Source organism: Bradyrhizobium sp. USDA 3256 (assembly GCF_054058275.1).
On the sequence record NZ_JBSSAE010000002.1, the window covers coordinates 1 to 107,500 of the forward strand.

A 107,500-nucleotide genomic window follows, 5' to 3' on the forward strand; every position below is an offset into this window, starting at 1 on the left:
GTTCACCCATGTCAACGAGCTGGCGCTGGTCGCCGGCATCCCCGAAGCGTTTGTCGATCGCGTGTTGCCGTTCGTGACGGTGTTCAACGGCGGTCCGGATGTTGATCCGACCATCGCCGCACCGGAAGTCGCTCTCGCCGTCGATAGGGTATCGGGCAAGGACCAGGACGGCTTCGGCGCGCGCCCGGCTTCGCCGAACGGCATCGCTGCCGCAACGCAGGCCCCAAACCAGCAAAGCGCGGCATCGACGGCGCAGAGCCCGTGCTACCGGATCGCAATCTCGATCCGCTTCCGCAACGGTCACCGCACCACATCCGAGGCGGTGATCGCACTCGGTGACAAGGTCGAGCCCTATCGGGTGTTGTCCTGGCAAAACGACGTCGAGCCGCGAAACCCGGTTCTGCTGCGCAAGAGAGGATGATGGCAATGCTTGCCGAGGCGCGACAATGGTTCGAGCAATGGATCGGCGCGGTCGCGACCGCCGTCGACGGCGTCGCCGGCAGGTTCATGCGCCGGCGCAGCATCGAGCTCGACGAGAATGGCGACGGCACGTTCACCGCCCGCCTCGCGGTCTCGAAGGACGGCTCGCCTTCGATGCCGGTTTCGTTCCGGCTCGATCACGATGCGCCGCAGCCTCCGCTGCCGGCCGACTGGAAGAGCGCGTTCGACGGCAGCCGCGTCGAGGTGCGTTTGCGATCGGATCAGATCGTCAGCCGCGTGCTCGATTTCCCGAGCCAGGCAAGCGACTTCCTCGACGGCATGATCCGCGCGCAGGTCGACCGGCTGACACCATGGAGCGCCGCCGATGCCGTCTTTGGCTGGAGTTCGCCGCAGCTGATCGCCAATGACCGCATTGAAGTCGCGTTCGGCGCGACCGCGGCGACGAAGGTCGATCCGTTGATCCGGATGGCGAGGATGCTCGGCGCCGCCTCCGTCGCGGTCTTCGCGCCGGCGGTTGGCGGCGACGGCGCCGCGCAGCGGGTGACGCTGCTCGACAGGTCGCTGCGCGGCCTTGCCGGGCCCTCGGTTCCGCGCCTGTTGCGCGTCGGCCTGGTCTCGACGGCGGCCGCGGCCGCAGTCTCGCTGCTGCTGAACATCTATCTCGGCGGGTGGCTGCAATCCGAGCAGGACGACCTGCAACACCGGATCGCGCAGCGCCGCGCCGCGCTGCGTCTCGATGCCAATGTCGACTCGTCCGGGCTCGGCCTGCTGGCCAAGCGCAAGCAGACGACGCCGTCGAGCGTCATGGTTCTGGAAGCGGTCTCGCGCGTGCTGCCCGACACGACCTATGTGACGGAGCTTCGCATCGAGGGCAACAAGGTGCAGGTGGTGGGACTGACGCAGGATGCGCCATCCCTGATCCGGTTGCTGGAGCAGTCGCCGCAATTCACCCGCGCGACGTTTTTCGCGCCGACGACGCGCGCGGCGAATGAATCGGCCGAGCGGTTCCACGTCGAGGCCAACATCACTGCTTATTTTGGGTCCGGCTCATGAGCGCAGCATCCCGATCGCTGACGGCTGTCAGCACCTCGCCAATGGTCGCGACCGCGAGCTATCTCGGCCTGTTCGTGCTACTGCTCTTCGTCGTCATCTCCTCCCTCTCGGACATCATCAGCCTGCGCAGCGATGTTGCGGCAGCGGCCGGAATGCTGGAGCAACTGGAAGGGCGATCCAGGGCGAACGCCGCGCCCGGTCAGCCGGCGATGCCGACCGGCTCGGCCTATCTCGAGGGCGCGACCGTCACGGTGGCCGGCGCCACCTTGCTGCAACGCGTGTCGGGCGCGGTCATCAAGGCCGGTGGCAATGTGCTGTCGACGCAGCTCGATGTTCCGAACGCGCCGGCCAAGGCCGGCTTCATCAGCATGGTCGCGAGCAGCGAGATCGAGCAGGCGCAATTGCAGCAGGTGCTCTACGATCTGGAAGCCGGCATGCCGTTTTTGTTCATCGACCAGCTGATCGTGCAACCGGTCGCCGACGAGGCCGCCAAGGGCGCCGATCCCGGCAAGCTGCGCGTGCTGCTCGGCGTCTCCGGACAATGGCGAGGAGCCAAATGATGCGACGCTTCGCAGCGACCATCGTGCTGTTGGCGGTGTCGGCCTATTCGGCGCCGGCTGCGGTGCCTGCCCCGTCCGGCGATGCATTGGACGCCGGGATGCTCGACGATACCCGTCTCGGCGGACCGGTGCTGAGTTCACCGCCACCGTCCGAACCGGTGACGTCGGTCCGGGTGACCCCGTCGCCAGCGCCGACGCCCCGGCCGCTCGGCGCCAATCCGCTGTGGGGCATCCCGCTCAAGACGCTGTCCAACACGCGCGACCGGCCGGTGTTCTCGCCGTCGCGGCGGCCGCCGCCTGCCGTCGTTGCGGAACCGGAGGTCAGCAAGCCAGCGCCGCCGCCGCGCAAGGTCGCGATCGAGCCACCGCCGCTGTCGCTGGTCGGCACCATCGCGGGAGATGACGAAAGCTTCGGGATCTTTCTCGATCAGTCGACCAAGACGGCGCTGCGGCTGAAGATCGGCGATGACTTCCAGGGATGGAAGCTGCGGTCCATCAACGGCCGCGAAGTCACGATGCAGAAGGACGATCAGGGTGCCGTGCTCACATTGCCCCAGCCCGGCGGCGACGAGAGCGGCGATGTCCGCCTGGTTCCGGTCAGCACGGAGAGGAAGCCCTTGGCCGCGCGGCGCCAGATGTGACCGCGCGTCGGACCGAGATGCTAGACTAGTTCAACGCGAGCCAGCTCTGAAGGGCCGGCGTCACGAGAAGCCCGAGCGCCAGAAACGGGCCGAACGGGATCGAGGTCTGGCGCTTCATCTCGTGGCCGGCGAGTTGCAGGCCGCCGGCAACACCGAGCGCCGCGAGTGCCGCGATCAGCAGCAAGGTCGGAATCCCTGTCGCGCCGACCCAGATCGCCGCGGCGGCGAGAAACTTGACGTCGCCAAGTCCCAATCCGTCGACTTGCCGCAAGGCGAAGTAAAGACGCTGCAATAGCAGGAACACGATGCCGACCAGCACCGCGATTCCCATGGCGGTGACGGCGGCCATCGTGCCTTCGGCGACGACGACGTTTGCGAGACCGAGCGCCGCGATCGCAAGGTTCAGCCAATTGGGGATGATGCCGTGGCGAAGATCGATCAGCGCCACGGCGCAGCAAAACATGCAAAGCGCGCCGTAAGATCCGATAAGATAGAGGGCTTCGCGATCAATCTGCATGGCGACGGACAAGTGTGACAGATGCGGACGTTGTGTTGCAACAACTCACGCGCGTTGAACAGTCCAATTTCAATCCGTCTGCAGCAGCGCGAACGAGTTTGCAAAATTGTGATCGTCATCGACGATCGCGGAGCAGAAAAGATGCGACAAAAAGTCCGCGCTGTCACAAATCCGCATAGGATACCGACAATAGTTCGCCCCGCTACATGCCGCGAGCCCTTCGTGGCAGACGAGTGGGTTGACTATGCACAAGATGCAAGTGGCGGCGTGCCTTGCTTTGCTGGCGGCGTTCGCAGGCGTGCGCGGCGCGAATGCCGGTGCTCTCGAGGAGGGCGCCGAGCGCTACCGGCCATATTTGATCGAGGGCGTCGCCAGTGCGCTGACAGGCGCGCGTGCGCTTCGCGAGCGCGCCGCGGCGGCGGATTTGCCCGGAGCGAAGAAGGCCTGGCTGTCGGCGCGCGCCGGCTGGGAGCGCTCGGAGGTGTTCACCGCAGGCTTCGTGCCTGAGCTCGATGCGCAGATCGACGCCTGGCCCAACGCGGACAGCGGGTTCCACGCCATCGAGGCGAAACTGTTCGGAGCTGCCAGCACCGACGTTGCCACCGATGCGACCGGCCTTGCCGAGCATCTGAACGATCTCCACGGCAAGCTCAAGGATATCAAGCTGACGCCGCAGGGCCTTCTGGATGGCACGGTGCGGCTCGCCTACGAAGTCGGAGAGAGCAAGGCCGATGGCGGCGAGTCGCGCATCAGCGGCACCTCGCTGGACGACATGCGCAACAACATCGCCGGCATCGACTTCGCCTACCACACGATCTTCTCGGCCGCGCTCAACACGGTCGACGGCAAGCTCGACGAGATGGTGACCAACCGGATCGAGCAGCTCGAAGCGATTGTCGCCACGCCCGACCTGCCGCGTGTCAACATTGCCGAACTGCGCCAGACCAGTGAGGAACTGGTGGTTGCGCTGCAGAGCGCCTCGGCAAAGCTCGGGCTGCAGCGGCCGACACTGGAGGCCCAGGCGCGATGACATCGCTTCACCTGCGTCTGGCCGCGCTGCTCTCCGGTGTCATCGCCCTGGCACTGTTCGGGCGTGCGGTGGCGTTTCCGGTCGACGGTGACAAGACCGTGCTGCCTGTCGCGACCGAGCTGAACGAGGATGCGCTCGACAAGCCGCGCGAGGTGTTCCAGTCCGAGCGGACCGGAGCCAAGTCGTATCTGGTGAATCTCGGCGATCTCGCGTTCAATTCGCCGGCGCTGCTCGGTGGCGTGGCACGGCAGGCCGGCGTGAGCTGCGGCACCTGCCACGTCAATGGCGCGAACAACGCCAAATTCTTCATGCCGAAGATGTCGAGCCGGCCCGGCACGTTCGACACCACCGGTCCGCTGTTCAATCCGAAGGCCAACAATCTGGCGTTCGATCCCGTACGGATCCCGAGCCTGCGCGGCGCCCGTTATCTTGCGCCCTACGGCGCAGACGGCCGCTTCGCCTCGCTGCGCGACTTCGTCCACAACGTCATCACCAACGAGTTCGCAGGTCCCGAGCCGTCGCCGGCAACGCTCGATGCGATCGTGGCGTATATTCACGACATCGACTTCCTGCCCAATCCGAGCCTTGGTCCCGCCGGACGGCTGGCCGGCAAAATCAGCGACGCGGAGCGCCGCGGCGAAGCGCTGTTCGCAAAGCCGTTCCCGCACGATCCATCATTGAGCTGCGCGGGATGCCACGTTCCGTCGTCCGGCTTTGTGGATCACCAGCAGCACGACGTAGGTTCCGGCGGCCTGTTCAAGACGCCGACGCTGCGCAATGCCGACTTCAACGCGCCGTACTTTCACGACGGCCGTTTCGACAATTACAACCAGGTTGTCGACTATTTCGGCCGGACCTTTCAGCTCGACCTCTCGGCGCAGGACAAGGACGACCTCGTCGCCTATCTCACGGCGGTCGGCGACGGCGTGCAGCCCTATGAACGCGACGGCGCCGGTGCAACGTTGAAGGAGATCAACGATTTCTCGACGGTGCTCGCGACCGCGATTCCGGCCGGCGACAACGACATCGTCGCGCTGGCGGTCGACACGATCGGCCGCGAGCTGCGCGAGTTGACCGAGCAATATCCCGATCGCAAGAACACCAGCGTCTCGGGCGGCGAGCAGCAGCGCGTGCTAGCGCGCAGCGGCCTCAAGGAGCTCGTTCTCACGCTGCGGCGAATCGAGATGGCGGTTGCAGCAGGGCGCAACGCGGATGCCGCGACCGAGTTCAGGAATTATCGCAATCTGATGGTTGCCGCAGTGCCCGCGCTGTTGGCCAGCGCCGAGCCATGGTCGCTCTTCAATCAAGACGTGCATGATCAGCATTATGCTGCGCTTCGCCAGGTGATGCGCTCCAAGCACCTTTCGCATTGATTGCTTTGTTTTGCAGTGATTTTGCGATCCGTGCCGCGGCGCGGATGCTCGATCAATTTTCGATCAATAGTTGCATCGTTGAATCGTGGAGATGCGGCGCGCGGCAGATGTCTCCTCAGAAAATATTTGAACGTTTCGAAATTTCTTGCGCGCTTTCATGTAAGCGAAAACCATGCGTCATATTGTCGCACTAAGCAGTGTGTGTTGCTAACCGCAAACACCCTGAGGTCGACAATGAGTTTGAATTACAAAAAGCACTGGCGAACCAGCACCGCGCTCTGCATCGCGTCAACGGTGCTCGTCGCAACAGCCGCATATGCCGCTCACTATCCTGGCGGCCGCAGTGATTGGGACAAGCGTCCGCATCACAATCACCAGGCGCACGAAGAGGGCGATCGTGCGAAGCATGAGAACCATGGCCATCATGGTGACGGCGATCACGGCGTAAAGACCGCGTCGCCGATCAAGCACGTCATCATCCTGATCGGTGAGAACCGCGGCCTCGATCACACCTTCGGTATCTACAAGCCGAAGGGCAAGGGGCAGACCATCTCCAACCTGTTGTCCAAGGGCATCGTCAACGAAGATGGCACGCCGGGACCGAACTTTGCGCAGGCGCAGCAGTCCTCGGTCGCGGGCCAGCCCTTGTACTATATCGGCGCACCGACCATCGCGAAGTCGCCCTACAACGCGACAAACCCGATGCCGCAGCCGAACACGGCCGGTACGCCGACCGCGCAGAGCGACACCGGCGCTCCGTTCAAGACGATCGCCGAAGCCAGCGTCGAGAAGGACATGGATCCGGCCGATCTCGACATCCTCACCACCGGCTTCAGCGGCCTGCCGACCGGCGTGCTGGATACCCGCATTCCCGGCGCCGGCGGTCTGAACGGACCGTTCCAGCTGCAGGGCGAGCAGATCAGCGACGACGACTACACCGGCGACTCGACGCATCGCTTCTATCAGGATTGGCAGCAGGAAGACTGCAGCGCCGCCAATGCCACCAAGAAGAACAATTCGGGCTGCCTGAACGACCTGTTCCCGTTCGTGATGGCGACCTATTCGGCGTCCAACAAGAGCATGGCCAACTCGATGGGCTTCTACAACGCCCAGCAGGGTCAGGCTCCGGTCCTGAAGATGCTCGCCGACCGCTTCACCTTGAGCGACAACTTCCACCAGTCGTTCCACGGCGGCACCGGCGCGAATCACTTCATGCTCGGTACCGGCGATGCGGCCTTCTGGAGCGACGGCAAGGGCAATCCGGTGACGCCGCCGGCCAACCTGATCGCCAATCCGAATCCGGTCGCGGGCTCGGTCAACCGCTACACCGTCGACGGCAATTGGAGCAATTGCTCTGACGTGTTCCAGCCCGGCGTCAAGCCGATCGTCACCTACCTCAACAATCTGCCGTACGCGGCGGAGCCGAACTGCAAGCCCAACCACTACTACATGCTCAACAACGTCAACCCGGGCTATCTGCCGAACGGCGCGCTGTCGGGTGGCAACAACGTGCCGCCGTCGTCGGTTCGCACGATCGGCGATGCGCTCATGGAGAAGAACATCTCCTGGGCGTTCTACGGCGGCGCGTTCAACGACGCCGTGGCGCTTTCGAACGCCGCGGTTGCCGCCAATCCGTCGAACCCCAACCTTAGCGCCGCCGCGGTCGCCGATCCGGCGCACGCGCTCGGTGTTGCCTACTGCCAGATCTGCAATCCGTTCCAGTATGCGACCTCGATCATGGCCAACCCGGCCTTGCGTCAGGCTCACATGAAGGACACTGCCGATCTGATCACGGCGATCCAGAACAACACGCTGCCCGCGGTGTCGTTCGGCAAGCCGGACGGCCTGCTCGACGGTCATCCGCAGAGCTCGAAGGTTGACCTGTTCGAGGCCTATGTCCTGAACGTGCTCAACTCGCTGGACAACAATCCGGAGCTGAAGGCTGAAACCGCTGTCTTCATCACCTGGGACGAGGCCGGCGGCTATTGGGACTCCGGCTACCAGCAGTCCATCGACTTCTTCGGCGACGGACCGCGCATTCCGACCCTGATCCTTTCGCCCTATTCGACGGGCGGCAAGGTCAACCACAACTACGCCGACCACGTTTCGCTGCTGAAGTTCATCGAGCGCAACTGGGCTCTCCAGCCGCTCACGAACCGCAGCCGCGACAACCTGCCGAACCCGACCTACTCGAAGAACAACGAGTACATTCCGACCAACAGCCCGGCATTGTCTGACATGTTCGACGCGTTCGACTTCAGCAAGCCGGTCACGTTGTCCTACACCGAGTGATCAAGCTCTCGCCCGCAGCGAGGTCCTGACTCCATCCAAGGCCGGCGCCGATCGAACCAATGGTTCGGTCGGCGCTGTCTTGTTCTACCCGCCCACCACCTGATCGACCGGAGACATGCGATGAAACGCAACGAGAAGACGTGCCCGATCAGCAGGAGCGTCGCGGCCGGCCTGCTTGCCGTTGCCATCCTGGCCGGCGCGGCGATCCCGGCCATGGCACAGCAGTTTTCCGCCGACCTCGTCGCGAACAAGGACGACACGGCAACCGCCATGGGAGCCTTGCGGGTCTCCGGCGGAAAAGCACGGATCGAGACAAGCGCGCTACCCGACGGCTTCTTCCTGATCGATACGGGCAAGCCCGCGGCCTATTTCGTCCGTCCGGCCGCACGGGTTTACATGGACGCGCGGCAATCGAGCCCGCTCACCCGGATGTTCATTCCGGTCGATCCGGATGATCCCTGCCGGCAATGGCTGGCGATGGCGCTGCTGTCCGCGCCGATCGACCTCGCAACGTGGCACTGCCAGCGCGATGGAGAGGAAAGGATCGCGGGGCACGATACCGACGTCTTTCGAATCGCCGCGCCGTCCGGTTTGAGCTTTGTCGGGTGGATCGACCGCGCGCGCAGATTTCCGGTACGGATCAGGACCGCGGATGGGACGGTGATCGCTGCCGATCACATCCGCGACGAGCCACAGGCGGCGCAAACGTTTGAAATTCCCGCAGGCTTGCGCAAGTTCGACCCGCAAGCGCTGATCCGTCGGATCCAGCAGAGCGACGTATGGGTTGAGCCGTCGGCTTCGCAGTGAGCACGCCCTCCGTTACTGCGACTGCTGGCTGGTTACCGGCAGAATCCGGCCGAGCGCTGTGTAGTGCGACTGATGCACGTTGCTGTTGAACAGCGACCAGGGTTCGGCCTTTTTCAGGGCGACGGGTACGTCGAAGTGCACCAGCTGCGCAAAGTTGCGATATTCGGCCATCGCATCGTCGATACGGCCGGCGGCGACGTCGAGATCGATGCGGCGCAAGGTGAGAACGAGGTCCTTCAGGATCGCGCGCGCCGCCAGCCGCTCGTCCTTGCCACCGATCGCGGTGTTCCTGATGTCCGGGATGCGCTCGGTCAGTTCGCGCAGTTCGGCCCCGACCCCGGTCACGGCCAGTGACACCACCGCGGTGTCGGCAGCCGGGATCGCGACCTCGAGGACGCTCGCGAGCTCGAGCACCTCTTTCATCCGGAGCATGACGCCGTCCTTGTCGAACGGGCGTTCGCCGTCGCCGACCGCATTCAGATAGGCCACAAGGTCCTGGGCGTCCTGGGTCGACAGTTCGAGGTCGAACACACGATCGAAATGATCGACCACCTGTTCATAGCTGTCGTAGCGGCCATCGTGGAAATACGGGGCGTTGAAGTTGGCGTTCAGCAAAGTCGGGGTCTTCACCAGTCCACCGGATCCGACGTCGTGGCGCATCTGGTCGTTGAAGGTACCGCCCGGAACATGACAACCGGCGCAGCTCAGCTCGGCCTGCTTCGGAAACGGCTTGAAGAACAGCGCCTCGCCGCGGCGCTCGGCCAGGCTCGCCTGCGCGACAAGCCTGCCGCCGGGCGCAATCTTCGGATTGGGGAGGAAGTCGATATCGTTGATATAGGCGACGAGGCCGTCGAGAACCTCGTCGCGCGGCCTCGGACCGGAAAATTCATTGACGATGACATTATAGACGAAGTCGCGCAGCGAGGTGATGCGCCCGTCATGTCCGTAGGGGGCGAGGAAGCGGGCGCCGCGCAGGCTCGGAATCCTGACCGGATCGAGGATGCTGTTGAACGTTTTCGCGTTGAAGACAAGGCTGGTCGTATCGAAGGTGCCGGGGCGGGACGATGCGCCCGGAACGAACAGTTTCGGGTTCGATGCGCCGTTGACGTGGCAGGTGCCGCAGCTCATCTCGGCCTGACGCGCCTTGCCGCCCAGGATGGAAGGCGAGTTGAACGCAAGATCGCCGAGATTGACCAAATAGGACTTTCGCCCGCCGACGGCTTCGGAATGAAAGAGTTCGCGCGGCCGCGCCAGCGCCTCCTCGGAGAATTCGGTGCCGGCCGGCAGTACAGTCTGGTCGCCGCCGAGCGGGAACGCCGACGCGCGCAACGGGAGCAGGGCAACGACGAGCGCCAGCCACGCGACCCGTGCCGGTCTGACGCCGCGATCGGCAGCTGTCGCACGATGTTTTCCGGAGCCGGACGCCAGAATATCCCAAGCCATCGCGCGAAAACGCCCCTGTCACAAATGCATATGCGCTGCCGTGCGTTGGAAGATGTCACGGAGGTGACAGTTTCCTGTCGGCAGGATCAATGACCATCTGACTGGATAGACGAATTTTGATTGCGGTTTGATGACGCTCGATCGGCGCACCGCAACGCGGTCTGCGTTTGACAGGATGAAATTCTGTTGGTGAGCGAGCATCTTTCCGCGCGTTTGTGCGCGCGTCGAAAAACAGTCATCCCCGCGAAATGTGTTTTGCATAGCGTGTAGCTCCATTTCTATTTCTTTCTAAATCAGGAGAGCACTATGCGGCTTTGGGGAGCCATTCCGGCGCTCGCGGTTGTTGCTGGCGCCGTTGCCATCTCGCCGGTAGCAAACGCAGAGAATTTGGTCGAAAAGATCGTTGATGAGTTCAAGCACGAGATCAGGGAAGAGCTGCGCGATCTGCGGGATCGCGGCCATGAAGGCGTGCACCAGTACAAGCACATCGTCGTCATCTATCAGGAGAACCACAGCTTCGATAACCTCTACGGTCACTGGGGCGATGTCGGCCGCGACCGGATCAACGGCACATCCTATGCCGATCAGGCGCACACCCTGCAGGTTCGGCAGGACAACCAGACCGTCTATGCCTGCCTGCTGCAGAACGACGTCAACCTGACCTCTCCGTCGCCGCAACCGACCAGCTGCACCGACAATACGGGCACGGTCGCGATCCTGAGCGCCTTCAAGAACAAGCCGTTCGAGATCAACGAGTTCATTCCGACCTCGGCCACCACCTGCCCGAAGCCGCTCGGCGCTTTCGCGGCTCACGGTTTCCTCAACGGCACCGGCGCGCCCGGCGGCTGCACCGCGGACATCGTGCACCGCTTCTACAGCGAGCAGTATCAGCTGAACGGCGGCCGGCAGAATCGCTACATGACCGGCAGTGATGCGGCGGGTCTGGTGATGGGCTATTACGACACCAAGAAGCTGCCGATCTACAGCTATCTCCACGGCCACGGCGCGCCGAACTACATCATCGCGGACAGCTTCTTCCAGGGCGCCTTCGGCGGTTCGTTCCTCAACCACCAGTTCCTGGTCGCCGCGGCGGCGCCCCAGTTCGTCGGTGCCCTGAATGACGGCAGCGCCAACGACTTCCACTCGATCGTCGATGCCAACGGCATGCCGACCAGCACGCCGCTCTACACGCCGCTCTCGACCGTGAAGGATGCACAGCTGACGGCGAAGTGCAATCAGGCCGGACTGCCGGCGGGCCTCGCCTGCGGCGACTACGCGGTCAACACCACGCAGCCGTTCTATCAGCCCTATTCCCCGGGCACCGCCGACATCAAGCGCCTGCCGCCGCTGCACACGCCGAACATCGGAGATCGGCTGTCGGCAAAGCGCATCGATTGGGCCTGGTATTCGGGCGGCTGGTCGAACGCCAACGGTGACGTCGGCGCTTCGGGCTGGACCAACGGCAACGGCACAACCTGCACCGACCCGAACCATGTCTCCACGGCGGTGTTCCCGAACTGCCCGGACGTGGATTTTCAGTACCACCATCAGGCGTTCAACTACTTCGCCAACTACGCGCCCGGAACGCAGGCCCGCAAGGATCACCTGAAGGACGAGGCGGAGTTCATCCAGGCGGCGAAGACCGGCCGGCTGAAGCAGGTCAGCTTCATCAAGCCGATCGGCGAGGAAAACGAGCATCCGGGCTACACCAGCGAATCCGAAGGCAGCCAGCATCTCGTCGATCTCGTCAAGGCGATCGTCGAGGGGCCGGATGGCAAGGACACGTTGATCGTCATCACCTATGACGAGTTCGGCGGGCAGTGGGATCACGTTCCCCCGCCGCCGTTCAACCGTCATGGTGCCGAAGCCAAGGCCGCGGACCAGTGGGGCCCGGGCACTCGCATTCCGACGCTCTTGATCGCCAAGCGCTTCAACAAGTCGGGTGTTGCGCATGAGGACTTCGACACCACGTCGATCCTCAAGATGCTGGAAAAGCGCTTCGATCTCGATCCGCTGGTGACGCGCCCGGTGCGTAGCCTCTCGGCGGCGCTGAAGGCCGGCGAGGGCTGGCACTGACGCGAGGAGCGCTGCTGGGCCGCGTCAACGTCCGACGCGGGCCGGAATGCCGGCCACGCGCCCAAGTGATCGCTACACGAAGGGATCGCTACACGATCAGATCGTGTAGCGGATGGATCACGATGGCGTCCGGCGTATGGTCCGGGAAGAAATCTGTTTGATGCTCCGGGACCGGCCCAACTGCCGGCGTTCCACCAGCTGCAACTCCTTGTGCCAGCTGAAATCCAGCGGAATCGGCCTGGCGGCCGAACCACGCGAGGCTTTGATCGAATTGTAGAGGGGACGAAGCTCCCTGCTGTTCAAGGCTCGAAGGCTCCGCGAAATGAAAGGACTGCTCGGTCGTTCCGGACGTTCCGCCGTCTACAAAGGGCAAGATTGCCTGAGACAACGCCGCGTCCTCGTGGCTACTCGTTGACATCGGACTAACATCGGGCGCTGGAGCGCTGGCGCCGACCGGCGGCGCGGGGCTGTCCGGGCTGGCGGCGAATATGAAGGCGTCCATCCCCGCCGCGTGGCACTGAATATCGACCTGAAGGTTGCTCGTGGCCGCATCGCCGTCCGCATCGACCGCCGTCACATCGAACAGCAGATCCGCGTTGATGCTCGTCTTTTCGGTATAGCTGATGTTGTTGATCGCGAAGGTGGGACACCCGGCTTCCACCCGATCGTAGTCGACCTGGACTTGATTGAACGACCTGTCAACGTAAAGCGTATACGTCGTCGTCGTGGCATCAAAGGTGTAGGTGTCGATCAGCGAAGCATCCGATGTCTCCTGGACCACGAAGCCGGCACTGCCGCAGAGCGGCCTGGGAACATCGATGCAGAAGTCGTGAACGTCGGCGCTGCCATCAAGAACTTTGAGGATCACGCCGGCGGTGCCGTAGCCCCGCCATTCCGTGAGATTGAAGCCGACCTGCGACTGCTTCTCGGTGAACGCGAGATTCAACTGCTCGGCCGGGTCCATCTGCAGTCCACTGTCGCCGACCGCAATACCGCAGTCCGATGCCTTGACATCGAGCGGATGGCCGGCGCAGTCCGATCCGGTAATAACCAGTTGTCCGTCCGGAGCCGTCAATGACGGCGTGCCGCAGATCGGGGCATCAAAATCGGAGCCATGGACGGTGACGTCCTTCGACGGCCCGGCTTGCTCGAGATCAAAGCAGAATGTTCCATCCGGATCGATCAGCAACTTGAAATAAGGATCGTCCAGCCTGCCGCCGCAATCGGTAAGATACGCGTCGAGTTCGACGCCGCCGCCCACCTCATGGGTCGTATAGTAGAAGTTGTAATCATCGCCATGTCCGGTGACGTGCACCGCGGTGATGCCGTTGCCCAGGCATGATGTGGCCAGATCATATCCCGTGCAGCCGACTGGACCGTTGTGGACGGCAACGAACATCGCGGCATCGCCATCCGCGCCGAAATTGACATCGTAGGTACCTGTCGCAGTCTGATGATCCTGAGCGGCGATGAAGGTCTCCGGGAAGCTGCAAATGGTCGGGTGATCGTCCGTGATCGTCAGTTGCTTGCCGAGGTCGATGCACGCGCTCTGGAAGTCGCCGTCCTTGTCCGTGATGGTGGCAACCAGGCTTACGACGCCGGCGGTCAGCGACACGGCTTCGCCGCTGTCAGGGCCGGCGCAGGCCGGATGCGTCACCGCGCGATATTCAGTGAAGGTGACGCATCCCGTGGCCGGATCAACCGCGATGGTGAATGCCAGCGCGCCACTTGCTGTGCCGACATGGCCTTCGATCGTGTTGCCGTTCAGAACCAGCACGTCGGAGCAGCCGGTATGCGAATCGATCAGACCGGATGGGGTGCAGTCACCTCCGTTGATCGTCAGTGCATAGTGAGTCGTCGCGCCGTCGGCGCCCTGGAGCGAGGTGAACGCCGTCGAGAAATCGGCGGAAATTTTCGTCAGCGCGGCGTCCGGTGCCGAGCCCGCGACATGGTCATCCAGCGCCGTTGCCGTCAGGTGCGTCTCGCTCAGCGTCAGCGACGGAGCGGTGCAATTGGCCTGGATGCAGGGGCCATCGTCGCTGATGGCCAGTCTGCTGCCGAGGTCCAGGCCGGCGCTCTGGAAGTCGCCGTCCTTGTCCGTGATCGTGGCAGTCAGGCCCACGATGCCCGCGGCCAGCGATACGGCTTCGCCGCTGTCCGGGCTGGTGCCGAGCGGCTGCTCCACCGGCCGGTAGTCGGTGAAGGTCACGCGTCCAGTGGCCGGATCGAGCGTAATGGTGAACGCCAGTGTGCCGCTGGTCGCGCCGACGCGGCCTTCGATCGTGTTGCCGTTCAGAACCAGCAGGTCAGCGAGGCCGGTATGCGAGTCGATCAGCCCCGACGCCGTGCCGTTGCCGCCGGTGATGGTCAGCGCGTAGCGGATGGTCGCGCCATCGGCGCCTTGCACCGAAGTGAACGCCGTCGAGAAATCGGCGGAAGTCGTCGTCAGCGCCGCGTCCGGCGCCGAGCCGGCGATGTGGTCGTCCAGCGCCGTTGCCGTCAGATGCGTCTCACTCAGCGTCAGCGATGGGGCTGTGCCCGCCGCCTCGATGCGCGGGCCATCGTCCGTGATTGTCAGCTGCTTGCCGAGATCGATGCTTAGATCCTGGTACTGGCCGTCGCTCTCCGTGACCGTCGCGATCAGGTTGACGAGGCCGGTCCCCAGCGCGATCCCTTCGCCGCTGTCAGGGCTGGTGCCCGACGATTGTTCGACCGCGCGGTGCTCGACGAAGGTCACGCGGCCCGTGGCCGGGTCAACCGTGATGGTGAACGCGAGCGCCCCGCTTGCTGCACCGACATGGCCTTCGATGGTGTTGCCGTTCAGAACCAGCAGGTCAGCGAGGCCGGTATGCGAATCGATCAGCCCTGACGCCGAACCGTTGCCGCCGGTGATCGTCAGTGCGTAGCTGACCGTCAGACCCGGTTCGGTGACGAATGCCGCCGAGAACTCGCCTGATGTCGTCGTCAGCGCAGCGTCCGGTGCCGAGCCGGCGATGTTGTCGTCCAGCGTCGTCGCTGTCAGATGGGTCTCGCTCAACGTCAGCGATGGCGCGGTTCCGATCTCGATCAAGGGGCCGTGGATGGTGAGTGTCACCGTCTGCGGGGTGCCGCCTATCGTGGTCACCGAGAAGCTGTCGGTCAGCGTGTCGCCGACATGGAGGGCTTGCACGGAGCTGTTGGCGTTGTCGAGCGTATAGGTCCACACGCCGGCCGTTGTGAGCGTGAATGAGCCGTAGCCGCCAACGCTTGTCGTCGGCGCGTTCACGGCGGTGAAGGTATTGGCGGGATCGTCGACATCGGTGTCGGTGAGCGTGCCCTTTGCGATGAGCAGGCCGGGCGAGGCATGACTGACGCCGACCGCACCCACCACCGCGCCGGCCTTGGTGCCGGAAATGATGGAGGCGTCATCGGCGCCCAGGATGCTGATGTCGAAGCTCTCGCTGGCCGAAAGCGAGCCGTCCGAGACCGTGATCACGAAGCTCTGGGTCGTGTTGGCCTTCAGCGCGTTGATTGCGGTATTGTTCGGAACGAAGGTGTAGTTTCCGGTCGCGCTGTTGAGATAGAGCGTGCCAAATGTACCGACGCTCGACACGTCGTATGTCGCCTGTCCCAGCACCGTATCGCCTGTGGCGCCTCCGCTGATGCCGAATTTCAGTGCGCCGCCCTTGATGCTGCTCGCGGAAAAGATCCCGCTCGCCGCATTGAAGTCGTCAAATATCACCGTATCGATTTCAGTCGGCCCCGCTCCGAGGTTCAGCTTCGGCGGAACCGGCGGCAGTTTGAAGAGATCATTTTTCGCGAAGGTCGCCACCGGTAGCGGCCCGAGCGTATCTTGCACCGGCGACAGCGGGGACTGCTGAATAAAATTGATCGGCAGCAGCAGTTGGCCGCCTTCGAGAGCAGGCATGCCGGACCCTTTCGATGCCGGTCCTTTCTCGAAATAGGCAAGGGTCTCCTGTTGGGCCTCCCGTAATTCCTCCATGTGCGCAGGGGAATTCGTGGCATGGTTCACGCCGACAGAGGAGCCTCTTCTGCTCAGGATGATCGTCTCTTCGGGATCCTCGACGATGATGTGACGGGGGATCGCCTCCTTGGTCACGAGTTCGAACACGCCGTGGTGGAGGTCCTTGTATTTGATGTTGTCGTCGTCCAGGAACGTGACGTTCGGCTCCGCGGCCCGGGCGTCCTCGAGCAGCGAGAAGGTGAGGGCGGCCAACGACAGCATGCCGAGGCCGCTGGCGCGGATGGTGCCAACCGGTGTGTCCGCCGTCAGGACGCCAGACCCTGCGAGCCGGCTGCCGATGAGGCGGAAGAGGCTTCTGGTTTTCGCGAACAGGCCCGGCCGCAAGCCCTCGCCGGGGTCCTGCGCGATGTCGCCCAACTCCAGCACGGTGCCGGCCGGCAAATTGAGCAACCTGCCATCGACCAGGCGGATTTCGATCCGCCCGCCGGCTCCGACCTCGATGACGTCACCCTGGCGAACGGGATCGCCAGTTACGATTTGAATCGGTATGCCGCGGGCACGCGCGATCGTGCCGCAGCCGATCGCCGTCCGAACAGTGCCAACTACGCGGGGCGGCTGGCCCAAAACGGCCATGCACGCGTCCCCGAACTCTACGCCGGACGCAACTGACATTGGCTTTTTGCCTGTTGGGCAGTTCGAGCGGAAAGTGGCGCCGCAGTCTTTTTATTTTGGCTTGGTTCGGCCACGCGGCGAAAAACCCCGCGCCGTCAACCATAGGCTTGTCCGCTGAAACGTCCTGATTGAAACCAAATTCGGCAGTAAAAATGGAATTCCAATACTGCGGGGGAGCCTTACAAAAAGGACAGAATAGCTGTCCTTTATCGCGCGTGCAGCCCCGCAAAATTAATAGTATGATTACCATGCAAATTGTCCACTTATTAATTTTTAGTCGAACTGCGTCAGGCATTTAGGCCTGTCTGCGACAACTCGTTTGGCACTTAAGGTCCTGCGGTCTCGGCCCGGCGGTCCCGATCACCACCGAGCCACGACACGACAAGATCTTCTCGTGGAGGGGATCGTGCGCATCCATTTGATTGTTCAATTGCTTGCAAGCTTCGTCCTGGCGCTCGCAACGCTCACGCCCGGCCAGGTGCAGGCGCAAACCGAAGCGGCCCAGCCCGCGGTTGAGAATATTCAACTGAAATTCATCGGAAGGGTCGTGGCCGCCACTGGTTCGGTCACGATCGAGCATCCGAGTGCAGTGGTCGTTCAGGCAGGGCTGCCCGGCAAATTGCCTCAGGCGCAGGTTGGCGATCCCGTTTATCTGGGCGACGTGGTGCAGACTGGAGCGGACGGACGCGTCGGGATCAATTTCACCGACGGCACTTCGTTCAATCTGTCGAGCAACGCCAAGATGGCGATGACCGAGTTCGTGTACGATCCGAACGGCAAGTCAAACTCGACCTTGCTCAAACTGACCAACGGCACCTTCACCTTCGTTGCCGGCAACATTGCGAAGACCGGTGACATGAAGATCGACACTCCTGTGGCAACGATGGGCATTCGAGGCACCACGCCACGCATCGAGATATCGGACGATGGAACGGTGAGGTTCGCCACGCTCGTTGAAGAGGGCAAGAGCAAGGTCAGGAAGGTCGGGACACGAACGCCGCAGCAACCTGAGCAAAACACCCTCCACAAGTTCAATCCCAACATCTGTCGAGGGTGCTAGGCCAGGCGCAGCCCGTTTCGTGCAAGCAAGGCCCGATATGAAACTTCGTGCAAGCGCCGGCGCAATTGTCAGCCTGATATCGCTTCTCGTTGCGATGCTCCCTGTGTTGCCTGCGGTCGCGCAGAACCTGAAGAAGGACAGCTATCTCCGCACTATCGGATCGTGCAGCGGCCTCGATCGCACACCGGCCGACGCGCGCATTGCTGCCTGCACGGCGCTGATCGATGCGGGGCAGGACATGACGGCGGCCGGCCTCGCGATCGCCTATAACAACCGTGGCAATGCCTACGCCGCCAAGGGAGACTACGACGGAGCCATCCGGGATTTCGATCGATCGATCGAGCTCAATCCGACCTACACCAAGCCGCTCAACAACCGCGGCGTGGCCTATCTCAGGAAGCGCGAATATGATCGCGCGACCGACGCCTTCGATCAGGCGATCAGGCTCAACCCGAACTACGGTGAGGCCTTCGCCAACCGCGCCGGCGCCTATTTGAAGAAGAACGATTATGCCCGCGCGGCGCAGGACTACGATGAGGCCATTCGCCTCGAACCGAAGCTGGACGGGGTGTGGAACGGACGCTGCTGGAGTCGGGCCATCCTCGGCGAATTGCAGGCGGCGCTGGAAGATTGCAACAAGGCCCTTCAATCGGCGTCAGCCAACGCCGCGACGTATGACTCGCGTGGCCTGATCTATCTGAAGACCGGCGAGCTTGGCGCGGCGATCGCCGACTACAGCTCCGCACTTCGCATCGATCCCAAGCTCGCAAGCGCACTTTATGGACGCGGCCTGGCGAAGTTGAAGCAGGGTGACAAGGCCGGCGGCAATATCGACATGGCGGCGGCCAAGGCGATCCAGGGCAGCATCGGCGACGATTTCACACGCTATGGCGTGCGATAGGCGAGCGCGGCCGACGGAGCCGCAGCAAGCGGGCCGGCCCGATGCAGTCGCTGCGGGTGCGGCCAGCCGGCTAAAGCATGATCCGGAAAAGTGCGAAGCGGTTTTCCGAAAAGATCATGCTCAAACAAAGAGCTAAGGCGCGATGACGATTCAACCTAATCTCATCGCGCTTTAGTCCATGATCTCGACCGTCGCCGAACGGCCGGCGACGAGCGCGATGCGATCCGGCAGGTGGTCCAGCGCGATGCGCACGGGGATGCGCTGTGCGAGCCGAACCCAGCTGAATGTCGGATTGACGTTTGCGAGCAGGCTCGCGCCTGCCGCGCGGTCGCGATCCTCGATGCCGGCTGCAATGCTCTCGACATGTCCGGTGAGCCGCACCGGCTCGCCCATCAGCCGGATCTGCGCCTTGTCGCCGACGCGGATGCGCGCGAGCTTGGTCTCCTCGAAATAGCCTTCCACATGCAGCGTGTCGGTGTCGACCAGCGCCATCACGCCCTTGCCAGCGGTGACGTAGGCGCCCGGCCGCAGGTCCATATTGGTGATGGTGCCGTTCACCGAAGCGTGCACCTCGCTGCGATCCAGATTGAGCTGCGCGACGGCGCGGTCGGCGACCGCCTGGTCATAGGCCGCCTTGGCCTGCAGCTGGGTCGCCAGAACCTGCTCCTGCTTCTGCTGCGACACCGCATCGGTGGTCAGCGAGCTGTAGCGTTTGAGGTCGGCGTCGGCCTGATCCAGCGTCGCGCGATGGCCGGCGACCGATGCATCCGCCTGCTTCAGCGCCAGGGCAAAGCGTGCGCGATCGATCCGGAACAGGATGTCGCCGCGACGCACCGGTTGATTGTCCTTGACCAACACGTCGGTGACGAAGCCGGAGACGTCGGGGGCCACCTGGATCACGTCGGCGCGGACCCTGCCGTCGCGGGTCCATGGCGATTCCATATAGTAGACCCAGAGCGCGCGAGCGACAGCGAGCGCGGCGACGACGGCGACCGCGGTCAGCGCAACCCGACCGAGCCAGGCGAAATTCGCTTTCATGGCAGAAACTCCGAAAGATAAACCACGACGCCGAGCAGGCATACGTACAATGCGAAATTGAACAGCGCGCGATGCCAGACCAGCCGATAGAATCCGAAGCGCTGCATGATCCGGCTCACCACTGCGCTCAGCGCATAGGCAACGATGAGCCACAGCAGCAGCGCCGGAACGAGCACGCCGTAAATGTCGAGCTCATATCTCATGCGGCGAAACTCTCCTCGGGCTGCGATCGATACGCGGGTGCATCCGGAAACAGGCCGCGGCGGATGCCGACGAGGCCGAGCAATGCATCGTCCCGCGCGCGCTCATTGGGGTCCTTGACGACCGCGGTCAGCGCCGCATCGATGCATGACAACAGTTCGGCCGGCATTGCGTGGTCCGCACGGGCACGAAACGCTGCCCCGAGGTCGTCCAGCATGTCGTCGATGGCTCGCACGGTGAATGCGGCGAGGCCGTAACGCGCCCTCCTCAGGTCGATGATGTTGAGCCCGATGCGTAGCTGGACCAGGCTGTCGGCATCGCGCCGGTCGCTCTCGGAGATGAAGGCGATCCGCTGGACCAACAGGCCGAGCCGATGCAGCATCAGGCCGGCAAACTGCGCGCGATCGCCGTGGCCGCGCCGCTCGGCCGCGATCGCGAGCGTCTGCCAGCTCGACGTCATCAACCGCTTGGCGATCCATTCGGCGCCGACGCCGCGCGCGATCCGCGTCACGATCTCCGCAATGACAACACCGAGGAAGAAGGCGACCGACGTGTTGGCGAAACTGGCGAAATCCGCGCTGTAGGTCGATTGCAGCGCGAGCAGCGTCGCGGTGTTGGCGGCGAGCGCCATGCCGATCGGCGCAGTTTTGGGCCGCGCGATCAAATAGCCGTACAGGAGGAAGGTCGGCGCCAGCGCCGCGATCAGGACCTCGACATGGGAGATGCCCGGCACCAGCGCGAACTGATAGATCGCGACGATGACGATCGCGACCAGTGAAAACAGGCCGAAGGCCCGGATGCTGCGCGCAGGCTCGTCCTGCGCGGCGAAGAAGGAGCAGGCGACCGCCGCCATCATCGGCGCCGAGGCGCCATCGGCCCAGCCGGTCGCAATCCACAGGCCGCAGCAGATCAGGATGGCGACCGCTGCGCCCGCGGCCGACCACAGCGCCATGCCGTGGTCGCGATGACGGACCGGTGCGGCCCCCGACTCCGGGTGGAACGCCAGCGCGACGGTGGAGATATCCCGGCCCGCAGCAATTGCATCGCCCAGCGCGCGGCAGTCGGCCGAGATGTCGACAAGCTCGCGCAGCCGGAGCAGCAGGCTGATCGTGATGATGCGCTCCCGCGGCGCGATGCCGTCGAGCGCAGATTGCCGCTCGGCGATTGCAGCGCGGATCTGCTCGCCGGATTGCCGCTGGCGGTCCTCGTCCACGATCCATGCGGCGAGATCGCCGATCAGGCGCTGCAGCTCCGGTTGCCGTCGCAGCGCCGTCTCACCGAGTGCGGCAAGCCGGTCTTCGATCGACGTGATGATCGGCAACAGCATCAGCATGCGCAGCCGGACCTCGCCGAGGCCACGCACGGTGCCGGCGTCGGCCAGCCGGTCATAGGCGACGTGGGTCGCCAGCGTATCGATCTCGACGATGTCGGTTGCAAGACGAAGGCGTTGGGCCCGGCGCGTCTCGCTGGTCCCGCTGTCAAGCAGCGCGTCGCTTGACAGACGGCGCGCATCTGACAACCAGTTCCTGATGCGGCCGCCGACCGCCGGCGCGACGCTGCGGGGAAACACCACCGTCGACACCAGGCTCGCACAGACGATGCCGAGCGAGATCTCCTCGACCCGCGCCAGCGCGACGTCGAAGATGCTGCCCGGGTCGGCCACCGACGGAAATCCGATCAGTGCGACGGTATATCCGCCCAGCATGAAGACATAGCTGCGTGGCGTGCCGTCGAGCAGCGACAGATAAAGGCAGAGCCCGACCCAGAGCGCGATCGCAAGGCACAGTAGCTCCGGCGCATTGACCAGGTTCGGCACGAGAGCAACCGTGACGCTCGCGCCGACCAGCGTGCCGATCACGCGGAAGAACGCCTTCGAGCTGGTCGCGCCGGCCAGCGGCTGGGAGGTGATGTAGACCGTCGCCATCGCCCAATAGGGACGCGGCAGACCGATCGCCAAGGCGATTACGAGCGCCAGCATCGACGCCGCGAACGTCTTCAACGCGAAAATGAGATCCGCGTGGCGGACCAGGAACGGCTCTTCCGCGCGCATGACTATTTCGCCTCTGCAGCGGTCGCCCGTTGCTCGATGCGCTGGAGCGTCTCGAAGGTTACCGCAAGTTCCTCGCTGCCGATATCCTTCAGCAGGCTGGCCCGCACCCGGCGCAGCACCCGGTTGATCTCCTCGACCTTGGCTTCGCCGGTAGCGGTGAGATGCAGCGTTTTGGCACGCCGGTCGGTCGGGTCCTCGCGACGCTCGACGAGGCGCTCGGACTGCAGCAGATCGATCAGCCGCACCAGTGAAGGCCCCTCGATTCCCAGTTCATCGGCCAGCACGCCCTGCCGGACGTTTTCCCCCTGGCGTGACAACACCAGCAGCGGAATCGCCGTCGCGTAGGACAGGCCGTGGTCGGACAAGGCCTGATCCGACTCGCGACGCCAGATCCGGGCGAGCCTGGTCACCAGGCGGCCGATCTCGGCGTGGATATGGGACGGCGCAGGCGGCATGCAAATTAGATAGGATACGAACTATTAGGATGCAATAATATGCTGCGAGCATCGCGGACGATCACGCGAATGCGATCCTGCGTGAGGAAGCGTCAGTATTTCTGCACGGTCGATCGGAAGGCGATCCAGAATGCGACCGACAGAAGCCCCAGTCCGCCGAGCGCCAGGAAGGCTGGGCCATAGCCGACCCATTGCGCAATCCAGCCGCCGAGCGCGGGGCTGAGCGAGGCGCCGATTCCCTGAACCGTGATGACGGCACCTTGTCCGAGATTGACGCGGCCGGTTCCGTTCAACGATCGCGCCACCATCCCGGGCACGGCGACGCTTTGCAGGCCTGCGCCGATGCCGTCGAGGATCTGCACGGGCAGCACGCCCCACCAGCCCGAGAGGAACCAAGCGAGCACGCCGCGCACCGGCAAGGCCAGGAACGACAGCAGCAGGACAGACCAGTAGTTTCGGCGCTCGGCGGCGTGCATGCCGGCGATCGAGGCAACAATCATCACCGCCTGAGCCACCACGATCGTGGTCGCGACGAAGCTCGGGCCGTCGGCGTGACCACCGGCAACCGCAGCAAGGCCGTAGAGCGGCACGATCGCCGCGTTACCGAGGTGGAACGCGGCCAGTGCGACGGCAAGCACCAGTAACGGCTTGTGCTTGATCAGCACGGAGAGGCCGCTGGGCTGGCTGTCCGGATCTTCTTCCTTGCCGCGCGCGGCACCGTGATCGATGCTGCCGGGCGGGATCAAGAGCACGCAGGCGATCGTGATCGCGCCGAACAGGGCGGCGAGGACGAAGACCGCCACATAACCATACTGCCAGCCGAGATAGCCCGATGCCGCGGCACCGACCATGTTGCCGGCATGGTTGAACGCCTGGTTGCGGCCGTTCTGCCGGTTGAACCCACGCTGCTTGACGATGCCGAGCGTGATGCCGGTGACCGCCGGAACGATTGCGGCACCCGCGACCGAGGTCGCAACCTGGGACAGCGCGACAGCCCAGAAGCTTTGCGACATCAGGATGACGGCCGATGCCACCACGACCGCGATGCCCGGAACGATCACCCATGCCCGCTTGTGGCTCGTGGTATCGATGCAGCCGCCGATCGGCGTCGTGATCAGCATGCCCGCGACGTTGCCGAGCGTCAGGGCGGTCCCGATCAGGCCGCTGGTCCAGCCATGCAACTGAAGGAAGACCCCGACGAACGGTCCGATCCCGGACTGCATGTCTGCCATGAAGAAGTTCACGGCCAGCAGCGGCCACAGGCGCGCAGGAGACGTTATCGCTTTGCGGTGGGGCATAATCCACGAACGCGCAGGACCGCGGAAGGAAGCGACGATGGACAGATATTTCTGCGCAACCGATCACGCCGCAATGTGCATGGCGGACGGCGGTACGATTCTCCGGGAGCGTTCTGCGCAAGGCGGCCGGGTAACGTCACGGCGCAAGCGTGTGCCGGACCATATCGCCCAAGTCAGTCTTTTTATCGCATCAGCACGTAGACGACGACGATGACGGCGAGCGCGATGATCGCAGACGTGATCATCATGCCGTAGGGACGTACCTGTCTGCCTTGGGTCGTCTCTGCCGTGCTTGCCGGAGCTGGTTCAGCGGGCCCTTCTCGGACCATGGTTGGCGTCCTGCTTGTCACACCTCTATTCCGACGCGGCTGACGCAGCTTCGTTCCTAATTGGTGTCCGGGCCGGGGCGTGCGCTTAGGAACCTCGCTCCGAACGCGCTGTTGAGGCTTCTTTCGGAGGCACGAAAGATGCACCAGGTCGCGACAGTCGCCACGCATTCGGCCAACCCGGCCGCGACGGCGCGGGTCGGTATGCATCCGATCCATCCCATGCTGGTGCCGTTTCCGATCGCATGCTTCGTCGGGACGCTGGTGACCGATATCGCCTATTGGCAGACCGCCGAGATGCAGTGGGCCAACTTCTCGGCCTGGCTGCTGTTCGCGGGGCTGATCATGGGCGGTCTCGCCGCGGTCGCCGGCCTGATCGACTTCCTGAGCAATCGCCTGATCCGCCGGCTGGGCTATGCCTGGTTGCATATGATCGGCAATGTGATCGTGATGCTGCTCGCGCTGTTCAACGCCTTCGTCCACAGCCGCGACGCCTGGACCTCCGTGGTGCCGACCGGACTGGTGCTGTCGGTGCTGACCGTTCTCGTCATGCTGTGCACGGGCTGGCTCGGCTGGGCCATGGTCTATCGCTACCGGGTCGGAGTGGCGGGCTGATGCGGATCGACCTGACCAATGCCACGCACCTCAAACTCGCGATGACGCTGCTGGCCGGGCTGTGCCTCGCAGGCTGCAGCAAGGAGACGGCACCTGACCCGAAAACACAGGTCGGTGGGCGTCCGGACCTGCCGGCGCTCGAGCAGTATCTGATGCCGCCGATGCACGTCGCCTCCGTGATCGGATGGAAGCAGGGCGAGAAGCCCAAGGTGCCGGACAGCTTGCAGATCAATGCGCTCGCCACCGGCCTGCAGCATCCGCGGTCGCTCTATGCGCTCCCCAATGGCGACATCCTGGTGGTCGAGTCCAAGGCGCCGGGGACCGAGCCGATCAAGCGGCCAAAGGACTTCATCATGAAATGGGTGGAGTCGTGGGCAACCTCCGGCGGCGACACCGGCGCAAGCAACCGCATCACGCTGCTGCGCGACTCGAATGGCGACGGCAAGCCGGAGATGCAGAGTGTGTTCCTCGACCATCTTCATTCGCCGTTCGGGGTGGCGCTGGTCGGCAACGATCTCTACGTCGCGAACACCGATGCGATCGTCCGGTATCCGTATCATGAGGGCGATACCAAGATCACCGAGCCGGGGCAGACCCTGACGGAGCTTCCGGCCGGGCCGATCGACCATCACTGGACCAAGAGCCCTGACGGCAAGCCCGGACGGCGCTCTGCTCTATGTCGGCGTCGGCTCCAACAGCAACATCACCGAAAATGGAATCGAGGCCGAGAAGAACCGGGCGGCGATCCTCGAGGTCGAGCGCGCCACCGGCCGTTGGCGGATTTTCGCCAGCGGGCTGCGCAACCCCAACGGCCTGACCTTCGAGCCGCAGAGCCACGCGCTGTGGACCGTGGTCAACGAGCGCGACGAGATCGGCCCCAACCTCGTGCCCGACTATCTGACGTCGGTGAAGGACGGCGGCTTCTACGGCTGGCCGTACAGCTATTTCGGCCAGAACGTCGATCCCCGGGTGCAGCCGCCGCGGCCGGATCTGGTCGCGAAGGCAACCGTTCCGGACTATGCGTTGAGTTCGCACGTCGCGCCGCTCGGGCTTGCCTTCTACACCGGCGACAGCCTGCCGTCGTCCTACCGGGGCGGCGCCTTCGTCGGCGAGCACGGCAGCTGGAATCGGCCACAGCTCAACGGCTACAAGGTCGTCTACGTGCCGTTCGCCGACGGCCATCCGAACGGGCCGGCGCAGGACGTCGTCACCGGATTCCTCGGCGAGGACGAAAAGTCCCGCGGCCGGCCGGTGGGATTGGCGATCGACAAATCCGGCGCGCTGCTGATCGCGGACGACGTCGGCAACACGGTGTGGCGCGTGACTGCCTCGGGGCGGCTCTGACGGCGCTCCCGCTGTCTCACCCGCACACGCAAGCGATTGGAGAACACCATGAGCGACAGCACGATCAAGAAAGTATCGGTCAGCACGTCCCCGAAGGGCACGATGGGCCAGACCTATCTGGTGTCGGGCAAGCGCGTCGCCATGCGGCTCTGGGACAACGAACAGCTGCAACCGGGCGCTTCCGATCGGCGCGACTACGAGACGGTTGGGTATGTCATCAGCGGTCGCGCCGAATTGACCCTGGAGGGGCAGACCATCCGCCTGCAGCCGGGCGATTCCTGGCTCGTGCCCGCCGGGTCCGAGCACCGTTATCGCATTCTCGAGCCGTTCACGGCCGTCGAAGCCACCGCGCCGCCGGCGCAAGTGCACGGTCGCGACGAGTCCAAGTCATAGAGGCGCACGGTGTCGAACATGCTCGAAGAAAAGCTCAGGGATGCGATCATCGGCGAATTGAAGCGCCAGGCCGCCAATCGGCCGGATCTGCTCCGCGTGCTGGATGCCGGGGAACTGTCGGTCAGCGGCACGATCGACCTCGATGCACTGGTCATGGTGATCGCAGGCTCGGTTGCGGGCGGACCTTGAGCGCGGCCGGTTAGGAACGCATCGGGATACAGATGCTTCTGTTCTTGAGGAAATTGTCATGAGCAGAAAGCCTGTAACGCAGGATTCCGGACGCTCGAGCGACTGGGGTTCCCACGTGCAAACCGACAAGCCGTGGAAGGGAAACCCGGAGAAGGAGCAGCGCTCTGGGGATGCGAAGCGCTCCGGAGACGAGGAGCCGGACCTGGAAAAGTGGCATGAATCGAACACGCATTGATGCGCGGAGCGAGCGAATGTCCGCCTTTCACTTTGCGATCGTGAATGATGAGCGTGTGATCGATGCAACCGGTCAGCCGGTTGCCGACCGCGATGAAGCCATCGCCGTCGCCAAGCGGCTCGCCATCGACCTTGCCGAGACCCGACAGGAGTATCTGGGACGCGGCTACTACATCTCGGTGATCGGTGGCGACGCCCGCGAAATTCACCGCGAAAGCATCGATAGCGCCGCGAAGAGCGGATGAACGATGCCGCCCCGGCGGGCGGCAAGAGAGCAAGGCTTCGAGAACAAGGCTTCGAGAACAAGGCTTCGAGAACAAGGCTTGGAGAGACCGAATGGATATGGGCCTTGAGATCATCTACGGTATCGGAGCGCTCGTGCTGCTGACCGCTTTGATCTTCGGCGTGCTTCAACACCATTTTCGCAGCAGGCGCGCGGTGCAGGTCGGCGAGGAGGTTGTCCGCAAGCGATACAAGCGGAATGAGACCTGACGCAGCGCCGCTGGCGCAAGGAGGAGACGATGGGATTGGCTCAATATGCGGTGATTGCGGCCGGCGAGGAATGGGGCGTCCTGCACGACGGCAACCTCAACGGCGGATACGCCACCAAGGAAGCTGCATTCGAATCGGCGGCGGCCGCCGCGGCACTGGCGATCAGGATGGGGCACGAGGTCCACGTCAGCGTTCCCGGACGCGAGGAGGGGGAAGCGGCCCTCACCAAGCGACCCGCCTGATCCGAATCACAGCAGTATGGCTTGCATTCGGTGATGGCGCGCGCCAGCGCGCTCTACGGATCGAGCTCAGTATCCCAGTAGAGATAATCTAGCCAGCTCTCGTGCAGATAGTTCGGCGGAAACAGCCGGCCGTTGCGATGCAGCTGATGCACGGTCGGGGCGTAGGGCGTCTGCTTCGGAAACATCTTGGCCTGCTGCGGCGTCAGATTGCCTTTGCGCAAATTGCAGGGCGAGCAGGCGGCGACGACGTTCTCCCAGGTGGTCTGGCCACCCTTGCTGCGCGGAATGATGTGATCGAAGGTGAGATCGTCGCCCGACAGGCAATACTGACAGCTGAATCGGTCGCGCAGGAAAACGTTGAACCGGGTGAAGGCGGGGTGGGTGGTCGGCTTGACGAAGGACTTGAGGGATACGACGCTTGGCAGCTGGATTTCGAAGGAAGGACTTCGTACCGCCCGGTCGTAATATTCGACGATGTTGACACGATCGAGGAACACCGCCTTGATCGCGTCCTGCCAGGACCAGAGCGACAGCGGGTAATAACTCAGCGGCCGGAAGTCCGCATTCAAGACCAGCACCGGCCAACCGCCTTGCGAGACATGTGCGTTCAAATAACGCTCCTGACTCCCATTAGCTGCGAAGCAGCATGCACTCACATACTACAGGCAGCGTGACGGGATTGTGAAGAGCAATGAGCGGCTTATCCGCCGCGCCCTGCCATGTTCCTGCCCCGATTGCCTCCCGCCCGCGAGGCCCGTAAAGGGAGCCGCAAGGCCCTGTCGGCCAGTGACGGACCCTGCCGATGACCACGACCTCAAGCTATCTCGAGGCGCCGCGCCGGTTGCGCGCGTTCGTGCGCGCGCACGAGACGAGCCTTGTGGTGCTGGCGGTGCTGATCGGCGCCATTGGCGGCCTCGTGGTGGCGGTCATGAGCGGCCTCGTCACGGTGCTGCATTCGGTGCTGTTCAATCTGCCGCTCGGCGACCGCTTGTCGAGCCAGCCCGGCATCGATCCCGTGCGCGCGCTCGTGGTTCCCACGATCGGCGGCCTGCTGCTTGGATTTGCGTTCCTTCTGTTGCTCCGGGTCCGGCCGGCCCGCGAAATCGACCCGATCGAGGCCAACGCGCTTTATGGCGGGCGGATGTCGTTCCGCGGCAGCGTGATCGTGGCGCTGCAGACGATCTGGTCGAGCGGCGTCGGCGGCTCGGTCGGGCTCGAGGCCGGCTATACCCAGCTCTCCAGCGGCCTCGCCGCCTCGCTCGGACGCGGCTTTCACCTCCGCCGCAACGACCAGCGAATCATGGTCGGCTGCGGCGCGGCGGCGGCGATCGCCGGTGCCTTCAGCGCGCCGCTTGCGGGCGCGTTCTACGCTTTTGAACTTGTGATCGGCGGCTATACGCCGGCCAGCCTGACCCCGGTCGGCGTGGCGGCGGTGACCGGCTACTTCGTCGCCCATGCCTTCGAGCCACTGCCGCTCGGCGTCGGCGTCGGAACCGTCGGCGATGTGCTCGGGCGGGATCTTGCGATTGCCGCGCTGCTCGGCATGGTCGCGGCCCTGACCGGCATTGCGATCATGCGCGGGGTGACACTGTGCGAGGCGCTGCTGACCAAGAGCCGGCTCTGGCCGCCGTTGCGGCCGGCGCTCGGCGGGCTTGCGGTTGGCGCGATGGCGCTGCTGACGCCGCAGGTGATGTCGTCGGGCCATGGCGCGCTGCGCTTCGCGGGCATCGTGGCGATGCCGCTTGCCTTCATCGCCGGTGTGTTCGCGCTGAAGGCGGTTGCCTCGATCGTTTCGCTCGGCTCCGGCTTCCGCGGTGGATTGTTCTTCGCCACGCTGTTCATGGGCGCGCTCGGCGGCCGGCTGTTCGCCGCCGGCGTCGACATCGTGTGGCCGGGGCTGAACCTCGACCCCAACGCCTATGCGGTGATCGGCATGAGTGCGTTGTCGGCCTCGGTGATCGGCGGCCCGCTCACGATGTCGTTCATCGCGCTGGAATCCACCGGCAACCTCTGGCTCACGACGGCGGTGCTGGTCGCGGTCATTATCTCGACCACGATCACGCGCGAGCTGTTCGGCTATTCGTTCGCGACCTGGCGATTGCATCTGCGCGGCGAGACCATCCGCAGCGCCGCCGATATCGGCTGGATCCGCGATCTCACGGTCGGCAAGATGATGCGGCAGGACATGACGACGGTGAACGCCGCGATGCCGATCGAGGCGTTCCGCGAGGAATTCCCGCCGGGCTCGAAGACCCAGGTCGTCGCGGTCGACGGCGAGGGGCATTACGCGGGGCTTGCGCTGGTCGCCGAAGCGCATGCGCCCGATCTCGAGGCCGACAAGGGACTTGCCGCCATTCTGCGCTACGCCGACGTGGTGCTGCATCCCGGCATGAACGTGCAGGAGGCGATCGCGGTGTTCGACGCGGCCGAAGCGGAATCGCTCGCCGTGGTTGAAGGCGACGGCGACCGGCGGCCGATCGGCCTGCTCACCGAAGCGCACGCGATGCGGCGCTACGCGGAAGAATCCGAGCAGCGCCGCCGCGAGGTGATCGGCGAGATTTGAGGGCCGTGTGGTAGGTACAGGTCGATATGATCTGCCCAACCCGTCATCCCCGCGCAAAGGCTTCGCCTTTGCCGCTAGAGTTGCGAGCGCTTGCGAGCCTCGAAGGTTGAACGGCCACTAGCCGGGCCCTCGACCCTTCGAGACGCGCGCAAGAGCGCGCTCCTCAGGGGGACGGTGATGCGGCGGAGCTCAGGTCGGAATCTTTTCCAGCTTCTGCAGGCAGCGTGTCACGCGCACCGCGGCCGGCATCTCGGTGTCCGGAAAGCTGGTCTTCCAGTCGGTGACGCCGACTTCGCCGACATAGATGTCGCCGCGGGAATCCAGCGCGATGCCGTGCGGCGCCAGGAATTTTCCGGTCTCGACGCCGGGGCCTTGCTCGCCGCCGAGGCGCGCGATGCGCTTTCCGGTGTGATCCACGATCGACAGCCGCGGGCCGAGATTGGGTACCTTGCGATTTACCGCCATGCCGGGGCCGAGTTCGCCGATCACGAAGTTCGGCTGCTTGCCGCCGCCGCAGCAGCACAGCGCGCAGGGCCGGTGCAGGTTGTTCCACTGCGTTTCGTATTTGCCGTTGCCGTCGAACACCTGGACGCGGTGGTTCTCGCGGTCGGCGACATAGACCCAGCCATCGGCGTCGGTCGCGATGTTGTGCACGATGTTGAACTGGCCGGGGTCGGTGCCGGGCTCGCCCCAGGTGTTGATCAGCTTGCCATCCGGCGTGTATTTGTGGACGCAGGCATTGCCGTAGCCATCGGAGACATAGATCTCGCCCTTCGGCGACAGCGCGGTATGGGTGCAGCGATGGAACGGCTCGCCGCTCATGAACGGGGCCGGCTTGTTCGGGATGCCGATCGTCAGCAGCACCTTGCCGTCGGTCGAGCATTTGCGCACCGTGTGGTCGCCGTCATCGGTGCAATAGAGATTGTCGTCGGCGTCGATATGCAGGCCGTGGGCGCGCGAGAACACGCCTTCGCCCCAGCTCTTGATGAAATTCCCCTCGCGGTCGAGCACCACCATCGGATGGTCGCCGCGGTTGAAAACGTAGACGCGGTCCTTGCTGTCGACCGCGACGGAGGCGACATCGGTCAGGCTCCAGCCGTCGGGGAGTTTTGCGAAGTTCTCCACCACGCGATAGCGGTGTTCGCCGGTGCCGAGGGTGGTTGGCATAAGATGTCTCCTCTCGGGTGTCGTTCCGGGGCGCGGAACCTCGAGATTCCGGGTTCGATGCTGCGCAGCGCCCCGGAATGGCGGTGGTGGGAGTTATGAAAGATCCGCCCGTGGCCCGACGTCGCGCGGCAACAGGCCTTCCTCGATCGCCTTGATCTGCAATGCGAGATAGCGCGAGTTGATGCGGCATTGCGCGAGGCTGCCGGCGATGAACCAGAGGCCGGGCTGCGGCGTGCGGGTGTACATGTTGCGTAGCTCCTGGCCGTCGCCAAAGCCCCAGATCGGGCCGACGCGCGCGGCCACCGCCTCGCCGAACAGTTTCTTCACCAGCTCTTCCTGCGGCCGGTAGCCGGTCGCGAGCACGATCAGGTCGGCCTCAACCGTCTCGCCGTTCTTCAGCCGCGCACCCTCGCCCATGAAGGTGTCGATGTCGGCGAATTGCTGCAGGGCGACCGCGCCGCTCGCGACGAGATCGGAGCAACCGACGTTGAAGTAATAGCCGCCGCCGCGGGTCAGGTATTTGAACTGCCAGCCGGTGCCGCCATCGCCGAAATCGAGCTTGAAGCCCTTGCGCGCAAGGCCGTCGAGCAGCGGCTTGTCGAGTTGCTTCGACTGCTCGGTCATCAGCACATGGCTGCGTTTGGCGAGCGCGAGCGGCATCGAGGTCGCGATCAAATCGTTGTCCTCGAGCGTACCTTCATTGTAGGCGGCATAGGCCAGCTGCGCCGACGGCTCGATATTGGTGATCAGCGTCGAGGAGCGCTGTACCAGCGTGACCTCGGCGCCGGAGGAATGCAGGTCCTGCGCGATGTCGTGGCCGCTGTTGCCGGTGCCGATCACCAGCGCGCGCTTGCCGGTCCAGTTCTCGCCGTCCTCGTAGCGGCTGGAATGCATCACCGTGCCGGAAAAACTCTCCAAACCGGGGATGTCGGGCAGATTGGGAATGCCGCTGACGCCGGTCGCCATCACCACATGGCGCGGCTTCATCTTGCGTGTCGTGCCGTCGGCGCGGCGCAACTCGACGCTCCAGCGTCGGCTCGCATCGTCATAACTGCCACCGACAAATTCCGTGCCGGTCCAGAAGTTCAGCTCCATGGCGTCGACATAGGCTTCGAACCAGTTGGCGAGCTTGTCCTTCGGGATGTAGGTCGGCCAGTTCGGCGGAAACGGCATGTAGGGCAAATGATTGACCTGCACCTGGTTGTGCAGAGTCAGCGCGTGATAGCGCTTGCGCCAATTGTCGCCGACGCGTGCTTCGCGATCGACGATCAGGGCGTCGATCTTGAGCTGTTGCAGCCGCGCGGCGATCGCAAGTCCCGCCTGTCCGCCGCCGACCACCAGCACATCAGGGTCGCGGTCGGCATATTCAGCGGATGCCTTGCGCAGGTCGAGCCAGTTGGGGCCGCGGAAGTCGCGCGAATAGGCCTGTCCGCGCGGCCTGGTGTGGCCCTGCTGCTCCTCAAAACCCTTTAGCTCCTCGAGCGCCGTCAGCAAGGTCCAAGCCTTCAGGCGATCGTCGTCGGCGGCATCGGGGATCAGCCGCACGATGCCGTGGCCGCGGCCGACCGCCGTCTCGAATTTGAAAATCGCCTCGATCGCATGGGTGCCGGCGCGCGTCACCCGGCGCGGCGCCGCGCGCTCGGCATCGATGCGGAAGTCATGCGGCGCGCTGTGACGCGCATGCGCCGGCAGCTCCTCGATGATCGCGAAGGCCCGATTGACGGTCTGGATGTTCCAGCTCAACGCCAGCACGTCGCGCCAGTAGCTGTCGGGATGGAACAGCGGCTTCAGCAGCACATCGTCCGGGCTGGCCAGCGCATCTTCGAACTGTACAAGCCAATTGTCGGCGGCGACCGAAATATCGTCCGTCTTGTCGAGCATTGAGCGTTTCTCGTCATCGGCCGCCTTGCTGAAATTTCTTGGCGGCGTTCCCTTTCCGCAAAGCCTATACCCATTCGAAGGCATGCAGAAAGGGCGCGACGGGATATCGCCTATTCGGCCAGCGACAGGATCAGGCCTTGATCCGGCGGAACGCGGCCTTGCAGGGTATCGAGATAGGCCTCGCGCACCGCGGCCGGGCCGCGCCGCTCGACCACGTCAAGCCAATTCGGCAGATGCGGCACGAGCTCGGCCCAGGCGGCGCCAAAACGGTGGTCGATGCCGCCCGGTCCCCATTCCTTGGCGCGCTTGCGGATCTGGTCCGGGGCGAAGAACCAGACCGGCTTGGCGCCGGGCAGCGTCGGCTCCTCCGGCTCGCTCGCACGGTGCGTCAGCCCAACCCGGCCGGAATAGACCATCTGCGCGCCGAAGTGCCGGTGCAGGCTTTCGCGCAGCGCGCTGTTGCCGGCCATGTCGACATAGGCGACAGGCTCGGCCGGCGGCATCGCGGTGACCTGGTCATAGGTGACGACCTCGTCGTAGCAGCCGAGCGAGCTGACGAAATCGACATTGCCTCTGGAGGTCAGCCCAATCACCGGGATACCCCGCTTGTGCACGAGATGGGCGAGCCCGAACGCGGTCTTGCTCGAGGCCGACGACAGGATGACGCGGCGTGCGCCGTAGAACGCATTTTCGGCCAGGAAGTCGTCGACCAGGAACGACAGCATGAACAGCGGCAGCATCAGCGCGCGGAAGTCGCCCTGCTGGCCCGCATAGGTCGGATCGCCTGAGACGCGGGCGTAGGCATTGTAGACCGGCGAGACCTCCTGCCGGTGCGCGGCGCCGTCGCGCAGGCCGCGCTTGCTGACGTCGGCCGCCTCGATCACGAGATGGGTCGCCATCGGGAAATAGCCGAACAGCGTTTCGCCGACTGCGATCATGGGATGTTTCGATACCAGCACCTCGCCGAAGCCCCACACCGGGATGATGCCGCAGCCTTCGGGCGCCGGGAACAGATGCCAATATTTCAGCTGCTCGCCGATCACGGCGTAGGTGATGTTGTTGGCGGTGAAGGCGAAGCGGGTCACCTTCACCAGCAGCGCATCGGCGGGCAGCGCCGCGGCATCGGGCAATTGCGTCTCGATCACCTTGCACTGCTGCAGATCGTTGCGGATGACGATGAAGTCGGTCGAGTTCATGGCGATGATCCGGGCTCAGGATGCAGGCGCATCGTTGCGTCCATTGCCGGCCGTTTGCAACAGCAACTAAGTTTCAAACGCCGTTTGCTTCGCCGTCACATCGCTCAGCCGAGCTGTCCTTCGCTGTAGAGGTCGCGCAGCTTGCGCTTGAAGATCTTGCCGGTGGCTTCCCGCGGCAGTGCGTCCATGAAACGGATATCCTTCGGCACCTTGAAATTGGCCAGCTTGCCGCGGAGGAAATCCTGGATCGCGCTGATCGACAGCGTGCTGCCTGCTTCCGGCTCGACGCAGGCGAACAACCGCTCGCCATACTCGTCATCGGGAACGCCGAACACCGCGCAGTCGCGGACGCCTGCCATGCCGATCAGGGCATTCTCAATCTCGGCGGGGTAGATGTTGACGCCGCCCGAGATCACCATGTCGCGCTTGCGGTCGCACAGGAACAGATAGCCGTCCACGTCGAGATAGCCGACATCGCCGACGCTGATCAGGTCGTCGCGGTCAGCCTCGGCGCGCGCCTTGGCGTTGCCGTGGTAATCGAAATCCGAGATCGCCGTCTGGCGCATGAAGATCTCGCCGGGTTCGCCGACGTCGCATGGCGTTCCGTCGGGGCGGAAGATCCTGACGATGCCGCCCTCGATCGCGCGGCCGACGGTGCCGGGCTTGGCCAGCGCTTCGGCTGACGAATGCCAGACCGGGATGCCGGTCTCGGTCGAGCCGAGATATTCGTTGATGACCGGTCCCCACCACTCGATCATCGCGCGCTTGACGTCGACGGGGCAGGGCGCCGCGCCGTGCACGATGAAGCGCAGCGACGACAGGTCGTAGCGGCGCCGCGCCTCCTCGGGCAGGCGCAGCAGCCGCACGAACATCGTCGGCACCATATGCATGTGCGTGACATGGTGGCGCTCGATCAGTTGTAGCAGATCCTCCGGATCGAAGCGCGGCTCGAGCACGATCACGCAGCCGTTGCGGAACGCGAGCATTCCATAGGAGTGCGGCGCAGAATGATACATCGGGCCGTTCATCAGGATCACCTGATCCTCGTTCGGCTTGACGCCATAGGTGATGGCGCCGACGCGCGCCGCCGCCGCCTGCTGCTCGGGCCGCATCGGCTTGCGCTTGACGCCCTTCGGCAGTCCTGTTGTGCCCGAGGTGTAGAACATCGGCGCCGCGCCGATCGGCGCCTCGGTCAGCGGTTGGTGCGTCTCCCGCCAGACGTCCCAGTCGGTCATGCCGTCGGGCACGCGGGTGAGCGCCGGCGCCACGCCGTAGGCCGCGGCGATCTCCGGCGGCGTCGTCACCACCAGCAGCTTGATTGCCGGCGGCAGGCCGTCGCGGATCTGCGGCAGCAGATCGGCGTGGCAGACCAGCGTGTCGGCGCCGCTGTCGGACAGGATGTAGCCGACCTCGTCGGCCTTCAGGTGCCAGTTGATCGGCACGACCGGGCTGCCGAGCGCGGCCGAGGCCGCGACCACCTCGAACAGCGCGAAATCGTTGCGCAGCATCATGCCGACCGGCTTGCCGCCCTGCACGCCAAGCGCCCGGAAGCCGCTGGCCGCCCGCGCGATGCGGGCGTGAATGTCCCCGTAGCTGATCTGTCTGTCGCCGCTGATGATCATGTCGCGCCTCGTCTGCTAGCGATCGTCCAGGATCTCGCCGAAGCTGATCCAGCTCTTGCCGTTGAACCGGCGCAGCCGCAACTGCTGGAACGGCAGATAGTCGTCCGGCCCGGTCGATACCGTCATGCCTGGCAACAATAGCGGCAGCGGAACGTCGCGCAATGACGCCGCCTGGCGCATGATGTTCTCGCGGCTGAAATCGCTCTTGCACGCGTTCAGCACGGCCATCAGCAGCGTCGCATAATGATAGCCCGCCGAGTAGTTCGAGTTGCTCAGATCCGCATTGGGCAGGTACTGCTTCATGAAGGCAAGATAGTCCTTCACAGCGGGATCGTCGGCCCATTGCGCGTCCATCGTGTCCTTCTGGTTGCTGGACGAGATCAGGCCGACCGCGTTCTCGAGCCCGGCGGGCTCCAGGAACGAGATCGACGACGCGGACGTCGGTACGAAGAACAGATCCGGCTTCCAGCCGATCTCGGCGACGCCCTTGATCATCTGCGGCGTGAACTTGCCGAGCACGACACCGAATAGCACATCGGCACCGGACGCCTTCAGTGTCGCAAGCTGCGAGCTGATGGTGGGCGCCGAGGTCTCGTAGCTCGCTTCCGCGACGATCATGCTCGCGGCCCTGCTGCCGAGCGCGCGCTTGAAGCCGGCGACATAATCGCGGCCGAAATCGTCGTTCTGCGCAAGGATCGCGATCTTCGCGTCAGGCTTGGCCTGCAGCACATATTTGGCATAGACCACGCCCTCGGATTCGTAGGATGCCATGCCTGGCATGGTCCACGGATAGGTCTTCGGGTCGGCCCATTTGGTCGCGCCGCTCAACACGAACAATTGCGGGATCTTCTTGCTATTGAGATAGCGATGCACGGCGTTGTTGGTGGCGGTGCCGAGCGAGCCGAACATCATCAGCACATCCTCCTGCTCGACCAGCTTGCGGGTCTGCTCGACGGTCTTCGGCGGCGAATAGGCGTCGTCCAGCGTGATGAATTTCACCTGCCGACCGTTGATGCCGCCCTCCGCGTTGACCTTCGCGAAAAACGCTTCCTGGGCGCGGCCGATGGTGCCGAAGCCGGAGACCGGTCCGCTATAGGGCAGCGTCTGGCCGATCCGGATCGCTTCGTTGACGTTGCCGTTGTCGGCGGCGGCTGTGCTGGCGATCGCGCAGACCGTAAGCACGGCTGCCAGCGCGTGTTGCGCTCGTTTCATGGTTCACTCCCGGACTTTGTGAAACAGCGTCAAGCGCTGGCGCGCAGGAAGTCGCTGCGCGCCGCGGCGAACTCGGACTTGAGCCGCGCCACCAGTTCGGCGACCGGCGGGGCATCGGAGATCTGGCCGATGCCCTGGCCCGAACCCCAGATGTCGCGCCAGGCTTTGGCCTTCATGTTGCCGCCGGAACCAAAATTCATCTTGGTCTTGTCAGCGACCGGCAGATCGCCCGGATCGAGGCCTGCCGCCGCGATCGACGGTCCGAGATAGTTGCCGTGCACGCCGGTGAACAGGTTCGAATAGACGATGTCGTGCGCGGCGTATTCGGTCAGCGCCTGCTTGTACCTGACATTGGCGTTGGCTTCCTCGGTCGCGATGAAGCGGGTGCCGATATAGGCGAGGTCGGCGCCGAGCGCGAGCGCGGATGCGATGCTCCAGCCGTCGGAGATTGCGCCCGACAGCAGGATCGTGCCCTTGAACCATTGCTTGACCTCGCGCACCAGCGCGAAGGGCGACAGCGTGCCGGCATGACCGCCGGCGCCGGCGCAGACCAGGATCAGGCCGTCGACGCCCTGCTCGGCGGCCTTGCGCGCGTGCTTCACGTTGATGACGTCGTGGAACACCACACCGCCATAGGAGTGCGCGGCCTCGACGATCTCGGACGGCGGGCGCAGCGAGGTGATGATCACGGGCACCTTGTGCTTCACGCAAGTTTCCATGTCGCGCATCAGCCGGTCGTTGGACGCGTGGCAGATCTGGTTGACGGCGTAGGGCGCGACCTTCTTCTCCGGATGCAGCGCCTGGTACTCGCCGAGTTCGTTCTCGATCTGGGTCAGCCATTCGTCGAGCTTCTCGACCGGGCGGGCGTTCAGCGCCGGGAACGAGCCGACGATGCCGGCCTTGCACTGTGCGATCACGAGCTCCGGCCCCGAGACGATGAACAGCGGGGAGCCGACGACCGGCAGTTCAAGCTTGTTGGCGAGCGAAGCGGGCAGCGACATTTTCGGATCCTCCATGCGCGTCGCCCGGCCGGCAGCCGGGGCGGATCGCGATTTATTGTGATGGTTGGAGCGGTGGCGCTCTTGGCGCGGCAATATAAGGCTGGACGGCTCGGTCATGACGTTCAATATTGAACATCCGATCAACCAGAAATGAACAGTGTCGCAGCAAGGGGAGCGGCGTGGACTGGGAGCTTTGCAAGACATTCGTTGCGGTGGCGGAGACACGCAGCCTTGCCGGGGCGGCGCGGCGGCTGCGCATCAGTCACCCCACTGTCGGTCGCAACGTCGCGGCGCTCGAGCAGCAACTCGGGACCCGCCTGTTCGCGCGTTCCAATGACGGCCTGTCGCTGACGTCGCATGGCCGCAAATTCCGCGAGCACGCCGAAGCGATGGCCGCGGCGGCCCTCCGCGCGGAGGCGGCCGCGTCCGCCACCGGCGGGCAGGCGCGCGGCGTCGTGAAGCTGTCGATCGGCGCGACGCTGGCCGCGCACTGGCTGATGCCGCGCCTCGGCCGGTTCCTGCGCGATCACGCCAACATCCAGCTCGAGATCATCACCCATCCGTTCCCGGCCAGCGTGCGCCGCCGCGAAGCCGACGTGGTGCTACGGCCGGTCGATGCGGGTGAGGAGAACCTGATCGGGCGCAAGATCGGGCGGCTCGGCACCGGCTTCTACGCTTCCCGCGACTATGCGGCAGGGCGCAAGCTGCCGGAGCGGCGCGACGAGTGGCGGGGCCACCATGTGATCGGCTTTGCCGACCAGGCCTCCAACGCGCATCTGGCGCGCTGGAGCGACGTCATCACCCGGCAGGGCACGCTGGTGATGCGCTGTTCCTCGCAGGGCGACATGCTGGCGGCCGCGCGGGCCGGGCTCGGGATCACCGCGCTGTCCTGCCTGGTCGGGGCAGACTATCCCGATCTGGTCCGGGTTGCGCCGCAGAAGCTCTCGAGCCTCTCCGATCTCTGGCTGCTCGCCCATCCCGATCTGGTCGAACTGCCCGCGGTGCGCGCCGTCATCGGCTTCGTCACCGACTGCGCGCGCCAGGACCGCGTCAGGCTGCGCGGCTAGAGCGCGTCGTCAGGCGCGCGCCCGCAACAGCGTCACCGCGAGTAGAAGGAAGGCCGCGCAGGTCCACAGCGACTGCCAGTTCTCCGTCCCTTCGTTGAATCCTGTGTAGATCGCCGTTGCAACGAAAATGCCGGAAAAGATCGACTCCGCCAGTGGGCGGATTCCCTTCGTCGGAGGATTGAGCAGCGTCACGGCCGCAAAGGGCACCGCCGCCATGGTGAGAGGCGCAAAGGGGAAGTCAATGAAGCGCGGGTCGAACACGAGACCGATTGCGGTCGCCGTGCCGATCACGACGGTGATCATCAGGGCCAGTCCGTGCAAGGTCACCAGCACCGATTCAGTGTGGTGGCCCTTCGGACCCAACACTTCGAAAAAGCTGGGCGGTGCGCGGCCCGACATCAGGGCGTTGGCACCCAACACCGGCGAAGCCGTGGCCGCCACCAGAAGCGAGCCCCAGACAAGCCAGCCTCCCGTTCCGTAGCTTTCATAGACCAATCTTTGCTCGGCGACGCCAAACAGGATTCCAGCCGTGGTCGCCGATAGCGCGACCGCAAGCCATGACGCGAAAGCGGGCTTTCTCGGCTTGCGGCGCAAGGTCAGCCATGCCGCGCCGAAGACCAGGACCGCCAGCGCCATTCCGCTGCACATTTGCAGCTTCCAGAGCGGAAAATTGCTGACCGGCTGGCCCGGCGGATATTTCGGCATGCGCTGCTCGGAATCGAACAGGCCCCAGGAGCCGCCGACCGTGCCCTCGATCTCCCGCTTCCATCCTTCATCATAGGCCTCGAACAGGTTGACGCGGAAATGCTCGCGCCGGGCAAGATCGAGGACCTCCGAAACCACTCGCGCCTGATTGATGCGGGATGGCAGCGCGGACTCGCGCATGCGCCCCTCGCTGGGCCAACCGATCTCTCCGATAAAGATTTCCTTGCCTGGAAAAGCCGCCGCGATCTGCCGGCGCATCTCGTCGGCGTGAGCGGCGGCATCTTCCGCCCGGATCGGAACATTTTCCCAATAGGGCAGGATATGAACCGTGACGAAGTCGACCGCGTCGGAAAGCTCGCGATTGCTCAGCCAGAATTCCCAGACGTCGGCATAGGTGACGGGTACGGAGACCTGCGCCTTGATCGAGCGGATCATGGCGGCGAGGTCGGATGCCGCCATCTCCTTGCGCAGCAGAACCTCGTTGCCGACCACGAGCGCAATGATCGTGTCCGGATAGTCTTTGGCGAGGCGGATCGCGGTTTCCACCTGCGTTGCATTCTTCTTTCGGTCCCTGTCGAGGAAAATCCCCTGAATGACTTTCAGCCCCGCCTTGGCCGCAAGTCCGGGAATTTGATCAAGGCCGAGGTCGGTCGCATAGGTGCGGATGCAGTGGGATATCTTGGCGAGTTGCGCGAGATCTTCCGCGATCTGTTCCGGTGAAACCTGCGTCGCCGGCGACAGCGATGTCTGATTGTTGCGGAACGGCGCGTATGAGATGCACTGCACCTTGTCGTTCGGATCGATCGGTGCGCGCGGCAGGCTGACCGGGATGCCGAGCCACCACCACACCGCGGCGATCGCGCCCAGGGATAACGAGAGAAGCGTCAGCGGGATACGGAGAGAAATCAGGTCCGTCTCCTTGCAATAAGGACGTGCTGCGCGTGCAAAATGGGCGAGGCCGGCAAATTGAAAAGACTATATGTCTGCTAATTCTATATCACGCGATTACGCAGTTGGTGTGTTTTTCTCGACGACTACTTTGCACCGGCGATCACGCCCTCGCGATTTCTGAGCACGCGATAATACGCCCACCACAGATGCGCTGCGGCGCCGCGCAGCGGACGCCATGGCTCCGCAAGCGGCGCCATCTGCTTCGGCGTCGGCCGCTCCTTCAAGCCGAGCCCGACCTTGACCGCTTCCTGCACGGCGAGGTCGCCCGCGGGCCAGGCATCGCCATGGCCGAGGCAGAACAGCAGATAGACATCGGCGGTCCACGGGCCGATCCCGGGCAGCGCGGTCAGCGTATTGTGCGCCGCATCGGCCTCCTCATTGGCAAGGACGTCGAGGTTCAGCCGCTCCTCGGCGAGCTCGCGCGCGATGTGCTTCAGCGTCTTGATCTTGGCCGCCGACAGCCCGAGCCGGCCGAGCCGGTCGGCCCGCGCCTTGCGGATCGCGTCATGGTGGAACGGGTCGAATGCCGTGCTGACGCGCCCCCAGATCGCCGCCGCACTCGCGGTCGAGAGCTGCTGGCCGCAGATGATCGCGGCAAGCCCGGCAAATCCGGGCTCGCGCTGCCGGATCGCCGGCATGCCGGTCAGCTCCAGGATCGGGCGCAGGCGGCGGTCCTGGTCGACCAGCTTGTGGATCGCGTCGTCGAGGTCGGCCTGGGTTTCGAGATGGATCAGCATTTGCGGGGTCTGCATCGGCTTGTCAGGCGCGGGCTTGACCCGCGCATCGATCTCCTATCGTAACAGAGTCTTGTCCGGGCGCATGAACCAGAGTCGCCGGGGCAAGCCCGGCAATGACGCGTGACCGATCACCATGCCACCCGTTTTCCGCTTCGCGCCGAGTCCGAACGGCTACCTGCATCTCGGCCACGCCTATTCGGCGCTGCTCAACCACGACCTCGCGCGGCAGTCGGGTGGACGCTTGCTGCTGCGGATCGAGGACATCGACGCGACGCGCTGCCGGCCGGAATTCGAGCGGGCGATTTATGAGGATCTGGCTTGGCTCGGCATCGCCTGGGAGACCCCGGTGCGGCGGCAGTCCGAGCATTTTGCCGCCTATCGCGCGGCGATCGACCGCCTGTCGGCCCAGCGGCTGGTCTACCCGAGCTTCGAAAGCCGGGCCGAGATCGCGCGCCTGGTCGCGGAGCGCGAGGCCGGCGGGGCGTGGCCGCGCGATCCGGACGGCGCGCCGCTTTATCCGGGGCTGGCCAAATCGCTGTCGGCCGCGGCGCGCGACCGGCTGATCGGGCAGGGCGTGCCGTTCGCGTTGCGGCTCGACATGGCGTCAGCCCGCGCGCATGCCGGCGAGTTGCGCTGGCAGGAAGCGGGCGAGGGGCCGGCTGGCGAGAGCGGAGACGTCGTGGCCCGGCCAGAGGCCTGGGGCGACGTGATCCTGGCGCGCAAGGAGACCCCAACCAGCTACCATCTCTCGGTCGTGATCGATGACGCGCTGCAGGGCGTTACCGATGTCGTCAGGGGCCTTGACCTGTTCTGGTCGACCAGCGTGCATCGGCTGTTGCAGGAACTGCTTGGTCTGCCCGTGCCAAACTATCGGCACCACCGGCTGATCCGAGACGTGACCGGCCAAAAGCTGTCGAAATCGACCCAGGCGACCGGACTGCGCGAATTGCGGGCGGCTGGGGCGAGCCCGGCCGATATTCGCCGCCTGGTGGGTTTGCAGTAGATTTTGGCCATTTGATCGCATCATGGCGTTTTGCGCGGGCGCGCAGTAAACGTCGCCGTGACTCCGGCCCGCCTGGCATGCCATGTTGTTGACCGGGGCGGGGATCACGGAGACCATGGCGTCAAAATCGCGCGCACGGCGCAGCAAGCGGCCATCCAAAGGGACGCCGCCGAAGACACGCGCCGCCAAAACGCGTGCTGCCAAGACACGGACTGCCAAGACACGGACTGCCAAGACACGAACGGCCAAGGCCCGCGCCGCCAAGGTGGCGGCCAGGCCGCGCCGCAAGCGGGCCGTGCCAAAGCCGGCCCCGAAGGCAGGTCCCGGCATGGTCGATACCGCACTTGCCGCCTTTGCCCATGAGGTGCGGACGCCGCTCACCGGAATCCTCGCGATCAGCAATCTGCTCGCGACATCCGATCTCGGCGAGCGCGAGCGGCGCTGGGTCGATACCATCAAGGCCGGCGCCGAGCATCTGGCGAGTCTTGCGACCCTGTTCGTCGACGCCGCCCGGAGTGAGGGGCCGGGGCTCGAGATCCGGCAGGATTTCTTCGACCTGCGCACGCTGGCGCGCCACGCCGCGGATTCGCTGGCCGGCCGCGCGGCGGCCAAGGGGCTGCAGGCTTCCGTCGAGGTTTCCGACCAGCTGCCTGCCTTTGCGGTCGGCGATCCCGTCCGCCTGCGCGCGGCGCTGGAAAATCTGATCGACAACGCGGTGAAGTTCACCGAGCAGGGCAGCATCGAGCTGCGTATCGCGCCGGTGGGCGCGGTCAAGGCAAGGTCGGGCGACAAGATCGGCGTCGCGTTCGCGATCTCCGACAGCGGCATCGGCCTGACGCTATCGGAGGTCAAGCGCCTGTTCCGGCCGTTCTCGCAGGCCAACGTCTCGATCGCCGCGCGGTTCGGCGGCGCCGGGCTCGGCCTGTCGTCCGTCAGGCAGCTCGCGCGCGCCATGGGCGGCGACATCGTCGCCGACCGGCGTGCCGGCGGGGGCACCACCTTCACGCTCAAGGTGGAACTGGCGCCCGCCGAGGGGCCGGCGGGCTCCGCCTCCGGCGAGAGCGCGGTGGGGCTGCTGTCGCAAGGGCTGCGGCTGCTCAGTGTCGAGGACAATCCGTTCGGCCGCGTCGTGCTCAACACGATCCTGACCGAACTCGGTCACCACGCCGAATTCGTCGGTCAGGGCGAGGCCGCGCCCGACCGGCTCGTGCAGGGCGCCTTTGATGCTGTGCTGATGGACATGGTGCTGCCCGGCATCGGCGGCATCGAGGCGATCAAGCGCATCCGAGCGCTGCCGCCGCCGCACGGCCGCATCATGATTGTCGGGATTTCCGGCCGGGCCGAGGACGAAGCCGCGGCGCGCGCTGCCGGCGCAGACGGCTTCCTGGTCAAGCCTGTGTCCCCGCGGGCGCTCGCGACTGCGCTGCATGAAGCGACACGCCGTGCGGCAGCCGCGACTTGATGATCGCCGCGTTCAGCTCGCCGCCGAACACGAAGATCGCGGCGATGAAATACAGGAACACCAGTGCGATCACCACCGAGGCCAGCCCCGCATACATCGTGACGTAGTTGTTGGCGAAGCGTGCCAGGTACATGCCGAAGCCGATGCCCGAGAGCAGCGAGGCCACCATGGTGAAGATGATGCCGGGCAGGATTTGCGTGAAGCTGCGACGGCCCGCCGGCAGCCAGGCGTGCAGGATGAAAAGCGCGACGACCAGCGCCAGGATCGTGACCCCGTAACGGGCGGTGTTGAGCAGGCTCTCGTTCGACTCGACGAAGAACGGGATATAGCGCCGCGCCGCCTCGATGATCAGCGGTCCGAGCACGATCAGGAAAGCCATCGCGAGCGAGGTGAACGCCGCGACCAGCGTGTAGCCGATCGACTCCAGCCGCAGCCAGTACCAGCGCCGCGGCTCGATCACGGCGTAGGCGCGGTTCAGCGCCACCCGCAGCGCCTCGACGCCGTTGGAGGCGAAGTAGACCGCGAGCACCGCGCCGATGGTCAGGATGTCGCCGCGGGTGTTGGTCAGCACGTCGTGGATCTGGCCGGACAGCGCCTCGGCGACCTGCTGCGGCCAGACCTGCAGCATCAGCCCGACCGCCTGGTCGGCGAGCTGCTTGGAGCCGAAGAAGCCGGCCACCGAGGTCAGCACGATCAGGAACGGAAACAGCGCCATCAGCGTCGACAGCGCGATGTGGCTCGCGATCGCCCAGCCATCGTCGGCGAGGAACGTGTAAAAGGCATCCATCACGACGTGGGTGACGTAACGAAGCTGCTTCACATTCCACCCGGCATTGTCGAAAACCGCTCGGCCCGAGAACGGACCCAGCATCTGATATTACGCGCTGAAAAGCCAGTTGGTTGCATGGCCGGGCTGTGTGGAAGTCCGCGTCCTGCGGTGTTATGTACCGCAAATGACATCTCTCCTCAGCACGATCATTCTTCCCATCGCCGTCGGCGCCGTCGCGCTGGTGCTCCTGCTCGGCCTCATCAACATGATGAAGGGCGGCTCGCCGGACACGTCGCAGAAGCTGATGCGGCTGCGCGTGCTGCTGCAGTTCGTCGCCATCGTCATCGCGATGCTCGCGGTCTGGGCGATGGGGCGCTAGGTGAGCTAGATTTGTCGGGCTATTCTCCACCTCTCCCGATCGGAGTGGTGGACTCGAACATCGAACACCGGAGCCTGCCATGGTCGTTCTCAATCGGATCTACACGCGCACCGGCGATGACGGCACCACCGCGCTCGGCTCCGGCGAGCGGCGGCCGAAATACGATCTGCGCATTGCCGCCTATGGCACGATCGACGAGACCAATGCCGCGATCGGCGTGGTGCGGCTGCATCTTGCCGGCAGCCCCGAGGTCGATGCGATGCTCGGCCGGATCCAGAACGATCTGTTCGATCTCGGCGCCGACCTCGCGGTGCCCGAGCGAGAGGGCAAGGCCGAACGTCTGCGGATGCTGGCAAGCCAGGTCGAGCGGCTTGAGCGCGATATCGACAGCCTGAACGACCAACTCGCGCCGCTGACCTCGTTCGTGCTGCCCGGCGGCACGCCTGCCTCTGCCTATCTGCATCTCGCCCGGACGATATGTCGCCGCGCGGAACGGATGATGGTGGAACTCGCCGCCCAACCCGATGAGCCGGTCAATCAGGCTGGCATCCAGTATATGAACCGCCTGTCGGATTTCCTGTTCGTTGCCAGCCGCTTCCAGAACAATAAGGGAGCGGGAGACGTGTTGTGGGTGCCGGGCCAGAACCGCTAAACTGGTTCAAAACCGGGGGACGGTTTTTTGGCTTTGGCGCGTTGACCGGGAGAAACGGGACCTTTAGGTTCCGCGCCAGCCAACCGAAACCCATAAAATCAAAGCGAAAGAGGATCGATGAAGGTTCTTGTGCCGGTAAAGCGGGTCGTCGACTACAACGTCAAGGTCCGCGTCAAGAGTGACGGGACGGGCGTGGAGCTCGCCAACGTCAAGATGTCGATGAACCCGTTCGACGAAATCGCCGTCGAGGAAGCGCTGCGGCTGAAGGAAGCCGGCAAGGCGACCGAAGTGGTGGTGGTGTCGATCGGACCGGCACAGGCCTCCGAGACCATTCGCACCGGACTTGCGATGGGCGCCGACCGCGGCATCCTGGTCAAGGCCGAAGGCAATGTCGAACCGCTCGCGGTTGCCAAGATCCTGAAGGCGCGTGGTCGAGGCGGAGCAGCCCGGCCTCGTCATTCTCGGCAAGCAGGCGATCGACGACGACTCGAACCAGACCGGCCAGATGCTGGCGGCGCTGCTCGGCTGGTCGCAGGCGACCTTCGCCTCCAAGCTCGAGGTCGAAGGATCCGACTTCAAGGTCACCCGCGAAGTCGACGGCGGCCTGCAGACCATCAAGCTCAAGGGCCCGGCGATCGTCACCACTGACCTGCGCCTCAACGAGCCGCGCTATGCGTCGCTGCCCAACATCATGAAGGCGAAGAAGAAGCCGATCGACGACAAGAGCGTCACTGACTACGGCGTCGATGTGACGCCGCGTCTGGAAGTGCTGAAGACCGCGGAACCGGCAGGCCGCAAGGCGGGCGTCAAGGTCAAGGACGTCGCCGAACTCGTGAACAAGCTCAAGACCGAAGCCGGGGTTCTCTGATGACGACGCTGTTGATTGCTGAACACGACCACGAGACGCTGAAGGACGCGACCAACAAGGCGCTGACCGCGGCGAGCCAGCTCGGCGGCGATGTCCATGTGCTGGTTGCCGGTGGCGGCCAGGGCACCAAGGCGGCGGCGGACGCGGCCGCCAAGCTTGCCGGCGTCACCAAGGTGCTGGTTGCCGAAGGCCCCGCCTATGAGCACGACCTTGCCGAGCCGCTGGCAGCGCTGATCGTCGCGCTGGCTCCTGGCTATGACGCGTTCGTCGCGCCCGCGACCTCGCGTTTCAAGAACGTGATGCCGCGCGTCGCGGCCTTGCTCGACGTCATGCAGGTCTCCGAGATCATCAAGGTCGTCGCCCCCGACACCTTCGAGCGGCCGATCTATGCCGGCAACGCGATCCAGACCGTGAAGTCGAAGGACGCCAAGAAGGTGATCACCGTGCGCACCTCGACCTTCGCGGCTGCCGGCGAGGGCGGCAGCGCTGCGATCGAGAACGCCGCTGCGGCCGCTGATCCCGGCCTGTCGACGTTCGTCGGCGAGGAAGTCGCCAAGAGCGACCGTCCCGAGCTGACCTCGGCCAAGATCATCGTCTCGGGCGGCCGCGCCATGCAGAGCCGCGAGAATTTCGCCAAGTACATCGAGCCGCTCGCCGACAAGCTCGGCGCCGGCGTCGGCGCCTCGCGCGCCGCGGTCGATGCCGGCTATGCGCCGAACGACTGGCAGGTCGGCCAGACCGGCAAGGTGGTGGCCCCGGAACTTTATGTCGCGGTCGGCATCTCCGGCGCGATCCAGCATCTGGCCGGCATGAAGGACTCCAAGGTGATCGTCGCCATCAACAAGGATGAGGACGCGCCGATCTTCCAGGTCGCCGATTACGGCCTGGTCGCCGACCTCTACCAGGCGGTTCCTGAGCTCACCGAAGCGCTCGGCAAGCTCGGAAAGTAAGCGACAAGACACCGGCCGGACGAGTAAGCTCCGGCCGGTGTTATTATTTTCGAGGCAATGATCCGGAAACGTTTTTCCGAAAGGATCATGCTCGACAGGGGAAAATGGGACCCGGATATGATGACCTGTCATCACATCATGGTCCCGGGAAACGTTTTCCGGCGGATTGGGCAACCCGGAAGGCTTTACTTCGGGTATCGTTGGAATTGGGCAGGCGCGATGTGCGCGCCGTTCCGGTGGATGACAAGATGACGGTGGCAATCAAAAAGGTCGGCGTGATCGGTTCGGGCCAGATGGGCAATGGCATTGCCCATGTGGCGGCGCTGGCCGGCTTCGACGTGGTGCTCAACGACGTGTCCGGCGACCGGCTGAAGTCGGCGCTGGCGACCATCAACGGCAATCTGACCCGGCAGGTCGCCAAGAAGGCGATCAGCGAGAGCGACCGCAAGCAGGCGCTCGACCGCATCGCCTCCGCCGAGTCGCTCGACGCGCTCGCCGATTGCGATCTCGTGATCGAGACAGCGATCGAGAAGGAAGAGACCAAGCGCAAGATCTTCCACGAGGTCTGCGCAGTGTTGAAGCCGGAGGCGATCGTCGCGACCAACTCGTCGTCGATCTCGATCACAAGGCTCGCCGCCTCGACCGACCGCCCGGAGAAATTCATCGGCATTCATTTCATGAATCCGGTGCCGGCGATGGAACTGGTCGAGTTGATCCGCGGTATCGCCACCGACGACATGACCTTCGACACCGCCAAGACGTTCGTCGCCAAGCTCGGCAAACAGGTCGCGGTGTCGGAAGATTTCCCAGCCTTCATCGTCAACCGCATCCTGTTGCCGATGATCAACGAGGCGATCTACACGCTGTATGAAGGCGTCGGCAACGTCGAGGCGATCGATGCCGCGATGAAGCTCGGCGCGCACCATCCGATGGGCCCGCTCGAGCTCGCCGATTTCATCGGCCTCGACACCTGCCTGTCGATCATGCAGGTGCTGCACGAGGGGCTGGCCGACTCCAAGTACCGGCCTTGTCCGCTGCTGGTGAAGTATGTCGAGGCCGGCTGGCTCGGACGCAAGAGCCAGCGCGGCTTCTACGACTATCGCGGCGACAAGCCGATCCCGACGCGGTAATCCATCCCGCCTTCAGGTCAGTGCCCGCAGCAGCGCAAGCGCCGCAGGCACCAGACCGATAATCATCGTCGCACTCGTTCCAAGTCCAAGCAGATGCGCCGCCAGCGCGAGGCGCTGGCTTTTTGCGTGAGACGTCATTGCAGCGCCGCGCAGGCGCGCTTCAGCCGCCTTGCGGCCTCCTCGATGGTCGATGACGGGTTGGCGAAGCTGAGGCGGATATAGGGCGACAGCCCGAGATCCTCGCCGGGAAACACCACCACATCGGACGCCTCGAGCAGATAGGCCGAGAAATCGCGGTCGGTCCGGATCACTCTGCCATCGGGCGCGCGCTTGCCGATCACGCCGGCGCAGCCGACCAGCAGATAGAAGGTGCCTTCGGGCGGCGTGCAGGACAGCCCGGCGCATCCGTTCACGAGTTCGGCAAAGCGGTCGCGCTTGGCGCGAAGGATGGCGGCGCGCTCGAGCAGCACATCCTGCGCGCCGTCGAGCGCGGCAACCGCCGCGGCCTGGCTGATCGACGACGCGCCGGACGTGGTCTGCGACTGGATCGTGACCATCGCGCGGATCAGCGCCGCGGGTCCGGCGGCATAGCCGATGCGCCATCCCATCATGGCGTAGCTCTTGGCGAGGCCGCTGACGATCAGCGTCCGCGGCTTCAGGCGCGGCTCGATTTCCGCAAGCGTCGGCGCGGGCGCGCCATTGAACACGATCTGCTCGTAGAGCCCGTCGGCCAGCACCCAGATGTCCGGATGCCGCAGCAGGACCGCGGCGATCTCGGACAGATCCTCACGCGAATACAGCGCGCCGGATGGGTTGACCGGATTGTTGACGATGATCCAGCGGGTTCGCGCCGAGATCGCCGCCCGCAGATCCTCCGCACGCAGCTTGAAGCCGTTGTTCTGCGCGCACGGCACCACCACCGGCTCCGCGCCGGCGAGCCGCACCTGATCGAGATAGGGCGCCCAATAGGGCGCGGAGATGATCACCTCGTCGCCGGGCGCCAGCGTCGCCAGCAGCGCGTTGAACAGCGCCTGCGTCGAGCCGTTGGTGATGACGATCTCGTCCAGACCATAGTCGAGATGACGGTCGCGCAGCAGCGCGGCCTGCACCGCCCGCTTCAGCTCCGGCGTGCCGTCGACATCGGTGTAACGGGTTTCGCCGCGCAATGCCGCTGCATGCGCCGCCGCGATCACATGGTCAGGTGTCGGGAAGTCCAGATTGCCCGACGACAGCTCGATGATGTCGCGCCCAGCCGCGCGCAGTTCGCGGGCGCGGCGGCGCAGCACCGATGCGGGCGATGCTGTGATGCCGCTCATGCGCGGCGAGAGGGTCGGTGCGGCGGTCATCGGACGTACTGCGCCTCACCGTTGCCGAACGACCAGTTCTCGGGGAGCACCTCGACCAGGTTGATGAAGATGTCCTCGGCGCGCAGGCCGGGGCTTTCGGTCAGCCGTTCGGCGATCCGTCGATAGAGCTTCTGCTTCTGCGCCACCGGGCGCGTATTGCTGACAGTGATCTGGATGATGATCAGATCATCGCTGCGCCTGATGCCGAGATAGTCGGCGCCATAGACGAAATCGTCGTCATCGTGCTCGGAGATCGTCATGAAGCGATCGCCTTCGGGCACGTCGAAGGTCTCGCGCATGGCGCGATAAAGGCTTTCGAGAACGGCCTTGCGGTAGGCGACGGGCTTGCCCCGTCGCAATGAAACGCGGGTCAGCGGCATGATGGTGGCTCTCCTGGTGGCGTCACGTGCTGCCGATCCTAGGGGCTCCTTGTTCATTGAAAAACGGTATGGTAAATTGTTTCAATGATTTCATATTTAAATGAATGACCATGAAGGCGCTCGACCTCGAGGCAGTCCAGGCCTTCGTCCTGGTGGCGGATCTCAGCAGCTTCACGCGCGCGGCGCAGGCGATGGAGACCACGCAGTCCGCGGTCAGCTTGAAGATCAGGCGGCTGGAGGACGGCCTCGGCCGACGGTTGCTGGAGCGAACGCCGCGGCAGGTTCGGCTGTCAGCCGAAGGTGCCGCTTTCCTCGGCGCCGCGCGCAATCTGGTGGCTGCGCATCAATCGGCGATCAGCTCGTTTGCCGTCGAGCATCGGCGATTGGTCGTCGGCATCAGCCACCACATCGTCGGATCGGAGCTCGCCTCGCTGCTGAAGCGGATGAGCAGCACCGATCCCGGGCTGGTGATTCAGCTGCACGTCGATACGTCGCGTTCGGTGCTCAGCGCATTCGACGACGGGAAGCTTGATGCTGCGATCGTGCTTCGTCACGACGCCAAGCGCCGCGATGGCGACGTGCTGTTCGAGGAAGCGTTCGGCTGGATGGCCGCGCCTGATTTTCACCATCGGCCGGGCGAGCCGTTGCGCCTCGCCACGCAAGCCGAGCCGTGCAGCGTGCGTGCCATGGCGGTTGAAGCGCTCGACGCCGCCGGTATCGCCTGGACCGAGGCATTCGTCGGCGGCGGGCTGTCGACGATCGGAGCTGCGATCTCCGCGGGCCTTGCGGTCGCAGCGCTGGCGCGCCGGGTCGCGCCCGCGGATACCGTTGACCTCGGGCCACGGCTTGGCTTGCCGCCGCTGCCGTCCCGTGACGTCATCCTGCACTCGAAGCTGTCAGATGCGCGGACACGGCAGGCGCTGCGTACCCTCGGCGCAGCCTTCGCGGCGAACGCGGCCTGAGACGCGGATCATCGCGCTGCCGGGAGCTTCGAGGCCGATGCGTCAGCCTGACGCGGCCATCGATTACCCAACCATTAACTTTCGCGCGATACCTCAAATCCCAGTTTTGGGAGTGCCGCGTATGGACATGATGAGCATGGTCACCAGCATCCTGTCGATGCAGCAGGGCAATCTGCAGGGTGAGATCGCGACCCGCGTGACCAAGCAGAACCTCGACGCCGAGAAGTTCGCGGTTCAGACCCTGCTCGGCACGCCTTCCACCGCGAATTTGTCGCCCGGCATCGGCGACAACCTCAACACCGTCGCCTGATCAGAACCCGGCTGCGGCCGGCTGCAGCGCGGCCTTCACCAGCTTGATCGCGTCGTCGCTCGCCCATTCGGCGGGACCGGCGATATTGGCGATCTCGCAGCCCTGGCCGTCGACCAGCACCGAGGTCGGCATGCCCAGCGCCTTGCCTATGTTCTTAAGATCCTGAAAGACCTTGGCTTTTTGGTCGCTGAAATAGCCGAGATTGGTCAGATTGGCCTCTTTCAGGAAGTTTTTCGGCTTGTCCGGGTCGCGGGTATCGATGTTGATTGCGACCACCTCGAAATCCTTGCCGCCGAGCTTGGTCTGCAGGCTGTCGAGCGCCGGCATTTCCTTGCGGCAGGGCACGCACCAGGTGGCCCACAAATTGACCAGCACGGTCTTGCCGCGCCAGTCCGAGAGCTTCTTTGGCTGGCCGTTGGCGTCCTCGAAGGCCAGGTCGGGCAGCCTCAGGGGGGTGGTCGCCATGGTCAGCGCCGCGACCTCGCCATGGGCGAGCGGGGCGATCTTCTTCGCCAGAGCCACCGCGCTGTTGCAGGCGATATCGCCCGCGGGATGCTTGAGGCTGGAGACCCCGACATAGCCGATCACGGCCCCGGCCAGCACGGCGCCGATCACCAGCGGGATGCGCCACTTGGCGGTCGGCCTGGCGGTCGGGTTGGGTGGGGTCGTCTCGGGCATATCGTTGTCTTCCTGGGTCGATGTGGCTAAGCAGTGCCGGGAATACGATCGGAACCGCCACGCTGTTTCGCCGCTCCGGCGAGTGCAACAGCTCGGCCTGAAATACAAATTCGTGAGCGAGATGTCATGAGCAACAAGATGTGGGGCGGCCGGTTCTCGGAGCGTCCCGACGCGATCATGGAGGAAATCAACGTCTCCATCGACGTCGACCGTCACCTTTATGCCCAGGACATTGCCGCGTCCAAGGCCCACGCCGCGATGCTCGCCGCGCAAGGCATCATCACCGCAGCTGATGCGAAAAATATCGGCAAAGGTCTAGACACGATTTTGTCAGAAATCGGCAAGGGCGATTTCGATTTCAAGCGCGCGCTCGAGGACATTCATATGAATGTCGAGTCGCGGCTGTCCGAATTGATCGGACCCGCGGCGGGCCGGCTGCACACCGCACGCTCGCGCAACGACCAGGTCGCGACCGATTTCCGCCTCTATGTCCGCGACACCATCGATGGGACCAATGCGGCGCTGGCCGCGTTCCAGCAGGCGCTGGTCGCCCGCGCGCTGGAGCATGCCGGCACGGTGATGCCGGGCTTCACCCATCTGCAGACCGCGCAGCCCGTGACCTTCGGTCATCACCTCCTGGCCTATGTCGAGATGGCCGGCCGTGACCGCGGCCGCTTCGCGGACGCGCGCAAGCGGCTGAACGAATCGCCGCTCGGAGCGGCCGCGCTCGCCGGCACCTCGTTTCCGATCGACCGCACTGCTACCGCCGAGGCGCTCGGCTTCGAGCGTCCGATGGCCAATTCGCTCGACGCGGTGTCCGACCGCGATTTCGTGCTGGAGACGCTGTCGGCGGCGGCGATCTGCGCGGTGCATATGTCGCGCTTCGCCGAGGAGATCGTGATCTGGACCTCGCCCTTGGTCGGCCTCGTCAAGCTCAGCGACAAGTTCACCACCGGCTCGTCGATCATGCCGCAGAAGCGCAATCCGGACGCGGCCGAGTTGGTCCGCGCCAAGACCGGCCGCGTGATCGGCGCGCTCACGGCGCTGCTGATCGTGATGAAGGGCCTGCCGCTCGCCTATCAAAAGGACATGCAGGAGGACAAGCAAGGCGCGATGGAGGCTTTCGAGGCACTGTCGCTGGCAATCCGCGCCATGACTGGCATGGTCGAGGACTTGGTGCCGGACGAGGCCAGGATGAAGGCCGCCGCCGGCGAGGGCTACGCCACCGCGACCGATCTTGCCGACTGGCTGGTACGCACCCTGAAAATGCCGTTCCGTGACGCCCACCACGTTACCGGGCGCATCGTCGGCCTGGCCTCGAAGCAGTGTGTGGCGCTGCACGAGCTGCCGCTCAAGGCCATGCAGGAGGTCGAGCCTGATATCACGGCCGACGCGCTGAAGGTGCTGAGCGTCGAATCCTCGGTGCGGAGCCGGACCTCGTTCGGCGGCACGGCGCCGAAGAATGTGATGGCGCAGGCCAAGGCCTGGGCCAAGCGGCTGGAAAAAGAGCGAAAATTGGGCTGAACCGGAAAATTTGGCCGTGATTTCATGGCGCTCCGCCTCTCGCCAGAGCACGGCAATGTTTGTATGGTGCCGCCCGAATTGGGGAATTCGTCGTGATTAGCAAGAACCGCCTGACCCCCTCGGGATGGGCCATCATTGTGCTGGGCGTATCAGCGCTGGCGCTCGGCGGCTGCGGCCGCAAGGGACCGCTCGACCTGCCGCCGACCGCGAACGTCGCGCCGGGCGCGGCACCGAGCGACACCGAGACCGAGCGGGCGGCGCAGCCCAGCGTGTTCAATCCGACCTATGGCTCGGAGGCCGCGCCGGCCGCGCCGCGAGGCAATAAACGGCCCTTCATCCTCGATCCGCTGCTCGGCAATTAATATCTCGAGCATGATCCGGAAAAGTGCGAAGCGGTTTTCCGAAAAGAATCATGTTCAAACAATCTAGCGTGTCATGAACCATTTCGACTATCGCAACGGCGTGCTGCATGCCGAGGCGGTCAATCTCATTGAGCTGGCAGAGGCCGTCGGCACGCCGTTCTATTGCTATTCGACCGCGACGCTGGAGCGCCACTACCGCGTCTTCACCGAAGCCTTCGCCGGCGAGAAGGCGCTGGTCTGCTATGCCATGAAGGCGAACTCCAACCAGTCGGTGCTGCGCACGCTGGCCAAGCTCGGCGCCGGCGCGGACGTGGTGTCCGGCGGCGAGTTGAAGCGGGCGCTGGCGGCCGGGATTCCGCCCTCGAAGATCGTGTTCTCCGGGGTAGGCAAGACCGAGGGCGAGCTGCGGGCCGCGCTTGCCACCGACATCCTCTGCATCAATATCGAGTCCGAGCCGGAACTCGAGATGCTGTCGCGTCTCGCGGTCGAGATGAAGAAGACGGCCCGCATCTCGGTGCGGGTCAATCCCGATGTCGATGCCGGCACCCATGCCAAGATCTCGACCGGCAAGTCGGAGAACAAGTTCGGCATTCCGATCGCCCGCGCCCGCGAGGTCTATGCCCGCGCGGCAAAGCTGCCGGGCATCAAAGTCACCGGCACCGATGTGCATATCGGCAGCCAGATCACCGATCTCGGGCCGCTGGAGGTTGCTTTCCGGCTGCTCGCGGAATTCGTGCAGACGCTGCGCGCCGACGGCCACGACATCTCGCATATTGATTTCGGCGGTGGCCTCGGCATTCCCTATTACATGGATCGCGCCGCGCCGCCGGCGCCGGACGCCTATGCGGCGATGGTCAAGCGCGTCACGCACAATCTCGGCTGCACGCTGATGTTCGAGCCGGGCCGCATGATCGTCGGAAATGCCGGCATCCTCGTCACCCGCGTGATCCATGTGAAGCCGGGCGATGCCAAGAATTTCGTCATCATCGACGCCGCGATGAACGACCTGATCCGGCCGACCCTGTATGAAGCGCATCACGACATTCTGCCGGTGCGTCAGCCCGCGGCCGGCACCCCGACCATGGTCGCGGATGTAGTCGGCCCGGTCTGTGAGACCGGCGATTACCTCGCGCTCGACCGCTCGCTGCCGCAGCCGAAGGCCGGCGATCTCCTGGCGATCATGACCGCCGGCGCCTACGGCGCGGTGCAATCCGGCACCTACAACACGCGGCCTCTGGTGCCGGAAGTGCTGGTCAAGGACGACCAGTACGCGGTGGTCCGCCCGCGCATCGACGTCGACGCCCTGATCGCGATGGACAAGCCGGCGCCGTGGCTGTGAGGCACTGGCGTGCCGCATCAATGGTGTCGTCCTGGCGAAGGCCAGCGCCCATAACCACCGCTCTTGATCGTTGCAGTGAGCTGGGGCCCCGGCTCAGCTAACCACGAACGCCTGTGGTTATGGGTCGCGCTTCGCTTGCCCGGGACGACAGTGCCAATTTGTCGACGGCCTTTACTTCGCGGCGTGACTACCGCCTTTACCGCCGCCGCCGACGATCACGCCCGCGGCCTTCTCGATCGGCTTGATTGCCGCGGTGAAGTCCGACTCCGGTCCCTCGTCGCGGATGACGACTTCCCAGAGCCGGCCGACCGCTTCGGCGACTTCCATCGACAGCCCGAGCGCGCGCATCTCCTCGACGGCGAGCCGCACGTCCTTCACCATCAAGCCGGTGGCGAAGCCGAAGTCGAAGCTGCGCGGTAACACCGAGCGCGGAAACTTGTCGCGGCTCGCGGTGTTCAGCCCGGAGCCGGCATTGATGACGTCGATCATCACGGCCGGATCGAGCCCGGACTTGACGCCCATCACAACAGCCTCCGAGGTCGCCACCATTGCGGTCGCCGACAGGAAGTTGTTGGCGAGCTTCATGGTCTGGCCGGAGCCCGGCTTGGTGCCGATGAAGAACACCTTGCCGATGACGTCGAGCGCGCCCTTCACCAGCTCGAAATCGGCGCGCGGGCCCGACACCATCACCGCTAGCGTGCCCTTCTCGGCGCCGGCGACGCCGCCGGAGACCGGGCTGTCGATCTGCACGATGTTCTTCTTGGCCAACAGCTCGTGGATCTTCACCGCCATCCGCGAGCCGACGGTGGAGAGGTCGATGAAGCGTTTGACGCGCGTGCCCTCGATCACGCCGCCCGCGCCGGTCGCCACCTCGAGCGAGGCCTGCAGCGAAGGCAGGCTCGCCATCACGGTCTCGACGCGGTCGGCGATGTCCTTGGGCGAGGTTGCGGCCACCGCGCCGAGCGCAACCAGCCTGTCGAGCGCGTCCTTGCTGGTGTCGAACACGGTGAGCTTGTGGCCGGCCTCGATCAGTCGGCGCGCCATCGGGAAGCCCATCTTCCCGAGGCCGATGAATCCGATTTCCATGAGTCGTTTCCTCTATGTCGTTATGTGCGGAGCCGCGCACCCCACATTCGCTGTCGTCCCGGCGAAGGCCGGGACCCATTACCACCGCGGTTGATTGCTGTGCTCCGCTGGAGCCCCAGCGTGTTCCCACCACGAAGGCCTGTGGTTATGGGTCCTGGCTTTCGCCAGGACGACATTGCGTGTGAGGCAGCAGCGTCTCACGCCTTGTTGTCGAGTTCGGCGAACACCTCGCGCGCGATGCGGAAGCTGTCGACGCCGGCCGGGATGCCGGCATAGATCGAGACCTGCATGAAGATCTCGCGGATTTCGTCGCGGGACACGCCGTTGGTCAGCGCGCCCTTGATGTGGGCCTTCAATTCGTGCGGCCGGTTCAGGATCGAGATCATGGCGAGGTTGAGCATGCTGCGGGTCTTGCGCGGCAGTTCCTCGCGGCCCCAGACCGCGCCCCAACAATATTCGGTGACGAGTTCCTGGAATGGCTTGTTGAAGCTGTCCGAATTCTTCAGCGCATTGTTGACATAGGCTTCGCCCAGCACCGCCTTGCGGATTTCGAGCCCCTTGTCGTGCGTTTTTTGGTCCATATCGCGTTCCTCATGCGTTAATGCGATGGTTCGGCCGCGACGTTACGGGGTCGAACCGCCGCAGTCACGCCTTCGTGTTATGCGTATTTCCCGGTGTGGGTTACGCCCTGGAACGGGTGCCTCAAAGCCGCCGCCGTGCTAGGCTGACCTGCCGGCTACCCCGGAGATTTTATTGAGCGGAGCCAACATCGAGCCCTCTGACCCGTCACGCGCCGTCCACGACAGCGATGCGGTCGCGCGGCTGAAACTGACAGAGGCTCTGCAGCGGGCAAGGTTCGCGATTGGGTGGGAACGAGCCTGGCCGCATCTGGCGCGGTTCCTGACGGTCGCAGGATTGTTCCTGGTCGCGTCCTGGGCCGGGCTGTGGCTGGTGCTGCCGTTTGTCGCACGCGTGGCCGGCGCCGGCCTGTTCGCGATTGCCGCGCTCGTGGCGCTGTCGCCGCTGGTGCGCTTCCGCTGGCCGAGCCGCGAGGAGGGCCTGAGCCGGCTCGACCGCGGCGCCGGCATTCGCCATCGCCCGGCGACCACGCTCTCCGACACGCTTACCAACAAGGACCCGTTTGCGCTGGCGCTGTGGCAGGCGCAGCGCGAGCGCACGCTGGCCTCGATCAAGCGCATCCGCGCCGGGCTGCCGCGGCCGCGCGTCTCGCTGCACGACCCCTGGGCGCTGCGCGCGCTGGTGATCGTGATGCTGGTCGCGAGCTATGTCGCCGCCGGCGACGAGCGCGGCCTGCGGGTTGCCTCGGCATTCGACTGGAACGGCATCATGGCGCCGGCCAATGTCCGGGTCGATGCCTGGGTGACGCCGCCGAACTACACCGGCAAGCCGCCGATCATCCTGTCCAACGCCAACAAGGACGCCAACGCGGCGGACACCACCCCGCTCGCGGTTCCGGCCGGCAGCACACTCCTGGTGCGCTCCAGCGGCGGCAGCATCGACGTCGTCGTCGGTGGCGGCGTTGCCGAGGTCGCGCCGGACGGGCAGGCGCCGAAGGGCACCAACGAGCGGCATTTCAAGATCACCGGCGACGGCACCGCGCATGTCCGTGCGCCGGCCGGCCAGCCTCAGTGGAAATTCACCGCGACGCCGGACCGCCCGCCGTCGATTGCGCTCGCCAAGGATCCGGAGCGGCAGGCGCGCGGCGCGCTGCAGATGTCCTACCGGCTCGAGGACGACTACGGCGTCAGCGAAGCGCGCGCGCAATTCGCGGTGCGGCCGACCGATGCGCCGAAGGAGGCTGACGGCAAGAAGGATGCCGACGGCAAGGCGGCGCAGCCGCGGCCGCTGTTCGAGCCGCCGCAATTCGCGCTGGTGCTGCCGAATGCGCGCACCCGCAACGGCGTCGGCCAGACCGTGAAGGACCTCAGCGAAGACCCCTATGCCGGCGCCGACGTGACCCTGACGCTGACGGCCAAGGACGAGGCCGGCAATGAAGGCAAGAGCGAGCCGTTCAACATGCGGCTGCCGGAGCGCCTGTTCACCAAGCCGCTGGCGCGCGCGCTGATCGAACAGCGCCGTATCCTGGCGCTCGACGCCAACCAGAACGGCCAGGTATTCGCCGCGCTCGAGGCGCTGATGATCGCGCCCGAAATGTTCATGCCGGAGACCGGCTATTACCTTGGCCTGCACACCGTGAGCCGGCAGCTCGAGGCGGCGCGCACCGACGACCAATTGCGCGAGGTGGTCGCCAGCCTGTGGTCACTCGCCGTCACCATCGAGGACGGCAACATCTCGGACGTCGACAAGGCGCTGCGCGCGGCGCAGGACGCGCTCAAGCAGGCGCTGGAGCGCGGCGCGACCGACGAGGAGATCAAGAAGCTCACCGACAATCTGCGCGCGGCGCTGGACAATTTCCTGCGCCAGATGGTCGAGCAGTTCCGCAACAATCCGCAGCAGCTCGCGCGGCCGCTCGATCCCAATGCCAAGGTGCTGAGCCAGCAGGATCTCAAGAACATGCTCGATCGCATGGAGCGGCTGTCACGCTCCGGCGACAAGGATGCGGCGCGGCAGCTGCTCGAGCAGATGCAGCAGATGCTGGAAAACCTGCAGATGGCGCAGCCCAATCAGGGCGACGACGACATGCAGCAGTCGCTCAACGAGCTCGGCGACATGATCCGCAAGCAGCAGCAATTGCGCGACAAGACCTTCAAGCAGGGCCAGGATTCCCGCCGCGACCGCATGCGCGGCAAGCAGGGCGAGCAGTCGATGGGCGACCTGCAGCAGGACCAGCAGGCGCTGCGCGACCGCTTGAAGAAGCTGCAGGAAGAGCTCGCCAAGCGCGGCATGGGACCGGACCAGCGCGGCCAGAAAGGCCAGGGTCAGAAGGGCGATCAGGCGCAGCAGGGCGATCAAGGCGGCGACCAGGGCGATGACGGCGACGGGCTCGACCAGGCCGATTCCGCGATGGGCGATGCCTCCGGGCGGCTCGGCGAGGGCAATGCCGACGGCGCGGTGGATTCGCAGGGCCGTGCGCTGGACGCGCTGCGCAAGGGCGCCCAGAGCCTCGCCGACGCGATGCAGCAGGGCGACGGCGACCAGCCGGGCGACAGCCCCGGCAACCGCGCCGGCCGCCAGCAGAGCGGCGGCAACCAGACCGATCCGCTCGGCCGCCCGTTGCATGGCCGCGAATTCGGCGACGACTACACGGTGAAGATCCCCGGCGAGATCGACGTGCAGCGCGTCCGCCGCATCCTCGAAGAGCTGCGCCGCCGCCTCGCCGATCCGTCGCGGCCGCAGATCGAGCTCGACTACATCGAGCGGCTGCTAAAGGATTATTGAGGTCTGCACCTCGTCCTCGACTGTCGTCAGCCGCGAAAGCTGGTGACAGCGTTCAAGAGACATCAGCGCCTTAATCGAACGGCCGTGGCAACCTGGATGCCGCGCTTTCGCGGGCATGACGCGGAATCCGCACGACGGTCGTAAGCCGGCAGACGTCAGCTTCTGCGGGCAACGCGCCTCGCGTTCCGATCGGTGTGGTCGGGTCCGCGGGAGGCGCCGGTTTCGCACAATTTCTTTAAAATTGTCGAGTTCCCGTTGGTGCGCATTTAAGTCGCTTGCGTCACCTTACTTCTGAAAATTGGCAAGCGTCTCAGGAGAGCACATGAGGCACAGCCGTTTATTCATTGCTTCGTCATACCGGCCATTGGGTATTACTCGCCGGCACCAACATCAGACCCGCTTGGTTCGACAATTCGTTCGGGACCAGTCGGGCAGCTATGTGATCATTTCAGCGCTGCTCATGCCGGTCCTGGTCGGCACGGCAGGGCTCGGTACCGAAGTGGGGTGGTGGTACTACAAACATAAGAACATGCAGAGTGCCGCCGACTCTGGCGCGGTAAGCGCCGCAACGGCGGCAAGTGCAGGCGCCGACCTTTTGTCCGAAGCCAATGCGGTCACGGCAAACTACGGTTACGCGAACGGGGCGAACAACGTCACGGTCACGGTGAATCAACCGCCGAAGACCGGCAGTCAGACGTCGAACCTGCAGGCGATCGAAGTCATCGTGAGCCAACCGCAACAGCGGTTGCTGTCGGCCCTGTTCGGCTCGGCCCCGGTGCCGGTCACCGCGCGCGCGGTCGCCCTGCCGAATTCCGGGACGGGCTGCGTACTTGCGCTCAACGCCAGCGCCAGCCCCGCCGTCAATGTGAGCGGCAGCAACCAGCTCAACTTGATCAAGTGCAATCTCTATAGCAACTCGAGCGCAAGCCCATCGCTCAACGTGGCCGGCAGTGCGGCGGTCTCCGCGAATCTGGTCGGGGTTGTCGGCGAGGTCTCCGGCGCGAGCAACATCACGGCCACCAACGGCATCAAGACGCACATCCGGCCGATCGCCGATCCGTATGCCAACGTCTCACCCCCATCGGAGCCGAGCTGCACGAACGCCAAGATCACGGTCAATTCCAACGGAAAGACAAACTCGCTCAGTCCCGGCTGCTATAAGGGCAACATAACGGTCAATGCAGGTGCCACCCTGAGCCTTGATCCAGGTATCTATTATCTGGACGGCGCCAATTTGAGCGTCGCGGGAAACGCAACGATCACGGGCAGCGGCGTGACCCTGGTGTTTACGGGCTCGGGCAGCAACTGGGGCACCGCTTCAATCGGCAGCAACGCGATTATCGATCTGACGGCGCCGACCTCCGGCGCAACGAAGGGTATCGTCATGTATGGCGATCGCAACATGCCGGTCGGCACCGCCTTTAATCTTACGGGTGGCGCCACCCAGAACTTCGGCGGTGCCATCTACCTACCTAGGGCCAACCTCAGCTTCAGCGGTGGCAACGGTACGAGCACATCATGCACCAAGATCATTGTGGATACCTTGACGCTCTCCGGCACGTCGAACCTTCAGGTCAATTGTTCGGCGCTCGGCACCGCGACGATAGGCACGCAAACCGCGCAACTCATCGAGTGAGGTTGGCTCCGATGCAAATCCAGAGATCCTCATCCAACAGCCGTGGTCGATTGGTTTTCTCCCTGACGCGGCTTGTGCGCACCGCCGTTCACGACAGGGGCGGCGTCGCGGCCATCGAATTCGGCATCATGATCCCGTTGTTGTCCCTGATGGTCGTCTCGGTAACCGACATCGGACTCGCGCTCTATCGCAAGATGCAGGTCGAGAATGCCGCGCAGGCGGGAGCGCAATACGCCATCGTGCGCGGCTTTGACGAGACCGGCGTCACCAGCGCCGTAACAGCCGCCACGAATTCCACAGCCATCAATGCTTCGCCCAAGCCGTACCAGTTTTGCGGGTGCCCGACCAGTTCGGGGGTCAGCACCGTCAGTTGCGGTGCGGTCTGCCCCGGCGGCGCGCAGGCCGGAACATATGCGATGGTTTCGGCGCAAGGGACGTACTACACGCTGATCAATTATCAGATTGTGGCAGCCACATACACCTATAGCGCCCAGTCCACTGCGAGGCTGCAGTGAAACTCACACCGCTATGGCGGGACGATCGAGGGGCCTCCGCGCTGGAATTCGCCCTGACCGCTCCCGTGTTCTTCCTGTTCATATTCGGCATCGTCGAATTCGGACTGCTGTTCTGGACTCAGCTCGGGCTGCAGCACGGCACCGAAATGGCGGCGCGTTGCGCGACCGTCAACAGCACGCTCTGTCCAAGCGGCAGCGCCATCACGAATTACGCCGCGCAGCAGGCATACGGCCTCACGCTCCCAGCGCAGACATTCAGCTATTCCACGTCAGCCTGCGGCAACATCGTCAGCGCGAGTTATTCATTTCAATTTGCACAGTTTCTCAATCTGTCCCCGGTGACGCTGACCGCCCGGGCATGCTTTCCGAGTTGAACTCGTAACCCTAGCCGGCCTTCCGCGCCGCCAGCGCGTCCGCGACTGCGGTGCGGATATCGGCCACCGAGAACGGTTTCGTCACCACGTCATGCACGATCGCTTCGAGGCCGGAGGCGCGTTCGCGCTGATGGGCGAAGCCGGTCATCAGCAGGATCTTCAGCGCAGGGAAGTCGCGCGCCGCGGTCAGCGCCAGCGCGATGCCGTCCATCACGGGCATCTGGATGTCGGTGAGCAGAAGGTCGAACGCGCCTTCGTCGCGCGTCAGCACCTCCAGCGCCTCGGCGCCGTCCTGCGCGGTCACGGTTTCGTGGCCGTCCATGGCGATGGCGCGCGCCACCAGCGAGCGCATTGAGTCTTCGTCGTCGGCGATCAGAACACGCGTCATGGTGATTGGTCGGTTCCCGATAGAGTTGGCCGGCGGCTCACGCGCGGCCGCCGGTGAGATCACGCTTGTTGAAGAAGCGTACGTCGATATTGCGGCCTTCGGGCGGCGGCGAGGCGAGGCGCGACTTGAAGAAGGCCCGCTCGCCGGGATTGAGCAACGGCTGCTCCAGCACGGCGTTCCAGGCATAGATTTCGGCGCCCTGGGCGTCGCGGACCGAGAAGCGCAGCCGAGGCAATTCGACCGGCTTCCTGGTCTGGCCGACGATCATGCCCTCGATCACCAGCACCGGCTTGCCGTCCACGGTCTCGTTGGTGATCTTGAGATCCTTGAAGGCGAGCCCGCGCAAATTCACGTCGAGTCCGGCCATCTTGTAGAACAGCGCGGTCTGCGGCAGCAGCCGCACCACGTCGTTGCGCCAGACGAACAGCGCGATGATCAGCGCGGCCATGGCGCCGCAGGTGGTCGGCAGGGCGCCGATCACGGGCATGAACGGAATTCGGGGCAGGGCGGGCAGCCGGAACAGGCGAGGAAGCCGGGGCAGGCGGAAGCGGCCCCTGGTTCCCGCGTCCCCGGCGTCGGCATGGGCCGCGGCATCCGCCTCGGCCAGCGCCGGCCATTCCGTGGCGGCGTCGCTGCCCTCGGCGGGCAAATCGGCCGAAATTGAGGGGCTCTCGACCATCGGGGTCGCGTCAGCCTCCTCCCGGCCCATGGCCTCCCATTCGGCGGCGAGGTCGGATCCGGCGGCCTGATAGGCCAGAGTGGGCGCGGTCGCCCCGATGGCGTCCTCTGGCCGGGCCAGCCAGACCTCCCGGCAGCGGGAACAACGGACGGTACGTCCGGCCTCGCCAAGGGTGGCCGGATTGATGGCGTAGGATGTTGTACAATGCGGGCAAACAATATGCATGGAGGCCGAATCTCCACCGTGTGGATGCCCGGATGCTACTTAGCGACCGTTAACGAATCGGAAACCATAATCGAAGCACAAGCTTTCTGTGCGGTTCGCGGGCGCTCGGCCGGGGGTCGGGCCGTCTTCGCCGTCGGTGTGGGGTATCGGGCCATCGGCCCTCTCGAACGGAGCTAGCGCATTGGTTCGGTTCGAAAATGTCGGTCTGCGCTACGGGCTCGGCCCGGAGATTTTGCGCGACCTCTCGTTCATGATCCCGGCGCACTCGTTCCAGTTCCTCACCGGGCCGTCGGGCGCGGGCAAGACCTCGCTGCTGCGGCTGTTGTTCCTGTCGTTGCGGCCGACCCGTGGGCTGGTCAATCTGTTCGGCAAGGACGTCTCGCTGCTGAGCAAGGATCAGGTCGCCGACCTGCGCAAGCGGATCGGCATCGTGCTGCAGGATTTTCGCCTGCTCGATCACATGACCACCTATGAGAACGTCGCGCTGCCGTTCCGCGTGATGGGCCGCGAGGAATCGAGCTATCGCCGCGAGGTGATTGATCTCTTGAAATGGGTCGGCCTCGGCGAGCGCATGGATGCGCTGCCGCCGATCCTGTCGGGCGGCGAGAAGCAGCGCGCCGCGATCGCGCGCGCGGTGATCTCGCGGCCGCAACTGCTGTTGGCGGACGAGCCGACCGGCAGCGTCGATCCGACACTCGGGCGCCGCCTGCTGCGGCTGTTCATCGAGCTCAACAAATCCGGCACCGCGGTCATCATCGCGACCCACGACATCACGCTGATGGATCAATACGAGGCGAGGCGGCTGGTGCTGCATCAGGGACGGCTGCACATCTATGAATAGGAGCGGCGACGAGAAAGTGTCGTTGGTCGATCTCGGGCGCGAGCGCCCGCAGGTCCCGGCCACCGCGCGCAACATGTCGCCGATCGTGCCGCGCGCCTCGATCTCGGGCCGTGCACTGGTCGCGGTCGTCGCGATCATGACCTTCCTCGCCTCGCTGACGACAGGCACCGTGCTGCTCGTCAGCGCATCGGCCGCCGAATGGCAGTCGGAAGTGTCGAGCGAGATCACCATCCAGGTGCGCCCCTCGCCGGGCCGCGATCTCGATCGCGACGCGCAGGCTGCGGTGGAGGCGATGCGGGCGCAGCCCGGCATTCTCGAGGTCCGTCCGTTCAGCAAGGAGGAATCCGCCAAGCTGCTTGAGCCGTGGCTCGGCAGCGGGCTCTCGATCGACGAACTGCCGGTGCCGCGCGTCATCGTGGCGCGGGTGCAGCCCGGCACCACGCTCGATCTCGCCGGCTTGCGCGCGCGGGTGACGCAGGCGGCGCCGACCGCAAGCGTCGACGATCACCGCGCCTGGATCGAGCGCATGCGCTCGATGACCGGCGCCACGATGTTCGCCGGCGTCGGCATCCTCATCCTCGTGATCATCGCAACCATCATCTCGGTGTCGTTTGCGACCCGCGGCGCGATGGCCGCCAACCGCCCGATCGTCGAGGTGCTGCATTTCGTCGGCGCCGGCGACAGCTTCATCGCCAACCGCTTCCTGCGGCATTTCCTTCGGCTCGGCCTCCAAGGCGGGCTGATCGGTGGCGGTGCGGCGATGCTGGCGTTCGGCTTCTCCGAGTCGATCGCCAACTGGTTCTCCGGCACGCCGGTGGGCGACCAGTTCGCGGCCCTGCTCGGCACGTTCTCGCTGCGTCCGTCGGGCTATCTGGTGCTGGCGATGCAGGCGGTGCTGATCGCGGCGATCACCGCGTGGGCATCGCGGCGCACCCTGTTTGCCACGCTCGACGACATCGACTGACGGCGCCGCGAAACTCGAAATCGTGGCGCTGCCTCGTGATCGCATTTCGTCGCCCAAGTGTGATTTCGCGCGCGTGCACGCGGCACTGGTCCCGCGGAAAACCGGTTTCCACTTTTCCGGATCATGCTTTAAAATCCCCGGGGGGAAGGATAACCGCATCACATGAGTTTGCAGTCCGACGATACGTCGCCGAATGGCTTTGCCGCGCGCCCGCGCGGCTGGCTGCGCGCCGTCATCGTCGCGCTGCTGGCGGTTGCCTTCGTCGCCGCGGCGGTCGGCTTTGTCGGCTTCCTCTCGCAATTGCGCGGCGTCGAGACCGCCCCGCCGCAAAATGCCGACGGCATCGTGGTGCTGACCGGCGGCTCGTCGCGGGTGTCCGACGCCATGGAACTGTTGGCTGCCGGTTACGGCAAGCGTTTGCTGATCTCGGGCGTACATCCGACCAACGACGCCAGCGACATTTCCCGCTCTGTGCCGGACAGCAAGGGGCTGATGAGCTGCTGCGTCGATCTCGACCGCTCGGCGCTGAACACCCGCAGCAACGCGGCGGAGACGCGGCGCTGGGCGCGCGAGCGCGGCTTCAAGTCGCTGATCGTGGTGACCTCGAACTACCACATGCCGCGGGCGATCGTGGAACTGTCACATGCGATGCCCGACGTGACGCTGATCCCGTTCGCCGTGGTCGGCGACAAATGGCGCGACGAGCCGTGGTGGACGAGTGGCGCAACGTTCCGTCTCTTGCTATCGGAATACGCCAAATATGTCGCCGCGGAGATGCGGGTGCGGCTGGCCGATCTCGGTCTCGACCTGACCTCCGAGCTCGCCGAGCCGGCTGCCGCGCCACGCCGCCCGGCGACGGCGCAGGCGAATTGATGTATCAGGCACCGTCATTCCGGGGCGATGCGCAGCATCGAACCCGGAATCTCGAGATTCCGGGTCTGGTGCTGACGCACCATCCCGGAATGACGGTGTAAAGGATAGTGTTGAGAGAATGACTTCGATCTTCCTGCGCTCGCTGATCTTCAACGTGCTGTTCTATCTCGTGCTGGTGGCGCTCTGCATTATCGCGCTGCCGGCGCTGCTGCTGCCGCGGGGGGCGTTGATGGCGCTCGAAGCCGCGTGGGCCAACATCAGCCTGTTCCTGATGCGCGTGATCTGCAACATCCGGATCGAGTTTCGCGGGATCGAGAAGATTCCGGTCGGGCCGTTGATCGTCGCCTCGAAGCACCAGTCGTTCTGGGAGACGTTCGCGCTGGTGCGCTTCTTCGAGCATCCGCTGTTCATCCTCAAGCGCGAGCTGATGATGATCCCGGTGTTCGGCTGGTACCTCAAGAAGGTCGGCATGATCTCGGTCGAGCGCGGCGGCGGCCCGCGCTCGCTGATCAAGACGCTGAAGCGCGCCGCGGCCGAGGTGAAGCTCGGCCGGCAGCTCGTGATCTTTCCGGAAGGCACCCGTACCGCACCGGGGGCGCCGCCGAACTACAAGGCCGGCGTCGCGCAGATCTATGCCGAGAGCGGCGTGCCGTGCCTGCCGATCGCGCTCAATTCCGGGCTGTTCTGGCCGCGCCGCACCTTCATGCGCTATCCGGGCACGCTGGTGGTCGAATTCCTCGACCCGCTGCCGCCGGGATTGCCGCGGGATGAGTTCATGACCCGCTTGCGCGACCAGATCGAAACCGCCACCACCCGCATCGTCGAGGCCGGCCGCGCCGAGCAGGCGAAATTGTTCGGCGTTGTGCCGAACACGGCGAAAGGGTAGGGCGCAGCACAAGCCTTGGTGCGGTTGCTGCCGGGAATTTCGTGACCGCGTTTCGTCGGTCCTTACAGAAATCGTCATGCCCGGGCTTGTCCCGGGCATCCACGTTTTTGGTTTGGCCCGAAGCAAGACGTGGATGGCCGGGCACAGGCAAGCCGAAGCGACGCCGTCCTTCGGACGGCTGTGCCCGGCCCATGACGATGCGGAGAGTTACCGTATCGCGAACGGGGTCGCCACTACTGACCGGCCGCCGCGTCGGTGTTGAAGGTCTCGCCTTGCGGCACCCAACTCTTGCCGTCGAATGTCGCTATCTGCATCTGCGTGAACGGCGCATAGCGGTCCGGCCGCGTCGAGATGGCGATGCCGGGCAGCAGCAGCGGCGCGACCACCTTGTTGAGGTTGGTTGCCTGCTTCAGCAAATTCTCGCGCGTCAGATCATCGCCGCACATCTCGATGACCTTCACCGTCATATAGGCCGAGATGTAGCCGGTGACATTGCTGCCGTCGGCGATGTCGCCCTGCGGGTACCACTTTGCCAGGAAATCCTTGAACTCCTTCACGTCGGCCGCGTTCTCCCAGGTGGGATCGGTCGGCGTTTTGAACGCGAGCGCGGTCAATAATCCCTTCGAAGCTTCTATGCCCGCCGGCTCCATGACGCCCTTGATCGATGAGGAGACGCTGACCACGTAATTCAGCGGTTTCCATCCGAGCTCGTAGACCTTGCGTATCGCCTGCGCGCCGAACTTGGGCGTCGCCATCGTGAACAGCGTGTCGGCGCCGGAGGCTTTCAGCGAGACGATCTGCGAATCGACCGTGGGATCGGAGACCTCGTAGGTCACTTCCTTGACGATCATCGTCTTCGCCTTGTCGCCGAGGCCATCCTTCAGCCCCTTGACGTAATCCTTTCCGGCATCATCGTTCTGCGAGAACACACCGAGCTTCGCGTCGGGCTTGTTCTTCAACAGATATTTGGCGAAGATCATGCCCTCCATCTGGTAGGGCGGATAAAGCTGGGTGGTCCACGGGAAGTTCTTCGGGTCGTCCCATTTTGCCGCGCCCGTCGAAATGAAGATCTGCGGGACCTTCTTCTGGTTCAGATATTTCTGGATCGCTGAATTGGTCGGCGTGCCGATGGTACCGATGATCGCCAGCACCTCGTCCTGTTCGACGAGGCGCCGCGTCTGCTCCACGGTCTTGGGCGGCGAATAGGCATCGTCGAGTGAAATCAGCTTGATCTTTCGGCCGTTCACGCCGCCCTTCGCGTTGATCATCGCGTAGTAGGCTTCTTCGAGACGCCCCTGGGTGCCGTAGGCGGACGCCGGGCCGCTATAGGGCATGGTCTGGCCGATCTTCACCTCGCTATCGGTGACGCCGGGGCCGTATTTCTTGTCGGCGAGGGCAGGCTGGGCGGCGGCAAGCATGAGCGCGCAGAACACTGCGCGCGAGTAACGAAACGTCAAGGCGAATCTCCCCAAGTATCGGCCACGCTCTTCGGCGTGTGCCCTAGACGCTCATGATCGCTGCTCCACCCTGCACGTCAAGTGCGACAGCTCGGCGCGCGGGTGCCGTCGTACCTCTGTCCGTCCGGGAGCGGTGAAGCAAGCGATGTCAGTGCCGAAAACTCACCACATCACGAACGGGTTCGCCGGCACGTCCGTCGCGGTCGAGATCCAGACGATCTTGGTCTCCTGATATTCGCGGACCGCGTCGATGCCGCTTTCGCGGCCGACGCCGGGCTTCATGCCGCCGAACGGCATCATGGAGCTGGTCGCACTGATTTAGCCGCGCTTTCTTTGCCCTGCTTCAGGATGGCGTAGCGCGTCGACGACCACCTTGAATGCGGCCGAGTTCTGCCGGGATGTCGGGTAGTAGATAAAGTAGCCCTCGAACTTCGGCGACCAGTCGTCGAGCACCACGACGAGCTCGCCCGACTGGACGTGTTGCGCCACCAAGTCCTCAGGAACGTAGGCGATGCCGAAACCCTTCAGGGCGGCATCGATCATGGCGCGAGAGTCATTGAAGGTCACTTGCCCCTCGACGCGCGCCCGGAGTTCGGCGCCGTTCTTGGCGAACTCCCACACGTAGTGACCACCCGCCGCCTGACGTCGCTTGATGCAGATGTGCTTGATGAGATCTTTCGGATGCCTTGGTTTGGGGTGCTCTTTCAAATAGGTGGGAGAGGCGACCGCGACCAGCCGCCAGTCCGGGCCGATCCGCACCGCGATCATGTCTTTCTCCACGCTCTCACCGAGACGGATTCCAGCATCGAAGCCGTCCTTGACGATGTTGCGGAACCCGGTGTCGAGACTGAACTCGACCTTGATGTCAGGATATTTTTTCAGGACCGACGACAGCCTCGGCCAGACGGCCTTTTCCAGCGCATGGTCCGAGAGCGTGATCCGGATGGTGCCGGATGGCGTGTCGCGCAGCGACATCAGTGCCGCGATGTCACGCTCGATTTCCTCGATGCGCGGCGCCAGTGACTGCTGAAGACGCTCGCCCGCTTCGGTCAGACCGACGCTGCGCGTCGTGCGCGTGAGCAGCCGCAGGCCCATCTGGGATTCAAGGCGCTTGATCGTATGGCTGAGTGTCGATTGCACGATGCCCAGTTTCTCCGCGGCCCTGGTGAAGCTGCGTTCGCGGGCGACGGCCACGAAGGCCAGTAAGTCATTGAAATCCCGGCTTGCCATGGCCCGTCAATATTCATGGCCTAGGTCGATTAATGCAAGCGAATTATGGCAGCTAATCGAACACCGTGGCGGGCTCTATGTGTTGCTGTGAACAGCGCCAACTGGGCGCTTCTCTGAACATGGATGCCCGATGGACGCCACGATCAATCAAAAGACAACGCAGCCAATGGCCGCATGGAGCGCCGTCTTCGCGATGACGCTGTGCGCCTCGACCCTCATCGCGTCCGAGTGGATGCCGGTGAGCCTGCTCACGCCGATCGCAACAGGTCTTGAGTTGACCGAAGGACAGGCCGGGCAAGCCATTTCCGTGTCCGGCTTCTTCGCAATCCTGACCAGTCTTTTCATCTCGGCCGCAACGCGTGGCGTCGACCGGCGCACCGTCTTGTTGTGGCTGACCAGTGTCATGCTGATCTCCGGCGTCGTTGTCGCGTTCGCGCCCAATTATACGGTCTTCATGGCAGGGCGCGCGCTTGTCGGGATGGTCGTTGGCGGATTCTGGTCGATGTCCGCCGCAACGATGATCCGCATCGTGCCGGGCAAGGACGTGCCGCGCGCGCTGGCGGTTCTCAATGGCGGCAATGCCCTCGCGACGACGATTGCCGCGCCGCTCGGCAGCTTTCTCGGTCAGTATATCGGCTGGCGCGGCGCGTTCTTTTGCGTGGTGCCGATCGCGGCGCTGACCTTGTTTTGGCAATTCGTCACGCTCCCCAGGATGCCGAGCCGTGAGCGGGCGAGTGCGGCAGCGGCATTCAAGGTGCTGCGCCGGCCTGGAGTTCCCTACGGCATGCTCGCAGCGGCGCTGTTTTTCCTCGGGCAATTCGCACTTTTCACGTATTTACGGCCATTCTTCGAAACGGTAACGCGCGTCGATGTCACGACGATCTCGGCACTGTTGCTTGTGATGGGCGTCGCGGGTCTGATCGGCACTGCACTGATCGGTGTAGTCATCCGCGATCGCCTCTATACGTTCCTCGTATTGATGCCGTTCGCAATGGCCGTAATTGCCGTTGCCCTGATCGCGACGGGTTCGTCACTGGGCGCCACGGCGGCGCTGATGTTCCTGTGGGGCTTCATCGGCACGGCTGCACCCGTTGGCTGGTGGACCTGGCTGAGCAAGGCCTTGCCCGACGACGCGGAAGCAGGCGGCGGGCTGATGGTCGCGGTGGTCCAACTGGCGATCACGGCAGGTGCTGCGGGTGGCGGCGTGCTTTTCGACAGCAGCGGCTATCAGGCCACTTTTCTGTTCAGCGCCGTCATCCTCGCGCTGTCGTCGTTGGTGATTTTGGTCGGAGCACGCCGTCGCAAGGCCGACGCGCAATGCGCTTCTTGTTCGTCGGCAAGTCGGGCTGTGTGACGCAGCGTCCTCGCGGGATTTCCCCACGTCATCGGAAACGAATGCAGGCCCAAAGTCATTGGCATCAGTCGGAACGACAGCATCAAGGAGGTATTCGATGCAAATCAGACCAGCAGGTTCACAACCTTCAGCCCGCGGCCCCGCCGAGTATTTCACCGGCACCGTCCGTGTTGATCTCTTGTTCCAGGCCGCAGACCCTGGGCGCGCCTCCGGCGCCCACGTCACCTTTGAGCCCGGCGCGCGGACCGCATGGCATACGCATCCCTTTGGTCAAACGCTCATCGTGACGTTCGGCCGCGGGTGCGTACAGCGCTGGGGCGGCCCGATCCAGGAAATCCGTCCAGGCGACGCGGTGTCGTTCGAACCCGGCGAGAAACACTGGCACGGTGCGTCGCCGACGACGGCGATGTCCCACATCGCCATTCAGGAAACGCTCAATGGCAGTCCGGTCGAGTGGATGGAGAGGGTAACCGACGAACAATATGGCGCTGGCACTGCGGCCGAATAGATGAATATTGCGGCGTTGTCATCGAGGTCGGTAGCGAGGTCGTTCGAGAGGCAGGCCCTGTTCTTCGGGCAACGGCGCATGCTCTGCGGTCCTGCCCACGTCGGCCGTTCCCTGCCTGACCTGATGGACCGGGTGCTCAAAGACCGCATTCAGCCCGGCAAGGTCTTTGATCTAACGCCGCCGATCGAGCAGGTGGCGCAGGGTTATCGTGCCATGGACGAGCGCCGCGCGATCAAGACGCTGCTGACCGTGTGACGGCAGCTATGGCGAATTCGATGACTGCGCAGGCTTGGTGCACCTCTCCCCGCCCGGGAGAGGTGCTGAGCCCCCGTCACCGCATCACGAACGGGTTCGCCGGCACGTCCGTCGCGGTCGAGATCCAGACGCTCTTGGTCTCCTGATATTCGCGGACCGCGTCGATGCCGCTTTCGCGGCCGACGCCGGAGTGCTTCATGCCGCCGAACGGCATCATGTAGCTGATGGCCCGGTAGGTGTTCACCCACACGGTGCCGGCGCGCAGTTGCTTCGGCACGCGGATGGCGCGCGCGAGATCCTTGGTCCAGATGCCGGCGGCGAGGCCGTAGATCGTGTCGTTGGCGATCCGGATGGCGTCCTCCTCGGTGTCGAAGGAGATGATCGACAGCACCGGCCCGAACACCTCCTCGCGCGCGATCCGCATGGTGTTGTCGACGTCGGTGAAGATGGTCGGTTCGACGAACTGGCCGCCCTTGATGCCGTCGCCGGAGGCCGGCTTGCCGCCCAGCAGGCAGCGCGCGCCCTCGGCTTTCGCGATGTCGATATAGTCGAGCACCTTCTTGTACTGCGCCGGCGTCGTGATCGGGCCGACATTGGTGTCGGACTGCATGGGATCGCCGATCTTGGCGGACTTCGCCAGCTCCAGCACCCGCGCGACGAATTTCTCCTTGATCGAGCTCTGCACCAGGAGGCGGGATCCCGCGATGCAGGTCTGCCCCGTGGCGGCGAAAATGCCGGAGATCGCGCCGGCCGCGGCGGCGGTGAGGTCGGCGTCCTCGAACACGATATTGGGCGACTTGCCGCCGAGCTCGAGCGAGACGCGCTTCAGGCTTTTGGCCGCGGTCTCGTAGACCTTTGCGCCGGTCGTGTCCGATCCGGTGAAGGTGATCTTGGCGACGCCGGGATGGGCGATCAGCGCGGAGCCCGCCTCGGGACCGAAGCCGGTCACCACGTTGAAGATGCCGTCGGGAATTCCGGCCTCCCTGGTCAGCGCGGCGAATTCCAGCGTGCTGGCCGAGGTGAATTCCGACGGCTTGACGACCACGGCGCAACCGGCGGCGAGCGCGGCGGCGCATTTCCAGGCGACGAACAGCAGCGGCGAATTCCATGCGGTCAGCGCCGCGACCACCCCGACCGGCTCATGGGTCGTGTAGGCAAAGGTCTCTGCCTTGTCGATCGGCACCAGGCCGCCCTCGAGCTTGTCGACGAGCCCGCCGAAATACCACCACCACTCCGGATGGTAGCGCAGCTGGCCGAGCATCTCGGCCATCAGCTTGCCGTTGTCGCGCACCTCGATTTCGGCGAGGCGCTCGGCATTGGCCGCGACGAGGTCGCCGAGCTTGCGCATCACCTTGCCGCGTGCGGAGGCCGTCATCTTCGCCCAGGGGCCGCGCCACATCGCCTCATTGGCTGATTTCACCGCCTTGTCGGCGTCGGCGGCCGTGCCGCGCGGAATCTTCGCCCAGACCTCGCCGCGATAGGGATCGATGCTGTCGAACCATTCGCCATTGGCGGGGTCGACATACTGGCCGTTGATGTAGAGCTGATAGGTTTTCATGACATCCTCCCGCAAGGCGATGGTTCTGGTTGGCGGAACGCTATCACGCATTGCGCGACGCCGTCATAACGCAGTCACGTGAGCCGGGTTGCAGCCGGGGCGGGCCGCTATCGGTCATGCGGCGCGGCAAGCTCGGCCGCGATGATCGCGCCGAGCGCCATGTCGCTCTGCTGTCCGAAGCCATGGTGCACGATGTTGCCGTCGCGGCCGATCAGGATGCTGGTCGGCGTTCCCTGCATGCCGTAGCGCTGCATGGTGACCGGGATCGGCGTGCCTTCGCCGGCCTCGTCGACGCCGATCGGGAAGGTCAGCCGGTACTCGTGGATGAAGGCTTCCAGCGACACCTCCGTCATCGCCGCGTGGTGCTCGAATACGGTGTGCAGCCCGATCACCTGCAGGTCCGAATGCCTGAACAGCTCGAACGCGCGCTGGGTCTGCGGCGTGCCGTGCGCGACGCAGCCGGGGCACAGCATCTGGAACGCGTGCAGCAGGACCGGCCGGCCGCGCAGCGCGGCCAGGGTCAGCGGCTCGCTGGTGTTGAACCAGCACGACGCCGCGATTTCGGGTGCTGGAGTCACGGCTTGGTTCCTTGCGCCTGTCACCTCGCGGCAGGGTGGCAAGATCGGTGCGGGTCTGTCAACGACCGGCGGCGCTTGATGCTGCTGCCCGGCGTGCGCGGCGCGCGGCGCGGCGGCGCTGGGTCCAGAGCCTGGCGCGGTCGAGATAGAGATAGACCACCGGCGTCGTGTAGAGCGTCAGGATCTGGCTCAGGATCAGTCCGCCGAAGATCGCGATGCCGAGCGGCTGGCGCAGCTCGCTGCCTTCGCCGAGGCCGATCATCAGCGGCACCGCGCCGAACAGGGCGGCCAGCGTCGTCATCATGATCGGCCGGAAGCGCATCAGGCAGGCCTCGTAGATCGCATCGCGCGACGACAGCCCGCGCTGGCGCTCGGCATCGAGCGCGAAGTCGATCATCATGATCGCGTTCTTCTTCACGATGCCGACCAAGAGGATCACCCCGATCATGCCGATGATGTCGAAATCGGTGTGCGACAGCATCAAGGCCGCCACCGCGCCGACGCCGGCCGAGGGCAAAGTGGAGAGGATGGTCAGCGGGTGGATGTAGCTCTCGTAGAGCATGCCGAGGGAGATGTAGATCGTCGCCAGCGCGGCGAGGATCAGGAATAGCTCGTTGGCCAGCGCCTGCTGGAAGATTTTCGCGGAGCCCGCAAACCCACCGGAAATGCCCGCGGGCATGCCGAGCGCGTGCATCGCGTTCTCGATCGTGGTGGTCGCCGTGCTCAGCGAGACGCCCGGCGGCAGGTTGAACGAGATGGTGCTGGAGACCAGGAGATCCTGGTGGTTGACGGAAAGCGGCGTCTCGCCGTGCTCGAAGCGCGCAACGCTCGACAGCGGGATCATGGTCTCCGCGCTAGTGGAGACCGCGGTCCCGGTCGAGGCGACGCCCTTGCCGGTGGCGCCGATCGAATTGGTGGCCTGGTTGCGCACCACATTGGCGGCGACCGCGCTGACCGAGCTTTTTTGCGAGGACGAGGCCACCGTGCCGGCCACCGCATTGGTGCTCTGCGTGCCGCTCGCCGAGCCGCCCGAGGTCGAGATATAGACCTCCTTCAGGGTTTGCGGGTCCTGCGAGAAGCGCGGCGCGACCTCCATGATCACGTGATACTGGTTGCGCGCGACGAAGATGGTCGAGACCTGGCGCTGCCCGAACGCGTCATAGAGCGTGTTGTCGAGCTGGCTCACCGTGATCCCGAGCCGCGAGGCGGCGTCGCGATCGATGATCAGATTGGCCTGCAGCGCCTTGTTCTGCTGGTCGCTGTTGACGTCGGCGAGCGTCGGCTCCTTCTGCAATGCCGCGACGAGCTTCGGCGTCCACTCGTTCAGCTCCTCGAAGGTCGAGCCCTTCAGCGTGTACTGATACGCCGCGTTGCCCGAGCGCCCGCCGGCGCCGAGGTCGCCGATCGATTGCAGGAACAGGGTGGCGCCCGCGACGCTTGCCAACGGCTCGCGCAGCCGCTCGATCACTTTGTCGGCGCGCAGCCGGCGCTCGTCCATCGGCTTCAGCGAGGCGAACACGGTGCCGGTGTTGGTGCCGCCGGGACCCACGCCGCCGCCGCCCGTGAAGCCGACCGCGGTGTCGACCGCCGGATCCGACTTCACGATGTCGATGAACCGGGTCAGCTTCTGCTGCATCAGCTGGAATGAGGTGCTCTGGTCGGCCTGGATCGAGCCGACCAGCAATCCGGTGTCCTGCTGCGGCACGAAGCCCTTGGGCACCACCTTGTAGAGATGGAAGTTCAGATAGAGCGTCGAGCCGAGGATCAGCATCACCAGGAGCGGATGGCGCAGCGCGAGGCCGAGCGTCGCGCGATAGCCGTTCAGCATCAGCTCGAAGATGCGTTCGCTGATCCGGTAGATCCGGCCGTGCGGCCGGCCCTCCTCCTTGCGCAGCAGCACCGCGCACATCATCGGCGTCGTGGTCAGCGAGACCACCAGCGAGATCACGATCGCGATCGTGATGGTCATGGCGAATTCGCGGAACAGGCGGCCGACCAGGCCGCCCATCAGCAGGATCGGCACGAACACTGCGATCAACGACACGCTCATCGACAGCACCGTGAAGCCGACCTCGCGGGTGCCGACCAGCGTCGCCTCGAGCCGCGACAGCCCGGCGTCTATGTGGCGGGTGATGTTCTCCAGCACCACGATGGCGTCGTCGACCACGAAGCCGGTCGCCACCGTCAGTGCCATCAGCGAGAAGATATCAAGCGTATAGCCGAGCAAATACATCACGGCGAAGGTCGCGATCAGCGACACGCCGACCGCCACCACCGGGACCAGCGTCGCCCGCGCATTGCGCAGGAAGGCGAACACCACCAGGATCACCAGGGCCACCGCGATCAACAGCGTGATCTCGACGTCGTGCAGCGAGGCCCGGATCGTCTTCGAGCGGTCCATCGCGAGGGTGATGTCGACCGCGGGTGAGACCGAGGCCTTCAGCTGCGGCATCAGCCCTTTCACGGTGTCGACCATCTTGATGATGTTGGCGCCCGGCTGCCGGTACACGATCATCACGACGGCCGGCTTGCCGTTGGAAACGCCGAGCGTGCGCACATTCTCCACGGAATCGATCACGTCGCCGACATCGGTCAGGCGCACGGCCGCGCCGTTGCGGTAGGCGACGACCAGCGGCCTGTAGTCGGCCGCCTTGCGGGCCTGGTCGTTGGCGTAGATCTGGTAGCGCTGGTTGCCGACGTCGATGCCGCCCTTCGGGCTGTGCGCATTGGCACTACTGAGCGCGGCGCGGACGTCCTCGAGCCCGATGCCGTATTTGTACAGCGCCGGCGGGATCAGCTCGACGCGCACCGCCGGCAGCGAGCCGCCGCCGACCGAGACTTCGCCGACGCCCTCGACCTGCGACAGCTTCTGCGCCAGCACGGTCGAGGCGGCGTCATAGAGCTCGGCGGGCGTCAGCGTGTCCGAGGTCAAGGTGTAGATCAGGATCGGCGCCGAGGCCGGGTTGAACTTGCGGTAGGTGGGGTTGGCGCGCAGATTGGTCGGCAGGTCGGCGCGCGCCGCGTTGATCGCCGCCTGCACGTCGCGCGCGGCGCCGTTGATGTCGCGGTCGATATCGAACTGCAGCGTGATGCGGGCGGAGCCGAGCGAGGACACCGAGGTCATTTCGGTGACGCTGGCGATCTGGCCGAGGTGACGCTCGAGCGGGCTTGCCACCGTGGAGGCGACGTCGGCGGGGCTCGCGCCGGGCAGGGTCGCCTGCACCATGATGGTCGGGATGTCGACGTCGGGCAGCGGCGACACCGGCAGCTTGAAGAACGCAATGATGCCTGCCACCACGAGGCCAAGCGACAGCAGCGTGGTGCCGACCGGCCGTCGGACAAAAGGGGCGGAGAGGTTCATCGAATTTGCGAGCGCTGTTTGCGGATCAGCTTCTATCCGTCCGCGCCGCGATGCAAAAGCCTAAATGTCACAGGGCGGTGCCATATGTCCGCCGAGATTTCTCTGGCCGCAACAAACGCCCGACGACGGCCGCATTCCCGATCGTGTGGTTTGCAACGACGCGGATGCGGGCTACTTCGCCGCATTCTGGCTCGTGCCGACGAAGTAGAAATCCTCGCTTCCCGGCACCGAACCATAGCTGAAGGGCTGTTGCCGGCGATCCGTCGCCGCCATGACGTCGTCGCGCACGAGGTCGAATAGCTTGCGGATCTCGATCCGCGGCGTCTGCATGCGCTTGATCAGGGCCGTCACGAACGGGCTGTGACCACCGTCGCCGTCGAGCGCGACCTGGCCGTGCTTGGCGGCGTAGACCACCAGCGTGCCGCTGTCGGGTTCGACCTGGGCCAGGCCCCTGCCGATCGAGCGCGACGCGACGGTGCGCTTGATCTGGTTGGCGAAGGGATTGTCGCGGCAGGCATCGAGAATGACGAGATGCAGCTTGCGTGCACCTTCGGTCGCGCCCAGCACCTGGGTCAGGGCAACCGCCTCGAACGGCACATCGCGGTCGGTGGCGAGTTTCGCATCGACCGGCACCAGATAGTTCTCGCCCGCCATCTCCGTGCCGTGCCCGGCATAGTAGATCACCGCCCAGTCCGCGCCGTCGGCCGCGTTGGCGAACGACTTTAGCGCCTCGACCAGGCTGTCCCGCGTGGCGTCGTTGACGAGGCGGACATCCTGAAAGCCGATGGCGCGCAGCGTATCGGCAATCGCCGCCGCGTCCTGGCCGGGGTTCGGCAGCACCGGCACGGAGCGATATCCGGAATTGCCCACGACCAGGGCGACGCGCCGTTCGACGGTCGCCGCCTTTGGGCCCGCGCCGATCGGCGCGATCGGCACAGCCGCGGCGACCGCGGGCGCGGGCTTGGCCGCGCCTTGATCCGCGATGACGCTCTTGTCCGTGGTGGCGACCTGGTCCAGCCGTTGCAGGCCTTCTTTGGCGACGCGCTGGCCCTGCGTCCGGTCGAGCTGATCGAGCCCGATGACCTCGAGCGCGTGGCGGAAGTCGGCGCGTGCGCCCTCGACATCGCCCTTCTTCTCGGCGGCGAGGCCTCGGCGTGCGTAATTCAGCGCGCCCTGCGCATTGAGTTGCGTCGCGTGGTCGTAGTCGCGCACGGCCTGCTCGAGCTTGCCTTTGCCGGCCAGCGTCAGGCCGCGCAGCGAGTAGAACTCGGATTGCCCGTCCTGGATTGCGATCGCGCGTTCGATATCCCGCGACGCATTGTCGATGTCGCCGGCGCTGATCTCGACCACCGCCCGGCAATAATACGGGCCGCCTGCGCGCGGCGCGACCTTGATCGCATCCTGGCAATGCAGCGCCGCGAGCCGGTCCTTGCCGCGGAAATCGTAGACCAATGCGCGATTGACATAGGCGTACCAGGAATTGGGATCGAGCTCGATGGACCTGCCGTAATCGGCCAGCGCGCGATCGTAGTCTCCGGTGGCGACGAACAGCTCGGCGCGATTGTTGAACCAGCCGGCGCTGAACGGGCCGGCTGGCTTCAGCCGGATCGCCTGATCGAAGTCGCTCAGCGCGCGGTCATAGTCCTGGTTCTGCAGGAAGACCTTGGCCCGCTGGCCATAGGAGGGCGCAAACGACGGATTGATCGCGATCGACTGATCGTAGTCCGCCTTGGCTTTCTCCAGATCGCCCTTGCTATGCCAGGCGAGCGCCCGGTTGTAATAGGTGATCGAAAGGTCGCGTCCCCTGGGATTGGCCGCGATCAGGCGGGTGCAGGCAGGGATTGCGAGCTCCGGGTGCGGATCCCTGGCGTCGCACGCCGCGCCATCCTCTCTCAGACCTGCATAAGATGGGGAATTCAGCAGCAACAGCAGGCCGATTGCGGCGAGCTTGGGCAATGAGAGGCGCATTCCAGTCATTCCATTCCAACGACCGGAAATTGAGACCACAATGTTGTTCGCGCCGTGGCGAAAAATGCGCGAACGAGGTTCCGCGCCTCAGCCCGGGTCCAGCCTGTCAGCCGCGCGCGCATCGCGATGCAGCGCGCCCGCATCGTGCAGCATTGCCGCCAGCTGGTGAAGCTGCGTGTCGCGAAAGCCCTGCTTCTCGATCGAGGCCACGGTCGAGAGCACATAGTCGCGGTTGTTGCCGGAGCGGCCATGGCCCTGCAGCACCAGCCGCTGCTGCTCGGCGAGCGACAGCCGCCCGGCATATTGCACATGGCCGCGATCGACCACATAGGCCAGCGCGCTGACGCGCTCGCGCGCCGCATTCTCCAGCCACACCGAGCGCATCACCTCGCGATAGACATTGGTGGTCTGCTCGCGTCCGCGCAAATAGGCGATGGTGTCGTGGCGCAGGCGGGCGGCGACGCGGAACGCGATGCCGCGGCAGGCGCCGCCGCGGTCGAGCCCGAGCACCAGGCCCGGCTTCTCCGGCGTGCCGCGGTGGTCGAACGAATAGACGCAGAGCGCGCGATGCTCGCCGATCAGCCGCGCCGGCACCTGTTCCAGGAACTCGAAGCCCGGCTTCCACATCAGCGAGCCATAGCCGAACACCCAGAGGTCGCCATCGGTTTCGGAACGGGGAGGATTTGCTGACATCGCGCTGATGGGCTAGCAGAACGGGCCGTCAAAGCGAAGCGGATTCCGTGATGTTTCCAAGGCTTGCTGAAGGCTTGCTGAAGGCTCGCTCAAGGGTTGCTCGGGGCTTGTTCAAGGCTCGCGGCCGCTTAGATTTTGACAAATTCGCCCGCCAAAGGACCTGCATGTCGGATCAAACCTCCGCCCCCCGCCGCCGCTCGCGCTTCGGCCTTTATGCCGTCCCCGTCGCGGTCCTGATCGCCGCGGTGCTGTGGAGTGCCTTCTGGTTCTTCGCCGCCTCGCAGGTCGGCGTGCAGGCCGATGCCTGGCGCGCGCAGGAGGCGAAGGCCGGCCGGGTCTATGATTGCGGCGACCGTTCGGTGGCGGGCTACCCGTTCCGGTTCGAGGTCCGCTGCACCGATCCGAGCGTGATGCTGGTCTCGCAGACCGCCTCGCCGCAGATGGCGTTCGTGGCGCGGCTCGCCGAGATCCTGGTCGTGGCGCAGGTCTACGATCCCAAGCTCGTGATCGCCGAATTCAAGGGCCCGGCCACGATCGCCGAACGCGGCGCGCAGCCGACGCTGTCGGTGAGCTGGAGCAAGGCACGCAGCAGCGTGGTCGGCCTGCCGGCGGTGCCGCAACGCGCCTCGCTGGTGTTCGACGATCTCGCCATCGATCGCACCGGCGGTGCCGCGCCGGCGCCGCTGGCGCGGGTCAATCACATCGAGCTGCACGGCAGGCAGGTCGACGGCCCGGCGCCGGACAGTCCGGCGATCGAGACCGTGCTGCAGATTGCCGGCGGCACCTTGCAGGAGGTGCATCCACTGCTCGCCCAGCCGTTCAACGCCGACATCCATGCGCGTCTCAACGGCCTGAAGGATTTCTCGCCGAAACCCTGGCCGGATCGCTTCCGCGAGATCCAGGCCGCCGGCGGCAGCGTCGAGATCCAGCAGTCGCGGATCGAGCAGGGCGATGTGCTGTCGGTCGCGGCCGGCACGCTCCGCCTCAACGCGCAGGGTCGCATCGAGGGCGAACTGCAGATGACGGTCGCCGGCCTCGAGCGCGTCATCCCCGCGCTCGGCATCGACAAGATGCTGGAGGAGGGCGTGCCGCAGTCAACGCTTGATCGCGTCGCGCCCGGCGTGAAGAGCCAGGACCTCAGCAATCTGTTCGGCGCGCTGGATCGCGCCATTCCCGGCCTCGGCAAGGTGATCAAGCAGAACGCCAATGCCGGCATTTCCGCCGGCATCAATTCGCTCGGCACGGAGGCCACGCTCGAAGGCAAGAAGGCGCGCAGCTTCCCGCTGCGCTTCGCCGACGGCGCGGTGTTCTTGGGCCCGCTGAAAGTCGCGCAGATCCCGCCGCTGTTCTGAGCCGCGGCGGATTGCGCTCACGCGAGCTCGCCCACGCACTGTCAGGCGTGCTCAAACGGGCCGACCTCGCGGATCACCTTGCAGATCTGCAGGAAGCCGCTGGCGTAGAACTCGGCATGTCCTCGCTTCATGGTTTCAACATGATCGGGATGATTGCGCCAGGCTTCGAGCGCTTGCTCCGAAGCAAAGCGAAACAGCGTGAGCTCCTCGCCATCCGCCGCCTTGAATGATTTCACCGAAAGGAATCCCGGAAGGCGGCTGACAATGTCGTACATGCGTTCGCCCAGCCGATTGTATTCGTCGAGCGGAGCGTTCTCCCGTAACTTCAAGTCACCAACGACAATGACCTCACCGATCATGTTGCAGTCCTCCGTCGATCCAATGTCCGTGGCAGGTTGAAAACCATTGCCCGAACACAATTCGAAATCGCGGCCGGTGTTGTTACGCCTCCACCACCCAGGGCGTTCCTCGCGCGCGATATCGTCCGTCGCGGCAATCTATTCCCGCCGCCGCGATGAGAAAAACGTGACCGGAATAATGCGCCCCGGCGCGAATATCACTCCCCGAGTACCGCTCTCTCTCGCCTGAGGAAGCAACCTCGTGTGGAGGAGAAGCGATGCGAATTCTCGGGGGAATTCTGCTCGGCAGCATGCTGCTGTCGGCAGGTCCGGCGTTGGCGGAGGACGATGCGTCCGAGCTGCGTGCGCTGAAGGCACGGCTCAAGCAGCTCGAGCAGAAAATGGAGACGCAGGCGCGCAAGGAGGAGGCGCTGGCCGCAAGACAGAACGCAATTCAGAACGCGCAGATGACGGCGAAGGCGCCGGTGCCGTTCGATCCCTGTGCATCGGGCAAGCTCTGCTACAAGGGCGTCACCTTCACCTTCGGCGGCTGGGTCGATCTCACCGGCATCTATCGCAGCCGCAACCTCGCCTCCGATTCGGGCTCGGTCTACAACTTCATCCCGTTCCCGCAGAGCAAGAACTACAACACCGGCGAGTCGCGCTTCACCGCGCGCCAGACCCGCTTCTCGGTGCTCGCCGAAGCCAACGCCACGGAGAACATCCACGTCGCCGGCTATGGCGAGCTCGATTTCGAGGGCGCGGCGCAGACCGCCAATTCGGTCGCGACCAATTCGTTCAATCCGCGGCTGCGGCAGGCCAGCATCGAGATCGACCGCAGCGATCTCGGCCTGCATGTCCTGGCCGGCCAATCATGGTCGCTGAACACGCCAAGCAAGGCGGGCATCGATCCGCGAGGCGCCGATACGCCGGGCGTGATCGATTTCGAACTGGTGCCGGGCTTTCTCGGCGCGCGTCAACCGGGCGTCCGGGTCTGGCAGGATATCGGGCCGGAGTTCAAGCTCGCGGTCTCGGCGGAGAACCCGCAGACATCCTTTTTCGGCGGCAACAATCCGCTGGTTGGCACGCCGGCGGTTGGCCCGCAGGGCGTGCTCAACCCGAACCTGCTGGTCAATCTCACCGGTCCGGGCGGCAGCTTCTTCAACAGCCTGAACAATGTCAGCCTCAACCATGTTCCGGATTTCACCGTGAAGGGCGCGTGGGATCCGCGGCTCGGGCCCTACAAGCTGCACGTCGAGGCGTGGGCGCTCTACCGCGACTTCTATGATCGCTTCAACTTCGCCAATCACGACGTCAACACGGTGAGCTTCGGCGGCCACCTCTCGGCCGAGATTGTGCCGAAGCTGCTCGAGGTGCAGGCTTCCGCCTCTTACGGTGCGCTGGGCCGCTTCACCGCAACGCCATTCCCGGATGCGACCGTGCGCCAGGACGGCTCGATCCAGCCGCTGCCGATCACGGCCTTCCTGGTCGGCTCGGTCTGGCACACGACGCCGTCGCTCGATCTCTACGCCTATGCCGGGCTCGAAAAGACCAAGGCGACCTTCTCCAATGTCGGCACGGTGCCGTTCGGCTACGGCAATCCGCTCTACAACAATCTCGGCTGCAACATCGAGAACTCGCCGGCCGCGACCTGTAACGGCAACACTTCGGAGGTGAGGCAGTACACCGCGGGCTTCTACGACACGATCTTCAAGGGCTCCTACGGCACCATCAAGGCCGGCGCGCAATATTCCTACACCCAGCGCTTCGCCTTCCAGGGCGTCGGCGGCGCGCCGAAGACCGACGACCACATCGTCATGACCCAGATCCGCTACTACCCGTTCTAGGGCGTGAGGAGATCAGGTTGAGCTGGAGCGGCAACGGCAGCTCACCTCTCCCGTGGGAGAGGTCGGCGCGTAGCGCCGGGTGAGGGGTTACTCTCTCTCGTTGGGGCTGCACCCTCTCACCCGATTTGCTGCGCAAATCGACCTCTCCCCAGCGGGGAGAGGTGAATCGAGTTCGCGGTGCCGTCTCAGTCTAGATTCATCACCAGCGAGGAGGGAGAGGTCAGATGAGGATCGTGACCAGACCGAAGCAGAGGGCCGTGATCGCGCGCGAACTGATGATGGTCAGCCGCGCTGCGCATGTGCTGCAGCGAACTGGCCTCGCGATGGCCGGTGCCATGGCCGGCACCTTCGTCGCCGCCCAGCTCGCCAAGGGCCATGTCGCCCTCTTCGGCACGCTGTTCTTCATCGCGACGACGATCGTGATCGGCGCCGCCGGCTTCTATCTCGGCATCGATGTTCCCAAGCCCGCGATGCGCGGCACGGGGCGCATCGATGCCGTCGAGCTCATGAGCGCAGGCGGCATCTTCCTCGCCGCGCTGGCTGCGCTGGTGTCGGTCTATGGCATCGTGTTCGACGAGATTCCGCCGCGCGCCTGGGAATTCGTGATCGGCACCTGGTGGTTCGGCGGCGGCATCATGCTGGCAACCGCTGGTCTCGTCGGCCGTCAGCGGCCGACGCAGAAGACCGCGGCGATCTCGGCGGGGCCGATCCGGGATCAGCGGCTGCGACGGTGAGCACGGTCGTAGACCTGCGGCCCCGCTGCGCCAATCTGTCCCGTAGCTGCGACTGGCCGATGCGATACCCTCACCAAAAAATCGGGGAGGGACCTCATGCCAGCGAAATTCAGCCGCCGTCACGTCATCGCTGCCGGAGCCGCGGCCGCCGCGATGCCCTTCCTGTCACGCGGAGCCTCGGCGCAAGCTGCGTGGCCCTCGCGGCAAATCCGCATGATCTGCAGCTACCCCGCCGGCGGGCAGACCGATCTTTTGGCGCGGGCCTTCGGCGAATTCATCGCAAGGCAAGTCGGGCAAACCGTCGTCATCGAGAACAAGGCGGGCGCCTCGGGCTCGATCGGCGCCGCCGAGGTGGCGCGCGCCGCGCCTGACGGTCACACCATCCTGTGCTCGATCTCGACCACCTACGTGATGAACCGCGCGATGATGAAGAACCCCGGCTACGACATGGACAAGGATCTGACGCTGGTCAGCGTGATCCCGGGCGCCGGGCTGCTGCTGGTCGCGAGCCCGAAATTGGGCGTCAAGACACTGGCGGAATTCGTCGCCTATGCGCGCAGCAGCGGCAAGGTGAATTTCGGCACCTACAGCGCGGGCTCCGCGCCGCACATGACGATCAACGAGCTCAACAAGCAGTATGGCCTCACCATCGAGCCGATCCATTATCGCGGCGAGGCGCCGATGTGGACCGGGCTCGCGGAAGGCACGCTCGATGTCGCGATGGGCAGCTACACCGCTGCACAAACCGTCCTGCAAAGCGGTCGCGGCGTCGTCTTCGGGGTGCATTCGAAGAAGGTCGACGCGATCCCCGAGATCAGGACGCTGCCCGAGCAGGGCGCGACGTCGAAGTTCTTCACCGTGAGCGGCTTCTCGGGCTGGGCGCTGCCGAAGGCGACGCCGCAGCCGATCGTCGATCGGCTGTCGGAGATTTGCGTCGCCGCCAATAGCGATCCGAAGGTCAAGGAGGTGCTCGCGACCTTCGTGCTGGAGCCCGCGATCGGCTTCAAGGACAGCAATGCGCTGTATCAGCGCGAATTGCCGGTCTGGATGGAGGCCGCGCAGTCACTCGGCCTGCCGCCGGCTTGAAGCGATCCGGAACTGGAGGATGGCTGCATCGGCGGTCACCATTCGTCGTAGAACCACTCCCTTGGGATTCGAGGCCGCGCTCTTGCGTATGGCGGGATAGACGTCCGCTCGGGCTTGCGCGCGGCCGGAGCCGTCTGCGCCGGAGGCGGTGACGCCTTCTGCTCGGAAGCCTTCGCGAGCGCCCGTTTCATTTCTTCCTGGCTCGCCTTGAGTTCCTCAATGGCTTTGGAGCTCTCGCGGGCCATCTGTTGCTGGTTCGCCTTTAGTTGCTCGATGTTTCGCTCAACATTCGCGAGGTCGCGTGCGATCGTTTGCAGCAGCTGCGTCTGATCGGGAAGGGCTGTGTTGGCTGTCGGCGCGGCGTCCTGCGGTGGTGCGGTCTGAGGCAACGGCGTCGCTTGGGGCGGAGCGGCGTCTGCCGCGGCGACCTGAACGGCAGGTGGAGCGGGCTGCGCCGGAGGCTGCGGATCATCCGGCGGCGGCAATGCTGGAGTTGAAACGAGCTGCGGCGCCCAACGGGCGACAAGCAGCTTGGCTTCCCCGCCATATGACGATTGCAAAGCCAGGGCAGCGACAACGATACATGCTGCCACCGACAAGCCGGTGAGGGCTCGGAATATCGGTCTTCCCGGCGGCGATTGCGAGCCAGGTACGGAAGAAGCAGGACTCGGCCCGGAAGAAGCAGGGTTGGGTCCGATCGAGGGCGGGTTTGGCTGCGCCGAAGGGGGGGACGCGGCATCGCGCTCCATTCTTGCGAGCTGTTCACTCAAGCGCGTGAGTTCTTCATCGGCGCGTGCGATCTGCTTTTGGGCTTCCGCGAGTCTTTCGTCGGCGCGCGCGCTCAGGCTATCGCTCGATCCAACTGGATTCGGAGTGGGTGTGGAGTTCATTGACGTTTCCCTTTCCGTCCAATGTCACCCAAGAGTACCGACTCGGCTATCCGTCAGGGGCGACCAGCCTCCAGCACTCCCTTCAGTCTTGTCCAAAGAATGGCCGGATGATAGCGCGCCCGAGGTCTCCTGGTAATGGGCGGGATACCGGCCCCGGGCTAGCCGGAGGTCAGGTCCGCTCGGGTCAAAAGCCGACATCTTCCGCGCCGCTTGGGGCCATGCAAACGGCCCTGGCCAGCGTAGTCTCAGGCGTCCCGCTGGACCAACTCGAAGGTGATGCCCTCCGGGCCCTCGAACAGCCGGAGCTTCCGGCCGATGTAGTCCATCTCCTCGCTCAGCATGGTCACACCATTGGCCACCAGGTGCGCGGTGGCCCCCTCGATGTCGTCGACGCGGAAGGCGAGGTGATTGAAGCCCAGCTTTCGCAGATTGGTCGGGTGCACCCCCGGATCGGTCCTCGGGGGCGGATCGAACTGAAGCAGCTGGATTTCGAAATCCGCTCCTTCGAGTGCGAGGGTGATGTGCTGCGCTCTGATGGCCGGCATGCCCATGTACCGGGCGGGAACGCCGCCGTCGATGGTCGCGACGTGAGTCTTCTTGAAGCCAAGCAGTGCGAAGAAGGCGATCGCTGGGCCGGCATCTGCCACTGCGATAGTCACATGATCCGGACTGAGTATCATCTGATCGCTCCCTGTCATCGGCGCCGCGCCGGCTTGCCTCCCGCGAGGCTACCAGCTCGTTCGATCTGCCGGTAGGCGGGTTGGCCCTGCGGCAAAGCAACCCGACGGGCAACTCTAATTGTAGGATGGGTAGAGCGAAGCGAAACCCATCGATTACACCCGCGGACGCCGATGATGGGTTTCGCTGCGCTCTGCGCCCTCTGATCAAGAGAGGCGAAACGAGATGCAAAGCTCGGACAAATCACGTCGCGAGAACGCGAAATTATGGCCACAAGCAGCGCAACACACTCTGCGTCGTCCCGGCCTGCGCCGGGACGACGAATGGACAGGACCCCGGGCTACTCTACTGGATCACCCGCTTTCGCTTTCGCGGGTGATGTTTGTCATCTTGAATCGAGACCCATCCTCATCGTCGTCCTGGCGAAAGCAAGGACCCATTACCCCAAATCTCAATTGTTGCGCGACGCTGAGGCCATGATCCCGTTCCCAATCAATTGCGGTGGTTATGGGTCCTGGCTTTCGCCAGGACGACGAAGTGGAGAATGCCGCGTGCTTGATCGCTACTTCTCCAAATTCGCATGTGGCCGGCCGAAGTCGGGTGCGGCGGAGTCCTGGCCGGTCTCGACGATGCCGCGGCGGATGGCGCGGGTGCGGGTGAAGTGGTCGAACAGCGCTTTGCCGTCGCCGCGCCGGATCGCGCGGGTCAGCTTCGACAGATCCTCGTTGAAGGTGCCGAGCATCTCGAGCACGGCGTCCTTGTTGGCGAGGAACACGTCGCGCCACATCGTCGGGTCCGAGGCCGCGATGCGGGTGAAGTCGCGGAAGCCGCCGGCGGAGAATTTGATGACCTCGGATTCCGTCACCTGCGCCAGTTCGTCGGCGGTGCCGACGATGGTGTAGGCGATCAGATGCGGCAGATGGCTGGTGATCGCGAGCACGAGGTCATGATGGTCGGGCGTCATGATCTCGACCTTGGCGCCGAGCGCGGCCCAGAATGTGCGCAATCGGTCGGTCGCCGCGGGATCGGTGCCTTCGGGCGGGGTGAGGATGCACCAGCGGTTGATAAACAGTTCGGCGAAGCCGGAATCCGGCCCCGAATGCTCGGTGCCGGCCACAGGATGCGCCGGGACGAAGTGGACGCCGTCAGGCAGATGCGGCGCCATGTCCTTGACGACGGCGCCCTTCACCGAGCCGACGTCGGAGATGATGGCGCCGGGCTTCAGATGCGGCGCGATCTCGGCGGCGACGGGGCCGCAGGCGCCGACCGGGATGCAGAGGATAACGAGATCGGCATCCTTCACCGCCTCGATGTTGGTCTCGACGACGCGATCGACGATGCCGAGCTCGACGACGCGCGCACGCGTCTTCTCCGAGCGCGCGGTGGTCACGATCTCGCCGACCAGCCCCTGCGCGCGCGCGCCGCGCGCGATCGAGCCGCCGATCAGACCGAAGCCGATCAGCGCGATGCGTTTAAAGAGCGGAGCCGTGGTCACGATGTCACTTTCCGGCCAGGAAGTCGCGCAGCCCCTCGACCACGAGGCGGTTGGCCTCCTCGGTGCCAATGGTCATGCGCAGCGCATGCGGCAGCTTGTAATTGTTGAGTGCGCGCAGCACGAGGCCGCGCCGCGTGAGGTAGGCGTCGGCTTCCGCCGCGGTCTTGCCCTTGTCGGTCGGGAAATGGATCAGCACGAAATTGGCGACGCTCGGCGTCACCTTCAGCCCGAGCTTGCCGATCTCCTCGGTCAGCCAGTTGCGCCATTGTTCGGTGTGGGTCCGCGACATCTGCACATGCGCGGAGTCCTCGATCGCCGCCACCGCCGCCAGCATCGCCGGCGTCGTGACGTTGAACGGACCGCGGATGCGGTTGCAGGCATCGACGATATGCGCCGGGCCGAACATCCAGCCGATCCGCAGCGCGGCAAGACCGTGGATCTTCGAGAAGGTGTGCGTCACCACCGTGTTGTCGGTGGTCGCGACCAGCTCGATGCCGAGCTCGTAGTCGTTGCGCGAGACATAGTCGGCATAGGCGGCATCGAGCACCAGCAGCACATGCGAGGGCAGCGCGGCGCGCAGCCGCTTGACCTCGTCGAACGGGATATAGGTGCCGGTCGGATTGTTCGGGTTGGCGAGCCACACCAGCTTGGTCTTCGGCGTCACCACCTTGAGGATGGCGTCGACATCGGCGGTGAAGTTGGTCTCGGCCGCGATCACATTCTTGGCGCCGTTCGCCATGGTGGCGATCGGGTAGACCAGGAATCCGTGGGTGGTGGAGATCGCCTCGTCACCGGGCGCGAGATAGGTGTGCGCCAAGAGATTGAGGATCTCGTCGGAGCCGGCGCCGCAGATGATGCGGTCGGGATCGAGGCCGTAGGCGCGGCCGATCGCCTCGCGCAGCACGCGCGAGGTCCCCTCCGGATAGTCCTCGAGATGGTCAGCCGCCGCCTTGTAGGCCGCGATCGCCTTCGGAGACGGACCGAACGGCGTCTCGTTGGCAGACAGCTTGAACACCTTGCGGCCCGGTTCCGGCACCGGGCTCTTGCCGGGCGTGTAGGGCGCAATATCGAGGATGCCGGGGTTCGGCACGGGGCGGGACATCATCAACTCCGAACAGAGCGTTTTCGAGCGAAGTGGATACCGGTTCGCGTGAAGAAAACGCGTCAAAACAAAAGCCTGGACAGACGGCCGGCTCTTACCTCAGGTCCTGGCCGATCCGTTAGAGGGCACCGTATAGCGCGTTGCGTGGCTGCCGACGAGGGCCGACGAGCGGACCGAGGCGCCGGCCTTGATCAGGGCGAGCTTGATGGCCTCGAAACCCTTGTTCTCAAGGTCTTGTCCGGTGACCGAGACCAGGAGCGCCGCGCCGTCGAAGGCGGTGTCGGGGACCGCGACGATCTCGGCGAGCGGCGCCAGCGCCCGGGCGACATCGGCGTTCCAGCCGGAGACGCGCACGCTCCAGGTCTGCACTTCGGTGACCATGGCGTCGTCGGCGACCCGCGAGATCACGAACACCGGCAGTGCGGCGGGATGGTCGGCGCGTTCGAGGAACGGCAGCCGCGCGATGATCTTCGGCGCGCCATCGGCCTCGAGCGCATTCCACCACGGCGTGCGGCTCGCGATCGCGGAGACCAGCGCGAGGTCGCCCTTCGACTTCGCCACCGCCTCGACCGCGGCCTGCGCGCTGAAATGCGACACGTAGGGCACCACGAAGCCGAAGTGAAACCGTGCGGAGTCGCGCATGGCCGACTCGCCGACGGAAACATCGGCATGCACGGCGAACGGTGCCTGCACGTAAGTGAAGGTCGAGATGATGACGCGCCAGATGCTCTCGATGGTGTCGAGCGGCAGGATGCCGCGATGACGCCGCACCAGCTCGCGCATCATGCTGGCCTCGCGCGCCGGGCGGAATGCCGAGCCGACTTCCTGGGTCTTCTTGACCTGGATCAGGCGGTCGATGATGTCGCCGCGCGCCATCAACAGGCGGTGAACCTGCTCGTCGATCGCATCGATCTCCTTGCGCAGATCCTGCAGCGAGGGCGGCGACGGGGGTGGGTTGGACATGCTCTCAAACCTTGTCGTCGGGGCGGCCCGTTGCCGCGTCGGACAGGGTCCCTGATTAGGAAAGACGGGCAGCGAAAGCAAAGAGAAACGTCGCAGGCGTGCCTTGCGCATTCGGTTAACCAATCGGCCGTGGAAAGGGCTGTCTTGACGGCGGGGGGCGTGGGGACTACGTTCCCTGCGTCCCGTGGTCATTTGAGCCGGCCGGCTTGCAGCCACGTTAAACAACTCGCTAAACAGGCCGGGGACCTTATCAGCTCCCGGCCGAACCTTTGTTCAGGCCGGGTTTTTTATTGGCCTGAGGTCCGTCGAGCCCTCCCGCGCGGAGGCAGGGTCGCCTAGATGAGCAACGTGCGTCCGATACCGAGCCCACAAACCCCGAGCGATGATCGCGCCCATGAGGCCGACCATCCGTCGTCACTGGTGGCGAAGTTCGGGATGGACCAGCCGCTCAAGCTCGATTGCGGCGTCGATCTCGCACCGTTCCAGATCGCCTACCAGACCTATGGCGAGCTCAATGCCGACCGCTCCAACGCGATCCTGGTTTGCCACGCGCTGACCGGCGATCAGCATGTCAACAACATCCATCCCGTCACCGGCAAACCTGGCTGGTGGGAGACCATGGTCGGCGTCGGCCGGCCGATCGATCCCGACAAATACTTCATCATCTGCTCCAATGTGATCGGCGGCTGCATGGGCTCGACCGGCCCTGCGTCGTCGAACCCCGCGACCGGCAAGGTGTGGGGACTCGATTTCCCGATCATCACCATCCCCGACATGGTGCGCGCGCAGGCGATGCTGATCGATCGCCTCGGCATCAATACGCTGTTCTGCGTGGTCGGCGGTTCGATGGGCGGCATGCAGGTGCTGCAATGGACCGCGGCCTATCCGGAGCGCGTGTTCTCGACGCTCGCGATCGCCTGCTCGACGCGCCACTCGGCGCAGAACATCGCGTTCCACGAGCTCGGCCGCCAGGCCGTGATGGCCGATCCGGACTGGCGCGGCGGCCGCTATGTCGACGAGGACACCCATCCGCACCGCGGATTGGCGGTGGCGCGGATGGCCGCGCACATCACCTATCTCTCGGACGCCGCGCTGCATCGCAAGTTCGGACGGCGGATGCAGGACCGCGAGCTGCCGACCTTCTCGTTCGATGCGGATTTCCAGGTCGAGAGCTATCTGCGCTACCAGGGCTCGTCCTTTGTCGAGCGCTTCGACGCCAACTCCTATCTCTATCTGACCCGCGCGATGGACTATTTCGACATCGCCGCCGACCACAACGGCGTGCTGGCGAAGGCGTTCACCGGCATCCAGACGCGGTTCTGCGTGGTGTCGTTCACCAGCGACTGGCTGTTTCCGACCTCGGAATCGCGCGCGCTGGTGCATGCGCTGAACGCGTCGAGCGCGCGGGTGTCGTTCGCCGAGATCGAGACCGACAGGGGGCACGACGCCTTCCTGCTCGATGTGCCCGAATTCCTCGAGATCTCCCGCGCCTTCCTGCTGGCCGCAGGCAAGGCGCGCGGACTGAAGGATGGCGGCCAGTCATGAGCATGCAGCAGACATTGCCCTTGCCGGGCGTCGCGCCGGAGCGGACCGGCGGCTATCGCACCGATCATCTGCTGGTCGCCGACATGGTGCGGCCGGGCTCGCGCGTGCTCGATGTCGGCTGCGGCGATGGCGAATTGCTGCAGCTCCTGGAGAGCCGCGGCATCGACGGCCGCGGCATCGAGCTGTCGCGCGAGGGCGTCAATGGCTGCGTCGCCAAGGGGCTCGCCGTGGTGCAGGGCGATGCTGACACCGATCTCGTCAATTATCCGGATGACGCGTTCGACTACGTGATCCTGTCGCAGACCTTGCAAGCGACGCGGCAGCCCAAGGTGGTGCTGGAAAATCTGCTGCGCATCGGCCAGCGCGCCATCGTCTCGTTCCCGAATTTCGGGTTCTGGAGGATGCGGCTGCAGCTGTTGATCGGCGGCCACATGCCGCGCACCGAGAATTTGCCGGCGAGCTGGTACGACACCTCGAACATCCATTTCTGCACCATCAAGGATTTCGTGCAGCTCTGCGAGGAGATCAACGTCAAGATGGAGCGCGCGGTGGCGCTCGACCTCTACGGCCGTCCGGTGCCGCTCAACCTGCCGTGGTGGGTGTGGAACATGTTCGGCGAGCAGGGCGTGTTCCTGCTCAGCCGGGGTGGGGGCAAGTAATCGGTGGGTGGCGCGTCAAACCGGCGCCGCTACCAGCGACCTCGGATCGCGCACCGGCCAGCGGCCGGCCTCGACCAGCGCGATGAAGCGCTCGACCATCTCGTTGAACAGCGCCGGCTCCTCGAGGTTGAGCACGTGACCCGACTTCGGGAAGAAGGAGAGCCCGGCGGCCGGCAGATGCTGCTTCAGGAACATGCTGGGCGCGATGCAATTGTCGTCCTCGTCGCCGCACAGGATCAGCGCCGGCGTCGCGGCGCGCCTGATGGCGTCGGTCATGGTGTAGATCGAGGGCCTGCCGCCCTGGAAGCTGCGCATCGTGTTGGCGGAGCCTCTGGCGTCGTGGCGGGCGAGCGCGGCGTAGAAGTCGGCGTGGCCGCGCGGGTCCTTGACCAGAAACGGGATCCGGCTCGGCGCCTCGCGCGTCACCTTGGTGACCTCGACGGAGCCGATGCTCTCGTATTGCTCGGCATTGGCGCGGCACTGCGCGCGGAAGGCATCGAGATGCTCGAGGCTGGAGCCGGAGCCGACGGCGGCGAGCGTCATCGACAGCGCGCGCTCCGGCGCGTTGAGGGCGATCTGCAGCGACGAATAGGAGCCCATCGAGAGTCCGACGAAATGCGCCCTGGCGATGCCGAGATGGTCGAGCACCGCGAGCGCGTCGGTATAGAAGTGCTGGTAGGTGTAAACGTCGGCGCTCGGCGGCACATCGGACGGCGTGTAGCCGCGCGCCGAATAGGCGATGCAGCGGTGGCCGCGCGCGAAATAGCGCATCTGCGGCTCCCAATTGGTGTGATCCGCGGCGAACTCGTGCAGGAAGATGATCGGGGTTCCGCTGCCGGCCTCTTCGAAATGAAGGCGGATATGATCTTTCGTCGTGGCGTAGGGCATTGAAATTCTCCTCTCGTTGGCCGCCTCCAGATTTGCAGTTAATTTTCAAGGCCGCAATGCGGCAGTTCCGGTTCTTTTCTCGTCATCGAATCATCGCGGAATGACCCAGAAATTATTCCCGCAGTGCCGCATGAAATCTTCCTCGCGCCATCCCGATTTTCAAAACCACCGTCGTGTTCCCCCGGGAACGCGACGGGGAGTTGGGGGGCGTTACAGAGGATCTAGTGAAGTATGGTTCAGTTGCTTGCGTGTCGCCGGTCGCTTCGTGTTTTGGCGCTGGCTCTGTGTTCGCTCACTCTCGCCGTGATCTCCGCCGCTCCGGCATCCGCCCGTCCACATCATCCACGTCACGCGCATTCGGCCCATCCCGGCCATCACGCGCGTCACTATGCCCGTCATCACTATCGGCACGCAGCGCGGCTGTCGCGCGCCGAGCGCCGCGCACTCGCGCAGCCGGGCGGGATCGTCGAAACCAACGCGGCGCCGTTGCCCGGCAGCGCTGACGTCGTGCCCAACACCGGCGGCGTGATTGCGGCAAGCGGCTTCGGCTCGTCCGGCATCGTCGCCGAGGCGCGCCGCTATCTCGGCGGCAATCCGACCGGCCGCTCCAGCCTGTGGTGCGCCCGCTTCATGAACATGGTGCTGCAGCACACCGGCCATCGCGGCACCGGCTCCGACATGGCGAGTTCGTTCGCCAAATACGGCACGCGCGTTTCCGGACCGCAGGTCGGCGCCATAGCCGTGATGAGCCGCCGCGGCGGCGGCCATGTCGGCATCATCACCAGCGTCGATGCCAAGGGCAATCCGATCATGATCTCGGGCAACAGCGGCCACCGCGTCCGCGAGACGCGGGTCTCGCGCGGCCGCATCTACGCCTATGTGATGCCGACCAACTGATCGCTCGAAAGCGGGGCAGGGCGCGCACGCGCCTTGCCCGGCCTACGACGCTACAGGTCCCTCAGCGGCAATCGTGTCGCCGATGGCGGCACCGCCATCGCTGATGATCTCGGCGTAGATACCGCATTCATTATTGCCGAAGCGCTGCATCAGCGTGTTCGGCACCGAGAGGTCGCGCGCGCCGGTATCGGGATCGACATTGACAGCGGCGCAGCGGGTGATGCGCTTCACCACCCTGGCCCGGGCGCTGCCGATCGCAATGGTCTGGTCGAGCAGGCTGGCTTCATGCCAGGCCGGCCAGCCCTCGACATAGAGGTTGGCGCGGAAGCGCAGCGGATGCACCGGCGCCTGCACCATCTCCTCGATCGCCCGCAGGCTGGCCAGATTGATGATCGAGACCACCTTGCGCGGCACGTCGGAGAAACTATGCCCGGGGCTGACCAGCACCTTGGGCGGGCCCTTGATCTGGCCGGTATGACGATCGGCGAAATAGCGCTCGATCGCCGCGCGGCCTTCCGCGGTCTCAAGGTCGCCCTGGGCCACCATCGCACCATCCCGGCGCAGCGTCAGCACGTGGCTGTCATCGTCGAAATGGGCGCGCAGCGGCGCCAGCCACTCGTCCCGCTGCAGCATCAGGAAATGCGGCTTCGGCAGCCATTTCGGCACCGAGGGATCGAAGCCGCTCGGGCCGTTCTCGATCGCATAGCGGCGATCGGAGCGAATCGTCTCGCCGATCTTGAGCTCTGCGTGCGGCAGCGGCTCGGGCGTGAGACCCTTGACCGGGTAGCGGTAGATGCCGGTGATCCGGGCGGAGGAAGCGTGCGTGTTGTCCATTCGCCCGCTCTAGCCTGTTTGGTGGGCGAGGAGAACTGCCGCCCGCGGGAAGGTACTAGTCGGCGCGCGCCGCTCCAGGAGCGTCCAGCAGGCGCTGCATGAACACGAGATCGAGCCAGCGGCCGAACTTGCGTCCGACCTCCGGCATCCGGGCGACCTCGACAAAGCCGGCCTGCGCGTGCAGCCGCAGCGAGGCGGGATTGCCGCCGTCGATACCGGCGATCATGACGTGCTTGCCGAGCGCGGTGGCCACGGCGATCAGTTCGTCGACGATGATCCGGCCGAGGCCGCGGCCGCGATGATCGGCATGGACATAGACGCTGTGCTCGACGCTGTAGCGGTAACCCGGGAAGGCCCGGAAGTCGCCGAATGTGCCGTAGCCGAGCGCCGTCGCCCCCTCGACGGCCACCAGCACGGGATAGCCCAGAGCCTGCCGCGCCGTCATCCAAGCCAGCCGCTCGGCGTCGGAATCCTGCTTCTCCGTCCAGATCGCGTTCGAGTTGGCGACCGCCTCGTTGAAGATCGCGGTAATGGCCGGGATGTCCTGCTCGGTGGCGGGGCGGATTATCATCGGTGGTTCCTTGACGGGCCTCTTGAACGGACCGCTATCGTCTACTATATAAGACGACATGTCAATTATAGAGGACAAGGCCGACGAGGCTCTCGGACGGCGGGTTCGCGCCGAACGGGAGGGCCGCGGCTGGTCGCTGGCGGAACTCGCCGGGCGGGCCGGCGTGTCCAAGGCCATGCTGAGCAAGATCGAGCGGGCGGAGGCAAGCCCGACGGCGGCGACGCTGTCGCGGATCGCCACTGCCTATGGCCTGACCATGGCCGCGCTGTTCGAGGTTGCCTCACACAATTCCCGCCTGCAGCGGGCCAAGGATCAGCCGGTCTGGCGCGATCCGAAGGCGGCCTATCTGCGGCGGCAGGTGTTCCTGCATCCGGCCAATCCGCTGGAGCTGGTGGAGATCGAACTGCCTGCGGGGCAGGAAGCCGGCTTCCCCGCCAGCGCCTATCACCTGGTCCGCCAGGTTGTCTGGATGATCAGTGGCCGCCTCACCTTGATGGAAGGGGCGGAGCGCCATGAGCTCGCTGCGGGTGACCGCGTCGAGCTTGGTCCGCCATCGGACATCGTCTTCCGTAACGAAACGGCTCAGCCCTGCCGCTACCTTGTCGCCATCGTGCGGCGCTGAGCTTCATCGGGTGAAATCGCAGACTGTGGCTCTTCCGTTTTGGAACCAAGTGCCCACATCTGCGGCAAGCCTGAACAATGATGGCGACGACCAGAGGCTGGTTGAGGAACGTCAACGCGGCCCGCGGAAACCCAATGAAGATGCCGTTGTCATGCCTGAATGGGTGACGATGGCAGGCCGAGGGAAAACGAATGAACATTGAGAAGTACACCGAGCGCGCGCGCGGATTCATCCAGTCTGCCCAGTCGCTCGCAATGCGCGACGGTCACCAGCAGTTCTCGCCGTTGCATCTGTTGAAGGTGCTGCTGGACGACAATGAGGGACTCGCCGGCGGTCTGATCGACCGTGCGGGCGGCAATTCCAGAGCAATCCTGAAAGCGACCGAAGAGGCGCTGAACAAGCTGCCGAAGGTCTCGGGCAATGGCGCCGGGCAGGTCTACCTGTCGCCGGAGCTGGCGCGCGCCTTCGATGCGGCGGAAAAGGCCGCCGACAAGGCCGGCGACAGTTTTGTCACCGTCGAGCGGCTGCTGCTCGGGCTCACGCTCGAGAAGGGCAGCGAGGCGGCCTCCATCCTGAGCAAGGGCGGCGTCACGGCGCAGAACCTGAACGCGGCGATCGAAGCGCTGCGCAAGGGCCGCACCGCTGATAGCGCGACCGCCGAGAACGCTTACGACGCGCTAAAGAAATATGCCCGCGACCTGACCCAGGCGGCGCGCGACGGCAAGCTCGACCCGGTGATCGGCCGCGACGAGGAGATCCGTCGTACCATCCAGGTGCTGTCGCGGCGGACCAAGAACAATCCCGTCCTGATCGGTGAGCCCGGCGTCGGCAAGACCGCGATCGTCGAGGGCCTGGCGCTGCGCATCCTCAACGGCGACGTGCCGGAGAGCCTGAAGGACAAGAAGCTGCTGTCGCTCGACATGGGCGCCCTGATCGCCGGCGCGAAATATCGCGGCGAGTTCGAGGAGCGGCTGAAGTCGGTCCTGCAGGAGGTCTCGACCGCCGAGGGCGGCATCATCCTGTTCATCGACGAGATGCACACGCTGATCGGCGCCGGCAAGACCGACGGCGCGATGGACGCGTCCAACCTGTTGAAGCCTGCGCTCGCACGCGGCGAGCTGCACTGTATCGGTGCGACCACGCTCGACGAGTACCGCAAGCATGTCGAGAAGGATGCGGCGCTGGCCCGCCGGTTCCAGCCGATCTATGTCAGCGAGCCGACGGTCGAGGACACCATCTCGATCCTGCGCGGCCTCAAAGACAAGTACGAGCAGCATCACGGCGTGCGCATCACCGACTCCGCGTTGGTGGCCGCGACCACGCTGTCGAACCGCTACATCACCGACCGCTTCCTGCCGGACAAGGCCATCGACCTGATGGACGAGGCGGCGGCGCGGCTGAAGATGCAGGTTGATTCGAAGCCGGAAGAGCTCGATTCGCTCGATCGCGACATCATCCGGCTGAAGATCGAGCAGGAGGCGCTGAAGAAGGAGAACGATGCCGGCTCCAAGAGCCGCTTGCAGACCCTGGAGAAGGAGCTCGCCGGGTTGGAGGAGCGATCGACGGCGCTGACGGCGCGCTGGAGCGCGGAGAAGAACAAGCTCTCCAATGCCCAGAAGCTGAAGAGCGAACTCGATGCGCTCCGCGTCGAGCTTGCCAATGCGCAGCGTCGCGGCGAATTCCAGAAAGCCGGCGAACTGGCCTATGGCCGGATTCCCGAGCTGCAAAAGAAGCTCGCCGATATCGAGGCGCAAGAAAATAGCAAGCCGAACGGCGGCGAGATGATGGAGGAGGCGGTCACCGCCAACCACATCGCGCAGGTCGTCTCGCGCTGGACCGGCGTGCCGGTCGACAAGATGCTGGAGGGCGAAAAGGACAAGCTCCTGAAAATGGAGGACAGCCTCGCCAAGCGCGTCGTCGGCCAGGCCGAAGCCGTGCGTGCGGTGGCAACCGCCGTGCGCCGTGCCCGCGCGGGCCTGCAGGATCCGAACCGGCCGACGGGCTCGTTCATGTTCTTAGGCCCCACCGGCGTCGGCAAGACCGAGCTGACCAAGGCGCTCGCCGCTGACCTGTTCAACGACGAGACCGCGATGGTCCGCCTCGACATGTCCGAATTCATGGAGAAGCACTCGGTCTCGCGGCTGATCGGCGCGCCTCCCGGCTATGTCGGCTACGACGAGGGCGGGGCACTGACCGAAGCCGTGCGGCGCCGGCCCTACCAGGTCGTGCTGTTCGACGAGATCGAGAAGGCGCATCCCGACGTCTTCAACGTGCTCTTGCAGGTGCTCGACGACGGCCGCCTGACCGATGGTCAGGGCCGCACCGTCGACTTCCGCAACACGCTGATCATCATGACCTCGAATCTCGGTTCGGAGTTCCTGGTGAATCAGCCGGAGGGCGAGGACACCGCGGCGGTCCGCGATCAGGTGATGGGCGTCGTGCGGGCGCATTTCAGGCCGGAATTCCTGAACCGCATCGACGAGATCATCCTGTTCCACCGCCTGCAGAAGAGCGAGATGGGCCGTATCGTCGAGATCCAGTTCGCGCGGCTGACCAAGCTGCTCGAGGATCGCAAGATCGAGCTCACGCTGGACGCCAAGGCGCGGGACTGGCTCGCGGAGAAGGGCTGGGATCCGGCTTACGGCGCCCGCCCGCTGAAGCGGGTGATCCAGCGCAGCGTGCAGGATCCGCTGGCCGAGATGATCCTCGCCGGCGAGGTCAAGGACGGCGATCATGTCGTGATCTCGGAGAAGGGCAACGTGCTGACCTTCAACGGTCAGGTGCCCAAAACCGCCGAGATCGTGCAGTTCGAGGCCCCGGTCTCGAAGCGCAAGCTGAACTGAGCGTTTCGATAGCGAAACTGGATGCGGCCTGGCGACAGGCCGCATCCGCGACAATCGACGGGCCGCCCGCGACGGAGTTCCTGTCTGGCGGCCCGTTTTGTGGGCCCGAATTAATGAAACCGCCTGCGGACAGCGTTCGTTTTCATCCTGAATGATCGGCTGGCGTGGCAACATCCCGCGCAGCTCCAAAGGGAAGTATTCGGCCCGAATCGCATGGCTGATTCGCGCGCCACGTTGCATCATCCTGCAAAGCCACACCGCCGGTCGCCCTCAGCAGAAGGCGAATTGCATGAGCAGAGACCTCATTGCCCATAACCGGCCCGTTTATGACGATCTTCATCCGCGCGTTTACGGCACAGCCGCAGGCTTGGTCGGATGGTTCGTGCTGTCGGCCTGGATTCTGTTCGACCGCCAGAGCGAGGTGGAACTGTCGCTGATGTTCGTGACGGTGTTGCTGTTTGTCGCGGTGCTCCTGCCGTGGCTGCTGTCGCAGATCTGGCGGAGATACGACCATCGGCACGATCCGCATGCGCGGCCGATTCCGTTTGGCGAATGGCGGAGGGGCGAATTCGCGGTCTGGGGCAGCACGATCAACAGCTCCCATGCGACGATCGACATGCTGCTGCCGCTCGCGGCCGTCGCGTTCGGGTTGACCGCAATCGGGATCGTTTTCCTGATCTGCGCGAGCCTCGCGCCGTAAGCTTTCATTCCGGCGGGGCGATGGGCGGCGAGGGTTCGTCGTCCTCGGCAGATTCGAGCTCTGTGAGGATGTCGACCAGCTCGCGGGCACGGCCCGTGGCCAGCGGCCTGCCGTCATTCATCAGCGGCTCGTCATTGGCGAGCCACGCCTGCGCTTCGGCAAGCTCGGCGATCGTTGCCCCGGATGCGATGATTCGCGCAATCGTGACGTCGTCGGCGTGGCTGACGGCTTTCAGCACGTCGTCGCGGGTGAGTTGGGTCATGGTTGCATATCCTCATTGGGCAAGTGCCCTTACCCGCCGGCCATCCCGGCCAGCGGGTAAGGAATCGATGAGCTCGAAGCGTCAGCTGTGAGTGGTGAGCCGGGGCGGATGCTGGGACATGACCCAGAGCTCGATCGCCGCAAGGACCGCGACTGCGATGCCGATGACCACGTGCACGGTCATCGCGGTGGTGACTCCCTGGAAACCAAGGACCCACGGCGAGACCAGCGCCCAAAGTCCGACGATGAGGTTCAGCCACTCCTCCCAGACCGCGAAGGCTGCGAGCGCGGCGATCGCAAGGACCGCCATCGCAATGCCGACGATGTGGGCGTTGGCGGAAACCGTTCCGCCGTCGAACGTGAACAGCCACGGCGACAGGAAAAGAATCGCGCCGAGGATCAGGTTTGCGACGTCACACAGTTTTGCGTTTGTCCAGTTCTCCATGACTCCCTCCATTGGAGGTTTTACCTTCGAATCAACTGGATGACCGCCATTCGAGTTCCCGTCTTGTTCCGCGAAATTGGTGGATTCCGGGGGATTTTGGCGGAAATCGCCGCCGCCGCCGATGTCCGGCGGCGCCTGTTTGGACGCGGCAATCAGCTTCCGAAGGGAGCGCAGCGGCGTCGTCAGACGGCCCGTGTGGCCTGGGGAATAATCAGCGATTGGTGATGGAGCGCGTCTGCGAGGTCGAGCTCGTGGCGTCCGAGACGATTCGCGAGCTGCCGCGGCTGGACATCTGGGCCTCGATCCGGTCGCGCTCCTTCTCGAAGTTCGCCAGCATGGGGCCTTCGAGCGAACGGCCGCGCGGCAGCTTCACGCGCATCGGGTCGACGAATCGGCCGTTGACAAGGATTTCGTAGTGGACGTGCGGGCCGGTCGACTGGCCGGTCGAGCCGACGAAGCCGATCACCTGGCCCTGCCGCACCTTCTTGCCGATCTCCATGCCCTTGGCGAAGGCCGACATGTGGCCGTAGGCCGTCTCATAGCCATTGGCATGCTTCATGCGGATATATTTGCCGTAACCGCCCTCGTATCCGACCTTCTCGAGCACGCCGTTGCCGGAAGCGAAGATCGGCGTGCCGTAAGCGGTGGCCCAGTCGACGCCGGTGTGCATCTTCACATAGCCGAGGATCGGGTGGCGGCGGCCACCGAAGCCCGAACGCATGATCGCGTTGTTGACCGGCTTGCGCACCAGGAACTTCTTCGCGCTCTTGCCGGTCTCGTCATAGTAGTCGACGAGGCCGTCGTCGGAGCTCTGGAATCGGTAGTATTTCTTGGTTTCGCCGCCCACGGTCAGCGCGGCGTAGAGCACTTCGGTCTTTTCGGTGCTGGTGACGCCTTCGTCCTCGCCGGCAAAGAACACGTCGAACGAGTCGCCGGGCTGTACCTTGCGCTGGAAATCGACGTCGTAGGAGTAGATCTTGACCATGTCTTCGATGACGGTCGGCGGCACCTTGTTGCGCAGCGCGGTCTCGTAAATGCTCTGATAGAGCCGCACGCCGCTGCCATCATCCTCGTCATCGTCGCTGGAATTGTCGGCGGTCTCGGTGACGGTGTTCATGCTCTGCACGTCGACGGCAACGTATTTTCCGAGATCGGACAGCGCAGCGACGGCCTCGATGACCGATTCGTTGGCGACGATCACGCGATAGGGCTGCAGCCTGACATTCGGTCCGGGAGCGGCCGGCGCCATCAGGATTCGTACCTTCTGGCCTTCCTTCAGGCCGCCCTCGCGGCCGCGCGGACCGAGCGTTGCGGCGATCGCCTTCGCCTCGTCGGGCGTTGCGCCCTGATCGCGCAGGATCGAGGTGATGCTGTCGCCCTTCCTGACGACGTGAACCCGTTCGCCGACCGGATTGCCGCCGGTGACCTGCTCTTTGGTCTTCGGCAGCAGGGTGACGTTCTCCGGCACCACGCGGGTCTCGAAGCCGGCATAGGGATCGGAGGTGTTGCCCTCGGCGGCGTAGGCCATCCGCATGTCGGGGCCGGCGCCGCTTGCGTCAGCCGTGGCATTGGCGAGTGAAGCGTAGCGCACTGAATTGCCGGAGCCGCGCCAGTTGGCGGCGTCGCGGACCCGCATCAGCACGTCGTCGAGCGCGACGACGGCGGCGAGCTTGGCTTTCGGCAGCACGGAGCCGAGATCCTTGGTGACGAACGAGACCTCGGCGTCGGGCTCGGCCGCGGCATTCGGATCCTCGGCCGCCGCCGGCGTGTCGGAGCCGACATCGGTCAAGAGACGCTGCGCGTTGAACGCAGGGATTTTTGCCGACAGATCGCTCGTGGTCATCGAGAGGTTGCCGGAAATTCGGATGAAGGGCCGCACCCGCATCACGTCGCGATTGCCGACGCGGGTCACGGTCGACACGCGCACCAGGCTGCGGGAGGCGGAGGATTCGCTGGGCGGCGGCAGGCGGTCGCCCTTGTGCAGGCTGACGACGCGATCGTTGCCGGTGAACGCGCCGCGCAGCGCGCCTTCGACGCGCTCCGGCACCTTGGCGAAGGTCATCTCGCCATCGAGCGACGCAAAAACGGCGCCGCCGATCAGGGCCGCGCCACATAGTCCAGTCAGAATGGTGCCGCTAAACCATTGAACGGAGACGCGGCGGCGGTCGATCACCGCGGCCTCGGTGCCGTCGACTGAAAGCGGCGGTTCGTGACCGAGATCGATCATCCCGGTCTCGCGCCCAATGCCGATTCCGCGTGACGCCCGTTGGCTCAACCCGATATCCCCCCAAATTCCGGCAACTGCGATCGTCCTCAGCTCATCCTCGTCCCCGCCTTGATCCCCTGAAGAGGAATCTCGGCAGTGTGGCGAGCCACACGCATCGAATTCGAGAAGCCGATGGCCATTAGCTAGCCGCGATCTCGAACGTCAATGGTGTGCAGATCTCTCGATGTTGCTCGGCCGCGCGAAGGGAAGAGGCGACGTATTCTTGGAGAAAATCGCCTGGTCCCCCAGAAAAACCGCCCCAGCCCCCACAGGTTACGAGCGGTTCAATGCATTCGTTATAGCCAGAACGTCGCAGGATTGTGGCTCAAGTGCGGCATTTGAGGTGGAAAAGCTTCCCTGAAAGCAGGTCGATACCCGCCGCCCGGCCTCGCGGCGGCTGGAACCCGTTTTGGAGGGCCTCACGGGCTCCCCGGCGACAAACTTTTTTTAAAGTTTTTTGCCGCGAGGGCTGGGTGGCGAATTTTTACCTCCGACCTAAGTCACGGAAAGCACGACAATTTCTTCGCACTGCACAAGCGATTTGGGCGTGCGACGATTTGTTGACAATGGGCGTTGACAATCCCGAGGGGTGGGGACTATAAACCAACCACTGAGCGCGGCGCCGCCGGGTCACTGACCAAGGCGAGCGAACGCGCCTCTGATGCTCCTCACTTAGATGAGTGACACAACAGCCGACATAAATCGGTTGAGGTTCACTGTCGGTCGGTGAAGGGTAGAACCACCCTCTAAGGGTGTGGGGTCATCGGATCCCGGGCTGTTTGACAAGTGAAGATGAAGAAAGAGAAACGTGGACGGCGGAGTCCTTGCGTCTCTCGGGATACTTGAAAGCTTCGGCTTTTGACTTCTGAGAGTGGACGAAAGACTTCGGCGGTACACGTTTTAAAGGTTACACCATCGCTGCCAACGATGTGAATCGCGGGCGGCTCGTTGACTTCGGTCGATGAAGAATGGTGGGACCTCGTCAAACGTTGTGATCAGCCGGTTCAAGGTTTCAAGTCCAACTTGAGAGTTTGATCCTGGCTCAGAGCGAACGCTGGCGGCAGGCTTAACACATGCAAGTCGAGCGGGCATAGCAATATGTCAGCGGCAGACGGGTGAGTAACGCGTGGGAACGTACCTTTTGGTTCGGAACAACTGAGGGAAACTTCAGCTAATACCGGATAAGCCCTTACGGGGAAAGATTTATCGCCGAAAGATCGGCCCGCGTCTGATTAGCTAGTTGGTGAGGTAATGGCTCACCAAGGCGACGATCAGTAGCTGGTCTGAGAGGATGATCAGCCACATTGGGACTGAGACACGGCCCAAACTCCTACGGGAGGCAGCAGTGGGGAATATTGGACAATGGGCGCAAGCCTGATCCAGCCATGCCGCGTGAGTGATGAAGGCCCTAGGGTTGTAAAGCTCTTTTGTGCGGGAAGATAATGACGGTACCGCAAGAATAAGCCCCGGCTAACTTCGTGCCAGCAGCCGCGGTAATACGAAGGGGGCTAGCGTTGCTCGGAATCACTGGGCGTAAAGGGTGCGTAGGCGGGTCTTTAAGTCAGGGGTGAAATCCTGGAGCTCAACTCCAGAACTGCCTTTGATACTGAAGATCTTGAGTTCGGGAGAGGTGAGTGGAACTGCGAGTGTAGAGGTGAAATTCGTAGATATTCGCAAGAACACCAGTGGCGAAGGCGGCTCACTGGCCCGATACTGACGCTGAGGCACGAAAGCGTGGGGAGCAAACAGGATTAGATACCCTGGTAGTCCACGCCGTAAACGATGAATGCCAGCCGTTAGTGGGTTTACTCACTAGTGGCGCAGCTAACGCTTTAAGCATTCCGCCTGGGGAGTACGGTCGCAAGATTAAAACTCAAAGGAATTGACGGGGGCCCGCACAAGCGGTGGAGCATGTGGTTTAATTCGACGCAACGCGCAGAACCTTACCAGCCCTTGACATCCCGGTCGCGGACTCCAGAGACGGAGTTCTTCAGTTCGGCTGGACCGGAGACAGGTGCTGCATGGCTGTCGTCAGCTCGTGTCGTGAGATGTTGGGTTAAGTCCCGCAACGAGCGCAACCCCCGTCCTTAGTTGCTACCATTTAGTTGAGCACTCTAAGGAGACTGCCGGTGATAAGCCGCGAGGAAGGTGGGGATGACGTCAAGTCCTCATGGCCCTTACGGGCTGGGCTACACACGTGCTACAATGGCGGTGACAATGGGATGCTAAGGGGCGACCCTTCGCAAATCTCAAAAAGCCGTCTCAGTTCGGATTGGGCTCTGCAACTCGAGCCCATGAAGTTGGAATCGCTAGTAATCGTGGATCAGCACGCCACGGTGAATACGTTCCCGGGCCTTGTACACACCGCCCGTCACACCATGGGAGTTGGTTTTACCTGAAGACGGTGCGCTAACCGAAAGGGGGCAGCCGGCCACGGTAGGGTCAGCGACTGGGGTGAAGTCGTAACAAGGTAGCCGTAGGGGAACCTGCGGCTGGATCACCTCCTTTCTAAGGATGATCCTTCAGCGAGCTCACGCTCACTATCGGATCGTTTTAGAAACATTCAGGGGCCAACAGTTTCAGGATTGTTGAGCTCCATTGGCGGGATTTCGCCGTCTTCGTTTCTCTTTCTTCGCGGACGAACACGCGCCAGGGGCTGAGCGCTGTGCGGTGCATCGACTTCACGTCGGTTGCGCGCCGGCATGTCTCTCGTGTTAGGGGCTTGTAGCTCAGTTGGTTAGAGCGCGCGCTTGATAAGCGTGAGGTCGGAAGTTCAAGTCTTCCCAGGCCCACCATTTTGATCGAGTGCGGAGCATTCGTCTTCTGGTACGGGGCCATAGCTCAGCTGGGAGAGCGCGTGCTTTGCAAGCATGAGGTCGTCGGTTCGATCCCGTCTGGCTCCACCAGATGGAATTGAAGCTCGAGAATGCGCCTTGTGCAGGAAGCTCTGTTCATTTCGTCCGCGAAACATCACTTCGCACTCATTGGTCCGGATGGACGGTGACGTGCGTGTTTTCTGACATCGTAAAGAGGAGATCGATCCGAGTTTGGATCTGCGAAGCAATTCGCGGGTGCCATTCCTAATCTCCAGATCGTTTTCGGCGCTCGCGCATCGCAGCTCATCGCAAGATGAGTGGGGTGAGCGAGTTGTAAAACGATCTTTGTAGCGAAGCTTGACCGCCTCGCTATCGGGCCGATCTTACGAAGCAAGCTGGTCTTTCTAGTCAATGTCCGGCTGCGCAATCGCATTCATCGAGGATGCGTGCCTTCAGTGGCAGTTGTGCAGACAACATTCTGCCGAGTGTGTGGACATTGATAATGAGAGCAATCAAGTGCCTTAAGGGTGTTCGGTGGATGCCTTGGCGCTGAGAGGCGATGAAGGACGTGCTACGCTGCGATAAGCCGTGGGGAGCTGCGAAGAAGCTTTGATCCGCGGATTTCCGAATGGGGAAACCCACCTTCGATAGCCGGAACTCCAAGACCTTGTGGTTTTGGGGTTTGACCAGAAATGATCGGAACCATGACCTCTTGAGGTTTTGGATTTCCGGTTATCAAGAGAAGGTATGAGACCTCCGAATAAAATAGGAGGTTTTAAGCAAACCCAGGGAACTGAAACATCTAAGTACCTGGAGGAAAGGACATCAATCGAGACTCCGTTAGTAGTGGCGAGCGAACGCGGACCAGGCCAGTGATACATCAAAGACAATCGGAACCTGTCAGGAAAGCAGGGCCTCAGAGGGTGATAGCCCCGTACGAGTAATGCGATGATGTA

Annotated in this window: 98 protein-coding genes, 2 tRNA genes, 2 rRNA genes, 4 pseudogenes and 1 riboswitch (1 of these 107 cut by a window edge); of the genes and pseudogenes, 59 read left to right on the top strand and 47 right to left on the bottom strand. The window is 64.5% G+C overall.

What is annotated here, in order from left to right; genetic code table 11:
• The 4 genes and pseudogenes from ACVWY5_RS01610 to ACVWY5_RS01625 all read left to right on the top strand — a co-directional run.
• Positions 1–421: pseudogene (locus tag ACVWY5_RS01610) on the top strand (hypothetical protein); the annotation flags it as partial.
• A 5-nt stretch (positions 422–426) separates the two neighbouring features.
• Positions 427–1,494 (top strand): PilN domain-containing protein, encoded by a 1,068-nt coding sequence (locus ACVWY5_RS01615; RefSeq protein ID WP_321176740.1) that lies wholly within the window; start codon positions 427–429, stop codon positions 1,492–1,494.
• Positions 1,491–2,054: a type II secretion system protein GspM gene (gene gspM, locus ACVWY5_RS01620; protein WP_028352112.1), complete on the top strand. Its 564-nt coding sequence runs from the start codon at positions 1,491–1,493 to the stop codon at positions 2,052–2,054. Before ACVWY5_RS01615 ends, gspM begins: the two co-directional genes overlap by 4 nt.
• A complete protein-coding gene (locus ACVWY5_RS01625; RefSeq protein WP_028333651.1) occupies positions 2,051–2,695 on the top strand; it encodes a hypothetical protein in 645 nt (214 codons plus the stop codon). The genes gspM and ACVWY5_RS01625 overlap by 4 nt, the downstream gene beginning before the upstream one ends.
• Positions 2,696–2,720: 25 nt before the next feature.
• Here the strand turns inward: ACVWY5_RS01625 and ACVWY5_RS01630 are convergent, their stop codons facing one another.
• A complete protein-coding gene (locus ACVWY5_RS01630) occupies positions 2,721–3,158 on the bottom strand; it encodes a prepilin peptidase (protein ID WP_063616551.1) in 438 nt (145 codons plus the stop codon).
• 298 nt (positions 3,159–3,456) lie between these two features.
• Here ACVWY5_RS01630 and ACVWY5_RS01635 point away from each other — a divergent pair, with 298 nt between their 5' ends.
• The 4 genes from ACVWY5_RS01635 to ACVWY5_RS01650 all read left to right on the top strand — a co-directional run bounded on the left by ACVWY5_RS01635 (position 3,457) and on the right by ACVWY5_RS01650 (position 8,714).
• Positions 3,457–4,242: an EfeM/EfeO family lipoprotein gene (locus ACVWY5_RS01635; protein ID WP_028333649.1), complete on the top strand. Its 786-nt coding sequence runs from the start codon at positions 3,457–3,459 to the stop codon at positions 4,240–4,242.
• Positions 4,239–5,615, top strand: coding sequence for a cytochrome c peroxidase (locus ACVWY5_RS01640; RefSeq protein ID WP_028333648.1), 1,377 nt, complete (start codon positions 4,239–4,241; stop codon positions 5,613–5,615). The genes ACVWY5_RS01635 and ACVWY5_RS01640 overlap by 4 nt, the downstream gene beginning before the upstream one ends.
• Before the next feature lie 240 nt (positions 5,616–5,855).
• Positions 5,856–7,907, top strand: a complete 2,052-nt coding sequence (locus tag ACVWY5_RS01645) for an alkaline phosphatase family protein (protein ID WP_028333647.1) — start codon at positions 5,856–5,858, stop codon at positions 7,905–7,907.
• Between the two features lie 120 nt (positions 7,908–8,027).
• On the top strand, positions 8,028–8,714 hold the full coding sequence (locus ACVWY5_RS01650; protein ID WP_321176742.1) for a hypothetical protein: 687 nt from the start codon (positions 8,028–8,030) through the stop codon (positions 8,712–8,714).
• Between the two features lie 12 nt (positions 8,715–8,726).
• Here the strand turns inward: ACVWY5_RS01650 and ACVWY5_RS01655 are convergent, their stop codons facing one another.
• Positions 8,727–10,157, bottom strand: a complete 1,431-nt coding sequence (locus tag ACVWY5_RS01655) for a cytochrome c peroxidase (protein WP_028333646.1) — start codon at positions 10,155–10,157, stop codon at positions 8,727–8,729.
• 306 nt (positions 10,158–10,463) lie between these two features.
• On the opposite strand from ACVWY5_RS01655, the gene ACVWY5_RS01660 reads away from it, so the two are divergent.
• The gene (locus ACVWY5_RS01660; protein WP_028333645.1) at positions 10,464–12,233 is read left to right on the top strand and encodes an alkaline phosphatase family protein; all 1,770 of its coding nucleotides are present in this window, start codon (positions 10,464–10,466) and stop codon (positions 12,231–12,233) included.
• Positions 12,234–12,321: 88 nt separating this feature from the next.
• On the opposite strand, the gene ACVWY5_RS01665 is transcribed toward ACVWY5_RS01660, so the two are convergent.
• Positions 12,322–16,830: a DUF5801 repeats-in-toxin domain-containing protein gene (locus tag ACVWY5_RS01665; RefSeq protein WP_051376108.1), complete on the bottom strand. Its 4,509-nt coding sequence runs from the start codon at positions 16,828–16,830 to the stop codon at positions 12,322–12,324.
• Positions 16,831–17,275: 445 nt separating this feature from the next.
• Here ACVWY5_RS01665 and ACVWY5_RS01670 point away from each other — a divergent pair, with 445 nt between their 5' ends.
• Together ACVWY5_RS01670 and ACVWY5_RS01675 are read left to right on the top strand one after the other, a co-directional pair.
• On the top strand, positions 17,276–17,929 hold the full coding sequence (locus tag ACVWY5_RS01670; protein ID WP_456671637.1) for a FecR family protein: 654 nt from the start codon (positions 17,276–17,278) through the stop codon (positions 17,927–17,929).
• 37 nt (positions 17,930–17,966) lie between these two features.
• Positions 17,967–18,830: a tetratricopeptide repeat protein gene (locus ACVWY5_RS01675; protein WP_028333643.1), complete on the top strand. Its 864-nt coding sequence runs from the start codon at positions 17,967–17,969 to the stop codon at positions 18,828–18,830.
• A 171-nt stretch (positions 18,831–19,001) separates the two neighbouring features.
• Here the strand turns inward: ACVWY5_RS01675 and ACVWY5_RS01680 are convergent, their stop codons facing one another.
• From ACVWY5_RS01680 to ACVWY5_RS01705, 6 genes are all read right to left on the bottom strand, one after another.
• Complete coding sequence (locus ACVWY5_RS01680; RefSeq protein ID WP_028333642.1) at positions 19,002–19,868, bottom strand: efflux RND transporter periplasmic adaptor subunit; 867 nt, start codon at positions 19,866–19,868, stop codon at positions 19,002–19,004.
• On the bottom strand, positions 19,865–20,071 hold the full coding sequence (locus ACVWY5_RS01685) for a DUF1656 domain-containing protein (protein WP_028333641.1): 207 nt from the start codon (positions 20,069–20,071) through the stop codon (positions 19,865–19,867). The genes ACVWY5_RS01680 and ACVWY5_RS01685 overlap by 4 nt, the downstream gene beginning before the upstream one ends.
• Positions 20,068–22,119 carry an FUSC family protein gene (locus tag ACVWY5_RS01690; protein WP_028333640.1) on the bottom strand — a complete coding sequence of 684 codons (2,052 nt, stop codon included), beginning with the start codon at positions 22,117–22,119 and terminating at the stop codon, positions 20,068–20,070. Before ACVWY5_RS01690 ends, ACVWY5_RS01685 begins: the two co-directional genes overlap by 4 nt.
• 2 nt (positions 22,120–22,121) lie before the next feature.
• Positions 22,122–22,574, bottom strand: a complete 453-nt coding sequence (locus ACVWY5_RS01695) for a MarR family winged helix-turn-helix transcriptional regulator (protein WP_028333639.1) — start codon at positions 22,572–22,574, stop codon at positions 22,122–22,124.
• Positions 22,575–22,666: 92 nt separating this feature from the next.
• Entirely contained in the window at positions 22,667–23,872 is a 1,206-nt protein-coding gene (locus tag ACVWY5_RS01700) for an MFS transporter (protein WP_028333638.1), read from the bottom strand.
• A 182-nt stretch (positions 23,873–24,054) separates the two neighbouring features.
• Entirely contained in the window at positions 24,055–24,201 is a 147-nt protein-coding gene (locus ACVWY5_RS01705; protein WP_317249652.1) for a hypothetical protein, read from the bottom strand.
• A 138-nt stretch (positions 24,202–24,339) separates the two neighbouring features.
• Between ACVWY5_RS01705 and ACVWY5_RS01710 the strand changes: the two genes are divergently transcribed.
• The 8 genes and pseudogenes from ACVWY5_RS01710 (at position 24,340) to ACVWY5_RS01745 (ending at position 27,707) form a co-directional block, all read left to right on the top strand.
• A complete protein-coding gene (locus ACVWY5_RS01710) occupies positions 24,340–24,813 on the top strand; it encodes a DUF2231 domain-containing protein (protein WP_051376107.1) in 474 nt (157 codons plus the stop codon).
• Between the two features lie 41 nt (positions 24,814–24,854).
• Positions 24,855–26,157, top strand: a pseudogene (locus ACVWY5_RS01715) (PQQ-dependent sugar dehydrogenase).
• Between the two features lie 48 nt (positions 26,158–26,205).
• Positions 26,206–26,550: a cupin domain-containing protein gene (locus ACVWY5_RS01720; RefSeq protein ID WP_028333637.1), complete on the top strand. Its 345-nt coding sequence runs from the start codon at positions 26,206–26,208 to the stop codon at positions 26,548–26,550.
• An 18-nt stretch (positions 26,551–26,568) separates the two neighbouring features.
• Positions 26,569–26,739, top strand: coding sequence for a hypothetical protein (locus tag ACVWY5_RS01725; protein ID WP_092080478.1), 171 nt, complete (start codon positions 26,569–26,571; stop codon positions 26,737–26,739).
• A 58-nt stretch (positions 26,740–26,797) separates the two neighbouring features.
• Positions 26,798–26,974 (top strand): hypothetical protein, encoded by a 177-nt coding sequence (locus tag ACVWY5_RS01730; RefSeq protein ID WP_167350422.1) that lies wholly within the window; start codon positions 26,798–26,800, stop codon positions 26,972–26,974.
• Positions 26,975–26,990: 16 nt separating this feature from the next.
• Positions 26,991–27,218 (top strand): DUF6894 family protein, encoded by a 228-nt coding sequence (locus tag ACVWY5_RS01735; RefSeq protein WP_038377383.1) that lies wholly within the window; start codon positions 26,991–26,993, stop codon positions 27,216–27,218.
• Between the two features lie 91 nt (positions 27,219–27,309).
• Positions 27,310–27,465 (top strand): hypothetical protein, encoded by a 156-nt coding sequence (locus ACVWY5_RS01740; protein ID WP_321176743.1) that lies wholly within the window; start codon positions 27,310–27,312, stop codon positions 27,463–27,465.
• Between the two features lie 29 nt (positions 27,466–27,494).
• Positions 27,495–27,707 carry a hypothetical protein gene (locus tag ACVWY5_RS01745; RefSeq protein ID WP_028333636.1) on the top strand — a complete coding sequence of 71 codons (213 nt, stop codon included), beginning with the start codon at positions 27,495–27,497 and terminating at the stop codon, positions 27,705–27,707.
• Positions 27,708–27,760: 53 nt separating this feature from the next.
• Here the strand turns inward: ACVWY5_RS01745 and ACVWY5_RS01750 are convergent, their stop codons facing one another.
• A complete protein-coding gene (locus ACVWY5_RS01750) occupies positions 27,761–28,318 on the bottom strand; it encodes an HNH endonuclease (RefSeq protein WP_016845270.1) in 558 nt (185 codons plus the stop codon).
• Positions 28,319–28,509: 191 nt separating this feature from the next.
• On the opposite strand from ACVWY5_RS01750, the gene ACVWY5_RS01755 reads away from it, so the two are divergent.
• On the top strand, positions 28,510–30,270 hold the full coding sequence (locus ACVWY5_RS01755) for a chloride channel protein (protein ID WP_028333635.1): 1,761 nt from the start codon (positions 28,510–28,512) through the stop codon (positions 30,268–30,270).
• Positions 30,271–30,459: 189 nt separating this feature from the next.
• On the opposite strand, the gene ACVWY5_RS01760 is transcribed toward ACVWY5_RS01755, so the two are convergent.
• The 6 genes from ACVWY5_RS01760 to ACVWY5_RS01785 all read right to left on the bottom strand — a co-directional run bounded on the left by ACVWY5_RS01760 (position 30,460) and on the right by ACVWY5_RS01785 (position 38,349).
• Positions 30,460–31,437, bottom strand: coding sequence for a peptidyl-alpha-hydroxyglycine alpha-amidating lyase family protein (locus ACVWY5_RS01760; RefSeq protein ID WP_028333634.1), 978 nt, complete (start codon positions 31,435–31,437; stop codon positions 30,460–30,462).
• A 93-nt stretch (positions 31,438–31,530) separates the two neighbouring features.
• The gene (locus ACVWY5_RS01765) at positions 31,531–33,318 is read right to left on the bottom strand and encodes a flavin-containing monooxygenase (RefSeq protein ID WP_028333633.1); all 1,788 of its coding nucleotides are present in this window, start codon (positions 33,316–33,318) and stop codon (positions 31,531–31,533) included.
• Positions 33,319–33,428: 110 nt separating this feature from the next.
• Positions 33,429–34,514, bottom strand: a complete 1,086-nt coding sequence (locus ACVWY5_RS01770) for a DUF2855 family protein (RefSeq protein ID WP_028333632.1) — start codon at positions 34,512–34,514, stop codon at positions 33,429–33,431.
• Between the two features lie 104 nt (positions 34,515–34,618).
• The gene (locus tag ACVWY5_RS01775) at positions 34,619–36,136 is read right to left on the bottom strand and encodes an acyl-CoA synthetase (protein ID WP_028333631.1); all 1,518 of its coding nucleotides are present in this window, start codon (positions 36,134–36,136) and stop codon (positions 34,619–34,621) included.
• A 15-nt stretch (positions 36,137–36,151) separates the two neighbouring features.
• Positions 36,152–37,348: an ABC transporter substrate-binding protein gene (locus ACVWY5_RS01780; RefSeq protein ID WP_028333630.1), complete on the bottom strand. Its 1,197-nt coding sequence runs from the start codon at positions 37,346–37,348 to the stop codon at positions 36,152–36,154.
• A gap of 29 nt (positions 37,349–37,377) precedes the next feature.
• Positions 37,378–38,349: an NAD(P)H-dependent flavin oxidoreductase gene (locus ACVWY5_RS01785; RefSeq protein ID WP_028333629.1), complete on the bottom strand. Its 972-nt coding sequence runs from the start codon at positions 38,347–38,349 to the stop codon at positions 37,378–37,380.
• 179 nt (positions 38,350–38,528) lie between these two features.
• On the opposite strand from ACVWY5_RS01785, the gene ACVWY5_RS01790 reads away from it, so the two are divergent.
• The gene (locus ACVWY5_RS01790; protein WP_028333628.1) at positions 38,529–39,416 is read left to right on the top strand and encodes a LysR family transcriptional regulator; all 888 of its coding nucleotides are present in this window, start codon (positions 38,529–38,531) and stop codon (positions 39,414–39,416) included.
• A gap of 9 nt (positions 39,417–39,425) precedes the next feature.
• Here the strand turns inward: ACVWY5_RS01790 and ACVWY5_RS01795 are convergent, their stop codons facing one another.
• Together ACVWY5_RS01795 and ACVWY5_RS01800 are read right to left on the bottom strand one after the other, a co-directional pair.
• The gene (locus ACVWY5_RS01795; RefSeq protein ID WP_038377382.1) at positions 39,426–40,988 is read right to left on the bottom strand and encodes a glycosyl hydrolase family 17 protein; all 1,563 of its coding nucleotides are present in this window, start codon (positions 40,986–40,988) and stop codon (positions 39,426–39,428) included.
• Between the two features lie 167 nt (positions 40,989–41,155).
• Positions 41,156–41,809, bottom strand: a complete 654-nt coding sequence (locus ACVWY5_RS01800) for a DNA-3-methyladenine glycosylase family protein (protein WP_028333626.1) — start codon at positions 41,807–41,809, stop codon at positions 41,156–41,158.
• Positions 41,810–41,942: 133 nt separating this feature from the next.
• On the opposite strand from ACVWY5_RS01800, the gene gluQRS reads away from it, so the two are divergent.
• The gene (gene gluQRS, locus ACVWY5_RS01805) at positions 41,943–42,812 is read left to right on the top strand and encodes a tRNA glutamyl-Q(34) synthetase GluQRS (protein ID WP_028333625.1); all 870 of its coding nucleotides are present in this window, start codon (positions 41,943–41,945) and stop codon (positions 42,810–42,812) included.
• 115 nt (positions 42,813–42,927) lie between these two features.
• The gene (locus ACVWY5_RS01810) at positions 42,928–44,274 is read left to right on the top strand and encodes an ATP-binding protein (RefSeq protein WP_028333624.1); all 1,347 of its coding nucleotides are present in this window, start codon (positions 42,928–42,930) and stop codon (positions 44,272–44,274) included.
• Here ACVWY5_RS01810 and ACVWY5_RS01815 read toward each other — a convergent pair.
• Complete coding sequence (locus ACVWY5_RS01815; RefSeq protein WP_370143883.1) at positions 44,201–45,061, bottom strand: YihY/virulence factor BrkB family protein; 861 nt, start codon at positions 45,059–45,061, stop codon at positions 44,201–44,203. The two genes, ACVWY5_RS01810 and ACVWY5_RS01815, sit on opposite strands and share 74 nt — an antisense overlap.
• Positions 45,062–45,227: 166 nt before the next feature.
• On the opposite strand from ACVWY5_RS01815, the gene ACVWY5_RS01820 reads away from it, so the two are divergent.
• From ACVWY5_RS01820 to ACVWY5_RS01840, 5 genes and pseudogenes are all read left to right on the top strand, one after another.
• The gene (locus ACVWY5_RS01820; protein WP_028333623.1) at positions 45,228–45,422 is read left to right on the top strand and encodes a twin transmembrane helix small protein; all 195 of its coding nucleotides are present in this window, start codon (positions 45,228–45,230) and stop codon (positions 45,420–45,422) included.
• A gap of 79 nt (positions 45,423–45,501) precedes the next feature.
• On the top strand, positions 45,502–46,074 hold the full coding sequence (locus ACVWY5_RS01825) for a cob(I)yrinic acid a,c-diamide adenosyltransferase (protein WP_028333622.1): 573 nt from the start codon (positions 45,502–45,504) through the stop codon (positions 46,072–46,074).
• 117 nt (positions 46,075–46,191) lie between these two features.
• Positions 46,192–46,942, top strand: a pseudogene (locus ACVWY5_RS01830) (electron transfer flavoprotein subunit beta/FixA family protein).
• Positions 46,942–47,892: an electron transfer flavoprotein subunit alpha/FixB family protein gene (locus ACVWY5_RS01835; protein ID WP_028333620.1), complete on the top strand. Its 951-nt coding sequence runs from the start codon at positions 46,942–46,944 to the stop codon at positions 47,890–47,892. The pseudogene ACVWY5_RS01830 and the gene ACVWY5_RS01835 overlap by 1 nt, the downstream one beginning before the upstream one ends.
• A 248-nt stretch (positions 47,893–48,140) precedes the next feature.
• Positions 48,141–49,022: a 3-hydroxybutyryl-CoA dehydrogenase gene (locus ACVWY5_RS01840; protein ID WP_028333619.1), complete on the top strand. Its 882-nt coding sequence runs from the start codon at positions 48,141–48,143 to the stop codon at positions 49,020–49,022.
• A 12-nt stretch (positions 49,023–49,034) separates the two neighbouring features.
• On the opposite strand, the gene ACVWY5_RS01845 is transcribed toward ACVWY5_RS01840, so the two are convergent.
• Genes ACVWY5_RS01845 through ACVWY5_RS01855 form a run of 3 tightly spaced genes read right to left on the bottom strand, consistent with a single transcriptional unit; the run spans position 49,035 to position 50,748 of the window.
• The gene (locus tag ACVWY5_RS01845; RefSeq protein ID WP_283809412.1) at positions 49,035–49,160 is read right to left on the bottom strand and encodes a hypothetical protein; all 126 of its coding nucleotides are present in this window, start codon (positions 49,158–49,160) and stop codon (positions 49,035–49,037) included.
• Positions 49,157–50,368 (bottom strand): pyridoxal phosphate-dependent aminotransferase, encoded by a 1,212-nt coding sequence (locus tag ACVWY5_RS01850; protein WP_038377381.1) that lies wholly within the window; start codon positions 50,366–50,368, stop codon positions 49,157–49,159. The genes ACVWY5_RS01845 and ACVWY5_RS01850 overlap by 4 nt, the downstream gene beginning before the upstream one ends.
• Entirely contained in the window at positions 50,365–50,748 is a 384-nt protein-coding gene (locus ACVWY5_RS01855; RefSeq protein WP_028333617.1) for a tautomerase family protein, read from the bottom strand. The genes ACVWY5_RS01850 and ACVWY5_RS01855 overlap by 4 nt, the downstream gene beginning before the upstream one ends.
• Positions 50,749–50,858: 110 nt before the next feature.
• Between ACVWY5_RS01855 and ACVWY5_RS01860 the strand changes: the two genes are divergently transcribed.
• Complete coding sequence (locus ACVWY5_RS01860; protein ID WP_028333616.1) at positions 50,859–51,710, top strand: LysR family transcriptional regulator; 852 nt, start codon at positions 50,859–50,861, stop codon at positions 51,708–51,710.
• A 121-nt stretch (positions 51,711–51,831) separates the two neighbouring features.
• Positions 51,832–52,020 carry a putative motility protein gene (locus ACVWY5_RS01865; RefSeq protein WP_028333615.1) on the top strand — a complete coding sequence of 63 codons (189 nt, stop codon included), beginning with the start codon at positions 51,832–51,834 and terminating at the stop codon, positions 52,018–52,020.
• Here ACVWY5_RS01865 and tlpA read toward each other — a convergent pair whose 3' ends face one another.
• Complete coding sequence (tlpA, locus tag ACVWY5_RS01870; RefSeq protein WP_028333614.1) at positions 52,021–52,698, bottom strand: thiol:disulfide interchange protein TlpA; 678 nt, start codon at positions 52,696–52,698, stop codon at positions 52,021–52,023.
• A 126-nt stretch (positions 52,699–52,824) separates the two neighbouring features.
• Between tlpA and argH the strand changes: the two genes are divergently transcribed.
• The 3 genes from argH (at position 52,825) to lysA (ending at position 55,923) form a co-directional block, all read left to right on the top strand.
• Entirely contained in the window at positions 52,825–54,222 is a 1,398-nt protein-coding gene (argH, locus tag ACVWY5_RS01875) for an argininosuccinate lyase (protein ID WP_028333613.1), read from the top strand.
• 92 nt (positions 54,223–54,314) lie between these two features.
• Positions 54,315–54,584: an LPS translocon maturation chaperone LptM gene (gene lptM / locus ACVWY5_RS01880; RefSeq protein WP_028333612.1), complete on the top strand. Its 270-nt coding sequence runs from the start codon at positions 54,315–54,317 to the stop codon at positions 54,582–54,584.
• A 73-nt stretch (positions 54,585–54,657) separates the two neighbouring features.
• On the top strand, positions 54,658–55,923 hold the full coding sequence (lysA, locus tag ACVWY5_RS01885) for a diaminopimelate decarboxylase (protein WP_028333611.1): 1,266 nt from the start codon (positions 54,658–54,660) through the stop codon (positions 55,921–55,923).
• A gap of 171 nt (positions 55,924–56,094) precedes the next feature.
• On the opposite strand, the gene ACVWY5_RS01890 is transcribed toward lysA, so the two are convergent.
• Positions 56,095–57,009 carry an NAD(P)-dependent oxidoreductase gene (locus ACVWY5_RS01890; RefSeq protein WP_028333610.1) on the bottom strand — a complete coding sequence of 305 codons (915 nt, stop codon included), beginning with the start codon at positions 57,007–57,009 and terminating at the stop codon, positions 56,095–56,097.
• A 197-nt stretch (positions 57,010–57,206) separates the two neighbouring features.
• The gene (locus ACVWY5_RS01895; RefSeq protein ID WP_018268955.1) at positions 57,207–57,590 is read right to left on the bottom strand and encodes a carboxymuconolactone decarboxylase family protein; all 384 of its coding nucleotides are present in this window, start codon (positions 57,588–57,590) and stop codon (positions 57,207–57,209) included.
• A 172-nt stretch (positions 57,591–57,762) separates the two neighbouring features.
• Between ACVWY5_RS01895 and ACVWY5_RS01900 the strand changes: the two genes are divergently transcribed.
• From ACVWY5_RS01900 to ACVWY5_RS01915, 4 genes are all read left to right on the top strand, one after another.
• Entirely contained in the window at positions 57,763–60,369 is a 2,607-nt protein-coding gene (locus ACVWY5_RS01900) for a TIGR02302 family protein (RefSeq protein WP_028333609.1), read from the top strand.
• A gap of 322 nt (positions 60,370–60,691) precedes the next feature.
• Positions 60,692–62,005: a TadE/TadG family type IV pilus assembly protein gene (locus tag ACVWY5_RS01905; RefSeq protein WP_244482308.1), complete on the top strand. Its 1,314-nt coding sequence runs from the start codon at positions 60,692–60,694 to the stop codon at positions 62,003–62,005.
• An 11-nt stretch (positions 62,006–62,016) separates the two neighbouring features.
• Complete coding sequence (locus tag ACVWY5_RS01910) at positions 62,017–62,520, top strand: TadE/TadG family type IV pilus assembly protein (RefSeq protein WP_244482307.1); 504 nt, start codon at positions 62,017–62,019, stop codon at positions 62,518–62,520.
• The gene (locus ACVWY5_RS01915; RefSeq protein ID WP_244482305.1) at positions 62,517–62,894 is read left to right on the top strand and encodes a TadE/TadG family type IV pilus assembly protein; all 378 of its coding nucleotides are present in this window, start codon (positions 62,517–62,519) and stop codon (positions 62,892–62,894) included. The genes ACVWY5_RS01910 and ACVWY5_RS01915 overlap by 4 nt, the downstream gene beginning before the upstream one ends.
• A gap of 10 nt (positions 62,895–62,904) precedes the next feature.
• On the opposite strand, the gene ACVWY5_RS01920 is transcribed toward ACVWY5_RS01915, so the two are convergent.
• Both ACVWY5_RS01920 and ACVWY5_RS01925 read right to left on the bottom strand, forming a co-directional pair.
• The gene (locus ACVWY5_RS01920; RefSeq protein WP_016845302.1) at positions 62,905–63,282 is read right to left on the bottom strand and encodes a response regulator; all 378 of its coding nucleotides are present in this window, start codon (positions 63,280–63,282) and stop codon (positions 62,905–62,907) included.
• Positions 63,283–63,319: 37 nt separating this feature from the next.
• Complete coding sequence (locus tag ACVWY5_RS01925) at positions 63,320–64,186, bottom strand: MJ0042-type zinc finger domain-containing protein (protein ID WP_028333605.1); 867 nt, start codon at positions 64,184–64,186, stop codon at positions 63,320–63,322.
• 181 nt (positions 64,187–64,367) lie between these two features.
• On the opposite strand from ACVWY5_RS01925, the gene ftsE reads away from it, so the two are divergent.
• From ftsE to ACVWY5_RS01945, 4 genes are all read left to right on the top strand, one after another.
• Positions 64,368–65,027 carry a cell division ATP-binding protein FtsE gene (gene ftsE / locus ACVWY5_RS01930; protein ID WP_016845305.1) on the top strand — a complete coding sequence of 220 codons (660 nt, stop codon included), beginning with the start codon at positions 64,368–64,370 and terminating at the stop codon, positions 65,025–65,027.
• Positions 65,020–65,991 (top strand): cell division protein FtsX, encoded by a 972-nt coding sequence (locus ACVWY5_RS01935; RefSeq protein WP_028333604.1) that lies wholly within the window; start codon positions 65,020–65,022, stop codon positions 65,989–65,991. Before ftsE ends, ACVWY5_RS01935 begins: the two co-directional genes overlap by 8 nt.
• 162 nt (positions 65,992–66,153) lie before the next feature.
• The gene (locus ACVWY5_RS01940) at positions 66,154–66,864 is read left to right on the top strand and encodes a YdcF family protein (protein ID WP_028333603.1); all 711 of its coding nucleotides are present in this window, start codon (positions 66,154–66,156) and stop codon (positions 66,862–66,864) included.
• A gap of 118 nt (positions 66,865–66,982) precedes the next feature.
• Positions 66,983–67,750, top strand: coding sequence for a lysophospholipid acyltransferase family protein (locus tag ACVWY5_RS01945; RefSeq protein WP_028333602.1), 768 nt, complete (start codon positions 66,983–66,985; stop codon positions 67,748–67,750).
• 233 nt (positions 67,751–67,983) lie between these two features.
• On the opposite strand, the gene ACVWY5_RS01950 is transcribed toward ACVWY5_RS01945, so the two are convergent.
• The 3 genes from ACVWY5_RS01950 to ACVWY5_RS01960 all read right to left on the bottom strand — a co-directional run bounded on the left by ACVWY5_RS01950 (position 67,984) and on the right by ACVWY5_RS01960 (position 70,437).
• Positions 67,984–69,168: an ABC transporter substrate-binding protein gene (locus tag ACVWY5_RS01950; RefSeq protein ID WP_321176751.1), complete on the bottom strand. Its 1,185-nt coding sequence runs from the start codon at positions 69,166–69,168 to the stop codon at positions 67,984–67,986.
• A gap of 201 nt (positions 69,169–69,369) precedes the next feature.
• Complete coding sequence (locus ACVWY5_RS01955) at positions 69,370–69,507, bottom strand: hypothetical protein (protein ID WP_317249681.1); 138 nt, start codon at positions 69,505–69,507, stop codon at positions 69,370–69,372.
• Between the two features lie 18 nt (positions 69,508–69,525).
• Positions 69,526–70,437 (bottom strand): LysR family transcriptional regulator, encoded by a 912-nt coding sequence (locus ACVWY5_RS01960; RefSeq protein ID WP_028333600.1) that lies wholly within the window; start codon positions 70,435–70,437, stop codon positions 69,526–69,528.
• A 130-nt stretch (positions 70,438–70,567) separates the two neighbouring features.
• Here ACVWY5_RS01960 and ACVWY5_RS01965 point away from each other — a divergent pair, with 130 nt between their 5' ends.
• The 3 genes and pseudogenes from ACVWY5_RS01965 to ACVWY5_RS01975 all read left to right on the top strand — a co-directional run.
• Complete coding sequence (locus ACVWY5_RS01965; protein WP_051376101.1) at positions 70,568–71,791, top strand: MFS transporter; 1,224 nt, start codon at positions 70,568–70,570, stop codon at positions 71,789–71,791.
• A 97-nt stretch (positions 71,792–71,888) separates the two neighbouring features.
• Positions 71,889–72,299, top strand: coding sequence for a (R)-mandelonitrile lyase (locus ACVWY5_RS01970; protein WP_028333598.1), 411 nt, complete (start codon positions 71,889–71,891; stop codon positions 72,297–72,299).
• Between the two features lie 39 nt (positions 72,300–72,338).
• Positions 72,339–72,554: pseudogene (locus tag ACVWY5_RS01975) on the top strand (IMP dehydrogenase); the annotation flags it as partial.
• A 76-nt stretch (positions 72,555–72,630) separates the two neighbouring features.
• On the opposite strand, the gene ACVWY5_RS01980 reads toward ACVWY5_RS01975, so the two are convergent.
• The 5 genes from ACVWY5_RS01980 to ACVWY5_RS02000 all read right to left on the bottom strand — a co-directional run bounded on the left by ACVWY5_RS01980 (position 72,631) and on the right by ACVWY5_RS02000 (position 80,712).
• Positions 72,631–74,112: an aldehyde dehydrogenase gene (locus ACVWY5_RS01980; RefSeq protein WP_028333596.1), complete on the bottom strand. Its 1,482-nt coding sequence runs from the start codon at positions 74,110–74,112 to the stop codon at positions 72,631–72,633.
• 107 nt (positions 74,113–74,219) lie between these two features.
• Positions 74,220–74,690 (bottom strand): peroxiredoxin family protein, encoded by a 471-nt coding sequence (locus ACVWY5_RS01985; protein ID WP_028333595.1) that lies wholly within the window; start codon positions 74,688–74,690, stop codon positions 74,220–74,222.
• A 58-nt stretch (positions 74,691–74,748) separates the two neighbouring features.
• On the bottom strand, positions 74,749–78,051 hold the full coding sequence (locus ACVWY5_RS01990) for an efflux RND transporter permease subunit (RefSeq protein ID WP_028333594.1): 3,303 nt from the start codon (positions 78,049–78,051) through the stop codon (positions 74,749–74,751).
• Between the two features lie 171 nt (positions 78,052–78,222).
• A complete protein-coding gene (locus tag ACVWY5_RS01995; protein WP_051376100.1) occupies positions 78,223–80,019 on the bottom strand; it encodes a caspase family protein in 1,797 nt (598 codons plus the stop codon).
• A gap of 87 nt (positions 80,020–80,106) precedes the next feature.
• On the bottom strand, positions 80,107–80,712 hold the full coding sequence (locus tag ACVWY5_RS02000) for a gamma-glutamylcyclotransferase (protein WP_028333592.1): 606 nt from the start codon (positions 80,710–80,712) through the stop codon (positions 80,107–80,109).
• 164 nt (positions 80,713–80,876) lie between these two features.
• Here ACVWY5_RS02000 and ACVWY5_RS02005 point away from each other — a divergent pair, with 164 nt between their 5' ends.
• Entirely contained in the window at positions 80,877–82,064 is a 1,188-nt protein-coding gene (locus tag ACVWY5_RS02005) for a DUF2125 domain-containing protein (protein WP_028333591.1), read from the top strand.
• Between the two features lie 41 nt (positions 82,065–82,105).
• Here ACVWY5_RS02005 and ACVWY5_RS02010 read toward each other — a convergent pair whose 3' ends face one another.
• Entirely contained in the window at positions 82,106–82,423 is a 318-nt protein-coding gene (locus ACVWY5_RS02010) for an antibiotic biosynthesis monooxygenase family protein (RefSeq protein ID WP_028333590.1), read from the bottom strand.
• Between the two features lie 257 nt (positions 82,424–82,680).
• On the opposite strand from ACVWY5_RS02010, the gene ACVWY5_RS02015 reads away from it, so the two are divergent.
• From ACVWY5_RS02015 to ACVWY5_RS02025, 3 genes are all read left to right on the top strand, one after another.
• Positions 82,681–84,249 carry a hypothetical protein gene (locus ACVWY5_RS02015; protein WP_321176744.1) on the top strand — a complete coding sequence of 523 codons (1,569 nt, stop codon included), beginning with the start codon at positions 82,681–82,683 and terminating at the stop codon, positions 84,247–84,249.
• Between the two features lie 224 nt (positions 84,250–84,473).
• Positions 84,474–84,983: a hypothetical protein gene (locus ACVWY5_RS02020; protein WP_028333588.1), complete on the top strand. Its 510-nt coding sequence runs from the start codon at positions 84,474–84,476 to the stop codon at positions 84,981–84,983.
• A gap of 96 nt (positions 84,984–85,079) precedes the next feature.
• The gene (locus ACVWY5_RS02025) at positions 85,080–86,069 is read left to right on the top strand and encodes a Bug family tripartite tricarboxylate transporter substrate binding protein (protein WP_028333587.1); all 990 of its coding nucleotides are present in this window, start codon (positions 85,080–85,082) and stop codon (positions 86,067–86,069) included.
• A gap of 35 nt (positions 86,070–86,104) precedes the next feature.
• Here the strand turns inward: ACVWY5_RS02025 and ACVWY5_RS02030 are convergent, their stop codons facing one another.
• The 5 genes from ACVWY5_RS02030 to ACVWY5_RS02050 all read right to left on the bottom strand — a co-directional run bounded on the left by ACVWY5_RS02030 (position 86,105) and on the right by ACVWY5_RS02050 (position 91,197).
• The gene (locus ACVWY5_RS02030) at positions 86,105–86,959 is read right to left on the bottom strand and encodes a hypothetical protein (RefSeq protein ID WP_157344040.1); all 855 of its coding nucleotides are present in this window, start codon (positions 86,957–86,959) and stop codon (positions 86,105–86,107) included.
• Positions 86,960–87,204: 245 nt separating this feature from the next.
• Positions 87,205–87,639: a VOC family protein gene (locus ACVWY5_RS02035; RefSeq protein WP_028333586.1), complete on the bottom strand. Its 435-nt coding sequence runs from the start codon at positions 87,637–87,639 to the stop codon at positions 87,205–87,207.
• A gap of 560 nt (positions 87,640–88,199) precedes the next feature.
• Positions 88,200–89,132 (bottom strand): prephenate/arogenate dehydrogenase family protein, encoded by a 933-nt coding sequence (locus tag ACVWY5_RS02040; protein WP_028333585.1) that lies wholly within the window; start codon positions 89,130–89,132, stop codon positions 88,200–88,202.
• A 4-nt stretch (positions 89,133–89,136) separates the two neighbouring features.
• Positions 89,137–90,234 carry a histidinol-phosphate transaminase gene (gene hisC, locus ACVWY5_RS02045; RefSeq protein ID WP_028333584.1) on the bottom strand — a complete coding sequence of 366 codons (1,098 nt, stop codon included), beginning with the start codon at positions 90,232–90,234 and terminating at the stop codon, positions 89,137–89,139.
• A 99-nt stretch (positions 90,235–90,333) separates the two neighbouring features.
• Complete coding sequence (locus tag ACVWY5_RS02050) at positions 90,334–91,197, bottom strand: chorismate mutase (RefSeq protein ID WP_028333583.1); 864 nt, start codon at positions 91,195–91,197, stop codon at positions 90,334–90,336.
• Between the two features lie 174 nt (positions 91,198–91,371).
• A riboswitch (SAM riboswitch) is annotated at positions 91,372–91,451 on the top strand.
• Positions 91,452–91,536: 85 nt separating this feature from the next.
• Here ACVWY5_RS02050 and metX point away from each other — a divergent pair.
• Together metX and metW are read left to right on the top strand one after the other, a co-directional pair.
• Positions 91,537–92,742 (top strand): homoserine O-acetyltransferase MetX, encoded by a 1,206-nt coding sequence (metX, locus tag ACVWY5_RS02055; protein ID WP_028333582.1) that lies wholly within the window; start codon positions 91,537–91,539, stop codon positions 92,740–92,742.
• Positions 92,739–93,401 carry a methionine biosynthesis protein MetW gene (gene metW / locus ACVWY5_RS02060; RefSeq protein ID WP_028333581.1) on the top strand — a complete coding sequence of 221 codons (663 nt, stop codon included), beginning with the start codon at positions 92,739–92,741 and terminating at the stop codon, positions 93,399–93,401. The genes metX and metW overlap by 4 nt, the downstream gene beginning before the upstream one ends.
• Before the next feature lie 15 nt (positions 93,402–93,416).
• Here metW and ACVWY5_RS02065 read toward each other — a convergent pair whose 3' ends face one another.
• Positions 93,417–94,289 (bottom strand): alpha/beta fold hydrolase, encoded by an 873-nt coding sequence (locus tag ACVWY5_RS02065; protein WP_028333580.1) that lies wholly within the window; start codon positions 94,287–94,289, stop codon positions 93,417–93,419.
• 231 nt (positions 94,290–94,520) lie between these two features.
• Between ACVWY5_RS02065 and ACVWY5_RS02070 the strand changes: the two genes are divergently transcribed.
• A complete protein-coding gene (locus ACVWY5_RS02070) occupies positions 94,521–95,186 on the top strand; it encodes a TIGR02594 family protein (RefSeq protein ID WP_028333579.1) in 666 nt (221 codons plus the stop codon).
• Positions 95,187–95,228: 42 nt separating this feature from the next.
• Here the strand turns inward: ACVWY5_RS02070 and ACVWY5_RS02075 are convergent, their stop codons facing one another.
• On the bottom strand, positions 95,229–96,020 hold the full coding sequence (locus ACVWY5_RS02075; protein ID WP_028333578.1) for an MOSC domain-containing protein: 792 nt from the start codon (positions 96,018–96,020) through the stop codon (positions 95,229–95,231).
• Positions 96,021–96,075: 55 nt separating this feature from the next.
• Positions 96,076–96,591 (bottom strand): GNAT family N-acetyltransferase, encoded by a 516-nt coding sequence (locus tag ACVWY5_RS02080; RefSeq protein WP_028333577.1) that lies wholly within the window; start codon positions 96,589–96,591, stop codon positions 96,076–96,078.
• Between the two features lie 58 nt (positions 96,592–96,649).
• Here ACVWY5_RS02080 and ACVWY5_RS02085 point away from each other — a divergent pair, with 58 nt between their 5' ends.
• From ACVWY5_RS02085 to ACVWY5_RS02095, 3 genes are all read left to right on the top strand, one after another.
• Positions 96,650–97,213: a helix-turn-helix domain-containing protein gene (locus tag ACVWY5_RS02085; protein WP_028333576.1), complete on the top strand. Its 564-nt coding sequence runs from the start codon at positions 96,650–96,652 to the stop codon at positions 97,211–97,213.
• 191 nt (positions 97,214–97,404) lie between these two features.
• Positions 97,405–100,056 (top strand): ATP-dependent chaperone ClpB, encoded by a 2,652-nt coding sequence (clpB, locus tag ACVWY5_RS02090; protein WP_028333575.1) that lies wholly within the window; start codon positions 97,405–97,407, stop codon positions 100,054–100,056.
• A gap of 289 nt (positions 100,057–100,345) precedes the next feature.
• Positions 100,346–100,756, top strand: coding sequence for a hypothetical protein (locus ACVWY5_RS02095; protein ID WP_321176745.1), 411 nt, complete (start codon positions 100,346–100,348; stop codon positions 100,754–100,756).
• A 4-nt stretch (positions 100,757–100,760) separates the two neighbouring features.
• On the opposite strand, the gene ACVWY5_RS02100 is transcribed toward ACVWY5_RS02095, so the two are convergent.
• Positions 100,761–101,018 (bottom strand): hypothetical protein, encoded by a 258-nt coding sequence (locus ACVWY5_RS02100; protein WP_028333573.1) that lies wholly within the window; start codon positions 101,016–101,018, stop codon positions 100,761–100,763.
• A gap of 81 nt (positions 101,019–101,099) precedes the next feature.
• Positions 101,100–101,462, bottom strand: a complete 363-nt coding sequence (locus ACVWY5_RS02105; RefSeq protein ID WP_028333572.1) for an SPW repeat protein — start codon at positions 101,460–101,462, stop codon at positions 101,100–101,102.
• Between the two features lie 39 nt (positions 101,463–101,501).
• Between ACVWY5_RS02105 and ACVWY5_RS02110 the strand changes: the two genes are divergently transcribed.
• Positions 101,502–101,687, top strand: coding sequence for a hypothetical protein (locus tag ACVWY5_RS02110; RefSeq protein ID WP_152977717.1), 186 nt, complete (start codon positions 101,502–101,504; stop codon positions 101,685–101,687).
• Here ACVWY5_RS02110 and ACVWY5_RS02115 read toward each other — a convergent pair.
• Positions 101,674–103,737 carry a M23 family metallopeptidase gene (locus tag ACVWY5_RS02115; protein WP_028333571.1) on the bottom strand — a complete coding sequence of 688 codons (2,064 nt, stop codon included), beginning with the start codon at positions 103,735–103,737 and terminating at the stop codon, positions 101,674–101,676. The two genes, ACVWY5_RS02110 and ACVWY5_RS02115, sit on opposite strands and share 14 nt — an antisense overlap.
• A 1,010-nt stretch (positions 103,738–104,747) precedes the next feature.
• On the opposite strand from ACVWY5_RS02115, the gene ACVWY5_RS02120 reads away from it, so the two are divergent.
• The 4 genes from ACVWY5_RS02120 to ACVWY5_RS02135 form a co-directional block, all read left to right on the top strand.
• Positions 104,748–106,236, top strand: a 16S ribosomal RNA gene (locus ACVWY5_RS02120).
• Positions 106,237–106,446: 210 nt separating this feature from the next.
• A tRNA-Ile gene (locus ACVWY5_RS02125) sits at positions 106,447–106,523 on the top strand.
• 35 nt (positions 106,524–106,558) lie between these two features.
• Positions 106,559–106,634, top strand: a tRNA-Ala gene (locus tag ACVWY5_RS02130).
• Between the two features lie 420 nt (positions 106,635–107,054).
• Positions 107,055–107,500: ribosomal RNA gene (locus tag ACVWY5_RS02135) — 23S ribosomal RNA — on the top strand; it runs 2,398 nt beyond the window's last position.
• Together the 16S and 23S rRNA genes with 2 tRNA genes alongside form the textbook arrangement of a ribosomal RNA operon.

What these genes read in the sequence shown, in the direction of transcription:
- ACVWY5_RS01615 (WP_321176740.1), top strand. Translation starts at nt 427, where the DNA reads ATGCTTGCCGAGGCGCGACAATGGTTCGAGCAATGGATCGGCGCGGTC.
- gspM (WP_028352112.1), top strand. Translation starts at nt 1,491, where the DNA reads ATGAGCGCAGCATCCCGATCGCTGACGGCTGTCAGCACCTCGCCAATG.
- ACVWY5_RS01625 (WP_028333651.1), top strand. Translation starts at nt 2,051, where the DNA reads ATGATGCGACGCTTCGCAGCGACCATCGTGCTGTTGGCGGTGTCGGCC.
- ACVWY5_RS01630 (WP_063616551.1), bottom strand. Translation starts at nt 3,158, where the DNA reads ATGTTTTGCTGCGCCGTGGCGCTGATCGATCTTCGCCACGGCATCATC.
- ACVWY5_RS01635 (WP_028333649.1), top strand. Translation starts at nt 3,457, where the DNA reads ATGCACAAGATGCAAGTGGCGGCGTGCCTTGCTTTGCTGGCGGCGTTC.
- ACVWY5_RS01640 (WP_028333648.1), top strand. Translation starts at nt 4,239, where the DNA reads ATGACATCGCTTCACCTGCGTCTGGCCGCGCTGCTCTCCGGTGTCATC.
- ACVWY5_RS01650 (WP_321176742.1), top strand. Translation starts at nt 8,028, where the DNA reads ATGAAACGCAACGAGAAGACGTGCCCGATCAGCAGGAGCGTCGCGGCC.
- ACVWY5_RS01655 (WP_028333646.1), bottom strand. Translation starts at nt 10,157, where the DNA reads ATGGCTTGGGATATTCTGGCGTCCGGCTCCGGAAAACATCGTGCGACA.
- ACVWY5_RS01660 (WP_028333645.1), top strand. Translation starts at nt 10,464, where the DNA reads ATGCGGCTTTGGGGAGCCATTCCGGCGCTCGCGGTTGTTGCTGGCGCC.
- ACVWY5_RS01665 (WP_051376108.1), bottom strand. Translation starts at nt 16,830, where the DNA reads ATGGCCGTTTTGGGCCAGCCGCCCCGCGTAGTTGGCACTGTTCGGACG.
- ACVWY5_RS01675 (WP_028333643.1), top strand. Translation starts at nt 17,967, where the DNA reads ATGAAACTTCGTGCAAGCGCCGGCGCAATTGTCAGCCTGATATCGCTT.
- ACVWY5_RS01680 (WP_028333642.1), bottom strand. Translation starts at nt 19,868, where the DNA reads ATGAAAGCGAATTTCGCCTGGCTCGGTCGGGTTGCGCTGACCGCGGTC.
- ACVWY5_RS01685 (WP_028333641.1), bottom strand. Translation starts at nt 20,071, where the DNA reads ATGAGATATGAGCTCGACATTTACGGCGTGCTCGTTCCGGCGCTGCTG.
- ACVWY5_RS01690 (WP_028333640.1), bottom strand. Translation starts at nt 22,119, where the DNA reads ATGCGCGCGGAAGAGCCGTTCCTGGTCCGCCACGCGGATCTCATTTTC.
- ACVWY5_RS01695 (WP_028333639.1), bottom strand. Translation starts at nt 22,574, where the DNA reads ATGCCGCCTGCGCCGTCCCATATCCACGCCGAGATCGGCCGCCTGGTG.
- ACVWY5_RS01700 (WP_028333638.1), bottom strand. Translation starts at nt 23,872, where the DNA reads ATGCCCCACCGCAAAGCGATAACGTCTCCTGCGCGCCTGTGGCCGCTG.
- ACVWY5_RS01705 (WP_317249652.1), bottom strand. Translation starts at nt 24,201, where the DNA reads ATGGTCCGAGAAGGGCCCGCTGAACCAGCTCCGGCAAGCACGGCAGAG.
- ACVWY5_RS01710 (WP_051376107.1), top strand. Translation starts at nt 24,340, where the DNA reads ATGCACCAGGTCGCGACAGTCGCCACGCATTCGGCCAACCCGGCCGCG.
- ACVWY5_RS01720 (WP_028333637.1), top strand. Translation starts at nt 26,206, where the DNA reads ATGAGCGACAGCACGATCAAGAAAGTATCGGTCAGCACGTCCCCGAAG.
- ACVWY5_RS01725 (WP_092080478.1), top strand. Translation starts at nt 26,569, where the DNA reads ATGCTCGAAGAAAAGCTCAGGGATGCGATCATCGGCGAATTGAAGCGC.
- ACVWY5_RS01730 (WP_167350422.1), top strand. Translation starts at nt 26,798, where the DNA reads ATGAGCAGAAAGCCTGTAACGCAGGATTCCGGACGCTCGAGCGACTGG.
- ACVWY5_RS01735 (WP_038377383.1), top strand. Translation starts at nt 26,991, where the DNA reads ATGTCCGCCTTTCACTTTGCGATCGTGAATGATGAGCGTGTGATCGAT.
- ACVWY5_RS01740 (WP_321176743.1), top strand. Translation starts at nt 27,310, where the DNA reads ATGGATATGGGCCTTGAGATCATCTACGGTATCGGAGCGCTCGTGCTG.
- ACVWY5_RS01745 (WP_028333636.1), top strand. Translation starts at nt 27,495, where the DNA reads ATGGGATTGGCTCAATATGCGGTGATTGCGGCCGGCGAGGAATGGGGC.
- ACVWY5_RS01755 (WP_028333635.1), top strand. Translation starts at nt 28,510, where the DNA reads ATGACCACGACCTCAAGCTATCTCGAGGCGCCGCGCCGGTTGCGCGCG.
- ACVWY5_RS01760 (WP_028333634.1), bottom strand. Translation starts at nt 31,437, where the DNA reads ATGCCAACCACCCTCGGCACCGGCGAACACCGCTATCGCGTGGTGGAG.
- ACVWY5_RS01765 (WP_028333633.1), bottom strand. Translation starts at nt 33,318, where the DNA reads ATGCTCGACAAGACGGACGATATTTCGGTCGCCGCCGACAATTGGCTT.
- ACVWY5_RS01770 (WP_028333632.1), bottom strand. Translation starts at nt 34,514, where the DNA reads ATGAACTCGACCGACTTCATCGTCATCCGCAACGATCTGCAGCAGTGC.
- ACVWY5_RS01775 (WP_028333631.1), bottom strand. Translation starts at nt 36,136, where the DNA reads ATGATCATCAGCGGCGACAGACAGATCAGCTACGGGGACATTCACGCC.
- ACVWY5_RS01780 (WP_028333630.1), bottom strand. Translation starts at nt 37,348, where the DNA reads ATGAAACGAGCGCAACACGCGCTGGCAGCCGTGCTTACGGTCTGCGCG.
- ACVWY5_RS01785 (WP_028333629.1), bottom strand. Translation starts at nt 38,349, where the DNA reads ATGTCGCTGCCCGCTTCGCTCGCCAACAAGCTTGAACTGCCGGTCGTC.
- ACVWY5_RS01800 (WP_028333626.1), bottom strand. Translation starts at nt 41,809, where the DNA reads ATGCTGATCCATCTCGAAACCCAGGCCGACCTCGACGACGCGATCCAC.
- gluQRS (WP_028333625.1), top strand. Translation starts at nt 41,943, where the DNA reads ATGCCACCCGTTTTCCGCTTCGCGCCGAGTCCGAACGGCTACCTGCAT.
- ACVWY5_RS01810 (WP_028333624.1), top strand. Translation starts at nt 42,928, where the DNA reads ATGGCGTCAAAATCGCGCGCACGGCGCAGCAAGCGGCCATCCAAAGGG.
- ACVWY5_RS01815 (WP_370143883.1), bottom strand. Translation starts at nt 45,061, where the DNA reads ATGGATGCCTTTTACACGTTCCTCGCCGACGATGGCTGGGCGATCGCG.
- ACVWY5_RS01820 (WP_028333623.1), top strand. Translation starts at nt 45,228, where the DNA reads ATGACATCTCTCCTCAGCACGATCATTCTTCCCATCGCCGTCGGCGCC.
- ACVWY5_RS01825 (WP_028333622.1), top strand. Translation starts at nt 45,502, where the DNA reads ATGGTCGTTCTCAATCGGATCTACACGCGCACCGGCGATGACGGCACC.
- ACVWY5_RS01835 (WP_028333620.1), top strand. Translation starts at nt 46,942, where the DNA reads ATGACGACGCTGTTGATTGCTGAACACGACCACGAGACGCTGAAGGAC.
- ACVWY5_RS01840 (WP_028333619.1), top strand. Translation starts at nt 48,141, where the DNA reads ATGACGGTGGCAATCAAAAAGGTCGGCGTGATCGGTTCGGGCCAGATG.
- ACVWY5_RS01845 (WP_283809412.1), bottom strand. Translation starts at nt 49,160, where the DNA reads ATGACGTCTCACGCAAAAAGCCAGCGCCTCGCGCTGGCGGCGCATCTG.
- ACVWY5_RS01850 (WP_038377381.1), bottom strand. Translation starts at nt 50,368, where the DNA reads ATGACCGCCGCACCGACCCTCTCGCCGCGCATGAGCGGCATCACAGCA.
- ACVWY5_RS01855 (WP_028333617.1), bottom strand. Translation starts at nt 50,748, where the DNA reads ATGCCGCTGACCCGCGTTTCATTGCGACGGGGCAAGCCCGTCGCCTAC.
- ACVWY5_RS01860 (WP_028333616.1), top strand. Translation starts at nt 50,859, where the DNA reads ATGAAGGCGCTCGACCTCGAGGCAGTCCAGGCCTTCGTCCTGGTGGCG.
- ACVWY5_RS01865 (WP_028333615.1), top strand. Translation starts at nt 51,832, where the DNA reads ATGGACATGATGAGCATGGTCACCAGCATCCTGTCGATGCAGCAGGGC.
- tlpA (WP_028333614.1), bottom strand. Translation starts at nt 52,698, where the DNA reads ATGCCCGAGACGACCCCACCCAACCCGACCGCCAGGCCGACCGCCAAG.
- argH (WP_028333613.1), top strand. Translation starts at nt 52,825, where the DNA reads ATGAGCAACAAGATGTGGGGCGGCCGGTTCTCGGAGCGTCCCGACGCG.
- lysA (WP_028333611.1), top strand. Translation starts at nt 54,658, where the DNA reads ATGAACCATTTCGACTATCGCAACGGCGTGCTGCATGCCGAGGCGGTC.
- ACVWY5_RS01890 (WP_028333610.1), bottom strand. Translation starts at nt 57,009, where the DNA reads ATGGAAATCGGATTCATCGGCCTCGGGAAGATGGGCTTCCCGATGGCG.
- ACVWY5_RS01895 (WP_018268955.1), bottom strand. Translation starts at nt 57,590, where the DNA reads ATGGACCAAAAAACGCACGACAAGGGGCTCGAAATCCGCAAGGCGGTG.
- ACVWY5_RS01905 (WP_244482308.1), top strand. Translation starts at nt 60,692, where the DNA reads ATGAGGCACAGCCGTTTATTCATTGCTTCGTCATACCGGCCATTGGGT.
- ACVWY5_RS01910 (WP_244482307.1), top strand. Translation starts at nt 62,017, where the DNA reads ATGCAAATCCAGAGATCCTCATCCAACAGCCGTGGTCGATTGGTTTTC.
- ACVWY5_RS01920 (WP_016845302.1), bottom strand. Translation starts at nt 63,282, where the DNA reads ATGACGCGTGTTCTGATCGCCGACGACGAAGACTCAATGCGCTCGCTG.
- ACVWY5_RS01925 (WP_028333605.1), bottom strand. Translation starts at nt 64,186, where the DNA reads ATGCATATTGTTTGCCCGCATTGTACAACATCCTACGCCATCAATCCG.
- ACVWY5_RS01935 (WP_028333604.1), top strand. Translation starts at nt 65,020, where the DNA reads ATGAATAGGAGCGGCGACGAGAAAGTGTCGTTGGTCGATCTCGGGCGC.
- ACVWY5_RS01940 (WP_028333603.1), top strand. Translation starts at nt 66,154, where the DNA reads ATGAGTTTGCAGTCCGACGATACGTCGCCGAATGGCTTTGCCGCGCGC.
- ACVWY5_RS01945 (WP_028333602.1), top strand. Translation starts at nt 66,983, where the DNA reads ATGACTTCGATCTTCCTGCGCTCGCTGATCTTCAACGTGCTGTTCTAT.
- ACVWY5_RS01950 (WP_321176751.1), bottom strand. Translation starts at nt 69,168, where the DNA reads ATGCTTGCCGCCGCCCAGCCTGCCCTCGCCGACAAGAAATACGGCCCC.
- ACVWY5_RS01955 (WP_317249681.1), bottom strand. Translation starts at nt 69,507, where the DNA reads ATGATGCCGTTCGGCGGCATGAAGCCCGGCGTCGGCCGCGAAAGCGGC.
- ACVWY5_RS01960 (WP_028333600.1), bottom strand. Translation starts at nt 70,437, where the DNA reads ATGGCAAGCCGGGATTTCAATGACTTACTGGCCTTCGTGGCCGTCGCC.
- ACVWY5_RS01965 (WP_051376101.1), top strand. Translation starts at nt 70,568, where the DNA reads ATGGACGCCACGATCAATCAAAAGACAACGCAGCCAATGGCCGCATGG.
- ACVWY5_RS01970 (WP_028333598.1), top strand. Translation starts at nt 71,889, where the DNA reads ATGCAAATCAGACCAGCAGGTTCACAACCTTCAGCCCGCGGCCCCGCC.
- ACVWY5_RS01980 (WP_028333596.1), bottom strand. Translation starts at nt 74,112, where the DNA reads ATGAAAACCTATCAGCTCTACATCAACGGCCAGTATGTCGACCCCGCC.
- ACVWY5_RS01990 (WP_028333594.1), bottom strand. Translation starts at nt 78,051, where the DNA reads ATGAACCTCTCCGCCCCTTTTGTCCGACGGCCGGTCGGCACCACGCTG.
- ACVWY5_RS01995 (WP_051376100.1), bottom strand. Translation starts at nt 80,019, where the DNA reads ATGCGCCTCTCATTGCCCAAGCTCGCCGCAATCGGCCTGCTGTTGCTG.
- ACVWY5_RS02000 (WP_028333592.1), bottom strand. Translation starts at nt 80,712, where the DNA reads ATGTCAGCAAATCCTCCCCGTTCCGAAACCGATGGCGACCTCTGGGTG.
- ACVWY5_RS02005 (WP_028333591.1), top strand. Translation starts at nt 80,877, where the DNA reads ATGTCGGATCAAACCTCCGCCCCCCGCCGCCGCTCGCGCTTCGGCCTT.
- ACVWY5_RS02010 (WP_028333590.1), bottom strand. Translation starts at nt 82,423, where the DNA reads ATGATCGGTGAGGTCATTGTCGTTGGTGACTTGAAGTTACGGGAGAAC.
- ACVWY5_RS02015 (WP_321176744.1), top strand. Translation starts at nt 82,681, where the DNA reads ATGCGAATTCTCGGGGGAATTCTGCTCGGCAGCATGCTGCTGTCGGCA.
- ACVWY5_RS02020 (WP_028333588.1), top strand. Translation starts at nt 84,474, where the DNA reads ATGAGGATCGTGACCAGACCGAAGCAGAGGGCCGTGATCGCGCGCGAA.
- ACVWY5_RS02025 (WP_028333587.1), top strand. Translation starts at nt 85,080, where the DNA reads ATGCCAGCGAAATTCAGCCGCCGTCACGTCATCGCTGCCGGAGCCGCG.
- ACVWY5_RS02030 (WP_157344040.1), bottom strand. Translation starts at nt 86,959, where the DNA reads ATGAACTCCACACCCACTCCGAATCCAGTTGGATCGAGCGATAGCCTG.
- ACVWY5_RS02035 (WP_028333586.1), bottom strand. Translation starts at nt 87,639, where the DNA reads ATGATACTCAGTCCGGATCATGTGACTATCGCAGTGGCAGATGCCGGC.
- hisC (WP_028333584.1), bottom strand. Translation starts at nt 90,234, where the DNA reads ATGTCCCGCCCCGTGCCGAACCCCGGCATCCTCGATATTGCGCCCTAC.
- ACVWY5_RS02050 (WP_028333583.1), bottom strand. Translation starts at nt 91,197, where the DNA reads ATGTCCAACCCACCCCCGTCGCCGCCCTCGCTGCAGGATCTGCGCAAG.
- metX (WP_028333582.1), top strand. Translation starts at nt 91,537, where the DNA reads ATGAGCAACGTGCGTCCGATACCGAGCCCACAAACCCCGAGCGATGAT.
- metW (WP_028333581.1), top strand. Translation starts at nt 92,739, where the DNA reads ATGAGCATGCAGCAGACATTGCCCTTGCCGGGCGTCGCGCCGGAGCGG.
- ACVWY5_RS02065 (WP_028333580.1), bottom strand. Translation starts at nt 94,289, where the DNA reads ATGCCCTACGCCACGACGAAAGATCATATCCGCCTTCATTTCGAAGAG.
- ACVWY5_RS02070 (WP_028333579.1), top strand. Translation starts at nt 94,521, where the DNA reads ATGGTTCAGTTGCTTGCGTGTCGCCGGTCGCTTCGTGTTTTGGCGCTG.
- ACVWY5_RS02075 (WP_028333578.1), bottom strand. Translation starts at nt 96,020, where the DNA reads ATGGACAACACGCACGCTTCCTCCGCCCGGATCACCGGCATCTACCGC.
- ACVWY5_RS02080 (WP_028333577.1), bottom strand. Translation starts at nt 96,591, where the DNA reads ATGATAATCCGCCCCGCCACCGAGCAGGACATCCCGGCCATTACCGCG.
- ACVWY5_RS02085 (WP_028333576.1), top strand. Translation starts at nt 96,650, where the DNA reads ATGTCAATTATAGAGGACAAGGCCGACGAGGCTCTCGGACGGCGGGTT.
- clpB (WP_028333575.1), top strand. Translation starts at nt 97,405, where the DNA reads ATGAACATTGAGAAGTACACCGAGCGCGCGCGCGGATTCATCCAGTCT.
- ACVWY5_RS02095 (WP_321176745.1), top strand. Translation starts at nt 100,346, where the DNA reads ATGAGCAGAGACCTCATTGCCCATAACCGGCCCGTTTATGACGATCTT.
- ACVWY5_RS02100 (WP_028333573.1), bottom strand. Translation starts at nt 101,018, where the DNA reads ATGACCCAACTCACCCGCGACGACGTGCTGAAAGCCGTCAGCCACGCC.
- ACVWY5_RS02105 (WP_028333572.1), bottom strand. Translation starts at nt 101,462, where the DNA reads ATGGAGAACTGGACAAACGCAAAACTGTGTGACGTCGCAAACCTGATC.
- ACVWY5_RS02110 (WP_152977717.1), top strand. Translation starts at nt 101,502, where the DNA reads ATGACCGCCATTCGAGTTCCCGTCTTGTTCCGCGAAATTGGTGGATTC.